The organism is Streptomyces sp. ME19-01-6, assembly GCF_033793745.1.
In the GTDB taxonomy this organism is placed as follows: domain Bacteria; phylum Actinomycetota; class Actinomycetes; order Streptomycetales; family Streptomycetaceae; genus Streptomyces.
This window is the reverse complement of the sequence record NZ_JARAXF010000014.1, coordinates 57,672-168,211: the sequence shown is the minus strand read 5'-3', so window position 1 is coordinate 168,211 and position 110,540 is coordinate 57,672. Positions and strand designations below refer to the sequence as shown.

At 70.9% G+C, this 110,540-nt stretch carries 119 protein-coding genes, 5 tRNA genes and 3 pseudogenes; 70 read left to right on the top strand and 57 right to left on the bottom strand.

Annotated elements, in window-relative coordinates:
• Positions 1–230 precede the first annotated feature (230 nt).
• The 3 genes from cimA (at position 231) to PV419_RS28530 (ending at position 4,158) form a co-directional block, all read left to right on the top strand.
• Positions 231–1,829, top strand: coding sequence for a citramalate synthase (cimA, locus tag PV419_RS28540; protein ID WP_319693811.1), 1,599 nt, complete (start codon positions 231–233; stop codon positions 1,827–1,829).
• A 459-nt stretch (positions 1,830–2,288) separates the two neighbouring features.
• Positions 2,289–3,872: an acyl-CoA carboxylase subunit beta gene (locus PV419_RS28535; protein ID WP_319693809.1), complete on the top strand. Its 1,584-nt coding sequence runs from the start codon at positions 2,289–2,291 to the stop codon at positions 3,870–3,872.
• A 43-nt stretch (positions 3,873–3,915) separates the two neighbouring features.
• Positions 3,916–4,158: an acyl-CoA carboxylase subunit epsilon gene (locus PV419_RS28530; protein WP_319693940.1), complete on the top strand. Its 243-nt coding sequence runs from the start codon at positions 3,916–3,918 to the stop codon at positions 4,156–4,158.
• Between the two features lie 107 nt (positions 4,159–4,265).
• Here the strand turns inward: PV419_RS28530 and PV419_RS28525 are convergent, their stop codons facing one another.
• The 8 genes from PV419_RS28525 to PV419_RS28490 all read right to left on the bottom strand — a co-directional run bounded on the left by PV419_RS28525 (position 4,266) and on the right by PV419_RS28490 (position 14,863).
• Positions 4,266–4,844 carry a GTP-binding protein gene (locus PV419_RS28525; RefSeq protein WP_078610434.1) on the bottom strand — a complete coding sequence of 193 codons (579 nt, stop codon included), beginning with the start codon at positions 4,842–4,844 and terminating at the stop codon, positions 4,266–4,268.
• Positions 4,825–5,499, bottom strand: coding sequence for a DUF742 domain-containing protein (locus tag PV419_RS28520; protein WP_319693807.1), 675 nt, complete (start codon positions 5,497–5,499; stop codon positions 4,825–4,827). The genes PV419_RS28525 and PV419_RS28520 overlap by 20 nt, the downstream gene beginning before the upstream one ends.
• Positions 5,500–5,582: 83 nt before the next feature.
• A complete protein-coding gene (locus PV419_RS28515) occupies positions 5,583–6,005 on the bottom strand; it encodes a roadblock/LC7 domain-containing protein (RefSeq protein WP_319693805.1) in 423 nt (140 codons plus the stop codon).
• A gap of 1 nt (position 6,006) precedes the next feature.
• The gene (locus PV419_RS28510; protein ID WP_319693804.1) at positions 6,007–9,093 is read right to left on the bottom strand and encodes a nitrate- and nitrite sensing domain-containing protein; all 3,087 of its coding nucleotides are present in this window, start codon (positions 9,091–9,093) and stop codon (positions 6,007–6,009) included.
• Positions 9,094–9,442: 349 nt separating this feature from the next.
• Positions 9,443–10,030 carry an ATP/GTP-binding protein gene (locus PV419_RS28505; protein ID WP_319693802.1) on the bottom strand — a complete coding sequence of 196 codons (588 nt, stop codon included), beginning with the start codon at positions 10,028–10,030 and terminating at the stop codon, positions 9,443–9,445.
• Entirely contained in the window at positions 10,011–10,421 is a 411-nt protein-coding gene (locus PV419_RS28500) for a DUF742 domain-containing protein (RefSeq protein ID WP_319693801.1), read from the bottom strand. The genes PV419_RS28505 and PV419_RS28500 overlap by 20 nt, the downstream gene beginning before the upstream one ends.
• Before the next feature lie 104 nt (positions 10,422–10,525).
• The gene (locus tag PV419_RS28495) at positions 10,526–10,948 is read right to left on the bottom strand and encodes a roadblock/LC7 domain-containing protein (protein WP_319693799.1); all 423 of its coding nucleotides are present in this window, start codon (positions 10,946–10,948) and stop codon (positions 10,526–10,528) included.
• Complete coding sequence (locus tag PV419_RS28490; protein ID WP_319693798.1) at positions 10,949–14,863, bottom strand: nitrate- and nitrite sensing domain-containing protein; 3,915 nt, start codon at positions 14,861–14,863, stop codon at positions 10,949–10,951.
• A gap of 570 nt (positions 14,864–15,433) precedes the next feature.
• On the opposite strand from PV419_RS28490, the gene PV419_RS28485 reads away from it, so the two are divergent.
• From PV419_RS28485 to PV419_RS28450, 8 genes are all read left to right on the top strand, one after another.
• Positions 15,434–15,613: a hypothetical protein gene (locus tag PV419_RS28485; RefSeq protein ID WP_319693938.1), complete on the top strand. Its 180-nt coding sequence runs from the start codon at positions 15,434–15,436 to the stop codon at positions 15,611–15,613.
• A 102-nt stretch (positions 15,614–15,715) separates the two neighbouring features.
• Positions 15,716–16,510 carry a fumarylacetoacetate hydrolase family protein gene (locus PV419_RS28480; RefSeq protein WP_319693797.1) on the top strand — a complete coding sequence of 265 codons (795 nt, stop codon included), beginning with the start codon at positions 15,716–15,718 and terminating at the stop codon, positions 16,508–16,510.
• On the top strand, positions 16,503–17,990 hold the full coding sequence (gene gltX / locus PV419_RS28475; RefSeq protein WP_319693796.1) for a glutamate--tRNA ligase: 1,488 nt from the start codon (positions 16,503–16,505) through the stop codon (positions 17,988–17,990). The genes PV419_RS28480 and gltX overlap by 8 nt, the downstream gene beginning before the upstream one ends.
• A 189-nt stretch (positions 17,991–18,179) precedes the next feature.
• Positions 18,180–18,251, top strand: a tRNA-Gln gene (locus PV419_RS28470).
• A 48-nt stretch (positions 18,252–18,299) separates the two neighbouring features.
• Positions 18,300–18,372 (top strand) — tRNA-Glu (locus tag PV419_RS28465).
• Between the two features lie 39 nt (positions 18,373–18,411).
• Positions 18,412–18,484, top strand: a tRNA-Glu gene (locus PV419_RS28460).
• Between the two features lie 13 nt (positions 18,485–18,497).
• Positions 18,498–18,569 (top strand) — tRNA-Gln (locus PV419_RS28455).
• Between the two features lie 12 nt (positions 18,570–18,581).
• Positions 18,582–18,654, top strand: a tRNA-Glu gene (locus PV419_RS28450).
• Positions 18,655–18,706: 52 nt separating this feature from the next.
• On the opposite strand, the gene PV419_RS28445 is transcribed toward PV419_RS28450, so the two are convergent.
• Complete coding sequence (locus PV419_RS28445) at positions 18,707–19,351, bottom strand: MerR family transcriptional regulator (RefSeq protein ID WP_319693937.1); 645 nt, start codon at positions 19,349–19,351, stop codon at positions 18,707–18,709.
• A 94-nt stretch (positions 19,352–19,445) separates the two neighbouring features.
• Between PV419_RS28445 and PV419_RS28440 the strand changes: the two genes are divergently transcribed.
• Complete coding sequence (locus PV419_RS28440; protein ID WP_319693794.1) at positions 19,446–19,937, top strand: DUF4188 domain-containing protein; 492 nt, start codon at positions 19,446–19,448, stop codon at positions 19,935–19,937.
• Positions 19,938–19,961: 24 nt separating this feature from the next.
• Here PV419_RS28440 and ndgR read toward each other — a convergent pair whose 3' ends face one another.
• Positions 19,962–20,678, bottom strand: a complete 717-nt coding sequence (gene ndgR, locus PV419_RS28435; protein WP_319693793.1) for an IclR family transcriptional regulator NdgR — start codon at positions 20,676–20,678, stop codon at positions 19,962–19,964.
• A gap of 141 nt (positions 20,679–20,819) precedes the next feature.
• Here ndgR and leuC point away from each other — a divergent pair, with 141 nt between their 5' ends.
• From leuC to PV419_RS28415, 4 genes are all read left to right on the top strand, one after another.
• Complete coding sequence (gene leuC, locus PV419_RS28430; RefSeq protein ID WP_319693791.1) at positions 20,820–22,250, top strand: 3-isopropylmalate dehydratase large subunit; 1,431 nt, start codon at positions 20,820–20,822, stop codon at positions 22,248–22,250.
• Positions 22,251–22,256: 6 nt separating this feature from the next.
• Positions 22,257–22,850 carry a 3-isopropylmalate dehydratase small subunit gene (gene leuD, locus PV419_RS28425; protein WP_319693789.1) on the top strand — a complete coding sequence of 198 codons (594 nt, stop codon included), beginning with the start codon at positions 22,257–22,259 and terminating at the stop codon, positions 22,848–22,850.
• Between the two features lie 126 nt (positions 22,851–22,976).
• Positions 22,977–23,222, top strand: a complete 246-nt coding sequence (locus tag PV419_RS28420; protein ID WP_014176104.1) for a hypothetical protein — start codon at positions 22,977–22,979, stop codon at positions 23,220–23,222.
• A gap of 125 nt (positions 23,223–23,347) precedes the next feature.
• Positions 23,348–23,923, top strand: a complete 576-nt coding sequence (locus PV419_RS28415; protein WP_319693787.1) for an HU family DNA-binding protein — start codon at positions 23,348–23,350, stop codon at positions 23,921–23,923.
• Positions 23,924–24,000: 77 nt separating this feature from the next.
• On the opposite strand, the gene PV419_RS28410 is transcribed toward PV419_RS28415, so the two are convergent.
• Positions 24,001–24,213: a hypothetical protein gene (locus PV419_RS28410; protein ID WP_319693786.1), complete on the bottom strand. Its 213-nt coding sequence runs from the start codon at positions 24,211–24,213 to the stop codon at positions 24,001–24,003.
• A gap of 88 nt (positions 24,214–24,301) precedes the next feature.
• Complete coding sequence (gene cofC / locus PV419_RS28405; protein ID WP_319693785.1) at positions 24,302–24,976, bottom strand: 2-phospho-L-lactate guanylyltransferase; 675 nt, start codon at positions 24,974–24,976, stop codon at positions 24,302–24,304.
• A 171-nt stretch (positions 24,977–25,147) separates the two neighbouring features.
• Between cofC and PV419_RS28400 the strand changes: the two genes are divergently transcribed.
• Genes PV419_RS28400 through PV419_RS28390 form a run of 3 tightly spaced genes read left to right on the top strand, consistent with a single transcriptional unit; the run spans position 25,148 to position 28,105 of the window.
• Positions 25,148–25,900: a lysophospholipid acyltransferase family protein gene (locus tag PV419_RS28400; RefSeq protein ID WP_319693784.1), complete on the top strand. Its 753-nt coding sequence runs from the start codon at positions 25,148–25,150 to the stop codon at positions 25,898–25,900.
• The gene (locus PV419_RS28395) at positions 25,897–26,898 is read left to right on the top strand and encodes an NAD(P)H-dependent glycerol-3-phosphate dehydrogenase (protein ID WP_319693782.1); all 1,002 of its coding nucleotides are present in this window, start codon (positions 25,897–25,899) and stop codon (positions 26,896–26,898) included. The genes PV419_RS28400 and PV419_RS28395 overlap by 4 nt, the downstream gene beginning before the upstream one ends.
• A gap of 34 nt (positions 26,899–26,932) precedes the next feature.
• Positions 26,933–28,105: a D-alanine--D-alanine ligase family protein gene (locus PV419_RS28390; protein ID WP_319693781.1), complete on the top strand. Its 1,173-nt coding sequence runs from the start codon at positions 26,933–26,935 to the stop codon at positions 28,103–28,105.
• Positions 28,106–28,202: 97 nt separating this feature from the next.
• Here PV419_RS28390 and PV419_RS28385 read toward each other — a convergent pair whose 3' ends face one another.
• Entirely contained in the window at positions 28,203–28,721 is a 519-nt protein-coding gene (locus tag PV419_RS28385) for a DUF3515 domain-containing protein (RefSeq protein WP_319693779.1), read from the bottom strand.
• Positions 28,722–28,740: 19 nt separating this feature from the next.
• Positions 28,741–28,974 (bottom strand): Lrp/AsnC family transcriptional regulator, encoded by a 234-nt coding sequence (locus PV419_RS28380; protein ID WP_014176096.1) that lies wholly within the window; start codon positions 28,972–28,974, stop codon positions 28,741–28,743.
• Between the two features lie 137 nt (positions 28,975–29,111).
• On the opposite strand from PV419_RS28380, the gene PV419_RS28375 reads away from it, so the two are divergent.
• Both PV419_RS28375 and thiD read left to right on the top strand, forming a co-directional pair.
• Positions 29,112–30,080, top strand: a complete 969-nt coding sequence (locus tag PV419_RS28375) for a thiamine-phosphate kinase (protein WP_319693777.1) — start codon at positions 29,112–29,114, stop codon at positions 30,078–30,080.
• 56 nt (positions 30,081–30,136) lie between these two features.
• Positions 30,137–30,970 carry a bifunctional hydroxymethylpyrimidine kinase/phosphomethylpyrimidine kinase gene (gene thiD, locus PV419_RS28370; protein WP_319693775.1) on the top strand — a complete coding sequence of 278 codons (834 nt, stop codon included), beginning with the start codon at positions 30,137–30,139 and terminating at the stop codon, positions 30,968–30,970.
• A gap of 164 nt (positions 30,971–31,134) precedes the next feature.
• On the opposite strand, the gene rpmB is transcribed toward thiD, so the two are convergent.
• Positions 31,135–31,320 (bottom strand): 50S ribosomal protein L28, encoded by a 186-nt coding sequence (gene rpmB / locus PV419_RS28365; protein WP_009714771.1) that lies wholly within the window; start codon positions 31,318–31,320, stop codon positions 31,135–31,137.
• A gap of 250 nt (positions 31,321–31,570) precedes the next feature.
• Between rpmB and PV419_RS28360 the strand changes: the two genes are divergently transcribed.
• The 9 genes from PV419_RS28360 to mutM all read left to right on the top strand — a co-directional run bounded on the left by PV419_RS28360 (position 31,571) and on the right by mutM (position 41,013).
• A complete protein-coding gene (locus PV419_RS28360; RefSeq protein ID WP_319693773.1) occupies positions 31,571–33,391 on the top strand; it encodes a DAK2 domain-containing protein in 1,821 nt (606 codons plus the stop codon).
• A 79-nt stretch (positions 33,392–33,470) separates the two neighbouring features.
• Positions 33,471–35,759: an ATP-dependent DNA helicase RecG gene (recG, locus tag PV419_RS28355; protein WP_319693771.1), complete on the top strand. Its 2,289-nt coding sequence runs from the start codon at positions 33,471–33,473 to the stop codon at positions 35,757–35,759.
• Between the two features lie 102 nt (positions 35,760–35,861).
• A complete protein-coding gene (rsmD, locus tag PV419_RS28350) occupies positions 35,862–36,446 on the top strand; it encodes a 16S rRNA (guanine(966)-N(2))-methyltransferase RsmD (RefSeq protein ID WP_319693770.1) in 585 nt (194 codons plus the stop codon).
• Positions 36,443–36,952, top strand: coding sequence for a pantetheine-phosphate adenylyltransferase (gene coaD, locus PV419_RS28345; RefSeq protein WP_319693768.1), 510 nt, complete (start codon positions 36,443–36,445; stop codon positions 36,950–36,952). Before rsmD ends, coaD begins: the two co-directional genes overlap by 4 nt.
• 136 nt (positions 36,953–37,088) lie before the next feature.
• A complete protein-coding gene (locus PV419_RS28340) occupies positions 37,089–38,177 on the top strand; it encodes a cell division initiation protein (protein ID WP_319693766.1) in 1,089 nt (362 codons plus the stop codon).
• Between the two features lie 193 nt (positions 38,178–38,370).
• Positions 38,371–38,961 (top strand): DUF177 domain-containing protein, encoded by a 591-nt coding sequence (locus tag PV419_RS28335; RefSeq protein WP_319693765.1) that lies wholly within the window; start codon positions 38,371–38,373, stop codon positions 38,959–38,961.
• Between the two features lie 2 nt (positions 38,962–38,963).
• Positions 38,964–39,137, top strand: a complete 174-nt coding sequence (gene rpmF, locus PV419_RS28330; RefSeq protein ID WP_009714764.1) for a 50S ribosomal protein L32 — start codon at positions 38,964–38,966, stop codon at positions 39,135–39,137.
• 19 nt (positions 39,138–39,156) lie between these two features.
• On the top strand, positions 39,157–39,999 hold the full coding sequence (gene rnc, locus PV419_RS28325; protein ID WP_319693763.1) for a ribonuclease III: 843 nt from the start codon (positions 39,157–39,159) through the stop codon (positions 39,997–39,999).
• A gap of 93 nt (positions 40,000–40,092) precedes the next feature.
• Positions 40,093–41,013, top strand: a complete 921-nt coding sequence (mutM, locus tag PV419_RS28320) for a bifunctional DNA-formamidopyrimidine glycosylase/DNA-(apurinic or apyrimidinic site) lyase (RefSeq protein ID WP_319693761.1) — start codon at positions 40,093–40,095, stop codon at positions 41,011–41,013.
• Here mutM and PV419_RS28315 read toward each other — a convergent pair.
• Complete coding sequence (locus tag PV419_RS28315) at positions 40,935–41,399, bottom strand: helix-turn-helix domain-containing protein (protein WP_319693759.1); 465 nt, start codon at positions 41,397–41,399, stop codon at positions 40,935–40,937. The genes mutM and PV419_RS28315 overlap by 79 nt on opposite strands.
• A gap of 75 nt (positions 41,400–41,474) precedes the next feature.
• Entirely contained in the window at positions 41,475–42,404 is a 930-nt protein-coding gene (locus PV419_RS28310; RefSeq protein WP_415925395.1) for a CAP domain-containing protein, read from the bottom strand.
• Positions 42,405–42,539: 135 nt separating this feature from the next.
• On the opposite strand from PV419_RS28310, the gene PV419_RS28305 reads away from it, so the two are divergent.
• The 4 genes from PV419_RS28305 to PV419_RS28290 all read left to right on the top strand — a co-directional run bounded on the left by PV419_RS28305 (position 42,540) and on the right by PV419_RS28290 (position 49,722).
• Positions 42,540–42,821 (top strand): acylphosphatase, encoded by a 282-nt coding sequence (locus PV419_RS28305; RefSeq protein ID WP_319693756.1) that lies wholly within the window; start codon positions 42,540–42,542, stop codon positions 42,819–42,821.
• A gap of 384 nt (positions 42,822–43,205) precedes the next feature.
• Positions 43,206–43,412, top strand: a complete 207-nt coding sequence (locus tag PV419_RS28300; protein WP_319693754.1) for a hypothetical protein — start codon at positions 43,206–43,208, stop codon at positions 43,410–43,412.
• Positions 43,413–43,899: 487 nt separating this feature from the next.
• Entirely contained in the window at positions 43,900–48,084 is a 4,185-nt protein-coding gene (locus PV419_RS28295; RefSeq protein WP_319693752.1) for an AAA family ATPase, read from the top strand.
• 219 nt (positions 48,085–48,303) lie between these two features.
• A complete protein-coding gene (locus tag PV419_RS28290; protein WP_319693751.1) occupies positions 48,304–49,722 on the top strand; it encodes a sugar porter family MFS transporter in 1,419 nt (472 codons plus the stop codon).
• Positions 49,723–49,767: 45 nt separating this feature from the next.
• Here the strand turns inward: PV419_RS28290 and PV419_RS28285 are convergent, their stop codons facing one another.
• Positions 49,768–50,766 (bottom strand): LLM class flavin-dependent oxidoreductase, encoded by a 999-nt coding sequence (locus tag PV419_RS28285; RefSeq protein ID WP_319693749.1) that lies wholly within the window; start codon positions 50,764–50,766, stop codon positions 49,768–49,770.
• A gap of 289 nt (positions 50,767–51,055) precedes the next feature.
• On the opposite strand from PV419_RS28285, the gene PV419_RS28280 reads away from it, so the two are divergent.
• The 5 genes from PV419_RS28280 (at position 51,056) to ftsY (ending at position 56,073) form a co-directional block, all read left to right on the top strand.
• Positions 51,056–51,454, top strand: coding sequence for a hypothetical protein (locus tag PV419_RS28280; RefSeq protein WP_319693748.1), 399 nt, complete (start codon positions 51,056–51,058; stop codon positions 51,452–51,454).
• A 158-nt stretch (positions 51,455–51,612) separates the two neighbouring features.
• Entirely contained in the window at positions 51,613–51,963 is a 351-nt protein-coding gene (locus PV419_RS28275; protein ID WP_319693747.1) for a hypothetical protein, read from the top strand.
• The gene (locus tag PV419_RS28270; protein WP_319693745.1) at positions 51,960–54,155 is read left to right on the top strand and encodes a histidine kinase; all 2,196 of its coding nucleotides are present in this window, start codon (positions 51,960–51,962) and stop codon (positions 54,153–54,155) included. Before PV419_RS28275 ends, PV419_RS28270 begins: the two co-directional genes overlap by 4 nt.
• Positions 54,152–54,820, top strand: a complete 669-nt coding sequence (locus PV419_RS28265; protein ID WP_319693743.1) for a response regulator transcription factor — start codon at positions 54,152–54,154, stop codon at positions 54,818–54,820. Before PV419_RS28270 ends, PV419_RS28265 begins: the two co-directional genes overlap by 4 nt.
• Before the next feature lie 35 nt (positions 54,821–54,855).
• Positions 54,856–56,073 carry a signal recognition particle-docking protein FtsY gene (gene ftsY / locus PV419_RS28260; protein ID WP_319693742.1) on the top strand — a complete coding sequence of 406 codons (1,218 nt, stop codon included), beginning with the start codon at positions 54,856–54,858 and terminating at the stop codon, positions 56,071–56,073.
• 107 nt (positions 56,074–56,180) lie between these two features.
• On the opposite strand, the gene PV419_RS28255 is transcribed toward ftsY, so the two are convergent.
• Positions 56,181–56,852, bottom strand: coding sequence for a bifunctional DNA primase/polymerase (locus PV419_RS28255; protein ID WP_319693741.1), 672 nt, complete (start codon positions 56,850–56,852; stop codon positions 56,181–56,183).
• Between the two features lie 408 nt (positions 56,853–57,260).
• Here PV419_RS28255 and PV419_RS28250 point away from each other — a divergent pair, with 408 nt between their 5' ends.
• The 5 genes from PV419_RS28250 to ffh all read left to right on the top strand — a co-directional run bounded on the left by PV419_RS28250 (position 57,261) and on the right by ffh (position 64,954).
• Entirely contained in the window at positions 57,261–58,760 is a 1,500-nt protein-coding gene (locus tag PV419_RS28250) for a hypothetical protein (protein ID WP_319693739.1), read from the top strand.
• A gap of 206 nt (positions 58,761–58,966) precedes the next feature.
• Entirely contained in the window at positions 58,967–60,259 is a 1,293-nt protein-coding gene (locus PV419_RS28245) for an ammonium transporter (protein ID WP_319693737.1), read from the top strand.
• Positions 60,256–60,594, top strand: coding sequence for a P-II family nitrogen regulator (locus PV419_RS28240; protein WP_319693735.1), 339 nt, complete (start codon positions 60,256–60,258; stop codon positions 60,592–60,594). Before PV419_RS28245 ends, PV419_RS28240 begins: the two co-directional genes overlap by 4 nt.
• A 49-nt stretch (positions 60,595–60,643) precedes the next feature.
• Positions 60,644–63,280: a [protein-PII] uridylyltransferase gene (locus PV419_RS28235; RefSeq protein WP_319693733.1), complete on the top strand. Its 2,637-nt coding sequence runs from the start codon at positions 60,644–60,646 to the stop codon at positions 63,278–63,280.
• A gap of 123 nt (positions 63,281–63,403) precedes the next feature.
• A complete protein-coding gene (gene ffh, locus PV419_RS28230) occupies positions 63,404–64,954 on the top strand; it encodes a signal recognition particle protein (RefSeq protein WP_319693731.1) in 1,551 nt (516 codons plus the stop codon).
• A 42-nt stretch (positions 64,955–64,996) separates the two neighbouring features.
• On the opposite strand, the gene PV419_RS28225 is transcribed toward ffh, so the two are convergent.
• Positions 64,997–65,950 (bottom strand): SAM-dependent methyltransferase, encoded by a 954-nt coding sequence (locus tag PV419_RS28225; RefSeq protein ID WP_319693729.1) that lies wholly within the window; start codon positions 65,948–65,950, stop codon positions 64,997–64,999.
• A 244-nt stretch (positions 65,951–66,194) separates the two neighbouring features.
• Here PV419_RS28225 and proS point away from each other — a divergent pair, with 244 nt between their 5' ends.
• The 16 genes and pseudogenes from proS to PV419_RS28145 all read left to right on the top strand — a co-directional run bounded on the left by proS (position 66,195) and on the right by PV419_RS28145 (position 78,483).
• Positions 66,195–67,610, top strand: a complete 1,416-nt coding sequence (gene proS / locus PV419_RS28220; protein ID WP_319693727.1) for a proline--tRNA ligase — start codon at positions 66,195–66,197, stop codon at positions 67,608–67,610.
• 235 nt (positions 67,611–67,845) lie between these two features.
• Entirely contained in the window at positions 67,846–68,439 is a 594-nt protein-coding gene (locus PV419_RS28215; protein ID WP_319693726.1) for a hypothetical protein, read from the top strand.
• Positions 68,440–68,594: 155 nt separating this feature from the next.
• Positions 68,595–69,044 carry a 30S ribosomal protein S16 gene (gene rpsP / locus PV419_RS28210; protein ID WP_319693724.1) on the top strand — a complete coding sequence of 150 codons (450 nt, stop codon included), beginning with the start codon at positions 68,595–68,597 and terminating at the stop codon, positions 69,042–69,044.
• Between the two features lie 2 nt (positions 69,045–69,046).
• A complete protein-coding gene (locus PV419_RS28205; RefSeq protein WP_007266827.1) occupies positions 69,047–69,286 on the top strand; it encodes an RNA-binding protein in 240 nt (79 codons plus the stop codon).
• A gap of 83 nt (positions 69,287–69,369) precedes the next feature.
• Positions 69,370–69,930, top strand: coding sequence for a ribosome maturation factor RimM (gene rimM, locus PV419_RS28200; protein WP_319693719.1), 561 nt, complete (start codon positions 69,370–69,372; stop codon positions 69,928–69,930).
• Positions 69,930–70,772 (top strand): tRNA (guanosine(37)-N1)-methyltransferase TrmD, encoded by an 843-nt coding sequence (trmD, locus tag PV419_RS28195; protein WP_319693717.1) that lies wholly within the window; start codon positions 69,930–69,932, stop codon positions 70,770–70,772. Before rimM ends, trmD begins: the two co-directional genes overlap by 1 nt.
• 130 nt (positions 70,773–70,902) lie before the next feature.
• Positions 70,903–71,253 carry a 50S ribosomal protein L19 gene (rplS, locus tag PV419_RS28190; RefSeq protein ID WP_319693716.1) on the top strand — a complete coding sequence of 117 codons (351 nt, stop codon included), beginning with the start codon at positions 70,903–70,905 and terminating at the stop codon, positions 71,251–71,253.
• A gap of 63 nt (positions 71,254–71,316) precedes the next feature.
• Positions 71,317–72,108, top strand: coding sequence for a signal peptidase I (lepB, locus tag PV419_RS28185; RefSeq protein WP_319693714.1), 792 nt, complete (start codon positions 71,317–71,319; stop codon positions 72,106–72,108).
• Positions 72,101–72,877, top strand: a pseudogene (gene lepB, locus PV419_RS28180) (signal peptidase I); the annotation flags it as partial. The gene lepB (PV419_RS28185) and the pseudogene lepB (PV419_RS28180), both read left to right, overlap by 8 nt.
• Positions 72,878–73,160: 283 nt before the next feature.
• On the top strand, positions 73,161–74,318 hold the full coding sequence (lepB, locus tag PV419_RS28175) for a signal peptidase I (protein ID WP_415925396.1): 1,158 nt from the start codon (positions 73,161–73,163) through the stop codon (positions 74,316–74,318).
• Between the two features lie 126 nt (positions 74,319–74,444).
• Positions 74,445–75,200, top strand: coding sequence for a signal peptidase I (gene lepB / locus PV419_RS28170; RefSeq protein ID WP_319693711.1), 756 nt, complete (start codon positions 74,445–74,447; stop codon positions 75,198–75,200).
• A complete protein-coding gene (locus PV419_RS28165; RefSeq protein ID WP_319693709.1) occupies positions 75,193–75,708 on the top strand; it encodes an NUDIX hydrolase in 516 nt (171 codons plus the stop codon). Before lepB (PV419_RS28170) ends, PV419_RS28165 begins: the two co-directional genes overlap by 8 nt.
• 39 nt (positions 75,709–75,747) lie before the next feature.
• Positions 75,748–76,056, top strand: a complete 309-nt coding sequence (locus tag PV419_RS28160) for a DUF2469 domain-containing protein (RefSeq protein WP_004944840.1) — start codon at positions 75,748–75,750, stop codon at positions 76,054–76,056.
• Positions 76,057–76,139: 83 nt separating this feature from the next.
• The gene (locus tag PV419_RS28155; RefSeq protein ID WP_319693708.1) at positions 76,140–76,499 is read left to right on the top strand and encodes a YraN family protein; all 360 of its coding nucleotides are present in this window, start codon (positions 76,140–76,142) and stop codon (positions 76,497–76,499) included.
• Positions 76,499–76,753 (top strand): annotated as a pseudogene (locus tag PV419_RS28150) (magnesium chelatase domain-containing protein); the annotation flags it as partial. The gene PV419_RS28155 and the pseudogene PV419_RS28150, both read left to right, overlap by 1 nt.
• Before the next feature lie 38 nt (positions 76,754–76,791).
• Positions 76,792–78,483 (top strand): recombinase family protein, encoded by a 1,692-nt coding sequence (locus PV419_RS28145; protein ID WP_319693706.1) that lies wholly within the window; start codon positions 76,792–76,794, stop codon positions 78,481–78,483.
• A gap of 18 nt (positions 78,484–78,501) precedes the next feature.
• On the opposite strand, the gene PV419_RS28140 is transcribed toward PV419_RS28145, so the two are convergent.
• The 3 genes from PV419_RS28140 to PV419_RS28130 are packed head-to-tail and all read right to left on the bottom strand — an operon-like array spanning position 78,502 to position 82,665.
• A complete protein-coding gene (locus tag PV419_RS28140; RefSeq protein WP_319693704.1) occupies positions 78,502–78,804 on the bottom strand; it encodes a hypothetical protein in 303 nt (100 codons plus the stop codon).
• Positions 78,801–82,439 (bottom strand): hypothetical protein, encoded by a 3,639-nt coding sequence (locus PV419_RS28135; RefSeq protein WP_319693702.1) that lies wholly within the window; start codon positions 82,437–82,439, stop codon positions 78,801–78,803. The genes PV419_RS28140 and PV419_RS28135 overlap by 4 nt, the downstream gene beginning before the upstream one ends.
• A 1-nt stretch (position 82,440) precedes the next feature.
• On the bottom strand, positions 82,441–82,665 hold the full coding sequence (locus tag PV419_RS28130; RefSeq protein ID WP_319693700.1) for a helix-turn-helix transcriptional regulator: 225 nt from the start codon (positions 82,663–82,665) through the stop codon (positions 82,441–82,443).
• 355 nt (positions 82,666–83,020) lie between these two features.
• On the opposite strand from PV419_RS28130, the gene PV419_RS28125 reads away from it, so the two are divergent.
• Entirely contained in the window at positions 83,021–83,308 is a 288-nt protein-coding gene (locus PV419_RS28125; protein WP_319693699.1) for a helix-turn-helix transcriptional regulator, read from the top strand.
• Positions 83,309–83,373: 65 nt separating this feature from the next.
• Here the strand turns inward: PV419_RS28125 and PV419_RS28120 are convergent, their stop codons facing one another.
• Positions 83,374–84,207 carry a recombinase family protein gene (locus PV419_RS28120; protein ID WP_319693698.1) on the bottom strand — a complete coding sequence of 278 codons (834 nt, stop codon included), beginning with the start codon at positions 84,205–84,207 and terminating at the stop codon, positions 83,374–83,376.
• Positions 84,208–84,344: 137 nt separating this feature from the next.
• On the opposite strand from PV419_RS28120, the gene PV419_RS28115 reads away from it, so the two are divergent.
• Positions 84,345–85,577, top strand: coding sequence for an IS4 family transposase (locus PV419_RS28115; protein WP_319693697.1), 1,233 nt, complete (start codon positions 84,345–84,347; stop codon positions 85,575–85,577).
• Positions 85,578–85,790: 213 nt separating this feature from the next.
• Positions 85,791–86,150, top strand: a complete 360-nt coding sequence (locus PV419_RS28110; RefSeq protein WP_319693696.1) for a hypothetical protein — start codon at positions 85,791–85,793, stop codon at positions 86,148–86,150.
• A 185-nt stretch (positions 86,151–86,335) separates the two neighbouring features.
• Here PV419_RS28110 and PV419_RS28105 read toward each other — a convergent pair whose 3' ends face one another.
• The 15 genes from PV419_RS28105 to PV419_RS28035 all read right to left on the bottom strand — a co-directional run bounded on the left by PV419_RS28105 (position 86,336) and on the right by PV419_RS28035 (position 94,048).
• Positions 86,336–86,554 carry a hypothetical protein gene (locus tag PV419_RS28105; RefSeq protein WP_319693694.1) on the bottom strand — a complete coding sequence of 73 codons (219 nt, stop codon included), beginning with the start codon at positions 86,552–86,554 and terminating at the stop codon, positions 86,336–86,338.
• A complete protein-coding gene (locus PV419_RS28100; protein ID WP_319693692.1) occupies positions 86,551–86,847 on the bottom strand; it encodes a hypothetical protein in 297 nt (98 codons plus the stop codon). The genes PV419_RS28105 and PV419_RS28100 overlap by 4 nt, the downstream gene beginning before the upstream one ends.
• On the bottom strand, positions 86,844–87,305 hold the full coding sequence (locus PV419_RS28095; protein ID WP_319693691.1) for a hypothetical protein: 462 nt from the start codon (positions 87,303–87,305) through the stop codon (positions 86,844–86,846). The genes PV419_RS28100 and PV419_RS28095 overlap by 4 nt, the downstream gene beginning before the upstream one ends.
• 55 nt (positions 87,306–87,360) lie before the next feature.
• The gene (locus PV419_RS28090; protein ID WP_319693690.1) at positions 87,361–87,879 is read right to left on the bottom strand and encodes a hypothetical protein; all 519 of its coding nucleotides are present in this window, start codon (positions 87,877–87,879) and stop codon (positions 87,361–87,363) included.
• 14 nt (positions 87,880–87,893) lie between these two features.
• Positions 87,894–88,076: a hypothetical protein gene (locus tag PV419_RS28085; RefSeq protein ID WP_319693689.1), complete on the bottom strand. Its 183-nt coding sequence runs from the start codon at positions 88,074–88,076 to the stop codon at positions 87,894–87,896.
• Positions 88,073–88,495, bottom strand: a complete 423-nt coding sequence (locus tag PV419_RS28080; RefSeq protein ID WP_319693688.1) for a hypothetical protein — start codon at positions 88,493–88,495, stop codon at positions 88,073–88,075. The genes PV419_RS28085 and PV419_RS28080 overlap by 4 nt, the downstream gene beginning before the upstream one ends.
• Before the next feature lie 61 nt (positions 88,496–88,556).
• Positions 88,557–89,318: a competence protein CoiA gene (locus tag PV419_RS28075; protein ID WP_319693687.1), complete on the bottom strand. Its 762-nt coding sequence runs from the start codon at positions 89,316–89,318 to the stop codon at positions 88,557–88,559.
• A 9-nt stretch (positions 89,319–89,327) separates the two neighbouring features.
• Positions 89,328–90,023 (bottom strand): hypothetical protein, encoded by a 696-nt coding sequence (locus tag PV419_RS28070; RefSeq protein WP_319693685.1) that lies wholly within the window; start codon positions 90,021–90,023, stop codon positions 89,328–89,330.
• The gene (locus tag PV419_RS28065; protein ID WP_319693683.1) at positions 90,020–90,397 is read right to left on the bottom strand and encodes a hypothetical protein; all 378 of its coding nucleotides are present in this window, start codon (positions 90,395–90,397) and stop codon (positions 90,020–90,022) included. The genes PV419_RS28070 and PV419_RS28065 overlap by 4 nt, the downstream gene beginning before the upstream one ends.
• Positions 90,398–90,423: 26 nt before the next feature.
• Entirely contained in the window at positions 90,424–90,687 is a 264-nt protein-coding gene (locus PV419_RS28060; protein ID WP_319693681.1) for a hypothetical protein, read from the bottom strand.
• 11 nt (positions 90,688–90,698) lie between these two features.
• Complete coding sequence (locus PV419_RS28055) at positions 90,699–92,048, bottom strand: replicative DNA helicase (protein ID WP_319693679.1); 1,350 nt, start codon at positions 92,046–92,048, stop codon at positions 90,699–90,701.
• A 19-nt stretch (positions 92,049–92,067) separates the two neighbouring features.
• Positions 92,068–93,000, bottom strand: a complete 933-nt coding sequence (locus tag PV419_RS28050) for a hypothetical protein (protein ID WP_319693677.1) — start codon at positions 92,998–93,000, stop codon at positions 92,068–92,070.
• Entirely contained in the window at positions 93,000–93,416 is a 417-nt protein-coding gene (locus tag PV419_RS28045; protein ID WP_319693676.1) for a hypothetical protein, read from the bottom strand. The genes PV419_RS28050 and PV419_RS28045 overlap by 1 nt, the downstream gene beginning before the upstream one ends.
• Before the next feature lie 189 nt (positions 93,417–93,605).
• The gene (locus PV419_RS28040; RefSeq protein WP_319693674.1) at positions 93,606–93,842 is read right to left on the bottom strand and encodes a hypothetical protein; all 237 of its coding nucleotides are present in this window, start codon (positions 93,840–93,842) and stop codon (positions 93,606–93,608) included.
• Positions 93,839–94,048 (bottom strand): helix-turn-helix transcriptional regulator, encoded by a 210-nt coding sequence (locus tag PV419_RS28035; RefSeq protein WP_319693672.1) that lies wholly within the window; start codon positions 94,046–94,048, stop codon positions 93,839–93,841. The genes PV419_RS28040 and PV419_RS28035 overlap by 4 nt, the downstream gene beginning before the upstream one ends.
• 109 nt (positions 94,049–94,157) lie before the next feature.
• On the opposite strand from PV419_RS28035, the gene PV419_RS28030 reads away from it, so the two are divergent.
• Positions 94,158–94,826 carry a helix-turn-helix transcriptional regulator gene (locus PV419_RS28030; protein WP_319693670.1) on the top strand — a complete coding sequence of 223 codons (669 nt, stop codon included), beginning with the start codon at positions 94,158–94,160 and terminating at the stop codon, positions 94,824–94,826.
• Between the two features lie 53 nt (positions 94,827–94,879).
• Here PV419_RS28030 and PV419_RS28025 read toward each other — a convergent pair whose 3' ends face one another.
• The 16 genes from PV419_RS28025 to PV419_RS27950 form a co-directional block, all read right to left on the bottom strand.
• On the bottom strand, positions 94,880–95,065 hold the full coding sequence (locus PV419_RS28025; protein ID WP_319693669.1) for a hypothetical protein: 186 nt from the start codon (positions 95,063–95,065) through the stop codon (positions 94,880–94,882).
• A gap of 105 nt (positions 95,066–95,170) precedes the next feature.
• Positions 95,171–95,374 (bottom strand): hypothetical protein, encoded by a 204-nt coding sequence (locus tag PV419_RS28020; protein ID WP_319693668.1) that lies wholly within the window; start codon positions 95,372–95,374, stop codon positions 95,171–95,173.
• A gap of 235 nt (positions 95,375–95,609) precedes the next feature.
• Positions 95,610–97,754 (bottom strand): FtsK/SpoIIIE domain-containing protein, encoded by a 2,145-nt coding sequence (locus PV419_RS28015; protein WP_319693666.1) that lies wholly within the window; start codon positions 97,752–97,754, stop codon positions 95,610–95,612.
• Positions 97,755–97,842: 88 nt separating this feature from the next.
• Complete coding sequence (locus PV419_RS28010; protein WP_319693665.1) at positions 97,843–98,658, bottom strand: DUF2637 domain-containing protein; 816 nt, start codon at positions 98,656–98,658, stop codon at positions 97,843–97,845.
• Complete coding sequence (locus tag PV419_RS28005; protein ID WP_319693664.1) at positions 98,655–98,831, bottom strand: hypothetical protein; 177 nt, start codon at positions 98,829–98,831, stop codon at positions 98,655–98,657. Before PV419_RS28005 ends, PV419_RS28010 begins: the two co-directional genes overlap by 4 nt.
• Positions 98,828–99,106 carry a hypothetical protein gene (locus PV419_RS28000; protein WP_319693662.1) on the bottom strand — a complete coding sequence of 93 codons (279 nt, stop codon included), beginning with the start codon at positions 99,104–99,106 and terminating at the stop codon, positions 98,828–98,830. Before PV419_RS28000 ends, PV419_RS28005 begins: the two co-directional genes overlap by 4 nt.
• A complete protein-coding gene (locus PV419_RS27995) occupies positions 99,103–99,522 on the bottom strand; it encodes a hypothetical protein (RefSeq protein WP_319693661.1) in 420 nt (139 codons plus the stop codon). Before PV419_RS27995 ends, PV419_RS28000 begins: the two co-directional genes overlap by 4 nt.
• Entirely contained in the window at positions 99,519–99,983 is a 465-nt protein-coding gene (locus tag PV419_RS27990; protein ID WP_319693659.1) for a hypothetical protein, read from the bottom strand. The genes PV419_RS27995 and PV419_RS27990 overlap by 4 nt, the downstream gene beginning before the upstream one ends.
• Positions 99,980–100,309 (bottom strand): hypothetical protein, encoded by a 330-nt coding sequence (locus PV419_RS27985; RefSeq protein ID WP_319693657.1) that lies wholly within the window; start codon positions 100,307–100,309, stop codon positions 99,980–99,982. Before PV419_RS27985 ends, PV419_RS27990 begins: the two co-directional genes overlap by 4 nt.
• A 66-nt stretch (positions 100,310–100,375) precedes the next feature.
• Positions 100,376–100,669 carry an OB-fold nucleic acid binding domain-containing protein gene (locus tag PV419_RS27980; protein WP_319693656.1) on the bottom strand — a complete coding sequence of 98 codons (294 nt, stop codon included), beginning with the start codon at positions 100,667–100,669 and terminating at the stop codon, positions 100,376–100,378.
• A 78-nt stretch (positions 100,670–100,747) separates the two neighbouring features.
• Positions 100,748–101,155, bottom strand: coding sequence for an HNH endonuclease (locus PV419_RS27975; protein ID WP_319693655.1), 408 nt, complete (start codon positions 101,153–101,155; stop codon positions 100,748–100,750).
• A complete protein-coding gene (locus PV419_RS27970) occupies positions 101,155–101,349 on the bottom strand; it encodes a hypothetical protein (RefSeq protein ID WP_319693654.1) in 195 nt (64 codons plus the stop codon). Before PV419_RS27970 ends, PV419_RS27975 begins: the two co-directional genes overlap by 1 nt.
• Entirely contained in the window at positions 101,346–101,549 is a 204-nt protein-coding gene (locus tag PV419_RS27965) for a hypothetical protein (protein ID WP_319693652.1), read from the bottom strand. Before PV419_RS27965 ends, PV419_RS27970 begins: the two co-directional genes overlap by 4 nt.
• The gene (locus PV419_RS27960; protein ID WP_319693651.1) at positions 101,546–101,863 is read right to left on the bottom strand and encodes a hypothetical protein; all 318 of its coding nucleotides are present in this window, start codon (positions 101,861–101,863) and stop codon (positions 101,546–101,548) included. Before PV419_RS27960 ends, PV419_RS27965 begins: the two co-directional genes overlap by 4 nt.
• Positions 101,860–102,378 carry a DUF6907 domain-containing protein gene (locus PV419_RS27955; RefSeq protein WP_319693649.1) on the bottom strand — a complete coding sequence of 173 codons (519 nt, stop codon included), beginning with the start codon at positions 102,376–102,378 and terminating at the stop codon, positions 101,860–101,862. The genes PV419_RS27960 and PV419_RS27955 overlap by 4 nt, the downstream gene beginning before the upstream one ends.
• On the bottom strand, positions 102,375–102,623 hold the full coding sequence (locus PV419_RS27950; RefSeq protein WP_319693648.1) for a helix-turn-helix domain-containing protein: 249 nt from the start codon (positions 102,621–102,623) through the stop codon (positions 102,375–102,377). The genes PV419_RS27955 and PV419_RS27950 overlap by 4 nt, the downstream gene beginning before the upstream one ends.
• A 201-nt stretch (positions 102,624–102,824) precedes the next feature.
• On the opposite strand from PV419_RS27950, the pseudogene PV419_RS27945 reads away from it, so the two are divergent.
• Both PV419_RS27945 and PV419_RS27940 read left to right on the top strand, forming a co-directional pair.
• Positions 102,825–103,025, top strand: a pseudogene (locus PV419_RS27945) (GntR family transcriptional regulator); the annotation flags it as partial.
• A gap of 60 nt (positions 103,026–103,085) precedes the next feature.
• Complete coding sequence (locus PV419_RS27940; RefSeq protein WP_319693935.1) at positions 103,086–103,562, top strand: UTRA domain-containing protein; 477 nt, start codon at positions 103,086–103,088, stop codon at positions 103,560–103,562.
• Positions 103,563–103,964: 402 nt separating this feature from the next.
• Here the strand turns inward: PV419_RS27940 and PV419_RS27935 are convergent, their stop codons facing one another.
• A complete protein-coding gene (locus PV419_RS27935; protein WP_319693646.1) occupies positions 103,965–104,720 on the bottom strand; it encodes a DUF3800 domain-containing protein in 756 nt (251 codons plus the stop codon).
• 356 nt (positions 104,721–105,076) lie between these two features.
• Between PV419_RS27935 and PV419_RS27930 the strand changes: the two genes are divergently transcribed.
• The 4 genes from PV419_RS27930 (at position 105,077) to PV419_RS27915 (ending at position 109,430) form a co-directional block, all read left to right on the top strand.
• Entirely contained in the window at positions 105,077–106,468 is a 1,392-nt protein-coding gene (locus PV419_RS27930) for a YifB family Mg chelatase-like AAA ATPase (protein WP_319693644.1), read from the top strand.
• A 109-nt stretch (positions 106,469–106,577) separates the two neighbouring features.
• Positions 106,578–107,837, top strand: coding sequence for a DNA-processing protein DprA (dprA, locus tag PV419_RS27925; protein WP_415925394.1), 1,260 nt, complete (start codon positions 106,578–106,580; stop codon positions 107,835–107,837).
• A 129-nt stretch (positions 107,838–107,966) separates the two neighbouring features.
• The gene (whiG, locus tag PV419_RS27920; protein ID WP_319693640.1) at positions 107,967–108,800 is read left to right on the top strand and encodes an RNA polymerase sigma factor WhiG; all 834 of its coding nucleotides are present in this window, start codon (positions 107,967–107,969) and stop codon (positions 108,798–108,800) included.
• Between the two features lie 75 nt (positions 108,801–108,875).
• Complete coding sequence (locus tag PV419_RS27915; RefSeq protein ID WP_319693933.1) at positions 108,876–109,430, top strand: helix-turn-helix domain-containing protein; 555 nt, start codon at positions 108,876–108,878, stop codon at positions 109,428–109,430.
• Here the strand turns inward: PV419_RS27915 and PV419_RS27910 are convergent.
• Positions 109,399–110,346 carry a M23 family metallopeptidase gene (locus PV419_RS27910; RefSeq protein ID WP_319693638.1) on the bottom strand — a complete coding sequence of 316 codons (948 nt, stop codon included), beginning with the start codon at positions 110,344–110,346 and terminating at the stop codon, positions 109,399–109,401. The genes PV419_RS27915 and PV419_RS27910 overlap by 32 nt on opposite strands.
• Between the last annotated feature and the right edge of the window lie 194 nt (positions 110,347–110,540).

Here is a 110,540-nt window from a genome sequence, read left to right as displayed (position 1 = left end):
TTCGCCATGATTATTGGCAGCAGGCGCGCCGGTCCGCAGTGACCGCCCCGTACGACCCGGTACGGCGCGGACATCGTGCCCCCAGACCCGCGCGCAGACCTCTCGCACCCGCGAGGGGTCTTTTCGTTTTCCGGACCACCCCGCCGGACGCGGAGCGCGAGGGATCATAGGAGGGCGCGGAACCGGTTATTCCGGTAGACCGAGATCGATCCCACAGGAGCCAGACAACCATGAAGGACCTACCCGACGACAGCTTCCACGTCTTCGACACCACGCTGCGCGACGGCGCGCAGCGCGAGGGCATCAACCTCACCGTCGCGGACAAGCTGACCATCGCCCGTCACCTCGACGACTTCGGCGTGGGCTTCATCGAGGGCGGCTGGCCCGGCGCCAACCCGCGCGACACGGAGTTCTTCGCCCGGGCCCGCGCCGAGATCGACTTCAGGCACGCACAGCTGGTCGCGTTCGGCGCCACCCGCAAGGCGGGCGTACGGGCCGCGGACGACCCCCAGGTCCAGGCGCTCCTCGACTCCGGGGCCCCGGTGATCACGCTGGTGGCCAAGTCCCACGACCGCCATGTGGAACTCGCCCTGCGCACCACGCTGGAGGAGAACCTGGAGATGGTCCGGGACACCGTCTCCCATCTGCGCGCCCAGGGCCGCCGGGTGTTCGTCGACTGCGAGCACTTCTTCGACGGCTACCGCGCCAACCCCGGCTACGCCAAGCAGGTCGTCAGCGCCGCCCACCAGGCGGGCGCGGACGTGGTCGTGCTCTGCGACACCAACGGCGGCATGCTCCCGGCCCAGATCGACGCGGTGGTCCGTACGGTCCTCGCCGACACCGGGGCCCGGCTGGGCATCCACGCCCAGGACGACACCGGCTGTGCCGTCGCCAACACCCTGGCCGCCGTGGACGCGGGCGCCACCCATGTCCAGTGCACCGCCAATGGCTACGGGGAGCGGGTCGGCAACGCCAACCTCTTCCCGGTGGCCGCCGCCCTGGAGCTCAAGTACGGCCGTACGGTCCTGCCCTCCGGCGCGCTCGCCGAGATGACCCGCATCTCGCACGCCATCGCCGAGGTGGTCAACCTCACCCCCTCGACCCACCAGCCCTATGTCGGCCTCTCGGCCTTCGCGCACAAGGCCGGGCTGCACGCCTCCGCGATCAAGGTGGACCCCGACCTCTACCAGCACATCGACCCCGAGCTGGTCGGCAACACCATGCGCATGCTGGTGTCCGACATGGCGGGCCGGGCCTCGATCGAGCTCAAGGGCAAGGAGCTGGGCGTCGACCTCGGAGGCGACCGGGAGCTGGTCGGCCGCGTCGTCGAGCGGGTCAAGGAGCGCGAGCTGGCGGGCTACACCTACGAGGCCGCCGACGCGTCCTTCGAACTGCTGCTGCGCGAGGAGGTCGAGGGGCGGCCCCGCCGCTACTTCCGCGTCGAGTCCTGGCGGGCCATCGTCGAGGACCGCCCCGACGGCACCCACGCCAACGAGGCGACGGTCAAGCTCTGGGCCAAGGGCGAGCGCATCGTCTCCACGGCGGAGGGCAACGGCCCGGTCAACGCCCTGGACCGCGCGCTGCGCGTGGGCCTGGAGCGCATCTACCCGCAGCTGGCCACGATGGAGCTGGTGGACTACAAGGTGCGCATCCTGGAGGGCAAGCACGGCACCGAGTCCACGACGCGGGTGCTGGTCTCGACGGCGGACAGCAAGGGCGAGTGGTCGACGGTGGGTGTCGGGGAGAACGTGATCGCGGCCTCGTGGCAGGCGCTGGACGACGCGTACGCCTACGGGCTGCTGCGGGCCGGCGTGGAGCCGCAGGAGTAGGCCGGGCCGCTCGGTGCTCGGAGGGGGCACCTCCCGGCGGTAGCGGGGGGAGCGGCTGGTGACCATGGCCCCGGCGGAGCCTTGGGGGTGTAGCTCTGCCGGGGCTGGTCCGTTGAAGTTATGTTGAATCTTCAACGTCACCCACTTTAACCCCATTCCCCGCGTACCCAAAATCTCGGGACAATCGCCCCGAGCGTTCACTGGAGAGGGCGGCAACCGACGGTCCCGTCGGCCGGGCCATGGCCCCGGCCGGGCGCGCCCATACGGGTGGTCATGTCCGCCGCTCCGGGGCGCGCCACGTCGGGGTTTGTGGAGTGCCGACAGCGCCGATCGGCCGGTGGCCCTTACGGTGGCGAGAAATCCGCTGTCCAGTTCTGTTCCGCCTACCCACCAAAACGCGCCCGACGTTGTATGGAATTGACATGCGTCTCGGGGGGTCCGGGAACGTACCGTCATTGCATGACCAATCTCGAAGGTGCGCCCGATGAGGCGAGCGACGTCCGCGGGCGTGTCGCCGAGCTGCACGCGATCCGCGAGCAGGCTCGGCGCGGCCCGAGCGAGCGGGCGACCGAGGCTCAGAAGGCCAAGGGGAAGCTGACGGCCCGCGAACGGATCGATCTGCTCCTGGACGAGGGGTCCTTCAACGAGGTCGAGCCGCTGCGGCGGCACCGCGCGAGCGGGTTCGGGCTCGAGGCGAAGAGGCCCTACACCGACGGTGTCGTCACCGGCTGGGGGACCGTACACGGGCGGACCGTGTTCGTGTACGCACACGACTTCCGGATCTTCGGCGGGGCGCTCGGGGAAGCCCACGCCACGAAGATCCACAAGATCATGGACATGGCCATCTCGGCCGGGGCGCCGCTGGTGTCCCTCAACGACGGTGCCGGCGCCCGCATTCAGGAGGGCGTCTCGGCGCTCGCCGGCTACGGCGGCATCTTCCAGCGCAACACCAAGGCGTCCGGCGTCATCCCGCAGATCAGCGTGATGCTCGGCCCGTGCGCGGGCGGCGCCGCCTACTCCCCGGCGCTCACCGACTTCGTCTTCATGGTCCGCGAGACCTCGCAGATGTTCATCACCGGGCCGGACGTGGTCCAGGCGGTGACCGGCGAGAAGGTCACCCAGAACGGACTGGGCGGCGCGGATGTGCATGCCGAGACCTCGGGCGTGTGCCACTTCGCGTACGACGACGAGGAGAGCTGCCTGGAGGAGGTGCGCTACCTCCTGTCGCTGCTGCCGCAGAACAACCGCGAGAACCCGCCGGTCGTCGAGTCCGACGACCCGGCCGAGCGGCGCGGCGAGGCGCTGCTCGACCTCGTCCCGGCCGACGGCAACCGCCCGTACGACATGCGCAAGGTCATCGAGGAGATCGTCGACGACGGCGACTACCTGGAGGTCCACGAGCGCTGGGCGACCAACATCATCTGTGCCCTGACCCGGATGGACGGCCAGGTGGTGGGCATCATCGCCAACCAGCCGCAGTCGCTGGCCGGGGTGCTGGACATCGAGGCGTCGGAGAAGTCCGCCCGCTTCATCCAGATGTGCGACGCCTTCAACATCCCGCTGATCACGCTGCTGGACGTGCCCGGCTTCCTGCCCGGCGTGGACCAGGAGCACGGCGGGATCATCCGGCACGGCGCCAAGATGCTGTACGCGTACTGCAACGCCACCGTGCCGCGGATTTCGGTCATCCTGCGCAAGGCGTACGGCGGCGCCTACATCGTCATGGACTCCCAGTCCATCGGCGCCGACCTGACCTACGCCTGGCCGACGAACGAGATCGCGGTGATGGGCGCCGAGGGCGCCGCCAACGTGATCTTCCGCCGGCAGATCGCCGGGGCCGACGACCCCGAGGCCATGCGCGCCCGCATGGTCAAGGAGTACAAGTCCGAGCTCATGCACCCGTACTACGCCGCCGAGCGCGGCCTGGTCGACGACGTCATCGACCCCGTGGAGACCCGCGAGGTCCTCATCCGGTCCCTGGCGATGCTCCGCAACAAGCACGCCGACCTGCCGTCCCGCAAGCACGGCAACCCGCCGCAGTAACGCGAGCATTGGAGACGAAGCCACCGTGAACACCGCACAGGACATCGCCGACAACCCCGCCGATACCGCGGCTGACGCCGCCGTCGGCGCCGCCACTCTCGTCCGCGTCGAGAAGGGTCACGCCGACGCCGAGGAACTGGCCGCGGTCACCGCGGTCCTCCTGGCCCGCGCGGCCGCGGGCGCCGTCCACCGGCGCTCCTCGGGCCGCGCCGGCCGCAGCGCGGCGGGCTGGCGCCGCCTGGAGCGCCAGCGGGGCTTCCGTGCCCCGCACAGCTGGCAGGGCTGAGGCCGCGGCGAACAGCGACTGCGGTCCGAAGCGCACAAATCCCCCGCTCTCCCGGAGAGCGGGGGATTTGTGCGTTCGGCGGCGGGTGCCGCCGACGCTGTCCGTCTCTATCGCAAACGCGCCATCAGGGCGTGCTCCACCAGCGTGATGAGCGCGCTCTTGGCCTCGCTGCGGTGGCGGGCGTCGGTGATGATGATGGGCGCGTCCGGGCCGATCTGGAGTGCTTCCCGGACTTCTTCGGGGGTGTAGGGCTGGTGTCCGTCGAAGCCGTTGAGGGCGATGACGAAGGGCAGTCCGGAGTTCTCGAAGTAGTCGACGGCGGGGAAGCAGTCGGCGAGGCGGCGGGTGTCGACGAGGACGACGGCACCGATGGCGCCGCGGACCAGGTCGTCCCACATGAACCAGAACCGGTCCTGGCCGGGCGTGCCGAACAGGTACAGGATCAGGTCCTGGTCGAGCGTGATGCGGCCGAAGTCCATGGCCACCGTGGTGGTGGTCTTGTCCGGCGCGTGGGTGAGATCGTCGATCCCCGCGGAGGCGGAGGTCATCACGGCTTCGGTACGCAGCGGGTTGATCTCCGAGACCGCGCCGACAAACGTGGTCTTGCCCACGCCGAAGCCGCCCGCCACCACGATTTTCGCGGAGGTGGTGGAGCGGGCTGCACCGCTAGAGCTTGCGAAGTCCACTGAGCACCCTTTCGAGCAGTGTCACGTCAGGCTGGCCGCCGGCGGTTTCGTCGCCGCCGGGCTGATGGATGGCGACGAGCCCGGCCTCGGCCAGGTCGGCTACGAGGATCCGGGCGACGCCGAGGGGAATGGTCAGGAGTGCGGAGATCTCGGCGACCGACTTGATCTCACGGCACAGGTGGCAGATCCGCTGGTGCTCGGGCAGCTGGCCCTGGAGCTGGGCGGGGTCCGCCGTGGTGGAGACCAGCGCCTCGATGGCGAGCTGGTAGCGGGGCCGGGTCCGGCCTCCGGTCATGGCGTACGGGCGCACCAGCGGGTTGTGGCCGGTGGCCGGGGAGGACGGCTCCGGCGTGTGCCGCACGGGCGGCGGGGCGGGCCGGCTGGGCGGCGTCGGCTCGGACGACAGCCCCGCCTGGCCGTGCGGCGGCGCGTAGGAGGGCGTGTACGGCTGCTGGAGGGGCTGCGGATGCGGGGGCGGGGGCAGAGCCTCATGAGACTGCTGAACGGGCTCCTGAGGCGCCACAGGGGGCTGCTGTGCCGTGCGGGCCTGGCGGCTTGGCGCGGAGGGGAAGTTGAAGCGCTTCAACGGGGCATCTCCGTGCGGCTCGGCCTGCTGCCCATGGCCGTACGGGTATCCACTGGGGGGCGTTGCCACGTTTCCTCCTCCAACTTGCCTGTCTGCCGGTCGCGCCACCGCACCCTAACGGCGCGGTGGCGCGAAACGCATCTTTGTGTTTGCTAGTTGAGAAGACTGCCTTGCAGTTCGGCGCGGAGGTCCGGGGTGAGGACGCTGCCCGCGCGGTCGACCAGCAGGGCCATCTCGTAGCCGACGAGGCCGATGTCGCATTCGGGGTGGGCGAGTACGGCCAGGGAGGAGCCGTCGGAGACGGACATGATGAACAGGAAGCCTCGTTCCATCTCCACGACGGTCTGGTTGACCGCGCCGCCTTCGAAGATGCGGGAGGCTCCGGCGGTGAGCGAGGTCAGGCCGGAGGCGACCGCCGCCAGCTGGTCGGCTCGGTCACGGGGGAAGCCTTCGGACATCGCCAGAAGAAGTCCGTCGGCGGAGACCACCACCGTGTGCGACACCCCGGGGGTGTTGTCCACGAAATTGGTGATCAACCAGTTCAGGTTCTGCGCCGCCTGGCTCATCGGGCTCACACTAACGCTCCTGATCGTAGGTGCTGCCGGGGCCGTAGCCCTGTTGGTCATGCTGGTCACGCTGTTGGCGCCCCTGCTGGACGCCGCGGCGCAGGTTGCTCAACCTGCCGCGGATGTCCTCCGGCGCCCGGGAGACCTGGGGGCCGCCCGCTCCGGTCGACTCCGCGGAGCCCTCGACCAGGTTGGCCTTGGGCACTCGCCGGGGCAGGCCGGAAGAGGTGACCCCGCCGGCCTTCGGCTCACGCAGCTGCTCGGCCCGGTGCCAGCGCTGGTCGTTCTCCGGGTGCCACGCGAAGGTATCCGGGAAAGCGTGCTCCCCCGAGCCCTGACCGGGCCGCTCCGGCGCCGCGGGCGCCGCCGGTTCCACGGTCGGCTGCTGGGCCCCTGAGTCCTCCGACGGCTGCCACAGCTTGTCGCGGCGGGGGAGACCGGCGTCGGTCAGGGAATGGGTGCTGCTCGGGGCGGGCCCCGGACGGTGGAACTCTACGCTTTCCTCGGCAACTTCGGGAGCGCTTGGCATAGATTCCGCTTGCGCTGCGTAGCCTGGCCCGAACGGCGACTCAAACGAACCGGTGTCGCTCCAATTTCCCTGCTGGGAAGGGGAAGTGAAGTCGGCGTACGGCGGTGGTCCGGATTCCGTGGCGCCGGTCACGCTCCGGTATTCCGATTCCGGTTCGGCATACGGTGCGGAAGTCGGGAACGGCATGGCCGGTCCGGTCGGCGTCACGGGGGCGGATGCCCCGGTTTGTTCCGTGGGCCTGATCGGTGGAGTCGGCCCGAACAGCGGATCGGCGCCGTATGCCGAGTCGTCGAAGCCGAAGTCGGCGGCCGTGCGCGGCGCGGCGGCCTCCTGGGCGCCCTGCGGCGCCTGCGGCACCATGGGGGCCTGAGGGGCCTGAGGGGCCTGAGGGGCCTGGGGGGCGGCCTGCGGCGGCTGCTGGGCCTGTGGGACCTGCTGGGCCTGTTCGGGGACGATCCGGGAGACCGTGAAGTCCTGGTCCCCGGGGAGCTCCTCGCCGCCTCCGCCGTGCGTGATCGCGTCCGGGAGCATGACCAGCGAGGTGGTGCCCGCCTGCTCGCCCGACGGGCGCAGCTGGCACCGGATGTGGTGCCGGTCGGCGAGGCGGCCGACCACGTACAGGCCCATGCGCTGGGAGACCGCGACGTCGACGGTGGGCGGATTGGCCAGCCTGTGGTTGATGTCCGCGAAGTCCTCGGCGGTGAGGCCGATGCCCTTGTCATGGATCTCGATCATGACACGGCCGTCGGGCAGCCGGGTGGCGGTCACCCGCACCTTGGTGTGCGGGGAGGAGAAGGTGGTGGCGTTCTCCAGCAGCTCCGCGAGCAGATGCACCAGGTCGGTCACGGCGTTGCCGTGGATCTCGGTCTCCGGGACGCCCGCCAGCTCGATCCGCTCGTACGACTCCACCTCCGAGGAGGCGGCGCGCAACACGTCGATCAGCGGCACCGGCTGGTTCCAGCGGCGGCCCGGCTCCTCGCCCGCGAGGATCAGGAGGTTCTCGCCGTTGCGCCGCATACGGGTCGCCAGGTGGTCCAGCCGGAAGAGGTGCTCGAGCTGGTCCGGGTCGGCCTCGCGGTTCTCCAGCTCGGAGATCAGGGAGAGCTGGCGCTCGATGAGGCCTTGGTTGCGGCTGGAAAGGTTGGTGAAGATCGCGTTGACGTTGCCGCGCAGCATCGCCTGCTCCGCGGCGAGCCGGATCGCCTCGCGGTGCACCTGGTCGAAGGCGCGGGCCACCTCGCCGATCTCGTCCCGCGTGGTGATCGGGATCGGGGTCACCCGGGTGTCGATCCGGCCCGGATCGGCCCGGGACAGCTGGTCGACCAGCATCGGCAGTCGCTGCTCGGCGACGTCGAAGGCGGTGTTGCGCAGCTGCCGCATGCTGCGGCTCATGGAGCGGGCCATCCGGCCCGCCACGACGAAGGCCAAGAGGAGGGCGAGCAGCACGATGGCGGAGTTCACAAACGCGTCGCGCTTTGCGTCCGCAGAGATTTGCGCGGCCTCGTTCACCGCCTTGTCGACGAGGTCCTTCTCGACCTCGCGGTAGGCGTCGAACTTGGCCGTGGAGGCGGCGAACCACGACGCCGGGGTGATGCCGCGCTCCTTGAGGTCCGCCGGTTTTTCGCCGTCGCCGATGGCCGTGATCATCTGCTCCATCGACGGCGGGACCACGAACTGCCGGTCCTCGGCGGCGGCCTTCCGCCGGGCGTCTTTGACCTGTGCCTCGGCCTTCTTCTGCCCCGCGGCCATGGCCTGCTTCAGCCGGGTCACGTCCTCGGGGAGGCCGGCCGACTGGAACTCGGTGAGCGCGATCTTCTCGAGGTAGACGTACGAGCCGAAGGCGGTGAGCTGGGTCTTGCGGTCGGCGGCCGAGGGGCCGGGTTTGACCAGCAGATGGCTGCCGATGGAGCGCTGGAGCGACTCGGCTCCCTTGGCCAGCGAGACCGCGTAGACGGTGCGGCCGTAGGAGGTGATGTTGCCGGTGCCCAGACCCAGTTCGTTTGCGAACTCCAACAGTGAGTGCTCGACCGCGACATAGCCCTCTTCGGTCTTCACCCCGTTCAGCCGGTCGGTGTACGCGTAGCGGCGCAGACTGGCCAGCTGCGGCTCCACGGCCCGGAACGCCTTGAGGCGGCGCTCGAGGCTCGCGGTGTTCGGCATGTTCTCGGCGTACTTGTCGAACTCGGCCTTCGCCGCGTCGGTCGCCGCCCGCGCCTTCTTGACCTCGTCCTCGGCAGAACCGGTGAGCAGTGGAACGGCGGTGCGGTCCCGCTCGTCGACCAGGGCGTGGCTGTAGGCCGCCGCCGCGCGGACCAGCCGGGCGGTGCGCTCGGCGTCCTCGGCCTCCTTCCAGGTGGAAACGGAGGACTCGACGCGGAAGCCGCCGAACACCAGGGCGACCAGGACGGGGATGAGCAGGATCGCGTTCAGGCGGGCCGGCACCCGCCAGTTCCGCGGCGACAGGCGCCCGCCGGCCGCGACGGGGGGTTCCGTCACGTCGGAGGGTGACGCCGCTGTGCGCGGCGGCGGGGTGAAGTTCCCCCGCACCTGTTTCGCGGAGTCCGGCATGCTTCGCCTCACTCGACCAACAACCTCTCGGCGTCGGCACCTGTGTCGTGCCGTTCCCAGCTGAGCCCGTACCGCCCAGTTCAGCGAATTCCAGCATGCTGCGTCGGTGCTTTCCAAACAGTCAGCAAAGCACCCGACCAGTTGTCTGGACCAGAGATAAAACGGGCGTTACGGATGAGGCGTGTCAAACCGCAAACTAATTGAGCGCGCAACGGAGCTGTCCGAACGCGCTGCGTATTGAATCCCGTGTTTTTCTCTGTCGAAACGTTATGAACGTCCGAGCGGGCCGTGTCATAGGACACAGCCCGCTCCGGTCATCGGATTTCGGACAACTTCCGGGATGTTACGCCTACTTCAGTCGAGCCATCAGCGCGTGCTCCACGAGTGTGATAAGCGCGCTCTTGGCCTCGCTGCGGTGGCGGGCGTCGGTGGTGATGATCGGGGTGTCCGGGCCGATCTGGAGTGCTTCCCGCACCTCTTCGGGGGTGTAGGGCTGGTGTCCCTCGAAGCCGTTGAGGGCGATGACGAAGGGCAGCCCGGAGTTCTCGAAGTAGTCGACGGCGGGGAAGCAGTCGGAGAGACGGCGGGTGTCGACGAGGACGACGGCACCGATGGCGCCGCGGACCAGGTCGTCCCACATGAACCAGAACCGGTCCTGACCCGGCGTGCCGAACAGGTACAGGATCAGGTCGTCGTCCAGCGTGATGCGGCCGAAGTCCATCGCCACGGTCGTCGTGGTCTTGTCCTGCACATGGCTCAGATCGTCGATCCCCGCGGAGGCGGAGGTCATCACGGCTTCGGTGCGCAGCGGGTTGATCTCCGAGACCGCGCCGACGAACGTGGTCTTGCCCACACCGAAGCCACCGGCCACCACGATCTTGGCCGAGGTGGTCGCGCGGGCCGGCGGAGCGCCGCCGCTAGAGCTTGCGAAGTCCACTGAGCACCCTTTCGAGCAGTGTCACATCCGGGGTACCGCCCGCGTCCGCGTTGCCGCCCGGCTGATGGATCGCCACCATGCCCGCCTCGGCCAGGTCGGCCACCAGGATCCGGGCCACCCCCAGCGGCATGTTGAGCAGCGCGGACACCTCGGCGACCGACTTGACCTCCCGGCACAGGTGGCAGATCCGCTGATGCTCGGGGAGCAGCCCCTGCAGATGCGCGGGGTCCGCCGTGGTGGAGACCAGCGCCTCGATGGCGAGCTGGTAGCGGGGCCGGGTCCGGCCACCGGTCATCGCATACGGGCGCACCAACGGCTGGTCGCCTTCGGCCCCGTACGGCGAATGATGATGGCCGCCGTACGGGCCGGGCGAGGCAGGGGGCGGGGTCATGGGTCCTCCGGTCGGGACAGGAAGGTGACGGTGTTGCCGTCGGTCGGTGCCGTTTGGGGGGCGTTCGGCCTGTCAGCCGAGCGGGTGGGCGGCGGGTGGGTCGGTCAGTTCAGGAGGCTGCCTTGCAGTTCGGCGCGGAGGTCCGGGGTGAGGACGCTGCCCGCGCGGTCGACCAGCAGGGCCATCTCGTAGCCGACGAGGCCGATGTCGCATTCGGGATGGGCGAGTACGGCCAGGGAGGAGCCGTCGGAGACGGACATGATGAACAGGAAGCCTCGCTCCATCTCCACGACGGTCTGGTTGACCATGCCGCCTTCGAAGATGCGGGAGGCTCCGGCGGTGAGCGAGGTCAGGCCGGAGGCGACCGCCGCCAGCTGGTCGGCTCGGTCACGGGGGAAGCCTTCGGACATCGCCAGAAGAAGTCCGTCGGCGGAGACCACCACCGTGTGGGACACCCCGGGGGTGTTGTCCACGAAGTTCGTGATCAACCAGTTCAGATTCTGCGCCGCCTGGCTCATCGGGCTCAACTAACGCTCCTGCTGGTAAGTCGGGCCTACGCCGCGATCGTGATTGCCGTCCAGGCCGGTTCCGGCCCGGCGGCCCTGCTGGATCCCCCGGCGGAGGTTGGTCAGTCTCCCGCGCACATCATCGGGCGCGCGCGAAACCTGCGGTCCGGACGGACGGGACTGCTGTTGCTGTGCGGCGCCTTCCACGAGATTCGCGCGAGGCACGCGGCGTGGCAACCCGGAAGACGTCACACCGCCCGCCGCGGGTCCCTCGCGAAGCTGCTCCGCGCGGCGCCAGCGCTCGTCGTTCGGCGAGGTACGCCAGTTGGACGCCGGACCGCTGCCGTTCGCCCCGGCGCCAAAGCCATTCGTACCCGGTCCCGAGCCGTTCGTTCCGAGACCGGATCCGTTCGTGCTGGGTCCGTTTGAGCCGGAGACGTTCGTACCGGAGACGTTCGTACCCGGTCCGGTGCCGACTCCGGGGCCCTCGCCGGTGCTCCGGGGCGTCGGCCGCGGCTCGCGGCGCGGGGCGGGGGGCACGGCGGACGCCGGGCGGCCGGATCCCGGCGGCTCGGTCGTGAGCCGCCGGCCGCCGCCCAGGGTCCCGTCGTCCTGCGAGCGGAACCAGTCCGATTCGATCGTGTCGAAGATCGGTGTCCGGCCGTCGCCGGGTCCCGCGGGCGGGAGCATGCCGGGCTCCGCGGCACCGCCGCCACCCGGGCCCGGCGGCAGCGGGAACTCCCCGGTGCCGGAGTTCTGGTCGCGCCCGACGCCCGGGCCGCCCTGGCGGTAGGAGCCGGTGTCGGCCTCCGGCCGCGGTGCGTTGAAGTCGGGCCGGGCGAACTCGGCGGTGTCACCGGGCCCGCGGCCGCCCTGCCCGGCGGGCTCGCCGAACCGGGGTTGGGCGTACTCGCCGGTGTCGCCGGGGCCTTGGCCCAGCTCGGGCCGGGCGAACTGGCCGGTGTCGCCGGGGCCGCGGCCCGCCAGCGGGTCACGGCCGCCGTTGTCCGCACGGCCGGGCAGGGCGTACTCGCCGGTGTCGCCGGGGCCTTGGCCCAGCTCGGGCCGGGCGAACTGGCCGGTGTCGCCGGGGCCGCGGCCCGCCAGCGGGTCACGGCCGCCGCCGTCGCTCTGGCCCGGCAACGCGAACTCGCCCGTGTCACCGGGGCCGCGCCGTGGCTCGAACATGCTCGGCGCCTGGCCCAGCTGGGGCCGGGCGAACGGGCCGGTGGTGTCGTTCTCCTCGTGCCCGCGCGGCGCGTCCATCGACTCGCGCGTGGTCGGCCAGTCGTCCTCGCCCGACCGGCGCGCGCCCCAGCTGGTACCGGGCTGCTGAGGGGCGGGGAGCTCGGGCGCCGCGCCGCGGGTCGGCAGCTGAGGCCGGCCGCCCTGGTCGCCGGGGGAGTCCGCGCGCATCGGAGCACCGGTAGGCGGGGCCACCGTCGGGCCCTCGCCACGGCCGTCGGTGCGCGCGTCGCCGCGCGAGGGGAGCGGGGGACGCCCGGCGAAGTCGCCGGGCGGGCCCGCCGGAGCGTTCCTCTGGTTCGAGGGCCGGTTGCCGCCCTCGAAGAAGCTCGGGCCGGAGGGGGCACTGCCCGAAGCGCCCGCGCCCGCGCCGACGGGGCGGCTGGGCAGCCCACTGCCGGGCAGCGCGGCTCGCGAGCCGGAGCCCGGGACCTGCCGCCGCGACGGCAGGGAGCCCAGCATTCCGGCCGAGCCACCACCGGGGGCACCGGGCCCGCCCGGACCACCCTGGCCCGCGTTGCCCGGCGTCGGAACGCCCGGCTTACGGCCGCCCTGGGCGACGTCCACCGGCAGCATGACCAGCGCCGTGGTGCCGCCCGAGTCGGACGGCCGCAGCTGGATGCGGATGCCGTGGCGCAGCGACAGCCGGCCGACCACGAACAGGCCCATGCGCCGGGAGACCGACACATCGACCGTGGGCGGGCTGGCCAGCCGCTCGTTGATCGCCGCCAGGTCCTCGGGCGAGAGCCCGATGCCGGTGTCGTGGATCTCGACCAGCACCCGGCCGTCGGGCAGGGCGTGGCCGGTGACCTTGACCTTGGTCTGCGGCGAGGAGAACGAGGTGGCGTTCTCCAGCAGCTCGGCGAGCAGGTGCACCAGGTCGTTGACGACCCGGCCGGCCACCTCGTTGGTGGGGACGGAGCTGAGCTCGATGCGCTCGTACTGCTCCACCTCGGAGGCCGCCGCGCGCAACACGTCGACCAGCGGGACCGGCCGGGTCCACCGGCGGCCGGGCTCCTCGCCCGCGAGGACCAGCAGGTTCTCGCCGTTACGGCGCATACGGGTCGCGAGGTGGTCCAGCTTGAAGAGCGAGGACAGCTGGTCCGGGTCGGCCTCGCGGCTCTCCAGCTCGGAGATCAGCGAGAGCTGGCGCTGGATGAGACCCTGGCTGCGGCGGGAGAGGTTGGTGAACATCGCGTTGACGTTGCCCCGCAGCAGCGCCTGTTCGGCGGCCAGCCGGACCGCCTCGCGGTGCACGTCGTCGAAGGCCGTGGCCACCTTGCCGATCTCGTCCCGGCTGTGCACACCGACGGACTCCACGGAGGTGTCCACGTCCTGCGGGTCGGACTCGGACAGCTGCTTGACCAGCTCCGGCAGCCGCTTCTGGGCGACTTCCTGGGCGGTGTCCTGCAGCCGGCGCAGCGAGCGGACCATGGACCGGGCGACGACGAACGCGCCGACCAGCGTGACGCCGAGGACCAGCAGGATCAGGGCGCCGTTGAGGATCGCGTCCTGCTGGGCTTCCGCGCGTAGATCGCGCGCCTTCTGCTTCATCTCGCCCAGGAGCGTCTGCTCGATCCGGGCCATCTCATTGATCTTGATGCTGTCCTGGTCGTACCAGTCGATGGCCGAGCGCTTCTCGGCCTGGAGCCCTCTGGGGTCGCGCACCGCGCGGTCGGCGTACAGCGTCGCCGACTTGATGTCCGCGCGGCTGTCCAGCGGCTCCAGCAGGTCCTCGGAGTTGCCGTCACGGATCTGGTTGAACCGCCGCAGCGCCTCCTCCTCCTTGTCCACCGCGGTCCTGGCGTAGCGGCGGTCGTTGGCGGAGAACTCGGCACCCTTGGGATCGGCGAGCGCGGCGCTGATGAGCGCGCGCTGGATCGAGGCGTACTCCTTGGCGGAGGAGAAAGTGGCCAGCGCACGAGTATTGTTGATCATGTCGCTGTTGCTGGTGGCCTGGGCCATGTCCTGGGACAGCAGCAGCAGTGAGTTGATCAGCTCGTTGTAGTCCTGGGCGGTCAGCGAGTAGTACTGATCGTCCTGGTAGGCGGAGTCGCGGATCTGCCCGATATTGCCGAGCTGTTTGCTGATGTCGACGAGCGTGGACTGCACGCCCGCCAGCGACTTGTCCCCCGGATCGAGGTCCTGGGTGGCCCGGTTGAACGCCGCCACCTCGCGGTCGGTCTTCTCGCGGGTCGCGACGACGCGGTCGTCCTTGGCGTTGCCCTTGCCCGCCAGCGGCGCCGCCGACTTGTCGCGCTCCTCCTGGAGGGCGCTCGCCAGCTGGGTGGCCTGCTGGGTCATCTCGGTCAGCAGCTTCATGCGGTCGAGCTGCTCGATGTTGTCCAGCGAGCTGTTGATACGCAGCGCGCCCAGGGTGGTCGCGGCGACCACGGGGAGTGCCAGCAGGGAGACCAGCCGGGTGCTGATGCGCCAGTTGCGCAGGGCGAGCCTGGTGCCCGGTCCGCTGGGGCTCTTCGACTTGGGCCGGCCGGCCGGTGCGGCACCGCCGGCCTGCGGAGCGGACTCCGGGCTCTGGTGGTCTGCCGGGGCCTGTCCGGTGACTTGGGCACGCGGGGGCGAGGAACCGCGGTCGGTCCCGCCGCGCGGCTCCGGGTCCGCCGAAGCTTCCCCTCGGCCCTGGCTGGCCGGGGGAGACCCCTTACCTTCCCTCTTGAAACGTCCCTGCACTAGTGTCGCAACCTCTGGACCAGGCGCTTCACCGGGTGTGCGGTGAAGCGGTGTCGAGTCGTGGGGGACGGTCAGGCCCCCCTGGCGGTCGTGAGTGACCGGCGCGCTTCCTTTCGTAGTCGAGAAGAGGAGCCACCGCCGCTCGGCGTCTCCCTCTCCTTGCACCCCCTGCGCGCCGGCTGTGTCCGCGGCGGTCCCGGGAATTCCAGCACAGTGCCGGATGCTGCAACAAGGGCAAGCGAAAAGGCTGTGACGGGCGTGACGCTCAGTACGGGATTTATTACCGGACGTAGAAAGTCATCTCGGCGATAACGGACTTTTTCCGGCGAGTTGCCCGCAAACAGCGCGTGTCCGGGTGGCGATGATCAAGATCGGAACGTCAGCTTCGGGGCGGCAATGTCCGTTTCGGGGACTTGGGGTGAGTGCCTTTAATGCGGCATTTGCCCAGGGAGTCGTGAGGAAACTCACAGAACGATCGCGACTTCTTTCCCCGATCGGTGGGCAAAGGGGCCTCTAGCCTGACGCTTTACACAGCCGGTCAAAACGACAACTACACGAGGCATGACTCACGTGAAGACGACGATGATGTTCCGCACCATAGCCAACCCGCAGCGCACCACCCTGGCACACCTGAAGGACGCCGACGAATTGCAGACTGCGGCTGAGGAGCGCCCGGAGCACCCCGTCGACCTCCCGACGCAGACCGCGAACCCGAAGCGCACCATCCTGACCAAGGCGCCCAACAGCTGAGCCGGCAGCCGCTCGCGTATATGGGCAGGGGGGCGCGGGACGCGGAGCGATAGCCTGGAGCGTCAGTCTCCAGCGACTCCAGTGAAGAGGCAGCAGCTTCCCGTGCGCATTGCCAGGTTCTCCATCGACGGCAGCGTCGCCTTCGGCGTGGTCGAGGACGGGCCGTCCGCCCAGGACGGTCCTGTGATCGACATCATCAAGGGTCACCCTTTCGCCGAATTCGAGCGTTCGGGCCGGACGATCCCGCTGAGCGAGGTCCGGCTGCTGCCGCCCGTCCTGCCCAACAAGATCGTCGCGATCGGCCGCAACTACGCCGAGCACGCCGCCGAGCTGGGCAATGAGGTCCCCGACGTCCCGGTCGCCTTCTTCAAGCCGTCCACCTCCGTGATCGGCCCGGGCGACCCGATCGTCTACCCCTCCTTCTCCCAGGAGGTGCACCACGAGGCCGAGCTGGCCGTGGTCATCGGCCGGATGTGCAAGGAGGTGCCGAAGGACCGCGTCAAGGACGTGATCCTCGGCTACACCTGCGCCAACGACGTCACCGCGCGCGATGTCCAAAAGCGCGAGAAGCAGTGGGCCCGGGCCAAGGGCTTCGACACCTCCTGCCCGCTCGGCCCCTGGGTGGAGACCGGCATCGACCCCGCCGACGTCAGCGCGGGCCTGGGCATCGGCTGCACCGTCAACGGCCAGCAGCGCCAGCTCGGCCGCACGAGTGAGATGGTGCGCCCGATCGAGGACCTGATCGTGCACATCACCGAGGCGATGACGCTGCTCCCCGGCGACGTCGTCCTCACCGGCACCCCGGCGGGCGTCGGACCGCTCAGCGTCGGCGACGAGGTCGCCGTCACCATCGAAGGCATCGGCACTCTCACCAACAAGGTGATCAAGCGTGGCTAGCGCAACCCCCTCCGCTCCCGTGCGGGTACGTTTCTGTCCCTCGCCGACCGGCAACCCCCATGTCGGCCTGGTCCGCACCGCCCTGTTCAACTGGGCCTTCGCCCGTCACCACGGCGGCACCCTGGTCTTCCGTATCGAGGACACCGACGCCGCCCGCGACTCCGAGGAGTCCTACCAGCAGCTCCTGGACGCGATGCGCTGGCTGGGCCTCGACTGGGACGAGGGCCCCGAGGTCGGCGGCGGGCACGCCCCGTACCGCCAATCGCAGCGCATGGACCTCTACCGGGACGTCGCGGACCGGCTGCTGGCGAGCGGCCACGCCTACCGCTGCTACTGCACCGCCGAGGAGCTGGAGGAGCGCCGCGAGGAGGCCCGAGCGGCCGGCCGGCCCTCCGGCTACGACGGCAAGTGCCGCACCCTGACCGCCGAGCAGCGCGCCGCCTACGAGGCCGAGGGCCGCTCGTCCATCGTGCGCTTCCGGATGCCCGACGAGCCGATCACCTTCACCGACCTGGTGCGCGGCGAGCTCACCTTCACGCCGGAGAACGTGACGGACTACGGGATCGTGCGGGCCAACGGCGCCCCCCTCTACACGCTCGTCAACCCGGTGGACGACGCGCTGATGGAGATCACCCATGTGCTGCGCGGCGAGGACCTGCTGTCCTCCACCCCGCGCCAGATCGCGCTCTACCGCGCCCTCGCCGAGATCGGCGTCGGCGGCGGCACCGTGCCCTCCTTCGGCCACCTGCCGTATGTGATGGGCGAGGGCAACAAGAAGCTCTCCAAGCGCGACCCGCAGTCCTCGCTGAACCTCTACCGGGAGCGCGGCTTCCTCCCCGAGGGCCTGCTCAACTACCTCTCCCTGCTGGGCTGGTCGCTGGCGCCGGACCGGGACGTCTTCTCGCTCGAGGAGATGGTCGAGGCGTTCGACATCGCCGAGGTCAACGCCAACCCGGCGCGCTTCGACCTCAAGAAGGCCGAGGCGATCAACGCCGACCACGTCCGGCGGCTGGATGTGAAGACCTTCATCGAGGCATGCGAGCCCTGGCTGAAGGCGCCGCACGCGCCCTGGGCCCCGGATGCCTTCGACCCGGCCGCCTTCGAGGCGCTGGCCCCGCTGGCCCAGACCCGGCTGACGGTCCTGTCGGACATCACCGCGAACGTGGACTTCCTCTTCCTCGACGCGCCGGTGGAGGACGAGGCGTCCTGGACGAAGGCGATGAAGCCGGGCGCTGACGCGCTGCTCGCCTCGGTCCGTACCCGGCTCGCCGAGGCCGAGTGGAACGCCGAGACCCTGAAGGCGGCGGTCCTGGCGGCCGGCGAGGAGCACGGCCTCAAGCTGGGCAAGGCCCAGGCGCCGGTGCGCGTCGCCGTCACCGGCCGCACGGTCGGCCTGCCGCTGTTCGAGTCCCTGGAGGTCCTGGGTCGCGAGCGTGTGCTCGCCCGTATCGACGCGGCGCTGGCGAAGCTGACGGCGTAGGCGCTCTTCACGCGCGCATGGGGGCGGTCGCCGGGTCCCGGTGGCCGCCTCTGCCGTCTGTGGCACGGCGATACTCGTTTTGGTGGCCCGTCCACCATCGGGTAATGTTCTTCCTGCGCCGCCCGGGCAGGCCGAGAGGCCGGGCCGGGGCGCAAGCCAGACAAAACCCCCAAAAGGGTGGCGTTTTGGTGGGGTATGGTGTAATTGGCAGCACGAGTGATTCTGGTTCACTTAGTCTAGGTTCGAGTCCTGGTACCCCAGCAAGGGATTCTTTCGGTTTCCCGGAAATCCCTTGACCAGCAGGATCAAGCCCCCGTTGTGTAGCGGCCTAGCACGCTGCCCTCTCAAGGCAGTAGCGCCGGTTCGAATCCGGTCGGGGGTACGGATCTCTTCAATCTTTTCGGAGATGGAGATCGCTAGGGCCCCCGTTGTGTAGCGGCCTAGCACGCCGCCCTCTCAAGGCGGTAGCGCCGGTTCGAATCCGGTCGGGGGTACTGGTCTATACCATGGGCTATGGTGTAATTGGCAGCACGAGTGATTCTGGTTCATTTAGTCTAGGTTCGAGTCCTGGTAGCCCAGCGCAGTACTCAAGCCCCCGTTGTGTAGCGGCCTAGCACGCCGCCCTCTCAAGGCGGTAGCGCCGGTTCGAATCCGGTCGGGGGTACATTTCGGAAAGCCCTCCGTGTTTTTCACGGGGGGCTTTCTGCCGTCCAAGATCAATCATTGAAGCGGCGACCGGACTCCTCGGTCTCCGCGAGCCGCCGCAGGGCCAGCAGCACCGGCTCGTACAGCACCGTCAGCGCGACGACCGCCTCGATCCGCTCCGTGGGGGAGCCGCCGTACTTCTCGACCAGATCCAGGTCCGCGACGGCCAGTTCGGCGGCCAGGCGGGCGTGCAGCTGCAGATGGTCGATGTCGTGCGGATAGCCCAGGCGGGCCAGCGAGGCGATGGCCGCCACCAGCATCCCGTACGCGGGGGAGGTGTCGCCGAGTTCCTGGCCGTACGTCCAGCCGAGCCGCTCCAGCAGGGCGTCGACCTGGCGGCGGGCGTCCGCCGTCTCGGGGTCGTCCTCGGCGGGCTCGGGGCCGTGCGGCAGCGCCCAGACCGCGACCCCCATCCGGGTGTTCTGGGACAGCGACTCGTCCTCGGCGGTCTCCAGCACCTCGCGGGCGGTGGCCACCGGCACCCGGCCCACCTGGATCAGCGCCCGCACCAGCCGCAGTCTGCGCAGATGTGCCTCGCCGTACTCGGCCTGGGTGGCGCTGACCCGCTCGCCCGGCGGCAGCAGCCGCTCGCGCAGGTAGTACTTGATCGTCGCGGTGGACACCCCGCTGCGCTCGCTCAGCTCCTTGAGACGCATCCACTTGCCTTCCTGATTGGATAGTGTCACTATCCAATCATTGGATAGTGTCACTATCCGAGACTATCGCCTTGCGAGGGATGAGGGGATCACCATGGGTGCGAAGCCGATAGCCGGACGCATGACTGCCGACGCCGAGGGCGGGGTGACCGTCTTCATGATCGGCATGCGCATCAACCGCTTCTGGGCACTGCGCAGCTGGGTGCCGGTGTTCCGGTCGATGCCGCGGATGCTGCGCGAGCTGTCGCGGGACAAGGACGGCGGCATGCTCGGCTACCACTTGCTGTTCGGTCCGCCCCGGGTGATCTACCTGGTCCAGTACTGGGAGTCGCACGAGAAGCTGCTGGCGTACGCCGCGGACCAGGACAAGGGGCACCGGCCCGCCTGGGCCGCGTTCAACCGGCGGCTGCGGGAGGGGCGGGGCAAGGTCGGCTTCTGGCACGAGACCTTCGTCGTCCCGGCCGGTGCGCACGAGTCCGTCTACATCAACATGCCGCAGTTCGGCCTGGCCAAGGCCGCCGGGGTGATCCCGGTCGGCCGCCGCGGTGACCGGGCGGCTGACCGCCTGAGCCTGAAGAGCGCGTGACCGGCCTTCAAAAGAGGGGTGGCTTCAGTCGCCGCGGCGGAGGGCGTCCGTCAGGCGCGCGGCCGCGTCGATGACCGCCTGGGCGTGCATCCGGCCCGGGTGCCGGGTCAGCCGCTCGATCGGGCCGGACACCGAGACCGCGGCGACGACGCGGTTGGAGGGGCCTCGTACGGGCGCGGAGACCGAGGCGACGCCGGGCTCCCGCTCGCCGATCGACTGGGCCCACCCGCGCCGCCGTACGCCCGACAGCGCGGTCGCCGTGAAGCGGGCCCCCTGCAGCCCGCGGTGCAGCCGCTCCGGCTCCTCCCAGGCCATCAGGATCTGGGCCGCGGAGCCGGCCTTCATGGGCAGCGTCGAGCCCACGGGCACGGTGTCCCGCAGTCCGGACAGCCGTTCCGCCGCCGCGACGCAGATGCGCATGTCGCCCTGGCGCCGGTAGAGCTGCGCGCTCTCCCCGGTCACGTCCCGCAGGTGGGTGAGGACCGGGCCCGCGGTGGCGAGCAGGCGGTCCTCGCCCGCCGAGGCGGCCAGCTCGGCCAGGCGGGGGCCGAGGATGAAGCGTCCCTGCATGTCACGCGCCACCATCCGGTGGTGCTCGAGTGCTACCGCGAGCCGGTGCGCCGTGGGGCGCGCGAGACCGGTCGCCCCGACCAGCCCGGCGAGGGTGGCCGGACCGGACTCCAGAGCGCTCAGTACCAGAGCCGCCTTGTCGAGAACGCCGACGCCACTAGAGTTGTCCATGAAACGATATTCGCGTCTCACACTGTGAAACGCAAGTTCAATTTACGAGGCGACGCGCCACTCTGTAATGACGGGCCCGCAGACAAGGGCGCGCAGCACACACGAGCAGGGTCGGCGACGTTGCCGGCCGGAGGGAAAGCGATGGGACGGACACTCGCGGAGAAGGTCTGGGACGACCATGTCGTCCGGCGCGCCGAGGGCGAGCCCGACCTCCTCTTCATCGATCTGCACCTGCTGCACGAGGTGACCAGCCCGCAGGCCTTCGACGGCCTCCGCAAGGCCGACCGCCAGGTCCGTCGCACCGACCTCACCATCGCGACCGAGGACCACAACACTCCCACCCTCGACATCGACAAGCCGATCGCCGACCCCGTCTCCCGGGCCCAGTTGGAGACGCTGCGCAAGAACTGCGCGGAGTTCGGCGTACGGCTGCACCCGCTCGGCGACGTCGAGCAGGGCGTCGTCCACGTGGTCGGCCCCCAGCTGGGGCTGACCCAGCCCGGCACCACCGTCGTCTGTGGTGACAGTCACACCTCCACCCACGGTGCCTTCGGCGCGCTCGCGTTCGGCATCGGCACCAGCCAGGTCGAGCATGTGCTGGCCACCCAGACGCTGCCGCTCGCGCCCTTCAAGACCATGGCGATCACGGTCGAGGGCGAGCTGCCCGAGGACGTCACGGCCAAGGACCTGATCCTGGCGATCATCGCGAAGATCGGCACCGGCGGCGGTCAGGGCTATGTGATCGAGTACCGCGGCTCGGCCATCGAGAAGCTGTCGATGGAAGCCCGGATGACCGTCTGCAACATGTCCATCGAGGCCGGCGCCCGGGCGGGCATGATCGCCCCGGACGAGACCACCTTCGCGTACCTCAAGGGCCGCGCCCACGCCCCTCAGGGCGCCGACTGGGACGCCGCCGTGGAGTACTGGCGCACGCTGCGCACCGACGACGACGCGGTCTTCGACCGCGAGGTGGTCATCGACGCCGCCGGGCTCGCACCGTTCGTCACCTGGGGCACCAACCCGGGCCAGGGCGCGCCGCTGTCGGCCAGCGTCCCCGACCCCGCCGCCTTCGAGGACGCCAGCGAGCAGTTCGCCGCCGAGAAGGCCCTGGAGTACATGGGTCTGACGGCCGGTCAGGCGCTGCGGGACATCAAGGTCGACACCGTCTTCGTCGGCTCCTGCACCAACGGCCGCATCGAGGACCTGCGCTCCGCCGCCTCGGTCCTGTCCGGCCGTTCGGTGGCCGACGGGGTGCGGATGCTGGTCGTCCCGGGCTCCGTACGGGTCGCCCTGCAGGCCGTGGAGGAGGGGCTGGACAAGGTGTTCACCGCGGCCGGCGCCGAGTGGCGGCACGCGGGCTGCTCGATGTGTCTGGGCATGAACCCGGATCAGCTGGCGCCCGGCGAGCGGTCGGCCTCCACCTCCAACCGCAACTTCGAGGGCCGGCAGGGCAAGGGCGGCCGCACCCACCTGGTCTCCCCGCAGGTGGCCGCCGCCACCGCGGTCCTCGGCCATCTGGCCTCGCCCGCCGACCTGTCCGACGCCGACGCAACCGTTCCCGTGGGGGCCTGAGCAGTCATGGAAGCATTCACCACGCACACCGGCCGGGCCGTCCCGCTGCGCCGCAGCAACGTCGACACCGACCAGATCATTCCCGCGCACTGGCTCAAGAAGGTCACCCGCGACGGCTTCGAGGACGGGCTGTTCGAGGCATGGCGCAAGGACGCGGACTTCGTGCTCAACCGGCCCGAGCACAAGGGCGCGACCGTGCTGGTCGCCGGCCCCGACTTCGGGACCGGGTCCTCGCGTGAACACGCGGTGTGGGCGCTGCAGAACTACGGCTTCAAGGCCGTCATCTCCTCGCGCTTCGCTGACATCTTCCGCGGCAACTCCCTCAAGAACGGCCTGCTGACGGTGGTGCTGCCGCAGGAGACCGTGGATCGGCTGTGGAAGCTGGTCGAGACCGACCCGTCGGCGGAGATCACCGTGGACCTCGTCGACCGCCAGGTTCGAGCCGAGGGCATCACGGCTGATTTTGAACTTGACGAGAACGCCCGATGGCGGCTTCTGGAGGGGCTGGACGACATCAGTCTCACCCTCCGGCAGGAGGCCGACATCGCCGCGTACGAGGCGCGGCGGCCGACCTTCAAGCCGACCACCGTTGAGGTCTGAGCCCCCCGGGTCTTCCCTGTACAGAGCATGTTTGACACGATGCGTCGCCAGTCCTCGGACCGGCGGCGCATCGGCATGTTGAGGCCCCCTGAAGCGACAACTCGCCTCAGATGGCACAATCAGTGCATGGAACGCGACGGCCAACTCGAGCTCTACGGGCTTGTCGCGGACCGGCTCAAGGAAGCGCACACAAGGGTGCGCTCACTGCAAGTCCCGGAGGGCGTACGGATGGCGCTGTCCCGGAAGCTGCTGGTCATCACGGCCGCGGCGAAACACGATCTCGCGGACGCGGCAAGGCGTCTGGAGCGGTTGATGAACGACCTCGACGAGGGACGTTTCCCCCAAGATCCTGACTCCGACGGCAGTCCATGACATCCGAGTGCGTTGCGGCACAAGGGTGATAAGCCCGTTTCGTGTTTGATTTGCGGTATATATCTGCCTAACGTGCGAAAAAGCTTGAACACATTCGTTCTGGCAATGTCTCCGAAGGGGAAGACGTGAACAAGGCGCAGCTCGTAGAAGCGATTGCCGACAAGCTCGGCGGCCGCCAGCAGGCCGCCGAAGCGGTCGACGCGGTACTGGACGCGATGGTCCGTGCGGTCGTCGCCGGGGAGCGAGTTTCGGTCACCGGATTCGGCTCGTTCGAGAAGGTCGAGCGTCCGGCCCGCTACGCCCGCAACCCGCAGACCGGGGAGCGCGTCCGGGTCAAGAAGACCTCGGTGCCCCGCTTCCGCGCCGGCCAGGGGTTCAAGGACCTGGTGAGCGGCTCGAAGAAGCTCCCGCGGGGCGGCGAGGTGGCCGTGAAGAAGGCCCCCAAGGGCAGCCTCCAGGCCGCGGCGAAGAAGGCGGCGGCCAAGAAGGCCACGGCGAAGAAGGCGGCCCCCGCCGCGAAGAAGGCGGCCCCCGCCAAGAAGGCCCCCGCGAAGGCGGCGGCCGCGAAGAAGGCCCCCGCGAAGAAGACCACGGCCAAGAAGGCGGCCCCCACCAAGAAGGCGGCGGCGAAGAAGGCTCCGGCGAAGAAGGCTTCCGCGCGCAAGACCACCGCCAAGAAGACCGCCGCCCGCAAGCGCTGACCGGCCGGTCGGCGGCTTTTAGCGACGGTGTCACGCGTCGGGCCGGGCTCCCTTGAGGAGCCCGGCCCGCGGTGCGTTCAGAAGGTCTGCAGGGTCACCAGCACGACGCGGCGCCCCTCGGGGGGTCCTTCGAGACCTTCCACCTCGATCCGCACCCGCTGCCCGGGCCGCAGCAGCCGCAGCCCCCCGGCGTCGAAGGCCGCCGCGTCGAAGGGCAACGGGGTCCCGTCGTCGAGCAGCACACTGCCGGCGCGGGTCTCGGAGTCGTATGTGTACGCGGTCGCCTGCATAGGGGCAGCCTAATTCAGGGCTCGGTTCTCCCCCGGCTACCGCTGGCGGGGGCGCCCCCGCCGGGGCGCCAGAGCCCCCTGCGCAGGCTCATTCGCCGGGCCGGCCCCGGGGCGACGGCACGGGTGGCCGGGCCACGCCGGGGAACGGGAACGGGTGGCGCGCCGTATGGGGGCCCACGCCGAGGGCCAGCGCGGCGCGCAGGTCCTCGCCCGTATCCACGTCGCGCCGCACCGAATCGACCCCCCGCAGCCGTATCTCCCGCGCCCCCGACGCCCGGTGCCGGGCCCGGGAGGGCCCGCCGAACGCGGGGGACAGCTCCACCCCGGGCGCCGCCGCGAGCAGCGTCGTGCCCACCCCCGCCGCATCCGCCAGAAAGGCCCGTGGGAAGGCGGAGGCGGCCTGGAGCACCTGCTCGAGCTCCGCCGGCCGCAGGGCCGGGAGATCGGCGTTCAGGGCCGCCACGGCGGCCGTGGGGAGCTGCTGCCGCACGGCCAGGGCGCCCTGCGCCAGCGCCGCGTTCAGACCGCCGCCCGGCGGGTCCGGGAGGATCCGGGCGCCGAGGGCCGACAGCTCCCGCGCCGCGAGCGGGTCGTCCGTGACGACCGTCACGCCGCGCACGGCCCGGCACGCCAGCGCGGCACCCACCGTGTCCTGCGCGAACGCGAGGGCGAGCCCCGGCCGCAGCTTGTCCCCCGCGGCGTCGGCGAGCCTGCTCTTGGCCCGGGACAGGGGCTTCAGCGGCACCACCAGCGTCCACGCCACACGGGCTCCATCGCTTCCCACGAACCTCATTCTCGCCTGCTGCCCAAGCCGCCGGGGACGGGCGGGGTTACGGTGTCCTCGACAGACCGGGTACCTGGGGCGACACTTGTGCGGCTGCCAGGACGGCAGCAAAGCCAGCAGGTCAGCGGGTCCAAGAGGAGGATGTTCCGAGTGTCCGGCCGCAGAATCGGCTTCTGGTACCGCATGGCGGCGGTCCTGGTGAAACCGCCGCTCGTGGTCCTCTTCAAGCGGGACTGGCGCGGAATGGAGCACATTCCCGCCGACGGCGGATTTATCACCGCCATCAACCACAACTCACATCTCGATCCCTTCTCGTACGCCCATTTCCAGTACAACACCGGGCGCATGCCGCGCTTCCTCATCAAGGCGGGCGTCTTCAAGGGCGGCTTCGTGGGGGCCTTCCTGCGCGGGACCGCGCAGATCCCCGTCTACCGGGACTCCACCAACGCGGCCAACGCCTTCCGGGCCGCCGTGGACGCGGTCAACAAGGGCGAGTGCGTGGCCTTCTACCCCGAGGGCACCCTCACCCGCGACCCCGCCCTGTGGCCCATGCGCGGCAAGACCGGCGCGGCGCGCGTCGCGCTGCTCACCAAGGCGCCGGTGATCCCCGTCGCGCAGTGGGGCGCCAACCAGGCGCTGCCGCCCTACACCAAGCGGCCCCGGTTCTTCCCCCGCAAGACGCTCACGGTGCACGCGGGCCCGCCCGTGGACCTGTCCGCGTACTACGGCAAGGAGCCCACCGCCGAGGTGCTGCGGGCGGCCACCGACGACATCATGGCGGCGGTCGCCGAACTCCTCTCCGAGGTGCGCGGGGAGCCCGCGCCCGCCGAGCGCTACGAGTACCGCCCCGGCACGTCCCTCGCCGCCGAGGAACCCCCCGCGGCCGATGAGGAGAGCAAGTGACGCGCTGCGCCGTCTACGGCACCGGCTCCTGGGGCACCGCCTTCGCGATGGTGCTCGCCGACGCGGGCTGCGAGGTGACGCTGTGGGGCCGCCGGCCCGGCCCGGTCGACGCCATCAACACCACCCGCGCCAACCCCGACTACCTGCCGGGGACCGAGCTCCCGCGGTCGGTGCGGGCCACCACCGACCCGGCGGAGGCGGCCCGCGGCGCGGAGTTCACCGTGCTCGCCGTGCCCTCCCAGACGCTGCGCGGAAACCTCGCCGAGTGGGCGCCGCTGCTGCCCGCCGACACCGTGCTCGTCTCGCTGATGAAGGGCGTGGAACTGGGCACCGCCAAGCGGATGAGCGAGGTGATCGAGGAGGTCGCCAAGGCGTCCGCGGAGCGGGTCGCCGTGCTCACCGGGCCCAACCTGGCCAAGGAGATCGCCGCCCGACAGCCCGCCGCCTCGGTCGTCGCCTGCCGCGACGAGGACGTGGCGCGCCGCCTCCAGGCCGCCTGCCACACCCCGTACTTCCGCCCGTACACCAACACCGACGTGGTCGGCTGCGAGCTCGGCGGCGCCGTCAAGAACGTCATCGCGCTGGCCGTGGGCATCGCCGACGGCATGGGGCTCGGCGACAACGCCAAGGCGTCGCTGATCACCCGGGGCCTGGCCGAAACGACCCGGCTGGGGCTGGCCATGGGCGCCGACGCGCACACCTTCGCGGGCCTGGCGGGCATGGGCGACCTGGTCGCCACCTGCTCCTCGCCGCTGTCCCGCAACCACACCTTCGGCACCAACCTCGGCCGCGGCATGACGTTGGAGGAGACCATCGCGGTCACCAAGCAGACCGCGGAGGGCGTCAAGTCGTGTGAGTCCGTGCTCGATCTCGCCCGGCGGCACGACGTCGACATGCCGATCACCGAGACGGTGGTGAGCGTCGTGCACGACGGCAAACCACCGCTGGTGGCGCTGAAAGAGCTGATGTCGCGCAGCGCCAAGCCCGAGCGGCACTGACGGGCCGCGGACCGCAAGGTAACCTCAACGCGTTATGAGCAGCCAGAGCCCCGTTCCCAGCCCTGTCCCGCCCTCCTCCGGAGGGGAGCCGCGGAAGCTGCGGGTCGCCGTTGTCTTCGGCGGCCGCAGCTCCGAACACACCATCTCGGTGGTCACCGCCGGCGCCGTGCTGCGCGCCATCGACCGCGAGAAGTACGACGTGCTGCCGATCGGGATCACGGGGGACGGGCGTTGGGCGCTGACCGCCGACGAGCCCGACCGGATGGCCATCGCGGACCGGGTGCTGCCCAGCGTCGAGGGCCTCGCCGAGTCCGAGGAGGGCTCCGTCCTGCTCCCGGTCGAACAGGGCAACCGCGAGGTCGTCTACGCCGAGCCGGGCGCGGTGCCCAAGGCGCTCGGCGAGGTCGACGTGGTCTTCCCCATGCTGCACGGCCCCTACGGCGAGGACGGCACCCTCCAGGGGCTGCTCGAGCTGTCCGGCGTGCCCTATGTGGGCGCGGGGGTGCTCGCCTCCGCCGTCGGCATGGACAAGGAGTACATGAAGCGGGTGTTCGTCTCCTTCGGGCTGCCGGTCGGCCCGTACGAGGTGATCCGCCCCCGGGAGTGGGAGAAGGACCCGGCCGCCGCGCGGAAGAAGATCGTCGACTTCGCCGGCGAGCACGGCTGGCCCGTCTTCGTGAAGCCCGCGCGCGCGGGCTCGTCCATCGGCATCTCCAAGGTCGACGACATCTCCGGCCTGGAAGAGGCGATCGAGGAGGCGCGGCGCCACGACCCGAAGATCGTCGTCGAGGCGCTGCTGCGCGGCCGCGAGATCGAATGCGGTGTGCTGGAGTTCGAGGACGGCCCGCGGGCCAGCGTGCCCGCCGAGATCCCGCCGGTCTCCACCCACGACTTCTACGACTTCGAGGCGAAGTACATCGACTCGGCCGACGGCGTGGTGCCCGCGCCCCTCACCGAGGAGCAGACCGAGCGGGTGCGGGAGCTGGCGGTGCGGGCGTTCGAGGCGACGTCCTGCGAGGGCCTGGTCCGTGCGGACTTCTTCCTGCTGGACAGCGGCGAATTCGTGATCAACGAAATCAACACCATGCCCGGCTTCACGCCCATCTCGATGTATCCGCGGATGTGGGAAGCGAGCGGGGTGAGCTACCCCGAGCTGGTGGACCGGCTCATCCAGGCCGCCCTGAGCCGCCCGACGGGGCTGCGCTAGACGGCGATGCCAGGGCCCCGGGCGGCGCGCCCGGGGCCCGGCCGGGGGCACCTCCCAGCGGTAGCTGGGGGAGAACCGAGCCGCAAAAAGAGGCCCCTCAGACCACGCCTTCCGGCACGCTCTTCTTGACGGCGCTCGCCAGATCGACGAGCGGGTTGACCTCCGGCGCGTACTTCCCGGGTACCGTCACCTCGACGTACGCCCTGCGCAACACGGTCGTGAAGCGGTAGCCGTCGTCCAGCTGCTCGGGAAACCACTGCACGCCGTTGACATCGGCCGAGGCGGCATAGGGGTCGTAATGCTCGGTGCCGGGCGTGAGACCGGCGGGCTTGGCGACCCCGCAGCGCAGCTTCACGGCGGGGTCGCCCCAGGCGGCGGTGAGGTCCGAAGCGGGCTTGGGGGTGCGCCGCTTCAGCCCCTCCACGGTTTTGGGAAGTTCCTTGTGCAGCGCCCGGCACAGCGTGGCCATCTCCGCCGTCGGCTTGGGAACCGTGAGCGACAGTGAACCGTCGGATCCTCCGGTGAAGGAGCACCCGGCCGCCGACAGCACGATCAGCGCCGCGGCGGCGGACGTGGAGACGACCCTGCGGGTGGGGCTACGGTGTGCGGAATTCACGGGCAGAGCATACGGGGGGTCACAGATGGACGACGGGGCAGGTCAGAGTGCGGGTGATGCCGTCCACTTGCTGGACCTTCGCGACCACCATGCGGCCGAGTTCATCGACCGTCTCGGCCTGAGCGCGCACGATGACGTCGTACGGGCCGGTCACGTCCTCGGCCTGTATCACTCCGGGGATCTTGGCGATGACGTCGGCCACGGTCGACGCCTTGCCGACCTCGGTTTGGATCAGGATGTACGCCTGTACCACGGAACCTCCAGGGCGGCTACGAGGATCATGTGGGGAGAAGGGACGCCACGGTACCGCGTCGCCGAGCGACGCGGGGAGACCCGCGCGGCATGCGCGGCGCGGCGGGCAGAGAGCGACAAGTGCGAAGGGGCAATGGGATGAAGGGCACCGTGGGCGAGTTGGGGGAGTTCGGGCTCATCAGAGAGCTCACCTCCCGGCTCACCACCACCCCGGCGGTGCGGCTCGGGCCCGGCGATGACGCCGCGGTCGTCGCCGCGCCGGACCGGCGGGTCGTGGCCAGTACGGACCTACTGCTGGAGGGTCGGCACTTCCGCCGCGACTGGTCCACCGCCTATGACGTCGGCCGCAAGGCCGCGGCCCAGAACCTCGCGGACATCGCGGCGATGGGCGCGGTGCCGACCGCGCTCCTGCTGGGCCTGGTGGTGCCCGCCGAACTCCCGGTGACCTGGCCCGCCGAGCTGATGGACGGCATCCGCGACGAGTGCCAGGTGGCGGGCGCGGCCGTGGTGGGCGGCGATGTGGTGCGCGGCGAGACCATCACCGTGGCGATCACCGCCCTGGGCGATCTGCGCAACCATGAACCGGTCACCCGATCCGGGGCCCAGCCGGGCGACGTGGTCGCGGTCACGGGCTGGCTCGGCTGGTCGGCGGCCGGCCACGCGGTGCTCTCCCGCGGCTTCCGCTCGCCGCGCGCCTTCGTCGAGGCGCACCGCCGGCCGGAGCCGCCCTACCACGCCGGGCCGGCGGCCGCCGGGCTCGGCGCGACCGCGATGACCGACGTCAGCGACGGGCTGGTCGCCGACCTCGGGCATATCGCGGAGGCCAGCAAGGTCCGCATCGACCTGCGCTCGGCGGACATCGACGTCCCCTCCCAGATGTCCGACATCGGGCAGGCGGTGGGCGTCGATCCGCTGCAGTGGGTGCTCAACGGGGGCGAGGACCACGCGATCGTGGCCACCTTCCCGCCCGACGCGAAGCTGCCCGCCCGCTGGAAGGTGATCGGCGAGGTGCTCAACCCCTCGGCGCTGCCGCAGGTGACCGTGGACGGCGCGCCCTGGCCGCACGCGGGCTGGGACCACTTCGGCAAGGACAAGAGCGCCGACTAGCCGACCGGAAGCGCCGGCTGGAAGCGCCGGGTGGACCACCGAGTAGATTCGGCGACATGGCGACTTCCCCCGCATCTCCGCCCAGCGCATCGCCCCGCGCGCCCGTGGCCCCGCCGCGCGTGCTCACCGTCGCCGGATCCGACTCCGGCGGCGGTGCCGGAGTCCAGGCCGACCTGAAGGCGATGCTGGCCCTCGGTGTGCACGGCATGAGCGTGATCACGGCCGTGACGGCACAGAACTCGCTGGGCGTGAGCGGTGCGTGGGAGCTGCCCGCCGAAGCCGTACGGGCCCAGTTCCGCAGCGTCGTCGACGACATCGGGGTGCAGGCGGTCAAAACCGGGATGCTGGCGTCCGCCGAGCTCGTCGAGACCGTCGCCGGGCTGCTCGCGGACGTCTCCGCCCCGGTCGTGGTCGACCCGGTCGGGGTCTCCAAGCACGGCGACGCCCTGCTGGCCGAGGAGGCCCTCGGCTCGGTCCGTACCCGGCTGCTGCCGGTCGCGACGGTGGCCACGCCCAACCTGGACGAGGTCGCCCAGCTGACGGGCGTGGAGGTGGCGGCGGAGCGGGACCTGCGGCGGGCCGCCGACGCGATCCTGGAATTCGGCCCGCGGTGGGCGCTGATCAAGGGCGGCCATCTGGACGGCGACGCGGTCGATCTGCTCACCGACGGCACCGAGGAGCACTGGCTGCGGGCCGCCCGGCACGACAACCGCCATACGCACGGCACGGGCTGCACCCTCGCCGGCGCCATCGCCTCGTATCTGGCGCTCGGGGCGGAGGTGCCGCGGGCCGTCGCGGCGGCCAAGGAGTACGTCACGGGCGCGATCGCGGCCGGGTTTCCGCTGGGACGGGGGATCGGCCCTGTGGATCACGGCTGGCGGTGGCGCTGAAGAAGCGGCGATCAAGAAGCGGCGCTGAGAACGCCTGCGGCGGAGGGGTGGGTCTCAGCGCTGAGGGGATGCGAAAAGCCGGCCCACCTCTAGGTGGACCGGCTCGGCAACCGGAAGGGTCGCACTCGACGCGCGAGCGGGGTCGCCCCCGATCGCGCGGGAAGTCAGCGCGAGACCTTGCCGGCCTTGATGCACGAGGTGCAGACATTGAGCCGCTTCGGGGTCCGACCGACCACAGCGCGCACCGTCTGGATGTTGGGGTTCCAACGACGGCGGGTGCGGCGGTGCGAGTGCGAGATGTTGTTGCCGAAGCCCGGCCCCTTGCCGCAGACGTCGCAGTTGGCAGCCACGGGTTACTCCAAAGACGGGTCAACCCCGCTTGCGCGAGGAGACAGACACTTACGGTGAACCCCGACGCGCCGGGATCGTGAACGATCGGCGGTGCCGGGGGGAATGGCCCGATTCGCATCGGGCAACCGGAGCAGCATACAACGGCCACTCCGCTACCTCGAAATTACCACGGCCCCCCGGGCCCGTGCCGCGGGTGGCGACTACCCTGCGATGACGGTCCCGCCCCCTGCCCTCCCGAGGAGGACGTACGTGCCGCACCCGCTCGACGCCGATGCGGTACGCACCTGGTGCGGCCTGGCGCTGGACGCGCTCGGCCGGGCCCGCGAGGAGATCGACGCGATCAACGTCTACCCGGTCGCGGACGCGGACACCGGAACCAACCTCTACCTGACCGTCGAGTCCGCCGCCCAGGCCGTGACCGCCGCCTTCGACGGCCACGCCGCCGCCCCGGGGCCCGCCGCCCACCCGAGCCTGCGCGAGGCGGTGCGCGCCATGGCCCATGGCGCCCTGATCGGCGCGCGCGGCAACTCCGGCACGATCCTGGCACAGCTGCTGCGCGGCATGGCGGACGTCCTCGCGGACGGTGACGGCGACGGCGACGACAGGGACGTCAGCAGGGGCAGGGACGTCAGCGGGAACGGGAACGGCGGCGGTGCCGACCCCGCGGGCCCCCATGGCGAGGCGGACGGCCTGCGCCGGGCCCTGCGGCGCGCGGCCGAGCTGGCGTACCGGGGCGTGGCCCACCCGGTCGAGGGCACCGTACTGACCGTCGCGCGGGCCGCGGCCGACGCCGCCGACCGCGCCCAGGGCGACCCGGCCGCGGTGGCCCGCGCCGCGTACGAGGGCGCGCGCACCGCCCTGGAGGCCACCCCCGCCCAGCTCGGGGTGCTCGCCCGCGCGGGCGTCGTCGACGCGGGCGGCTACGGCCTGGTAGTGGTCCTCGGCGCGCTCGCCGAGGCCGTGTCGGGCCGGGCCCCGGCCGACGGGCCCGTCGTGGCCCCCGGGGGCTGTGCGGCCGGGCACGCGGCCACCGCCGACGGCTCCCTCGGCGACGGGCCCGACGGCGGACCCGCCTTCGAGGTGATCTATCTGCTGGAGGCGGACGAGACGGCCGTCGCCCGGCTCCGGGACCGGCTGGACGCGCTCGGTGACTCCCTGGTGGTCGTCGGCGGCGACGGGCTGTGGAATGTGCACGTCCATGTGGACGACGCGGGCGCGGCCGTGGAGGCGGGCATCGAGGCGGGCCGCCCACACCGCATCCGCATCACCCACTTCGGCACGGCCGCCGCCCGCCGCGCCCACGCCGACCAGCCCCATCTCCAGCCGCGTCCCCGGACGGACGACGACACCGGGAAGCGGCCGGACCGACCGGGCGCCCCAGAGCCCCAGGGCGCCCGCGCGGACCGTGCGCCGCGCGCCGTGGTCGTGGTGGTCCCCGGCGAGGGCCTGGCCGCGCTGTGCGCCGAGGCCGGTGCGACCACGATCGCCGCGCGGCTTGGGGAGCGCCTGGCCGCGGGCGAGCTGGCCGAGGCCGTACGCCGGGCCCGCGCCCGGGAAGTCGTCCTGCTGCCGAACGACGCCGAGCTGCGCCATACGGCCGCGGCCGCCGCCGCCCAGGCCCGCGCCGAGGGCGTACGGGTGGCGGTCATCCCCACCCGCTCGCCGGTCCAGGGCCTCGCCGCGCTCGCCGTGCACGAGCCGGGCCGCAGCTTCGACGAGGACGTCGTGGCCATGACCTCCGCGGCGGGCGCCACCCGCTACGCCGAGCTGGCCGTCGCCGAGCGCCAGTCCTGGACCATGGCCGGGGTGTGCCAGGCGGGGGACATGCTGGGGCTCATCGACGGCGATGTGGCGGTGATCGGCGACTCTCTCGCGGACACCGCCGAGACCGTGCTGGACCGGATGCTGGCCGCGGGCGGCGAACTGGTCACGCTGGTACTCGGCGCGGACGTGCCCGACGGCGTCGCCGAGCACCTGGAGCGCCACGTACGGGAGGGGCACTTCGCGGTCGACACGGTGATCTACCACGGCGGCCAGCCGGGCGTGCCGCTGATCATAGGCATCGAATAGATCGAATTGATCGAATAGGTTGCGCGGCCCCGCACATCCCGGAGCGGGGTGGCCCCGCTTGTCAGTGCGGTGGTGTGCAATGGACAGCGTGCCCGCGCTGGATGAACCTCTGAAGAAAGTGCTCGGCGGCAACACCGCGAAGGTGATGGCCGACCACCTCGACCTGCACACGATCGGCGATCTGCTGCACCACTACCCGAGGCGGTACGCCGAGCGCGGCGAGCTGACCCGGCTCTCCGACCTGCCCCTGGACGAGCATGTGACGGTCGTCGCGCAGGTCGCCGACGCGCGCGTGCACAAATTCGACCGCGGCACCAAACAGCGCCTGGAGGTCATCCTCACCGACGGCAGCGGCCGCCTGCAGCTGGTCTTCTTCGGCCGGGGGGTCTACGGGGCGCAGAAGGAGCTGCTCCCCGGCCGCCGGGGCATGTTCGCGGGCAAGGTCGGCGTCTTCCGCAATGTGCGCCAGCTGGCCCACCCCGCGTACGAGATGCTGGGCAAGGAGGACAGCGCGGCGGCCGTGGAGGCGTGGGCCAACCAGCTGCGGCCGCTGTACCCCGCCTGTGCCCAGCTGGAGTCCTGGAAGATCGAGAAGGCCGTCGGGACGCTGCTCGATTCCCTGGAGGCCACCGGCTGGGACGGCCTGGTCGACCCGCTGCCCGAGAGCCTGCGGCTCGACCGCGGGCTGGCCGAGCTCCCCGAGGCGCTGCTGAAGATCCACCGGCCGCGCACCAAGACGGACATCGCGGCGGCCCGGGACCGCCTGAAGTGGGACGAGGCCTTCGTCCTCCAGGTGGCCCTCGCCCGGCGGCGCCACGCCGACGCCCAGCTGCCCGCCGTGCCGCGCGCCCCGGCCGAGGGCGGCCTGCTGGACGCCTTCGACGCGCGGCTGCCGTTCACCCTCACCGATGGCCAGCGGAGCGTCAGCCGCGAGATCTTCGCCGACCTCGCCACCGATCACCCCATGCATCGGCTGCTCCAGGGCGAGGTCGGCTCCGGGAAGACCATGGTGGCGCTGCGGGCGATGCTGGGCGTCGTGGACAGCGGGGGACAGGCCGCGATGCTCGCGCCCACCGAGGTGCTCGCCCAGCAGCACCACCGCTCGATCACCGAGATGATGGGCGACCTGGCCGAGGGCGGCATGCTGGGCGGCTCGGAACAGGGCACCAAGGTCGTGCTGTTGACCGGCTCCATGGGCGCCGCGGCCCGCCGCCAGGCGCTGCTGGACCTGGTCACCGGCGAGGCCGGGATCGTGGTCGGGACCCATGCGCTGATCGAGGACAAGGTCCAGTTCCACGATTTGGGCCTGGTCGTGGTCGACGAGCAGCACCGCTTCGGTGTGGAGCAGCGTGACGCCCTGCGCTCCAAGGGCAAGCAGCCGCCGCACCTGCTGGTGATGACGGCCACCCCCATCCCGCGGACCGTGGCCATGACCGTCTTCGGCGACCTGGAGACCTCCGTCCTGGACCAGCTGCCGGCCGGACGCTCCCCGATCGCCTCCCATGTGGTGCCCGCGAAGGACAAGCCGCACTTCCTGGCGCGGGCGTGGGAGCGGGTGCGCGAGGAGGTGGCGGCCGGCCACCAGGGGTATGTGGTGTGCCCGCGGATCGGCGACGAAATGGGCGAGGAGATCGGCGATGGGGGAGCCGAACCCAAGGGCGCGGCGCGCAAGTCGGCCGCGTCTCCCGCCAAGTCACCGGCCAAGTCTTCCGCCAAGTCTTCTGCCAAGTCCCCCGAGGACGAGGCCGAGAAGCGGCCGCCGCTCGCCGTCCTCGATGTCGCCGAGCAGCTCGCCAAGGGCCCGCTGCGGGAGCTGCGGGTGGAGGTGTTGCACGGCCGGATGCAGCCCGAGGCCAAGGACGAGGTGATGCGCCGCTTCGCCGCGGGCGAGGTGGACGTCCTGGTCGCCACGACGGTCATCGAGGTCGGCGTCAACGTCCCCAACGCCACCGCCATGGTGATCATGGATGCCGACCGCTTCGGCGTCTCGCAGCTGCACCAGCTGCGTGGCCGCGTCGGCCGCGGCTCGGCCGCCGGGCTGTGCCTGCTGGTGAGCGAGATGCCGGAGGGCAGCCCCGCCCGCGCCCGGCTCGGCGCGGTCGCGGCCACGCTGGACGGCTTCGAGCTGTCCCGGATCGACTTGGAGCAGCGGCGCGAGGGCGATGTACTGGGGCAGGCCCAGTCCGGGGCGCGCTCCTCGCTGCGGGTGCTCGCGGTCATCGACGACGAGGAGGTCATCGCGGCGGCCCGGGAGGAGGCGGCGTCGATCGTCGCGGCCGACCCCGAGCTGGCCGGGTACCCGGAGCTGCGTACGGCGCTGGACGCGTTCCTGGACGAGGAGCGCGAGGAGTACCTTGACAAGGGCTGACGGGCTGACAAGGGCACGCGGGCCGGGACGCCATATCGTGGAGGGGCGGCGGCCTCGTACGGCCCGCCGCTGCCCCTCCCACCGCGAAGGACTGCGTCACCGATGACCCGAGTGATCGCCGGAGCCGCCGGCGGCCGCCGCCTGGCAGTGCCGCCGGGAAACGGCACCCGACCGACCTCGGACCGGGCGCGCGAAGGCCTCTTCTCCACCTGGGAGTCGCTGCTGGGCTCGCTGCGCGGGGCCAGGGTGCTCGACCTGTACGGCGGCTCGGGCGCGGTCGGCCTGGAGGCGCTCTCGCGCGGCGCGCACCATGTGCTGCTGGTGGAGTCCGACGCGCGCGCCGCCCGCACCATCCGGGCGAACATCCGGGCGCTCGGCCTGCCCGGCGCCGAACTGCGCACGGGCCGGGCCGAACAGGCCATCGCCGGACCGGCCCCCGCGAGCGGCCCGTACGACGTGGTGTTCCTGGACCCGCCGTACGCGGTGGCCGACGAGGAGCTGCGGGAGATCCTCCTCACACTCGCCGGTAACCGGTGGCTCGCGCCCGACGCGCTGGCCACGGTGGAGCGGAGCACGCGAGGCGGAGATTTCGGATGGCCTGCCGGTTTCGAGGGCTTGCGGGCCCGTCGCTACGGCGAGGGCACGCTTTGGTACGGTCGCGCCGCCTCGACGTGCGACAACCCATGACCGGACCCGAGAGCGAGGAACCACCAGTGCGCCGCGCAGTCTGTCCGGGGTCCTTCGACCCCGTCACCAATGGGCACCTCGACATCATCGCCCGAGCGTCCAAGCTGTACGACGTCGTCCACGTCGCCGTGATGATCAACAAATCCAAACAGGGCCTGTTCACCGTGGACGAGCGGATGGACCTGCTCCGCCAGGTCACCGCCGAGTACGGAAACGTATCGGTGGAGTGCTTCCACGGCCTCCTCGTGGACTTCTGCAAGGAGCGCGAGATCCCCGCCATCGTCAAGGGGCTGCGAGCGGTCAGCGACTTCGACTACGAGCTGCAGATGGCCCAGATGAACAACGGCCTCTCGGGGGTGGAGACGCTGTTCGTGCCCACCAACCCCACCTACAGCTTCCTCTCCTCCAGCCTGGTCAAGGAGGTCGCGGCCTGGGGCGGAGACGTCTCCCATCTGGTACCCCCGCTGGTGCTCCAGGCCCTGACCGAGCGGCTGGGCCGGCGCTGACCCGCTGACGGCCGGGCCGACGGGTGTCGGGTGGGGCCCGCTGGCCGTACAGTCGTCCCCGGTCGTTCCCGCCCGTTGCAGTTCCTTTCGTCAAGTTCCGTCAAGTTCCGTCAAGAGAGAGTGGCGAGCACCCAAGGTGGACGTGCAGAAGAAGCTCGACGAGATCGTCGACACCGTCGGCAGCGCCCGGTCCATGCCCATGTCGGCCTCGTGCGTGATCAACCGCGCCGAGCTGCTCGCCATGCTCGAAGAGGTGCGCGCCGCTCTCCCTGACTCCCTCGCCCAGGCACAGGACGTGATCGGCGGCCGCGACCGGGTGGTCCAGGAGGCCCGCCAGGAGGCCGAGCGGATCATCGAGTCCGCGCACGCCCACCGGGGCTCGCTGGTCTCGGACACCGAGGTGGCCAGGAAGTCCCAGGAGGAGGCCGACCGGATCCTGGAGGAGGCCCGCCGGGAGGCCGAGGAGATCCGCGCCGAGGCCGACGACTACGTCGACAGCAAACTCGCCAACTTCGAGGTCGTGCTGACCAAGACCATCGGGTCCGTCGACCGCGGCCGCGAGAAGCTGCTGGGCCGCGCCGCGGGCGGGGAGCAGGACGGGATGGCGGGGCAGCCGGAGGACGGGCCGGAGCGCAGCGCCGACCCCCAGACGCTGCGGCTGCGCGCCGACGAGTACGTGGACACCAAGCTCGGCGCGGTCTCGGCGGTGCTCACCAAGACGCTGGAGGCGGTCGGCCGGGGCCGGCAGAAGCTCCTCGGGGCCCGGGCGATCGACGAGCTGGGCGCGCACGTGGCCGCCCAGGAAGCCGCCGCCCCGCTCGGCCACGGAACCAGCGACGACGACTACCTGGCGGACCTGGCCCAGTCCCAGGCCCAGATCCCCGCGGCGCGGCCCGAGGCGGCGCCCGACGCCTCGTACTACGCGGCCACGGCCGGCTACCAGCAGCAGGACGCGTACGGCTACCAGCAGCAGGGCTACGTCCAGCAGCAGGACCCGTACGCGGCGGCACAGGGCGGCTATCAGCAGCAGGACGCGTACGGCTGGCAGCAGCAGCCTCAGGGCTACGATCCGAGCGGCTACGCCCCCGAGCAGCCCCAGCAGCAGCCCGAGCACCAGCCGCACCACCAGCACCAGCAGCCGGCCGCGGCCCTCGACGAGACCAGCCTGTTCGACACCAGCATGATCGACCTGGACCAGCTGCGTCAGTACGAGCAGGGCCGCTGAGCCCGGCCGGGCCGAAGCCCCCGCACCGGAGGCGGATTGGGTCTACGGCGACCCGTCCAGTATCCTGGCTCTTCGGTCGCGTGTACGTCCGCGATCTCGGCTGCCCGCTTCGTCGTATTGACGTCGGGTGGCCCGCCGCAGCCGTAGAAAGCAGGAAGCCCTGAACGCCCGCCTCGACCACCGCGCCCCTCTCGTGTTCGACACACGCGAGCTGGGCCGCCGTCCCGGTGCGCTCAAAAGGGTCTCCCGTTCGGTTCCGGCCCCCAAGGACCTCGGTATCGAGGTCATCGGGGTGCGGGAGGGCGTGACCGTCGAGCTCGACCTCCGCCTGGAGTCGGTCATGGAAGGGGTGCTTGTCACAGGCACCGCCCGTGCACCGCTGACAGGGGAGTGCGTAAGGTGTCTGGAGCCGCTGGAGCGGGAGCTCAAAGCGGACTTCCAGGAGATGTACTCCTACCCCGACGCCGATGACCGGAGCCGCTTCGCGGACACCGGCGACGACGCCGAGGAGGAGGACACGCTCTTTCTCGAGGGCGACCTGTTCGACCTCGAACCCGTGCTGCGGGACGCGGTGGTGCTGACACTGCCGCTGCAGCCGGTGTGCCGGGAGGACTGCCCCGGGCTGTGTGCCGAGTGCGGCGCGCGGCTCGAGGAGGACCCCGACCACCATCACGACGCCGTCGACATCCGTTGGGCGGCACTGCAGGGACTCGCCGAGCCCGTTTCGGACGGCGAGAAGGACAACGCACCCCGCGAGCGCGGGGATGACTCACAGGAGAAGTAGCCGTGGCTGTTCCGAAGCGGAAGATGTCGCGCAGCAACACGCGCCACCGCCGGTCGCAGTGGAAGGCTGCGGTCCCCACCCTGGTGGCGTGCGAGCGCTGCCACGAGCCGAAGCAGCAGCACATCGCGTGCCCGAGCTGCGGCACCTACAACCGCCGCCAGGTCCTCGAGGTCTGATCGGCGGGTGACAGGCTCTATGTCGGACGCCAACACGACTCCCCGCAAGCGAGCGGGAGAAGCGGCCCAGGCGGACACGGCCTCGTCCCACACGATCCTGGAAGGGCGGCTCGGGTACCAGCTCGAGTCCGCCCTTCTGGTGCGTGCGCTCACCCACCGCTCCTTCGCGTACGAGAACGGCGGGCTGCCCACCAACGAGCGCCTGGAGTTCCTCGGGGACTCCGTGCTCGGCCTGGTGGTCACCGACACGCTGTACCGCATCCACCCCGACCTGCCCGAGGGCCAGCTGGCCAAGTTGCGGGCCGCCGTGGTCAACTCGCGCGCGCTGGCCGAGGTGGGGCGCGGACTCGATCTCGGCGCCTTCATCCGGCTCGGCCGGGGTGAAGAGGGCACCGGGGGACGGGACAAGGCCTCCATCCTCGCCGACACCCTCGAAGCGGTGATCGGCGCCGTCTACCTCGACAAGGGGCTGGACGCCGCCGCGGAGCTGGTGCACCGGCTCTTCGACCCGCTGATCGAGAAGTCCTCGAACCTGGGCGCCGGCCTGGACTGGAAGACCAGCCTCCAGGAACTGACCGCCACGGAGGGCCTCGGGGTCCCCGAGTATCTGGTCTCCGAGACCGGACCCGACCACGAGAAGACCTTCACGGCTGCCGCCCGCGTCGGTGGTGTCGCGTACGGCACCGGCACCGGCCGCAGCAAGAAGGAGGCCGAGCAGCAGGCGGCGGAGGCCGCCTGGCGCGCGATCCGCGCCGCGGCGGACGAGGCCAAGGCCAAGGCCAAGGCCGAAGCGGCCACGGCCGAGGGCACCGTCGTGGCCTCGGACGGCGAGGCCGCCGACACGGCCTCGACGGCACACTGATCCAACCCTCCTCGCCCTCCTTGTGACCGAGTGCGGCCCCGCCCGCACCGGCCGCCGGGAGGGCGAGGGCTTCGTCGTACAGGGAGGCCCCCGTTGCCCGAGCTGCCCGAGGTCGAGGTGGTCCGGCGCGGCCTGGAGCGCTGGATCAGCGGCCGTACGGTCGCTGAGGTGCAGGTGCTGCACGCGCGCGCGGTGCGCCGCCACCTCGGGGGCGGGGAGGACTTCGCCGCCCGACTGAAGGGCCGCCGCACCGGCGTGGCCCGCCGCCGCGGCAAGTACCTGTGGCTGCCGCTGGAGGAGGCCGACGAGTCGGTGCTGGCGCACCTCGGCATGAGCGGCCAGCTGCTCGTCCAGCCGCACGGCGCCCCGGACGAGAAGCATCTGCGCATCCGGGTGCGCTTCGCCGACTCCACAGGCACCGAGCTGCGCTTCGTCGATCAGCGCACCTTCGGCGGACTCTCGCTGCACGAGGTGGTGCCCGGCGCGGCGGACGGGCTGCCGGCCGCGATCGCGCACATCGCCCGCGACCCGCTGGACCCGGCGTTCGACGAGGCCGCCTTCCACACCGCGCTGCGCCGCCGCCGCACCACCCTCAAACGGGCGCTGCTCGACCAGTCGCTGATCAGCGGGGTCGGGAACATCTACGCCGACGAGGCGCTGTGGCGCGCCCGGCTGCACTACGACCGGCCGACGGCCACCCTCACCCGCCCGCGCAGCGCCGAACTCCTCGGCCACGTGCGCGAGGTCATGAGCGCCGCGCTGGCGGTCGGCGGCACCAGCTTCGACTCCCTGTACGTCAATGTGAACGGCGAGTCGGGCTACTTCGAGCGCTCCCTGGACGCGTACGGCCGGGAGAACGAGCCCTGCCGCCGCTGTGCCACGCCGATGCGCCGCCGCCCGTGGATGAACCGCTCCAGTTACTTCTGCCCGCGCTGTCAGCGTCCGCCGCGCCCGGCGGCCCCGGCCCGCGTGGCCGCTGTGCCCCGTAGCGCGGTGCCGCGCTCCTCGTCGTAGCGCGCCCGGGCGGTCAGCACCTCCGGCATACGCTCTTCGACGAGGCCGATCAGCGCCAGCAGCCGTTCGGCGACGGCGTGGCCCAGCGGGGTCAGTTCGTAGTCCACGCGCGGTGGGTTGGTCGGCTGCGCCTCACGGTGCACCAGGCCGTCGCGCTCCAGCGCGTGCAGTGTCTGGGACAGCATCTTCTCGCTGACGCCGTCGACCCGGCGGCGCAGCTCATTGAAGCGCAGGGTGCCCTCCTCGAGAGCCCCCAGGGTCAGGCCGCCCCACTTGCCGGTGATGTGTTCCAGCGTGCCGCGGGAGGGGCAGGCGCGGGCGAACACGTCGAAGGCCAGGTCGTCTGCCGTTTCGGTGCTCGCCGGTGTGGCACAGTCGCTCTCCATGGCATGACCATACTGCAGCGCAGCGCTGACCAAGGGGTTGCGCTTTCGTTGGGTTAGTGCCGGTGCCAGGGTCGGCTAGTAGCCGAAGTCCTGGGTCCACCAGGGGCCGTCCCCGTCTCCGAAGTTCGCCCCGACGCCCAGGGTCTTGTAGCTGCAGTTGAGGATGTTGGCGCGGTGGCCGGGGCTGTCCATCCAGGAGTCCATCACGGCCTGCGCGTCCTGCTGGCCGCGGGCGATGTTCTCCCCTCCCAGGTTCAGGATGCCGACCTGCTCCGCCCGCTCCCAGGGGGTGTCGCCGTCCGGGTCGAGGTGGTCGAAGAAGCCCCGCAGGGCCATGTCGTCGGTGAAGTCCTGGGCCAGCTGGGTCAGTTTCGGGTCGGCGGTCACGGGCTCGCAGCCGACCTTCGACCGCTCCTGGTTGACCAGGGCCAGGACCTGCCGCGCGGCGGCCTTCTCGGAACTCTCCGGCGTGCTGGGGTCCGCGCTCTGGGCCGGGGGCGTGGTGGGCTTGTGGGACGAGGAGGAGCCCTTGCCGTCCGACCCGCCGTTCTCCTTCCCGCTCCCGTTCCCGCTCCCGGTCGCTTGGCCGGAGCTCGAGGAGCCCGGCTGCTTCGAGGGGGTCGTGGAGGGTGCGGGGGAGGACTTGCCCGGGGTCTTCGAGGGGGTGGTGGACGGCGCGTGTGGCCGGTCGTCGCCGCGGTCCGCGGGGGTCGTACCGCGCTCGACCGGCGATGCCGACGGGGAGCCCTGGGTCTCCAAGGCCGAGCCCGACGGGGCGTCGGCGCGCACGCCTCCGGCCGGGTCGTTGCTTCCGCTAAGGGTTGGACCTCCCGGCAGCAGTCCGGTGGCCATGGCCACCGCGCCCACCGCGACAGCGGCGGAAACGCTCAGCAGTCCGGTCCGCACCGGCGCCAGAGGGCTTCGGCGGGCTCCTCGGTGGCGCCCTGCCCCGGGAGCGGGGGGTGTCGGCGCGGTTCCGGGGGCAGATCGTCGATGGCGGCCCATCTCCTGCCTTCCTTGCAAGATCGGGGTCACAGGCGTCACTCGTACGGGTGAGTATTGCGTTGAGCCGGGACTGTACGCCATCACGGGGGCGGCTGAGGTGTCCGGGGAGCAAATTGCTCGGCTAGCGTGCCACCCATGAACGAGAGAGTGCGCCTTACCGCGTGGGTGCGCGGCCGGGTCCAGGGCGTCGGTTTTCGCTGGTTCACCAGGGCAAACGCGCTGCGCATCGGCGGGCTGTCCGGGTTCGCCTCCAATCTGTCCGACGGCCGGGTCCAGATCGTCGCCGAAGGGGAACGTATGAACTGCGAACAGCTGCTCGACTGGCTGCGAGGCGGCGACACGCCCGGCCGCGTCGACGGTGTGACCGAGATCTGGGACACACCCAAGGGCGGCTACGAGACCTTCGAGATCCGCTGAGCCACCCCGCCGCACCCGTCGCACCCGCCCGCCGCGGCCCCTCGCCGGGCGGGCCTTTCGCACCGCGCGTGAGCGGAAACAAGCTGATGGTTGCCAATGCGGCCGGTCCGTGGAAGGCTGCGGCGTAAGGGATGATCCCCTCGCTTCGGCGGCCTGATCAATGCGGGCTCGGCGCTTCTCGCCACTCGATATGCCCCCGGCCGCGGGGTCCCCGCTGGCCTGTGATCGTGTTGACCCTCAAACCATTTGGTGAGACGCTGGAAGCCCCGCGCACCTTAACTGTTTGCCACTCAGCACGGTAGTTACGGCAGGCATCGCGGGTGCGAAATCCCTCACGACCCACCACCGTTTCGGTCGGTCACTCAGTGTGGAGGACCATCCATCATGGCAAAGGCGCTTCTCGGTTACGTCGGCGGCTCCGACCCCCGAGTCCTCGCCGAGATGCGACGGCTTCAGCAGCGCGTCCAGGACCTCGAATCCGAGCTCATTCGGATCCAGGCCGAGAACGACGCTCTGTCCGCCGCCGCTCACCACGGCGACTCGCTGCTCGACAGCATCGACGTATCCCAGGCGGAGCCTGCGCTCGCCTGACCGGGCTTCCGGGCCGGTCGGGCTGCACCGTCAGCCGCTTGAGAATCTGCAAGGGACGCCGATCGGCGTCCCTTCGTCGTTTCCGCGGCGGCCGGCCGCGCTTCCCTTACCGTCTGATGTGCCCCTCCCCCTGAGCGGTGAAACCGAGAAGAAATCGAGAAAAACCGAGAAGGGGCCGAGGAGAGCGGAGGGCCGCCGCGCGACGCCCCCGCCGAAGGGCGGGGGTGCCGGTGCCGCGGTGGTCGGGTGAGACACGGGAGTTGAAGTTCTCTCCCGGATGTACCCGGGAGATTCTCCCCTGGATCGCTCCGGGGAGTTTGACAGGTCATGCCTGTCCGGCGACGACCCTTCCGGCCGCCGGAGCAAGTACGGGACTCGCTCGGGTTGTCGGAGACTTGAATGTCGCCTCCGATGATGCACTGAGAGTACCAGGTTCATTACGGAGTGATGCGACGGTGCTGCGCATAGGGAGGTAGAGTCCAAAGGCGTGCATCTCAAGAGCCTGACCCTCCGAGGCTTCAAATCCTTCGCCTCCGCCACGACGCTGCGCTTCGAGCCGGGTATCACCTGTGTCGTCGGCCCCAACGGTTCGGGCAAGTCCAATGTCGTGGACGCGCTTTCCTGGGTCATGGGGGAGCAGGGCGCCAAGTCGCTGCGCGGCGGGAAGATGGAGGACGTCATCTTCGCCGGGACGACCGGACGCCCCCCGCTCGGCCGCGCCGAGGTCTCCCTCACCATCGACAACTCGGACGGCGCGCTGCCCATCGAATACGCCGAAGTCACCATTACGCGGATCATGTTCCGCAACGGCGGCAGCGAGTACCAGATCAACGGGGACACCTGCCGCCTCCTGGACATCCAGGAGCTGCTCTCCGACTCCGGCATCGGCCGCGAGATGCATGTCATCGTCGGCCAGGGCCAGCTCGACTCCGTCCTGCACGCCGACCCGACCGGGCGCCGCGCCTTCATCGAGGAGGCCGCGGGCGTGCTCAAGCACCGCAAGCGCAAGGAGAAGGCGCTCCGGAAGCTCGACGCCATGCAGGCCAACCTCGCCCGCGTCCAGGACCTCACCGACGAGCTGCGGCGCCAGCTCAAGCCGCTCGGGCGGCAGGCCGCGGTCGCCCGGCGGGCCGCCGTCATCCAGGCCGACCTGCGGGACGCCCGGCTGCGGCTGCTCGCCGACGACCTGGTGACCATGCGCGAGGCGCTGCGCACCGAGATCGCCGACGAGGCCGCGCTCAAGCAGCGCAAAGAGGCCGCCGAGGCCGAGTTGCGCACCGCGCAGCAGCGGGAGGCGGCCCTGGAGGAGCAGGTACGGCAGCTGGCGCCGCGGCTGCGGGACGCCCAGCAGACCTGGTACGAGCTCTCGCAGCTCGCCGAGCGGGTGCGCGGCACGATCAGCCTGGCCGACGCCCGGGTCAAGAGCGCCACCTCCGCCCCCGGCGAGGAGCGGCGCGGCCGCGACCCGGAGGACATGGAGCGCGAGGCGGCCCGGATCCGCGAGCAGGAGGCGGAGCTGGAGGCCGCGCTGGAGGCGGCGAGCCGGGCGCTGGACGACACCGTCGCGCACCGGGCCGAACTGGAGCGCGAGCTGGCGCTCGAAGAGCGTCGGCTGAAGGACGCGGCCCGCGCCATCGCCGACCGCCGCGAGGGGCTGGCCCGGCTGCAGGGCCAGGTGAACGCCGCCCGGGGCCGGGCGGGTTCGGCCCGGGCCGAGATCGACCGGCTGGCCGTCGCCCGCGACGAGGCCCGGCAGCGGGCGGCCGCCGCGCAGGAGGAGTACGAACAGCTCCAGGCCGAAGTGGACGGACTGGACGCGGGCGACGCGCAATTGGCGGAGCGCCATGAGGCTGCCAAGCGGGAGCTGTCCGAGGCGGAGACCGGGCACCGGGCGGCCCGCGAGGCCCTGACCGCCGCCGAGCGCGAGCGCGCCGCGACCGCCGCCCGCCATGACGCGCTGGCCCTGGGCCTGCGCAGAAAGGACGGCACGGGCGCCCTCCTCGGCTCCGCCGACCGGCTGACCGGCCTCCTCGGCCCGGCCGCCGAACTCCTTGACGTCGCCCCCGGCTTCGAGGTCCCCGTGGCCGCGGCCCTGGGCGCCGCGGCCGACGCGATCGCCGTCGCGGACCCCCGGACCGCGGCGGAGGCGATCCGCCTCCTCCGCAAACAGGACGCGGGCCGCGCGGCGCTCCTGCTCGGCGCCCCGGCGGACGCGCGCGCCGACTCCCTCAGGGCGGCGGACGCGCCTGCCGGACCCGGTATCCCCGGGTCGCCCCTGGTGGGCCCGGCCGCGGTGCCGGCCGCCGGCCGCCCCGTCGAGGCGAACGGCTCGGGAGCGGGCCACGGCAGCCCCGGCGAGCGGCCGCCGGACGACAGCGCGGCCGGGGCCCGCGGCTCGGACATCCCGGGTGTTTCGCCCGCGCCCGGGACGGCGGCGGGTGCTCCCGGTGGCCCGACGGTCGGTCAGCTCGGCTCCGTACGTGTTCCGCACTCTGCCGGAGGCGGCGCGGACGGCCAGGGGGAGCACGCGGACGCCGACACGGCGGCCGGCGGTGCCCCACTCGTCGCCCCGTTTCCCTCGGGGCCACCGTCCGCGCCCGAGCCCGGCGTGGCGGCGGCCGTCCGGGCGGCCGGTTCCCCCGCCGATTCCCCGGCGGGCGGAGCAGCTTCCGCCGACGTGGGCATCACCGTTCCGGGCGCCAGGCCCGGGGAGTCCGGGGCGGAGACGGCGCACGGACCCGCCGCGGAAGCGGCCGGGAGCGCGGTCCCCGGCGACGGCGGCCGGGCGGCGGTGCGGCGGGATGCCGGGGGCCGGGCCGCGTCGGTGGCCGAGGCCGGGCCTGACGGCGAGGCCGGGGCGCGGCGCGCGGCGGAGCTCGTGGGCGGGCCCGCGGGGCTGTTGTCGGCGGTGCGATGGCTGTTGCGGGACGTGGTGGTGGTCGCGACGCTGGAGGACGCCGAGGAACTGGTCGAGCGGCGGCCGGAGTTGACGGCCGTGACCGCCGAGGGCGATCTGCTCGGGGCGCATTTCGCCCAGGGCGGGTCCGCCGGGGCGCCCAGTCTGCTGGAGGTGCAGGCCTCGGTCGACGAGGCGGCGGCGGAGCTGGAGGAGCTCGCCGTGCGGTGCGAGGAGCTCACCGACGCGCAGCGGGCGGCGGCGGAGCGGCGGGCCGAGAGCGCGGCCCGAGTCGAGGAGCTGGCGGCCCGGCGCAGCGCGGCGGACCGCGAGAAGTCGCAGGTCGCCCAGTCGCTGGGGCGGCTGGCCGGGCAGGCGCGGGCCGCGGCGGGCGAGGCCGAGCGGATGACCGCGGCCGCGGCCAAGGCGGAGGAGGCGCTGGCCAGGGCCACCGAGGAGGCCGAGGAGCTGGCCGAGCGGCTGATCGTGGCAGAGGAGGAAGCCACCTTCGGTGAAGGAGGGGCCGAGGAGCCGGACACTTCCGTACGGGACAGACTGGCGGCCGACGGGGCGAACGCCCGGCAGACCGAGATGGAGGCGCGGCTCCAGGTCCGTACGCACGAGGAGCGGGTCAAGGGGCTCGCGGGGCGGGCGGACGCGCTCGACCGGGGGGCGCGCGCCGAGCGCGAGGCGCGGGCGCGTGCGGAGCAGCGCCGGGCGCGGCTGCGGCACGAGGCGAGCGTGGCCTCGGCGGTGGCCTCGGGCGCCCGGCAGCTGCTGGCGCATGTCGAGGTCTCGCTGGTGCGGGCCGAGCAGGAGCGGGACGCGGCCGAGCGGGCGAAGGCCGAGCGGGAGCGTGAGCTGGTCGCCGAGCGCAACCGTGGCCGCGAGCTCAAGAGCGAGCTGGACAAGCTGACCGACTCGGTGCACCGGGGCGAGGTGCTGGGCGCCGAGAAGCGGCTGCGGATCGAGCAGCTGGAGACGAAGGCGCTGGAGGAGCTGGGCGTCGAGCCGGCCGGGCTGGTCGCCGAGTACGGACCGGACCAGCTGGTGCCGCCGTCCCCGCCCGCCGAGGGCGAGGTCTTGCCGGAGGACCCGGAGCATCCGCGCAATCAGCCGGTGCCCTATGCCAGGGCGCAGCAGGAGAAGCGGCTGAGGGCCGCCGAGCGGGCGTATCAGCAGCTGGGCAAGGTCAACCCGCTGGCGCTCGAGGAGTTCGCGGCGCTGGAGGAGCGGCACCAGTTCCTGAGCGAGCAGCTGGAGGACCTGAAGAAGACGCGGGCCGATCTGCTGCAGGTGGTCAAGGAGGTGGACGAGCGCGTCGAGCAGGTGTTCACGGAGGCCTACCGGGACACGGCGCGCGAGTTCGAGGGCGTCTTCTCGCGGCTGTTCCCGGGCGGCGAGGGCCGGCTGGTGCTCACCGATCCGGAGAACATGCTGACCACGGGCGTGGACGTGGAGGCCAGGCCGCCGGGCAAGAAGGTCAAGCGGCTGTCGCTGCTGTCCGGCGGGGAGCGGTCGCTGACCGCCGTGGCGCTGCTAGTGTCGATCTTCAAGGCGCGGCCGAGTCCGTTCTATGTGATGGACGAGGTGGAGGCGGCGCTGGACGACACCAATCTGCAGCGGCTGATCCGGATCATGGAAGAACTCCAGGAGAGCTCCCAGCTGATCGTGATCACACACCAGAAGCGGACGATGGAGGTCGCCGACGCGCTGTACGGGGTCTCCATGCAGGGCGACGGGGTCTCGAAGGTCATCAGCCAGAGGCTACGGTAAGCGCTTCAATACTTGAAGTCATTCGATCGGGCGCGCCCAAGGTCTCCCCATCATCCACCTGTAGTGACTGCTCCGTCACATCCTATTGACTTCGAAACTTGAAGGCATAGTCTCGGTAACGTCGCTTTTACCTTCAAGTGGTGGCCGACCCCTCGGCTGGGCCCCGCTGGAAGGCCCCCCACGTCCGGCAGCGTTGCCGGATGGCCACAGGAGTTCACGTTGACCACCACCGTGCAGGCATCGGGGTCCGCGGGCCGCCAGGCCCAGCCGGCCCCGCTCGGCCGTGTCATCTTCATCACCGCCGCCGCCGCGATGGGCGGCTTCCTCTTCGGCTACGACAGCTCGGTGATCAACGGAGCGGTCGAGGCCATCCGCGGCCGCTATGACATCGGCTCCGCCGCGCTCGCGCAGGTCGTGGCCATCGCCCTGATCGGCTCGGCCATCGGCGCCGCCATCGCCGGCCGGGTGGCCGACCGCATCGGCCGGATCCGCGTCATGCAGATCGCCGCCGTGCTGTTCACCATCAGCGCGGTCGGCTCGGCCCTTCCCTTCGCCCTGTGGGACCTGGCCGTATGGCGGGTGCTCGGCGGCATCGGCATCGGCATGGCCTCCGTGATCGGCCCGGCCTACATAGCCGAGGTGGCCCCGCCCGCGTACCGCGGCCGTCTGGCCTCCTTCCAGCAGGCCGCGATCGTCATCGGCATCGCCCTGTCCCAGCTCGTCAACTGGGGCATCCTCAACCTCGCCGACGGCGACCAGCGCGGCAAGATCGGCGGCATCGAGGCCTGGCAGTGGATGCTCGGCGTGATGGTCGTCCCGGCCGTGGTGTACGGCCTGCTGTCCTTCGCCATCCCCGAGTCGCCCCGCTTCCTGATCTCCGTCGGCAAGGCCGACCGCGCCAAGCAGGTCCTGGCCCAGGTCGAGGGCGAGGGTACTCACCTCGACGCGCGCGTCGCCGAGATCGAACAGGCCATGCGCAGCGAGCACAAGTCCACCTTCAAGGACTTGCTCGGCGGCCGGTTCGGGCTGCTGCCGGTGGTCTGGATCGGCATCGGTCTTTCGGTCTTCCAGCAGCTCGTCGGCATCAACGTGGCGTTCTACTACTCCTCGACGCTGTGGCAGTCCGTCGGCGTCGACCCGAGCGGCTCGTTCTTCTACTCCTTCACCACCTCGATCATCAACATCATCGGCACCGTCATCGCGATGGTCTTCGTCGACAAGATCGGCCGCAAGCCGCTCGCGCTGATCGGCTCGGCCGGTATGGCGGTCTCGCTCGCCCTGGTGGCCTGGGCCTTCTCGGCGCACCTGGTCGACGGCAAGCTTCCGCACGGCCAGGGCGTCCTGGCCCTGATCGCGGCCCACGCCTTCGTCCTCTTCTTCGCCCTCTCCTGGGGCGTGGTGGTCTGGGTACTGCTCGGCGAGATGTTCCCCAACAAGATCCGTGCCGCCGCGCTGGGCGTCGCCGCCTCCGCGCAGTGGATCGCCAACTGGGCCATCACCGCCAGCTTCCCGAGCCTGTCCGACTGGAACCTGTCGGCGACGTACATCATGTACACCGTCTTCGCCGCGCTCTCGATCCCCTTCATCCTCAAGTGGGTGCCGGAGACCAAGGGCAAGGCGTTGGAGGAGATGGGCTAATCCCCCCGCCGGCCCCCTCCTCACCCTTCAAGGTTCTGCCCCGCCTCACTCCTTGAGGCGGGGCAGAACGCGTTCCGCGAACAGCCGCAGCGAGCGCCAGCCCTCCTCCACGGGCATCCCGCCGCACAGCGGATGCAGCACCAGGCTCGCCGCCTCGCCGCCCTCCTCGGCCAGCGCCACGCACTCCTCGGGCGTGACGACGCGGTACACGCCCTCGCCGCGCAGCGCCGCGACGTCCTCGGCGCGGGAGCGGACGGCGGACCGCACGCCCCCGTCCGACTGCCAGGAGTCGTACATCCGCGCCTCGTGCAGCAGATGCGAGCCGAACTCCGCCCAGGCCCGCTCTGCTTGCTCCGGGTTCTCGACCACATGCAGCAGGGACGTCCGCGCGGCGGGCATCACGCACCAGCCCGGTGTCCCGTACTCCGCCCGCCGGGCGTGGTAGTACGCCTCCAGCTCCGGCAGATGGGCGCTGGGGAAGAACGGCAGCCCCAGCCGGGCGGCGCGGCGCGCGGCGGCCTTGGAGCTGCCGCCGACCAGCAGCGTCGGGTGCGGCCGGGTGTACGGGCGCGGGGTGACCAGCACCGTGCGGCCCCGGTACTCGAAGGGCTCGCCGGTCCAGGCCGCGAGCAGCGTCTCCAGCGCCTCGTCCTGGAGCGCGCCGCGCCGCTTCCACTCCCTGCCGAGCCCCGCGTACTCCTCGGGCCGGTAGCCGATGCCCGCCACCGTGACCAGGCGGCCGCCGCTCACCAGGTCGAGCACGGCGATGTCCTCGGCCAGCCGCAGCGGATCGTAGAGCGGGGTGATCAGTGCGGAGACGGTGACCGCGATCCGCCGGGTGGCGCCCAGCACCGCGCCCGCGAAGGTCAGCGGGGAGGGCAGCCAGCCGTTCGCGGCGCCGTGATGCTCCTCGGTCTGAACGGTGTCGATGCCCTGCTCGTCGGCGTAGGCGGCCATCTCGACAGCCGCCCGGTAGCGCCGGGACAGGGACTCGGGAGTGGCGTCGGGATCGACCAGATTGAGCCGTACGACCGTGACGGGCATGGCGGATGTCCCCCTTCTGTCCCCCGGGGCGGTTCTGTCGCCCTGGGCGGTGGGCGGGCGAGAGGGGCACGTTAACTGACGGTCCGTCAAATAAACAGGGAGTGGAGGCCGCCAACGGGCTCCGCCCCGCGCGGCGGAGCCGCACAGGGATACCGCGGGCAGGGCGGGGCGGATGACTCATGTGCCTGGGACACAGGGCGGCTGACGGTAGGGGAAGGCCCGGTGCCCCGGGCGTCGACTTCCCGCCGCCGCGCGGGGACGAAGTCGTGACACAAAGCGGAGGGGCGCGATGACGATCACTACGGGGGAACCGGTCATCACCGGATCCGACATCGACGACCTGGTCATCCGGGTGCGGCGCGCCGCCGGCGACACCGCGGAACTCGCAGCGGCCAAGACGGCCCTTTTCGGCACGGCCGGCGCCGCCCCGGCCGAGGCGCAGCTCATCCGGCAGCGGCTGCTGACCATCGCCCTGCACCACGGCGGCGATCTGCTGGCCAAACTGCTCATCCGGCTCGGGCCGCGCGAGACCGCCATGGTCCGCCGCTACGCCCACCGGCTCGGCTACTTCCTGGAGACCCTCGAGATCTGGTCGGCCAAGCCGATCATGCTGACCCTGATGCGGTTCGGCGTGCCCTACATCGAGGCCGAGGCCATCGCCGTCGCCATCCTGCTGCTGGTGTGGTGAGCGGTGAGACAGCTGACACAAGGGCCGGCGCGAAGGCCGGCGCAAGGGCCGGAACGCGGGTGCGGGTCAGTCACCGGTTCGGGTGGGCTCGGGCCCGCGCACACTTCACCCGCCCCACCGCGGGTAGTGCTCGGACCGGAGAACAAGGAGGTTGTCAGATGACCCCATCCCGGACCCGCCGGACCCACGTGATGACCGCGCTCGCCCTGCTCACCGGCGCCCTCGCGGGGACCGCCCCGGCAGCGCCCGCCGCCGCGGCCCAGGGAGCGGATTGGCGGGAGGCCGGGCACTTCGACACCACCAGCGCCTGCCGCGAGGCGGGCCGGAACGGAGTGGAAGCCCACAAGTGGAGTGAGTACAAATGCCGGCCGGGCCACAGCGACAACTACATCACGCTGTGGGTCAAAGGCCGGGGCAGGAGCCATACCGCCGGCCCGGCCCCGGCTCCGGCCGCGAGCCCGGCCTCGGCCCCTGCCCCTGCCCCGGCCCAGGGCTCCGGGATGGGATGAGGCGCGCGGTCCAGCCCAAGGACCGCGCCGTGCAGGCCGCCGGCGGAGTCTCCGCCCTCTTCGTGGTGGTCCTCGCGGGCTGGCTGGCCGGACTGCTACGGGTGAACGACCAATGGCTGGCCCTGTCCTACCCGCAACCGCGCGGCACCGCCGTGCTGACCCGCGTCGCCGTGGGCATCCCGGTCCTGGGCGTCGGGGTGCTCCTGCTGGCCGAGCGCTCCGCCCGCCGCTACGGCAGCGTCCTGCTGGTCGCCGGGGCGCTGTGGCTGCTGCCCTCGGCCGCCGCCGACCTGCTGGGACTGGCCGACCTGGGGTCGGCGGGCGCGGTCGTTCAGCTGCTGATCTCGGCCGCCGGGATCGCCTGCCGCCCGCTGACCGTCCTGCTGCTGCCGCTGTGGCTGTTCCCGCGCGGCTCGCAGCGGCGGTGGCAGTGGTGGGCGATGAGCGTCGGCGCCTCCGCGTACTGGCTGGGCTACGCCGCCCTCTGGCTGGTCAGCGAGCCGATGGTCGGCTCGGCGCCCAACCCGTTCTTCGCCACCGGCGGCGGCCAATGGGCCTTCGGCCACCTCGAGCACTACGCCGCGGCGGAGGACTGGGTGCTGCACGCCGTGGCCGCCGTGGTGACGGGCGCGCTGTGCTGCCGCGCCGCCGTCGCCCACGGCGCCGAGCGGCGCAACTGGGCGCTGCTCGCCGCCGCCTACCCGGCCTGTGTCTTCCTGCTGCTGTCCGAGTGGGCCGAGGGCATGCCCACCATCGTGGCGCGCACCATCGGCAGCGCCGTGTGGGCGGCCGCGATCTGCCTGGGCGTCGCCCGCACCGGCATATGGCGTCTGGATCGCGTCACCAGCCACCGCCTCGCCCGCGCCTTCGTCCTCACCTCCCTCGCGGCCGTCGTCGTCTGCGCGGTCGTCGCCGTCCAGGCCGGACTGCCCTCCCTGCGCGGCGGGGCGATCAGCACCGCCGTCGGCTGCGCCCTGCTGCTCGGCTGGTCCCTGCGGCCGACCGCGCGCTGGCTGACCCTGCGCGTCGAGCGCGCCTTCTACGGGCCGCGCGCCCGCCCCCACGAGGCCGCCAGTGCCCTGGCCGTACGGCTCCAGCAGGCGCCCCACCCCGGCGAGGTGCCCCAGCAGATCTGCCGCAGCGCCGTCGAGGACCTCGGCGTCTCCGGCGCCGCCGTCAGCGTCGACACCCGCTCCGGGCCCCGGCGGCTGGCCGCGGCCGGGGCGCCGCTCACCGGCCCGGTCCAGGCCTTCGTGCTGCGCCACCACGGCCGTACGGTCGGCCGACTCGAAGTCGCCCGGGACGGCTTCGGCACCCCCGCCGAACGCGACAGCGGCCTGCTCTCCCTGCTCGCCGACCAGGCGGCCCCGGCGCTCGCCGCCCTCCGCCTCGCCGAGGAGGCCCAGGCCGCCCGCGAGCGGCTGGTACTCGCCCGGGAGCAGGAACGCCGCCGGCTGCGGCGGGAGATCCACGACGGCCTCGGCCCCCAGCTCGCCGCCGTACGGCTGCGCCTGGACATCGCGCAGACCACCTGCCCGCCCGGGCACCCGGCCCGCCACCAGCTGCGCGAGGCCGCCGAGACCCTCGCCGAGGCCCTGGTCGAGGTGCGGCGGATCACCTCGGGGCTGGCCCCCGCCGCCCTGGCCGAGCGCGGCCTGGCCAAGGCGGTACGGGACCTGGGGCGGCGGCTGGGCGGCGCCGGGCCCCGGGTGACCGTGGCCACCCGCCCCACCGCGCTGCCGCCGCTGTCGCCCGGCGTGGAGACGGCCGCGTACCGGATCTCCGCCGAGTCGCTGACCAACGCGGTGCGCCACGCGCGGGCCCGGCAGGTCCGGATCGAGCTCACCGCGGGCCCCGACACGCTCGAGGTCAAGGTCATCGACGACGGGAGCGGGCTGCGGCGCGGCGCCGTGCCCGGCGTCGGGCTGGCCTCCGTGGCGGAGCGCGCCGAGGAGATCGGCGGCTCCTGCTCGGTGACGGGATCCGCGACGGGCACGGTGGTGCACGCGATCCTTCCGCTCACCGGGCCGGGGGAGGCCGAGCACTCCGAGGGCGACGCTGTGAACGCCGTCCATGAGGCGGCCGTACCCGTCACACCCGAAGAGCACCGCCGCGAAGGAGGCCGGGACCACGGCGGAGACCACGGCGGAGATCACGGCCGAGACCACGCGGAAGAGGGGCCGGGCCGGTGACAGCAGCCGCGGGAGGACCGCAGTGGCGCGTACTGCTCGTGGACGACCATCCGCTCTTCCGCGAGGGCCTGGCGGCCGCGGTCAACCTGGACGACGCGTTCACCGTGGTCGGCCAGGCCGCGTCCGCGGAGGAGGCGGTCGCCGAGGCCGAGCGCGTCGGGCCCGACCTGGTGGTGATGGACCTCGGGCTGCCCGGCCGGTCCGGAACGGAGGCCACCCGGCGGATCCTGTGCGCCCACCCCGAGGCACGTGTGGTCGTCATGACCATGTCCGAGGACGACGACAGCCTGCTGGCGGCCATGCGCGCCGGGGCCCGCGGCTACCTCCTCAAGGGCGCGGGCCGGGACGAGATCCTGCGCGCCCTGCACACCGTGGCGCGCGGCGGCGCGGTGTTCAGCCCCCGCATGGCGGAGCGGCTCGGCACCCTGCTCGGCTCCTTCGGCACCGCCTCGGCCAAAGAGGCGTTCCCCACCCTCACCGCCCGCGAACGCGAGGTCCTGGAACTGCTCGCGGTCGGGCTCGGCTATCGCCAGATCGCCCAGCGGCTGGTGGTCACGGACAAGACCGTGCGCAACCACGTCGGCTCCATTTTCGCCAAGCTGCAGGTTCGGGACCGTGCCCAGGCGATCGTCCGGGCTCGTGAGGCCGGGCTGGGAGGTGAATGACTCCCCGCACCGCGTTGGCTGATACTGGGTGCGTTATGGAACAAGTCATCCTTGCTGTAGTCATCGCTGTGATCGCGCTCGCCGCGGTCAGCGGGCTCGTGATCGGCAGCCGCAAGAAGAAGCGGCTGCCCCCGGCCCCGCCGAGCAGTCCGTCCGTCACCGCGCCGCCCGCCGAGCCGCACGTCGGCGAGGAGGCGGAAGCCCCGACCGAGGAACCGCGCAGAACCATCCAAGAGGTGGATCTGCCGGTCACCGAGGCGCCGCCCGCACCCACCGTGCCCGCGCAGCCGGAAGCGCCCGCGATCGAGGTGCCCGAGCCGACCGCCGGCCGGCTGGTGCGGCTGCGGGCCCGGCTCTCCCGCTCCCAGACCACGCTGGGCAAGGGGCTGCTCACCCTCCTGTCCCGGGAGCACCTCGACGACGAGACCTGGGAGGAGATCGAGGACACCCTGCTGACCGCCGACGTCGGCGTCATGCCGACGCAGGAACTGGTGGAGCGGCTGCGCGAACGGGTCAGGGTGCTGGGCACCCGTACCCCCGAGGAGCTGCGCGGCCTGCTGCGCGCGGAGCTGCTCCAGCTGATCGGCACCGAGGCCGACCGCATCGTGCACACCGAGAGCGGTGTGGGCACGAACGGCGAGGAGAAGCCGGGCGTCGTCATGGTCGTCGGGGTCAACGGCACCGGCAAGACCACCACCACCGGCAAGCTCGCGCGGGTGCTGGTCGCCGACGGCAAGTCGGTGGTCCTCGGCGCGGCCGACACCTTCCGCGCGGCGGCCGCCGAGCAGCTGCAGACCTGGGGCGAGCGGGTCGGCGCCCGTACCGTCCGGGGCCCCGAGGGCGGCGACCCGGCGTCGGTCGCCTTCGACGCGGTCAAGGAGGGCATCGCCGAGGGCGCGGACGTCGTGCTCGTCGACACCGCGGGACGGCTGCACACCAAGACCGGCCTGATGGACGAGCTGGGCAAGGTGAAGCGGGTCGTGGAGAAGCACGGCGCGGTGGACGAGGTGCTGCTGGTGCTGGACGCCACCACCGGGCAGAACGGCCTGGTGCAGGCACGGGTCTTCGCGGAGGTCGTGGACATCACCGGCATCGTGCTCACCAAGCTGGACGGCACCGCCAAGGGCGGCATCGTGATCGCGGTCCAGCGTGAGCTGGGCGTACCGGTCAAACTGGTGGGCCTGGGCGAGGGCGCGGACGACCTCGCGCCGTTCGAGCCGGAGGCCTTCGTCGACGCGCTGATCGGCGACTGACTGGCCGACCCCTTGATCCACTCCACCCCCTCCGCTCCGGGCGCCCGAGACATCTCGGGCGCCCGGAGCGTTTCTGGCCGGTGTGGCTCTGGACGGTCTCCGGTGCCTCAGCCGCCCGCGCGGTGGGCCGCGTACGCCAGCGTGCCCAGCAGCAGCCGCGCGTGGGGCGGGTGGCCCGCCGTGTCGAGCGTGGGCGGGCGCAGCCAGCGGACGGCGCCGAGCCCGCCGAGGTCGCTGGGCGGGGCGGTGATGTGGTCGCCGGGCCCCAGACAGCGCAGGTCCAGGTCGGCGTCGTCCCAGCCCATGCGGTAGAGCAGCTGCGGCAGCTGCTCGGCGGCGCCCGGGGCGACGAGGAACTGGGCCCGCCCGTGGGGCGTGGCGGTCGCCGGGCCGAGCGGTAACCCCATGCGCTCCAGCCGGACCAGGGCGAGCCGGCCCGCCTGCTCGGCGACCTCCAGGACGTCGAACGACTTGCCCACGGGCAGCAGCACCGCGGCCCCCGGGACCTCCTCCCAGGCCGCCGTCGCGTCGTCGAGGGTGGCGCCCGCGGGGACGGCGGGAGCCAAGGCGAGGGGGTGGGCGCCGGGGGCGGCGCAGTCGGCCGCGCCACATGAACATTCGTTTCTGCTGCCGCCCGCGCCGCGGGCGGCCCGGGCGCCCGGCACCACGTCCCACCCCCATAGGCCGGTGTACTCCGCCACCGTCGTGCACTCGGTTGTACGGCCGCGCCGCCGCGAGCCTGACCGCATGTCCCGGATGCCGCCGATCGTGAAGCCCATGCACCCTCCAACGGGTCGCCCTGCCGATGGTTACGAGCCGAATGACGCAGTGGCGCGAAGCCCTCGCGCTCCGTAGCCGGATGTGGTGCGGCGGCCGCGGTGCGGCGTGGTGCAGAGGGTGGTGAGACGCTGAGCGCGCGCCCCGGTGCGCACCCCTCCACCTGTTTCGGCTGCTTCTGGTCGTCCCGTGTCAAGTGAATCGTGTGGATCGCCGGTGGCGTTCATTCGAAGGGGTGGCGAATGGTGGCGTTTTCCCGAACTTCCTCGCCGGAGGCGTGATCGTAAGATTACTTTCAGTGCATGGGCCCCTGTCTCCCGCGATTGATGCGGCGGATCGCGGGGACAACTGACCGTGACAGACGGCATTCTGGTCGCGGTGCGAGCGGAATCGTGGGATGGGGCGTTCCAGTGGGCGACAACGGCGGCAGTGCTGACAAGCGTCCCAACGCGCAGTTGGGCTCGTGGTTCGTGCGCAGCGGCTGGTCCAAGGGCGAGCTCGCGCGCCAAGTGAACCGCAGAGCACGCCAGTTGGGTGCCCACCACATCAGCACCGACACCTCACGGGTGCGCCGCTGGCTCGACGGCGAGCAGCCGCGCGAGCCGATTCCGCAGATTCTGTCCGAGCTGTTCTCCGACCGCTTCGGCTGTGTGGTCGGAATCGAGGACCTCGGGCTGCGCACGGCCCATCGGTCACCGTCCGTGTCCGGGGTGGACCTGCCCTGGGCCGGTCCGGAGACGGTCGCGCTGATCGGCGAATTCTCGCGCAGCGACCTGATGCTCGCCCGGCGGGGCTTCCTCGGCACCTCGCTCGCCCTGTCGGCGGGCCCGGCCCTCATCGAGCCGATGCAGCGCTGGCTGGTGCCCTCGCCCTCCGGCCGGCCCGACGGCCGGACCCAGCCGGACGCGGGCCGCTCCCGGCGGATCTCCCGGCTCTCAGAGCCGGAGCTGGACCTGCTCGAGTCCACCATCGTGATGTTCCGGAAGTGGGACGCCCAGTGCGGCGGCGGACTGCGCCGCAAGGCGGTGGTCGGCCAGCTCCACGAGGTGACGGACCTGCTGCAGGAGCCGCACCCCGAGCGGGTCTCCAAGCGGCTGTTCAAAGTCGCGGGCGAGCTGGCCGAGCTCGCCGGGTGGATGAGCTATGACATCGGGCTGCAGCCGACCGCGCAGAAGTACTTCGTGCTCGCCCTGCACGCGGCCAAGGAGTCCGGGGACCGGCCGCTGGGCTCGTACATCCTCTCCAGCATGAGCCGCCAGATGATCCATGTGGGGCGCCCCGAGGACGCGCTGGAGCTGATCCACCTCGCCCAGTACGGCAGCCGGGAGAGCGCGACGGCGCGGACCCAGGCCATGCTGTATGCGATGGAGGCCCGGGCGTACGCCAATATGGGCCAGCCCAGCAAGTGCCACCGCGCCGTGAAGATGGCCGAGGACACCTTCGCCGACTGCGCCGCGGGCGACGGAGACCCGGACTGGATCGGCTTTTTCTCCGAGGCCGAGCTCAACGCGGAGAACGCGCACTCGTACCGCGACCTCGCCTATGTCGCGGGCCGCAGCCCCACCTACGCCGAGCTGGCCGACCCCGTGATGCGCCGCGCGGTCGAGCTCTTCGGCCAGGAGGCGGCCGAGGAGGGCGGGCCCAACCGTTCGTATGCGCTGAACCTGATCGGGCTGGCCACCGTCCACCTCCTGCAGAAGGAGCCCGAGCAGTGCGCGGCGGTCGCCGAGAAGGCCCTGCCGCTCGCCCGGCGGGTGCGCTCCGAGCGGGTCAGCAACCGGCTGCGCAAGACCGTGGACACCGCGATCCGCGACTTCGGGAGCGTCCCGGCGGTGGTCCAGCTCGGCGAGCGGCTCGCCGACCATCTGCCCGATTCCTCGGACAGGGCGGAGTCCGTCCGGGCCGTCTGAGCCCCCCGTCCATGGTCGCGACACGATAACAACGCCTTCCGGCCGTCAAGCATCAGTTCATCAGCGCGTAACACTCCCGCGCCCTTCGTCACTGCCGTGAAACATCGGGCGGCATCGACTGAAACGGCGCTGCGTCAACCTCGTGGCGAAAACCGGCCCACCTGAGTACTGCCCGCACGGGCCGTCATTTCGAGGAGACGTCCACATTGAATGGCGCAAATACCGCATTCGTATTGATCAGCGCCGCGCTCGTGATGCTGATGACCCCCGGCCTGGCCTTCTTCTACGGCGGCATGGTCCGGGTGAAGAGCGCCCTGAACATGCTCATGATGTCCTTCATCACCCTGGGCGTCGTCAGCCTCCTGTGGGTGCTGTTCGGCTACTCCCTAACCTTCGGTGACGACATCGGCAGCGGACTGCTGGGCAACCTGGACCACATCGGCTTCAAGGGCATCAATCCCGAGTCGCTGTGGGGCACCAAGCCCGACGCGGTCCCGGTACTCGCCTTCGCCTTCTTCCAGCTGATGTTCGCGGTCATCACCCCCGCGCTGATCAGCGGCGCGGTCGCCGACCGGGTCAAGTTCGGCGCCTGGACGCTGTTCATCACCGTGTGGGTCACCATTGTCTACTTCCCGGTCGCCCACTGGGTCTGGCAGGCCGACGGCTGGCTGTTCAAGCAGGAAGTGATCGACTTCGCGGGCGGTACGGCGGTCCACATCAACGCGGGTGCGGCCGGTCTCGCCTGTGCCCTCGTCCTCGGCAAGCGCATCGGCTTCAAAAAGGACACGATGCGGCCGCACAACCTCCCCCTGGTGATGCTGGGCTCCGGTCTGCTGTGGTTCGGCTGGTTCGGCTTCAACGCCGGTTCCGCGCTCGCCGCCAACGGCACCGCCGCCAACATGGCGTTCAACACCCAGATCGCCACCGGCGTCGCGATGCTCGGCTGGCTCGCCTACGAGCGCATCCGCCACGGCGCCTTCACCACCCTGGGCGCGGCCTCCGGCGCCGTCGCGGGCCTCGTCGCCATCACTCCCTCCGGCGCGGCCGTCAACGCCTGGGGCGCGATCATCATCGGCCTCGTCGCCGGCGTCGTCTGCTCCTGGGCGGTCAGCCTGAAGTACAAGCTGGGCTACGACGACTCGCTCGACGTGGTCGGCGTGCACCTGGTCGGCGGCATCCTGGGCACCCTCCTGGTGGGCCTCCTCGCCACCGACGGCGTCGGCGGCCTGGACCAGCTGGGCAAGCAGGCGCTCGGCGCCTTCACCGTCCTGGCCTACTCGTTCGTCGTCTCCTGGCTGCTCGCCAAGGCGATCGACGTCACCATCGGCTTCCGGGCCGACGAGGACGAAGAGGTCGGCGGCCTCGACCAGGCCTACCACGCCGAGACGGCCTACGACTTCAGCGCCGTCGGCAGCTCGCATGTGGCGCGTCATACGGTGGCCTCCATCCAGGACCAGGCCGGCGCCGATGCGCCGCAGAACAAGAAGGTGGACGCGTGAAGCTCATCACCGCGGTCGTCAAGCCGCACCGGCTGGACGAGATCAAGGAAGCCCTGCAGGCCTTCGGGGTCCACGGCCTGACCGTCACCGAGGCCAGCGGCTACGGCCGCCAGCGCGGCCACACCGAGGTCTACCGGGGCGCCGAGTACACCGTCGACCTGGTGCCGAAGGTCCGCATCGAGGTGCTGGTCGAGGACGACGACGCCGACGACCTCATCGAGGTCGTGGTCAAGGCGGCCCGCACCGGCAAGATCGGGGACGGCAAGGTGTGGAGCGTCCCCGTGGAGACCGCGGTGCGGGTCCGGACCGGCGAGCGCGGACCGGACGCGCTCTGAGGTACCCCACCACACGGACGACGCCCTTCCCTGTGATCAAGGAGCCGAGTTGACGGAAAGCGTCGAGGCGAAGACGGAGACGGCCGACTCGGTGCCCGGTGGCTACGCGGCGGCCCGGCTGCGACTCCTCCAGGAGGAGTCGCGGTCCGGGCCGCCGCGCCGCGCCGCCCTCGCCGAGCTCACCGACCAGTGGCTGGCCGCGCTGCTGGCCGGCGGGGCGGAGACAGCCGGTCTCACCCAGGGCGTCGCCCTCGTGGCGGTCGGCGGATACGGGCGCGGCGAGCTGTCCCCACGCAGCGACCTGGATGTGCTGCTGCTCCACGACGGCTCCGCCGACGCCTCGGCCATCGCCGCCCTCGCCGACCACGTCTGGTACCCGGTGTGGGACATGGGGCTGGCCCTCGACCACTCCGTACGCACCCCCGACCAGGCCCGCAAGACCGCGGGCGAGGACCTGAAAGCACAGCTCGGCCTGTTGGACGCGCGGCACATCGCGGGCGACGCCGCGCTCAGCGCTGGGCTGCGTACGGCGGTGCTCGCCGACTGGCGGGCCCAGGCCCCGAAGCGCCTGCCCGAGCTGCGCGAGCTGGGACAGGACCGCGCCCGGCGCCACGGCGAGCTGCAGTTCCTGCTGGAACCGGACCTCAAGGAGGCGCGCGGCGGGCTGCGCGACGCGACGGCGCTGCGGGCCATCGCGGCTTCCTGGCTCGCCGACGCGCCGCGCGAGGGCCTCGCCGAGGCGCGCCGGCGGCTGCTGGACGTGCGGGACGCGCTGCACCTGACCACCGGGCGGGCCACCGACCGGCTCGCGCTGCAGGAGCAGGACCAGGTCGCGGCCGAGCTCGGCCTGCTGGACGCCGACACCCTGCTTCGCCAGGTGTACGAGTCGGCCCGGACCATGTCGTACGCGAGCGATGTGACCTGGCGCGAGGTCGAACGGGTGCTGCGCGCCCGGTCGGCCCGGCCGCGGCTGCGCGGCCTCCTCGGCGGCCGCGGGCGCGGCGGCTCGGGCGGCGCGGACGCGGCGGGGGAGCGCAGCCCGCTCGCCGAGGGCGTCGTCGAGCAGGACGGCGAGGTGGTGCTGGCGCGCGCCGCGCGCCCCGAGCGCGACCCGGTCCTGCCGCTGCGGGCCGCGGCTGCCGCCGCCCAGGCCGGGCTGCCGCTGTCGCTGCACGCCGTACGGCGCCTGGCCGCCGCCGCACAGCCCCTGCCCGTACCGTGGCCGCCCGAGGCCAGGGAGCAGCTGGTCACGCTGCTCGGCGCGGGCGAGTCCACCGTCGGGGTCTGGGAGGCCCTGGAGGCCGAGGGACTGATCACCCGGCTGCTGCCGGACTGGGAGCGGGTGCGCTGTCGCCCCCAGCGCAACGCCGTGCACCGCTGGACCGTCGACCGCCACCTCGTCGAGACCGCCGTGCGGGCCAGCGCGCTCAGCCGCCGCGTCGGCCGCCCCGACCTGCTGCTGGTCGCCGCGCTGCTGCACGACATCGGCAAGGGCTGGCCCGGCGACCACTCGGTGGCGGGCGAGACCATCGCCCGGGACGTGGCGTCCCGGATCGGCTTCGACCGCGCCGACGTCGCCGTCCTGGCCACACTGGTCCGTCACCACCTGCTGCTCGTCGAGACCGCCACCCGCCGCGACCTGGACGACCCCGCCACCGTGCGCTCGGTCGCCGAGGCCGTCGGCTCCACGGCCACCCTGGAGCTGCTGCACGCCCTCACCGAGGCCGACGCCCTCGCCACCGGCCCCGCGGCCTGGAGCGCCTGGCGCGGCTCGCTCGTCGCCGACCTGGTCAAGCGGGTCACGGCGGTCCTGGCCGGCGAGTCGGCGGCGGACTCCTCCGCGCCCCAGCAGACCACCGCCGAACAGGAGCGGCTGGCCATCGAAGCCTGGCGCACCGGCGGCCCCGTGCTGGCCCTGCACGCGCGCTCGGAGGCGCTGCCGCCGGGCGAGGCGGCGGGGATCCGTACGGGCGGCGCGGCCTCCGGCGCTCCGGACGCCGCCGTGGCCGAGGGGCATGGCGCCGAGTCCGGCGCGGAGTCCATCGGCGTCGAGCTGCTGATCGCCGTCGCCGACCAGCCCGGCGTGCTGCCCGCGGCGGCCGGTGTGCTGGCGCTGCACCGGCTGACCGTACGGGCGGCGGACCTGCGCGCGATCGAGCTGCCCGGGGAACTGGCCGGGGAGCTTGCCGGTGAACTGTCCGGGGCGGGTGCGCCCGACTCCCGCCGGCCGGCTCTTGAGCCGGGGCCCGGCGTGCTGCTGCTGAGCTGGCGGGTGGCCGCCGAGTACGGCTCGCTGCCGCAGGCCGCGCGGCTGCGCAAGGACCTGCTGCGGGCCCTGGACGGGTCGCTCGACATAGCGGCCCGGCTCGCGGAGCGCGAGGCCGCGTACCGCAAATACCCCCGCCGCCGCGGCGTGCACGCCCCGCCCCCGAGGGTCACCGTCGCGTCCGGCAGCTCCCAGCTCGCGACGGTGATCGAGGTGCGTGCCCAGGACGCCCCCGGGCTGCTGCACCGCATCGGCCGCGCGCTGGAGGACGCGGGGGTGACGGTGCGCAGCGCCCACGTCAGCACGCTGGGCGCCAACGCGGTGGACGCCTTCTACGTCACGGACGCCTCAGGCGCCCCGCTGCAGCCCATGCGCGCGGCGCAGGTGGCCAAGGAGGTCGAGCGGGCGCTGAGCGCGTAGCGCCCGCGGCGGCGCCAAGGCTCCGCGGGACGCGGCACCGGGGGCAGACCGTTCGGGCGGCGGGCGGATACCCTTGGAGGCCGACCGCCGACCCGACATCCGACCGAAGGATTCGCGACCACCGTGTTCGATACCCTCTCCGACCGCCTCGCAGCGACTTTCAAGAACCTCCGGGGCAAGGGCCGCCTCTCCGAGGCGGACATCGACGCCACGGCGCGTGAAATCCGTATCGCCCTGCTCGAGGCGGACGTCGCGCTGCCCGTCGTCCGGGCCTTCATCAAGCAGATCAAGGAGAGGGCGCTGGGGGCGGAGGTCTCCCAGGCGCTGAACCCCGCCCAGCAGGTCATCAAGATCGTCAACGAGGAGCTGATCGGCATCCTCGGCGGCGAGACCCGCCGCCTCCGCTTCGCCAAGCAGCCGCCGACCGTGATCATGCTCGCGGGTCTGCAGGGTGCCGGTAAGACGACGCTCGCCGGAAAGCTCGGCCGGTGGCTGAAGGGCCAGGGCCACGCGCCGCTGCTGGTCGCGTGTGACCTGCAGCGCCCCAACGCGGTCAACCAGCTCTCGGTGGTCGCCGAGCGGGCCGGCGTAGCGGTCTACGCCCCGGAGCCGGGCAACGGTGTGGGCGACCCGGTGAAGGTGGCCCAGGACTCGATCGAGTTCGCCAGGACCAAGCAGCACGACGTGGTGATCGTGGACACCGCCGGCCGCCTCGGCATCGACCAGGAGCTGATGCAGCAGGCGGCGGACATCCGCGACGCGGTCAGCCCGGACGAGGTCCTCTTCGTCGTCGACGCGATGATCGGCCAGGACGCGGTGAACACCGCCGAGGCGTTCCGCGACGGCGTCGGCTTCGACGGCGTGGTGCTCTCCAAGCTCGACGGCGACGCGCGCGGCGGTGCCGCGCTGTCCATCGCGCACGTCACCGGCCGTCAGATCATGTTCGCCTCCAACGGTGAGAAGCTGGACGACTTCGACGCGTTCCACCCGGACCGTATGGCGTCCCGCATCCTGGGCATGGGCGACATGCTCAGCCTGATCGAGAAGGCCGAGCAGACCTTCAGCCAGCAAGAGGCCGAGAAGATGGCGGCCAAGCTGGCGAAGGGCCCCAAGGAGTTCACCCTCGACGACTTCCTGTCGCAGATGGAGCAGGTCCGCAAGATGGGCTCCATCTCCAAGCTGCTGGGCATGCTGCCGGGCATGGGCCAGATCAAGGACCAGATCAACAACCTCGACGAGCGGGACGTGGACCGCACCGCCGCGATCATCAAGTCGATGACGCCCGGCGAGCGCCAGGACCCGACCATCATCAACGGCTCGCGCCGCGCCCGTATCGCGCGCGGCTCGGGTGTCGAGGTCAGCGCGGTCAAGAACCTGGTGGAGCGGTTCTTCGAGGCGCGCAAGATGATGTCGAAGATGGCCCAGGGCGGGATGCCCGGCATGCCCGGGATGCCGGGCATGGGCGGTGGCGCCGCCAAGCGCAAGGGCAAGCCGCAGAAGAAGGCCAAGGGGAAGCAGCGCTCCGGCAACCCGATGAAGCGCAAGGCCGATGAGCAGGCCGCCGCGGCCCGTCGCGAGCAGGCGGGGCAGCCGGGTGGCGCGTTCGGCCTGCCCGCCGGGCAGGGTGGTCAGGACTTCGAACTGCCCGACGAGTTCAAGAAGTTCATGGGCTGAGCGGGGTGCGGGGGCCGGGCGGGCCGAGGGGCTCGCGGGCCCTCACACCCGCGCGATCAGATAGCGCATCACGTTCTCCATCCACACCGTGCCGTCCTGACGCCGGTACGGATGAAGGGCCTCCGTGATCTCCTTGCGCACCTGCGTGGGGTCGGTGGCCCGCTCCGCCGCGTCGAACAGCCCGGTCGACAGCAGCCCGCGCACCGCGCTGTCCATGTCGGCGTACCCGAAGGGGCAGGCCACCCGGCCCGAGCCGTCGAGCCGCAGCCCGGCCTGCTGGGCGAGGTGCTCCAGGTCGTCTCTGCCGCACGGCTGCCAGCGCGCGGGCGGGGGCGCCTCCCAGCGGTGACCGGGGGAGCACATCGGGTCGGCCAGCCGTGCGCCCACGCGCAGCACCGTGGAGGTGGCGCACCGCTCCGGCGGGCCCCAGTCGGCCAGGACGACCGGGCTGCCGGGCTCGGCCAGGGCGGCAGCCGCGGCGAGCCGCTCGGACAGGGCGCCACCGGGGCCGGACGGGCCACCGAACCCGAGAGCCGGCAGCGGCTCGAAGGCGGTGACCACGGTGAATCCGGCCCCCGCCGCCATCCCGGCCCCCGCCGTCGTCAGGGCACTCCCCAAGCCGCCGTCCGCGAGGCGGGCGAGGCGTGCGGCGCCCTGCGCCGCGGCCGGGCGTGCGCCGCCCGGCCGCGCTCCGGGGCCCGCGAGCAGCCGCTCGCAGGCGAGCTCCAGGCGCTCCTCGTCCAAGTCCACCCCGCAGACAGCGGCGCCGCGCGCCACCGCCATGAGCAGGGCCAGGCCCGAGCCGCAGCCCAGGCCCAGCAGCCGGGTCCCGGCGCCGACCTCCAGCCGCTCGTACACGGCCTCGTACAGCGGCACCATCATCCGTTCCTGTATCTCCGCCCAGTCGCGGGCGCGGGCGCGGGGTATCGCCGCGCCCGACGTCGCGGGGGAGGAGGGGTACGGGGGAAGGTGCCGCCGTATGAGCGTAGATGTCATCGAAAGCGCCCCAATCCGACGAGAGCAGTGCCGTGAGCAGAAGAGCCTGTTGCCACCGTTGTGCGCCGCGCGATCCACCCCCGTAGGCCAGGGAACTGCGCATTCGTCCGCGCGTCCAGAGCTTTCGCGGCCATGCTTGCGTGCCCCCGTTGTGCGCCCCCCTTTTTTTGAGGGCTCGGTTCGCCTTGATGCCCTTTCCAAACGGATTCACGGTTCGGCGCGCCGTCGCCGTACGATCGGCGCCATGGCGAAGGCTCCCGTTCTCACCCCCCAGGCGGAGGATTTTCCGCGCTGGTACCAGGATCTGATCAACAAGGCCGAGCTGGCCGACAACGGCCCGGTGCGCGGCACCATGGTCATCCGCCCGTACGGCTACGGGCTCTGGGAGCGGATGCAGCAGGACATGGACGCCCGCATCAAGGCCGAGGGTGTCCAGAACGCGTACTTCCCGCTCTTCATCCCGCAGTCGTATCTGACGAAGGAGGCGGAGCACGTCGAGGGGTTCGCCCCCGAGCTCGCCATCGTCACTCACGGCGGCGGTAAGAAGCTCGAGGAGCCCGTGGTCGTCCGGCCCACCTCCGAGACGATCATCAACGAGTACTTCTCGAAGTGGGTGCAGAGCTACCGCGATCTGCCGCTGCTGATCAACCAGTGGGCCAATGTGGTGCGTTGGGAGCTGCGGCCGCGGCTGTTCCTGCGCACCTCCGAGTTCCTGTGGCAGGAGGGCCACACCGCCCACGCCACGTACGAGGACGCGCGCGGCTTCGCCTCCCGCATCCACCGGCACGTCTACGCCGACTTCATGGAGAACGTGCTGGCCATGGACGTCGTCCTGGGCCGCAAGACCGCCAAGGAGCGCTTCGCGGGCGCCATCAACACCCTCACGCTGGAGGGGATGATGGGCGACGGCAAGGCGCTGCAGCTGGGCACCAGCCATGAGCTGGGCCAGAACTTCGCCCGGGCCTTCAACACCCAGTTCCTGTCCAAGGAGGGCAAGCAGGAGCTGGTCTGGCAGACCTCCTGGGGCAGCACCACCCGCATGGTGGGCGCGCTCGTGATGATGCACGGTGACGACAGCGGGCTGCGCGTTCCGCCGCGACTTGCTCCCGTGCAGGCCGTCGTTCTGGCCATCAAGGGTGACGAGGCGGTGCTGGCCAAGGTCCGCGAGATCGGCGACCGGCTGGCGGCGGCCGGGGTGCGGGTCCAGGTCGACGACCGGACCGACACCCCCTTCGGCCGCCGCGCCGTGGACTGGGAGCTCAAGGGCGTTCCGGTGCGTATCGAGGTCGGCCCGCGCGACCTGGAGAGCGGCACCGCGATGGTGGCCCGGCGGATCCCGGGCGGCAAGGAGTCGGTGCGACTGGACCTGCTTCCCGACCTGCTGCCGAAGGTCCTGGAGGAGGACCAGGCGCTGCTGCTGCGTCAGGCGCGGGAGCGGCGCGAGGCCCGTACCTCGGAGGTGCGGACCGTCGAGGAGGCCGCCGAGGCCGCGGTGGCGGGCGGCTGGGCGCGGATCCGGTGGGCGGACCTCGGCCCGGAGGGGGAGGCGGCGCTCGCCGAGCAGGCCGTGTCCGTGCGCTGTCTGGTGGCCGAGGACGGGTCGGTGCCGGACGCCGATGACGCGCCCGGTAACGTCGCCTTTGTCGCGCGCGCTTACTGAGGCGGCTGCTGAGGCCTCGACGGATGTGGCGGTCGGGGCGCGCCGGACCGGGCGGATCCGGGGGGCTGAGGGGGCGGGCGTTACGTACCGCCTTGGTGCGCGGTGGGTGGCTCATCCGCACATCTGCGCACCCGCCCTCCTCGGGGCGCATCAGCGCTGAACTGACTGGTACGTGCAAATTATTTGTGATGCCCCGGAATCGGAACACCGGGCGCTTCCCGCTCGTTATCACGACGTGAGCACGACACCACCTGTACTCGCCGCAGAGCTGGCGCAGGCGTGGGCCGACATTCAACGGCACCACTCCGAGCTGCCGGATCTCGCCGCGCCAGAATCGCTGATCGGAGAGTCGTCGTCCGCATGTGGCGCCGAGCTCTCCTTCGAACGGCTGCTGCACGAGGCAGTCCACGGCATCGCCGCGGCGCGAGGTGTCCGTGACACCTCGCGTGCCGGCCGCTACCACAACCGCCGCTTCCTGGCCATCGCCGAGGAGCTGGGCCTGGACCACTCCGATGAGCCGCACCCGAGCAGCGGCTTCTCTCTGGTCACGCTCAGCCCCGAGGCGAGAAGGCGCTATCGGACCACCATCGACCGGCTGCAGCGCGCCCTCAAGGCGCACACCGTCGCGACCGCCGCCGACACCGCCCGCACCTTCCGCGGGCCGGCCGCCCGGCACGGTTCGTCGGGCGGTGGGGTCCGGGTGAAGGCGGTGTGCGACTGCGGGCGCAATGTCCGCGTCGTCCCGTCGGTGCTGGCCCAGGCGCCGATCATGTGCGGGGGATGCGGGAAGCCGTTCCGTATCCCGGAGGCGGTGGCCGCGGTCGGCTGACCTGTCACGGTGTGGCAGAATGGTCAGCTGTACTCGACAGCCGACCAGGACCCCTCTCTCCTCCGGCTGACGCGTCCATCGGGCACTCGGGTACCGCAACCCCACGCGGCACTTCGCGGTGCTCAATCACGTCAAGACCAGGAGACACCACTCCCGTGGCAGTCAAGATCAAGCTGAAGCGTCTGGGCAAGATCCGTTCGCCTCACTACCGCATCGTCGTCGCCGACTCCCGCACCCGCCGTGACGGCCGGGCCATCGAGGAGATCGGTCTGTACCATCCGGTGCAGAACCCCTCGCGCATCGAGGTCGACTCGGAGCGTGCGCAGTACTGGCTGGGCGTCGGCGCGCAGCCGACCGAGCCGGTGCTCGCCATTCTGAAGGTCACCGGCGACTGGCAGAAGTTCAAGGGCCTGCCCGCCCCGGCCCCGATGCTCGTCGCCGAGCCGAAGGCCGACAAGCGTGCCCTGTTCGAGGCGGCCGCCAAGGACAGCGGTGACGAGCCGAAGGGTGAGGCCATCACCCCGAAGGCGAAGAAGTCCGAGAAGAAGTCGGACGAGGCGGCCGCTGACGCGGCGGCCGAGTCCACCGCGTCGACCGAGGCCTGAGGATGCTCGAGGAGGCCCTCGAGCACCTGGTGAAGGGCATCGTCGACAACCCCGACGACGTGCAGGTCGCCTCGCGCAACCTGCGGCGTGGGCAGGTGCTCGAGGTCCGGGTGCACCCCGACGACCTCGGCAAGGTGATCGGCCGTAACGGCCGCACCGCCCGCGCCCTGCGCACCGTCGTGGGCGCCATCGGCGGCCGTGGGATCCGCGTCGACCTCGTCGACGTGGACCAGGTTCGCTGAGCAGCGTCAAGAAAAGCACCGGCACGGGCCGGGGAGGGCTTCGGGCCGTCCCCGGCCCGTGTGTGTGAAGGGAACAGGGAACAGTGCAGTTGGTTGTGGCGCGCATCGGCCGCGCCCACGGCATCAAGGGCGAGGTCACCGTCGAGGTGCGCACCGACGAGCCGGAGCTGCGGCTCGCCCCGGGTGCCGTCCTGGCCACCGAGCCCGCCTCGGCCGGGCCGCTGACCATCGAGACCGGCCGGGTGCACAGCGGCCGGCTGCTGCTGCGCTTCGCGGGGTTCGCGGACCGTACGGCCGCCGAGGCGCTGCGCGGCACCTTGCTCATCGCGGAGGTCGACTCCGAGGAGACCCCCGAGGACCCCGATGAGTACTACGACCATCAGCTGATCGACCTGGACGTGGTCACGGTCGACGGCACGGAGGTCGGCCGGATCGCGGAGATCTCCCATCTGCCGTACCAGGACCTGCTGATCGTCCGGCGGCCCGACGGCAGCGAGGCGATGGTCCCCTTTGTCTCCGAGGTGGTGCCGGAGATCGACCTCGAGGCGCAGCGCGCCGTCATCGACCCGCCGCCCGGCCTGCTCGACGAGACCCAGGCCGAGGTCGCCCGCGACGAGGGCGGCGCCGAGCCCGGGGGCGCGTGATGCGGCTCGACGTCGTCACGATCTTCCCGGAGTATCTGGAGCCGCTCAACGTCTCGCTGGTCGGCAAGGCGCGCGCCCGCGGACAGCTGGACGTACGCGTCCACGATCTGCGGGCCTGGACGCACGACCGGCACAACACCGTTGACGACACCCCGTACGGGGGCGGGCCCGGCATGGTCATGAAGCCCGAGCCTTGGGGCGAGGCGCTGGACGAGATCATCGAGTCGGGGGTCGGCGAGCCGGGAGACGGTGGGGACGGGGCGGTGAAGCTGCCCGCGCTGGTCGTGCCGACCCCGAGCGGCCGCCCGTTCACCCAGGCCCTCGCCGTCGAACTCGCCGAGCGTCCCTGGCTGGTCTTCGCCCCCGCCCGCTACGAGGGCATCGACCGCCGGGTGATCGACGAGTACGCCGAGCGCCTGGATGTGTACGAGATCTCCATCGGCGACTATGTGCTGGCCGGCGGGGAGGCCGCGGTCCTGGTGATCACGGAGGCCGTGGCCCGGCTGCTGCCCGGCGTGCTGGGCAACGCCGAATCGCACCGCGACGACTCCTTCGCCCCCGGCGCGATGGCCGATCTGCTGGAGGGGCCCGTCTACACCAAGCCGCCGCAGTGGCGCGATCGGGGCATCCCGGAGGTCCTGCTCAGCGGCCACCACGGCAAGATCGCGCGCTGGCGCAGGGACGAGGCGTTCCGCCGCACCAGCCACAACCGGCCGGACCTCATAGAGCGCTGCGACCCGGCGGTGCTGGACAAGTACGACCGCGAGCTCCTGGCCGAACTGGGCTGGGAGGAGCTTCCCGGGGGCCGATTTGGGCGGCCGGGTCCGGCCGTGGAAGAATAGGCCGCTGCTGTACGTCCGGCGTGCGCCCCTGCCACAGGGGGATCGACGCCCGCCCGACCAGACGGCACTCCCAATCATCATCCGATATGCCGCTGATGACCTGTGGCATCAGCGAGGAAAGCAGACGATCATGTCTCACCTGCTCGACACCGTCGACTCCGCGTCGCTGCGCAGCGACATCCCGACCTTCCGCCCCGGTGACACGGTCAACGTCCACGTCCGCGTCATCGAGGGCAACCGCTCCCGTGTCCAGCAGTTCAAGGGCGTCGTCATCCGCCGCCAGGGCTCCGGCGTGCGCGAGAGCTTCACCGTCCGCAAGGTGAGCTTCAGCGTCGGCGTCGAGCGCACCTTCCCGGTGCACACCCCGATCGTCGAGAAGATCGAGGTCGTCACCCGCGGTGACGTCCGCCGCGCCAAGCTGTACTACCTGCGTGACCTCCGCGGCAAGGCCGCGAAGATCAAGGAAAAGCGCGACAACTGAGTTTTTGCGCGACAACTGAGCTACTGCCGGACGGCACAGGCGGGCCGGATAGGCTCTGGCCCGATGGAGACCGACGCACAGCTCTCGGAGCGCGATCGCTCCTCCCGCTCCCAGGAGGGACAGGAGGAGCGATCGCGCTCTTCGCGTACGCGGCGGGGGCTCGGCCTGCTGACCGGGGGCGGCCCCTGGCGCCGGGCCGGTGTGCTCGCGGCGGCCTGTGCCGTCTTCGTCCTTCTGCTGAGCGCCTTCGTCGTGCAGCCTTTCCTGATCCCCAGCGGATCGATGGAGAACACGTTTCGGCCCGGAGACCGGGTCCTGGTGAACAAGCTGGCGTACCGTTTCGGTGATACGCCGCGCCGCGGTGACGTCATCGTGTTCGACGGCACCGGGTCCTTCGTCCAGAAGGAGCCGTCCCAGAATCCGGTGGCGGCGCTGCTGCGCGGCGCGGCCGCGGCGGTCGGGCTGGCCGAACCGGCCGAGACCGATTACATCAAGCGTGTCGTGGGTGTGGGCGGTGACCGGGTCAGGTGCTGCGACAAGCGGGGGAGGATCGAGGTGAACGGGAAGCCGGTGGACGAGGACTACCTGTTTCCGGGGGATGCTCCCTCGCAGGTCCCGTTCGACATCGTGGTGCCCGAGGGAAAGCTGTGGGTCATGGGGGACCACCGCAGTGATTCCAGGGACTCACGGGACCACCTCGGCGAACCGGGCGGGGGTACGGTCCCGGTCGACAAGGTGATCGGACGCGCCGACTGGATCGGCTGGCCGGTCGGCCGCTGGAGCGGAGTGCACCGCCCGGCGGCCTTCGGGCGCGTACCGGACCCGGCCGCGAGCGCGGGCGGCGCACATGGGTAACCGCGGACGGTCCCGGCACGGGACCCGCCGCCCCGGCCGCCCCGGCCTCGGCTCCAGCCCCGGCCTCGAGTCCGGTCCCGGCTCCGGCTCCAGCCCCGGCCTCGGCTCCGGTCCCGGCTCCGGTCCCGCGCACAGCGTGGACGCGCCGCGCACGGGGCCGCGACTGGGCGGGCGCGCGGAGCGGCGCAAGGTCCAGCGCCGTATCAAGCGCAGGCGGCGCCGTTCGGCCATGAAGGAGATCCCGATCCTGATCGGCGTGGCGCTGCTGATCGCCCTGGTGCTCAAGACCTTTCTGGTCCAGGCGTTTGTGATCCCGTCGGGCTCGATGGAGCAAACGATCAAGATCGGCGACCGGGTGTTGGTGGACAAACTCACACCGTGGTTCGGGTCGAAGCCGTCGCGCGGCGATGTGGTGGTGTTCAAGGACCCCGGAGGCTGGCTCGAGGGTGAGCGGAAGCCTCCGAAGGAAGATCCGGTCGTCATCAAGCAGGCCAAACAGTTCCTGACCTGGATCGGACTGCTGCCGTCCTCGAACGAGCAGGATCTGATCAAGCGGGTGGTCGGCGTCGGCGGCGACACGGTGGTCTGCTGTGACCAGAACGGCCGGGTGACGGTCAACGGCACGCCGCTGGACGAGCGGTATCTGCACCCGGGTAATGTGCCCTCGGAGCGCCGGTTCAAGGTGACCGTCCCCCAGGGGCGGCTCTTTGTGATGGGTGACCACCGGGCCAATTCGGCGGACTCCCGGGTCCATCTGGACGAGCCCGGCCAGGGAACCATCTCGGACGACCTCGTCGTCGGCCGGGCCGTGGTGATCGCGTGGCCGTTCGGCCATTGGCGGAGCCTGGAAGAACCTGGGACATATGCCTCAGTGAAGGACGCGCCGAGCGGGGGGACGCAGGCGCGCGGCTCGCCGCATAGGCTGTCCTCGGATCAGCAAGGGTTGGTCCAGCTCCCGACCCCTGCGGAACTCCCGCTCGTTATGGGAGTGGTGGGCCTGCGCCGTTCGTGGCGTGGGCGGCGGTGCGGCGTGAGGAGTGAATGTGGGGGATTTGGCGGTCGGCGCTCGATCCGGTCACGAAGAGCCCGAAAGGCAACCGGGGGGGAGCGAAGAGCCATCCGTGAACGGGGCGCGCGCGGCCGGTGCGCCTACGGGCGGGGCCCCCGAGAGGTTCGAGGCGCCGGGGGGCTCCGGCACCACGGACGCCGCGACCGCCCCGGAGGGCGGTCCACAGGCCGCTCCCGGCTCCCCTGACTCTCCCGTCTCGCTCGGCAAGCCGGGCTCCTCGGCCTCCGCCGGCTCCTCGGACCCTCCCGGCGCCGAAGATTCCTCGGACGCCGAGGGCCGGGCGGGTGACAAGCCCGGCGGGGACAAGGGCGGCGGGGACGAGGACGGCGAGGACGAGGATGGCGGAGACAAGGCCAATGCCAAGAAGCCGCGATCGTTCTGGAGAGAGCTGCCGATCCTCGTCGGCATCGCGCTGCTGCTCGCCCTGCTGATCAAGACCTTCCTGGTCCAGGCGTTCTCCATCCCCTCCGACTCGATGCAGAACACGCTGCAGCGCGGCGACCGGGTGCTGGTGGACAAGCTGACCCCGTGGTTCGGCGCGGAGCCGAAGCGCGGTGAGGTCGTCGTCTTCCACGACCCGGGCGGCTGGCTCGGCGGCGAGACCCAGCAGTCCGACGCGGGCCCGCTCGCCAAGGGCGTCCAGCGGGTGCTCAGCTTTATCGGCCTGATGCCGTCCGCGGAGGAGAAGGACCTGATCAAGCGGGTCATCGCGGTCGGCGGGGACACGGTCGAGTGCCAGAAGGGCGGGCCGGTCAAGGTCAACGGCAAGGCGCTGAAGGAAAAGGACTACATCTTCCCCGGCAACACGCCCTGCGATGACAAGCCGTTCGGCCCGATCAAGGTGCCCAAGGGCCGGATCTGGGTGATGGGCGATCACCGCCAGGACTCGCTGGACTCGCGGTTCCACCAGAATCTGGACAATGGCACGGTCTCGGTGGACAAGGTCGTCGGGCGGGCCATCGTGATCGCCTGGCCGCTCGACCGCTGGTCCACCCTCTCCGTCCCCGGCACCTTCGACCAGCCGGGGCTGAGCGCGGCGGCCTCGACGGCCCCCTCGGCGCTCGGGTTCGCGGGCGCGGTGCCGATCGTGCTGTGGCGCCGCCGGAGGCTCGTCCGCAAGGCGCGCGGGACGGCTGCCTGAGGTCCGTACCACCGGCAGGGGACCCGAGCGCCCGGAGGCAGTCAAGCCTGCAATGCCTCGCCAATCCGCTGCCGTTGGGCCCGCGGGACCTGATCTACGTCTGCTATGTGAGGCAGGAGCACTGGAATGAGCGGAGCCCGGCAGGTCAGAGGGGGCGACAAGGGGCTCGGGAGCGTCCTGTCCGGGGTGGCGGTGGCCGTGGGCTGTGTGCTCTTCCTGGGGTCGTTCGTCTGGGGCGCGCTGCTCTACAAGCCGTACACCGTCCCGACCGACTCGATGGCCCCCACCATCGGCCAGGGGGACCGCGTGATGGCGCAGCGAATAGACGGCGACGAGGTGCGCCGTGGCGACGTGGTCGTCTTCAAGGACTCGCTCTGGGGCGATCTGCCGATGGTGAAGCGGGTCGTCGGCGTCGGCGGCGACACGGTCGCGTGCTGTGACAAAAAGGGCCGGCTGACGCTGAACGGCAAGCCCCTCGACGAACCGTATCTGCACACCAAGGGACCGGCCTCGCCCACCCTCTTCTCGGCGACGGTGCCCAAGGGGAAGCTGTTCCTGTTGGGCGACCACCGCAGCGACTCCCTGGACTCCCGGGAGCATCTGTCCGACGGTGGGGACGGGGCCGTTCCGCGCGGCGCGGTGAGCGGCCGGGTGGACGCCAGGGCCTGGCCGCCGGACCTGGGGATGCTGGAGCGGCCCGAAGCCTTCAAGGCGCTGCCGGGCGGCGTCTCGCAGCCGGGGCCGCTGCGGCTCATCCTGATCTCCGCCGTGGTCGGCGCGGTGCTCATCCTGGGCGGCGCGGCGTACGGGCCGGTGGCGCGCCGGATGGGGCGCCGCGGCAAGCGGGGCGGGAAGCAGGCGGAGGTGGCGGCCGGTGTCTGACGGGACCGGTGCTGAGGGCCGCGGCGAGGGCCTGCGGAAGGTCGCGCGGGTGGTCCTGCTCGACCCGCGGGACCGGATCCTGCTGATGCACGGCTTCGAGCCCGAGGACCCGTCGATGACCTGGTGGTTCACCCCCGGCGGTGGCCTGGAGGGCGACGAGAGCCGGGAGCAGGCGGCGCGCCGGGAGCTGGCGGAGGAGACCGGGATCACGGAGGTGGAGCTCGGGCCCGTGCTGTGGCGGCGGGTGTGCTCCTTCCCGTTCGACGGGCGCCGCTGGGACCAGGACGAGTGGTACTACCTGGGCCGTACGCAGCAGACCACGACACGGACCGGCGGTCAGACGGAGCTGGAGCGGCGCAGCGTCACGGGGCTGCGGTGGTGGACGGTCGAGGAGCTGGCGGAGGTGCGGGAGCCGGTGTACCCGTCACGGCTCGTGGAGCTGTTGCGTAGGCTGCTGGACGAGGGACCCCCGACTGTGCCGGTGATCCTGGAGACTGAACGCGTCTGACGCACAATGGGGGGACGCACGGCTGAAGGGGAACATGCCATGAGCGCCGAGGACCTCGAGAAGTACGAGACCGAGATGGAGCTGAAGCTCTACCGGGAGTACCGCGATGTCGTCGGTCTGTTCAAATATGTGATCGAGACTGAGCGGCGTTTCTATCTCACCAATGACTACGAGATGCAGGTGCACTCGGTGCAGGGCGAGGTGTTCTTCGAGGTCTCCATGGCCGACGCCTGGGTCTGGGACATGTATCGACCGGCCCGCTTCGTGAAGCAGGTGCGCGTCCTGACGTTCAAGGACGTGAATATCGAGGAGCTGAACAAGAGCGATCTCGACCTTCCGAGTGGCTGAGTTGTCCACAACCGGGCGGTTGTCCACAAAGATCCAATAATCCGGCGCCGAGGCGTCACAGTCGGTGCCGGAGGTGGTGCCGAATGAACGCCCGAGGAGCGCTCGGACGCTACGGCGAGGATCTGGCGGTGCGTCGGCTGTCCGAGGCCGGGATGACCGTCCTGGAGCGGAACTGGCGGTGCCGGGACGGCGAGATCGACATCGTCGCCCTGGACGCCGGGGCGCTGGTGGTGTGCGAGGTCAAGACGCGCCGCGTCGGTGGTTACGAACACCCGATGGCGGCCGTCACCCCCGGCAAGGCCGACCGGCTGCGGCGGCTGGCCGAGCGCTGGCTGGAGCGGCACGGCGGCCCGCCGCCGGGCGGGGTGCGGATCGATCTGATCGGCGTGGTGCTGCCCGAGCGCGGCGCGCCGGTGGTCGAGCATGTGCGGGGGGCGGCCTGATGGGATTCGCCCGCACCTGCTCGGTCGCGCTGGTCGGAGTCGAGGGCGTGGTGGTGGAGGTCCAGGCCGACCTGGAGCCGGGCGTCGCCACCTTCACGCTGGTCGGGCTGCCCGACAAGAGCCTGGTCGAGAGCCGGGACCGGGTCCGCGCGGCCATCGTGAACTCCGGCGCCGAATGGCCACAGAAGAAGCTCACGGTGGGGCTCAGCCCGGCGTCCGTCCCCAAGGGCGGCAGCGGCTTCGACCTGTCAATGCATAGGCTTGCACACTTCTAAGCCGTATCCTCAACGCCATGACCCACTCGCTACCCAAAGGCTCCCCCCGCCGCGTGGTGATCTACTGCCGTATCTCCGACGACCGCGAAGGCCGACGCTGGGGCGTCGAGCGACAGGAAAAGGTCTGCCGCGAGCGCGCCGAACGCAACGGCTGGGAGATCGTCGAAGTCCTCATCGAGAACGACATCTCCGCCTACAGCGGCAAGCCGCGCCCGAAGTATCAGCAGCTGCTCGACATGCTCCGATCGGGTGAAGCCGACGCCGTACTCGCTCTATCGGTCAAGCGCCTGCAGCGGAACTGGCGCGACGCGTTCGAGTTCCTCGACCTCGCCGAGAAGCGCGACATCGCCATCGACACCATCAAGGCCGGCCGGTACAACCTGAACACTGCCGAGGGCAGGGCCCAGGCCCGCCGGGCCGCCATCGACGCCCAGGAAGAGTCAGAGGAGATCGGGGAGCGCGTCAGGGACGCCAAGGCCGACAACCTCCGCGAGGGCACCTACCGGGGCGGCCCCCGGCCGTTCGGGTACGAAGCCGACGGGACGACCGTGCGCACCCTGGCTTGCCCTCGGTGCCCTGCCCCTGACGGCTTCACGGCCGACCGGGAGTGCAGGGCGTGCGGGGCGGAAGCGTTCAACGAGCCTGGCTCGGAGGCGTGGCACGCCGAGCAGGCGACGGACGCGGTCATCGCCGGCGACTCGCTGCGCTCGATCTGCCGCAGCTTGAAGGCGCAAGGCGTGCGTACCGTGCCTCGCCGGTACAAGCAGCCGGACGGCACCCGCGGCGAGCCGGAGGACCGCGACTGGGAGCCGACCGAGCTACGGAAGATGCTGCTGCGCCCCCGGAACGCCGGGCTCATCGAGCACAAGGGCGAGATTGTTGGTCGTGCCCAGTGGCCGGCGCTGGTGCCCGAGGAGAAGTGGCGGGCCTGTAAGGCGGTGCTGGAGAGGCCCGAGCGGCGGACCACGACCAGTAATGCCCGGGTGTGGATCGGCACCGGGCTGTACAGGTGCTACTGCGGCGAGTTCGCCCGGGGCTCCACGTCGGGCACAGGCGGCCGGGAGAAGGCCGAGCGGGCCGCCGCGAAGGTCAGGGCCGCAGCGGCCCCTGACGGGGCCAAGGACGGCCAGGGGAGGGTCAAGACGTGGGCAGCCAAGTACCGGTGCTACACCGGCAAGCACGTCGTGCGGGACGCCACTGCGCTCGACGAGTACGTGATCAGCCGGGCCATAGCGCGACTCTCCCGCCCAGACGCCGCTGAACTCGTCCTGCCGCCCGCGAAGACGGAGGAGGACCGGGAAGACCTCGAGGCCACCGCGAACGCGCTACGCGCCAAGCTGGACAGCTTCGCCGCAGACTACGCCGCAGACCTCATCACCCGACAGCAGATGCTCGACGGCACCCTGCTGACCCGCAAACGGCTCGAGAAGATCGAGCAGAAGATGGCCGCCCGCGCCGCCCGGTCTGTCCTGGCCTCCCTGCCGCTCGGCACGCCCAAGGTCGCCAAGGTGTGGCCCACCTTTCACCTCGACAAGCAGCGGGCCATCCTCGACGCCATCATGACCGTCACCATTCAGAAGGCCAGGCGGGGCCGCCCCCCGGGCTTCAAGCCCGGCAACGGCGACAACTACTTCGACGAGAGCACCATCACGATCGAATGGAAGAAGCCTGACGGTGGGGAGCAGGAGGAGAAGAGCCCGGCTGGCTGACCGTCGCCAAGGGCGAGGTCACGGCGTGGGGTCGTCCCCCTCGGCCTGCAGCGCGTGGAGTGTGGCGATGTCCTCGAGCAGGTTGGGGTTGACTTCGAGGGCAAGGCGGAAGATGTCTGCGCCCATCCAGCGGGGGAACCGTTCCTCGGCCCACAGATGCCCAGCTGGGCAGGTCATGTAGGTGGGCTCGGCGCTCCAGTCCTCCAGGTCCAGGGCGGCCGTGAGGCGCTGCGCAGCCCCGCACTCGGGGCAGGAGTACGGTTCGCCTCCGGTGCCCGCGCCTGCGGGGAGGGGCCAGCGGAGAACGGTCGGCTCAGTCATCGCCGCTCCCTGTCGTATCGGCGGAGGGCCTGGCTCATCTCCCGGGCCAGAGACTCCGCGGCCCGCCGCTGCTCCACGGGGGAGTCGAGGTTGAACTTTCCGTCCACGTGTACGTGAAGGTTGTGCACAACCGTCGTGCTGGCCGGCTGCCGCAAGGCCGCGGGGGTGCTCGGCGCGCTGATCCGCATCGTCCCGGGTGTGGTGATCAGGCTTTTGCGGGAGGCGAGGCCCTGGTTGAAGCCGTCGGCCGTGTGCTGGCCGAGCTGCATCATCACGCGGCTGGGGCTGCGGATGCCGAGAGCCTTCTTGATCGCCGCCTCCATCGATTTGGCGATCTTCATCATTGAGTCTTCGATCGCCTTCTGCTTCTCCGTGAGCCCCTTCACGAGGCCGTCGGCCGCCTTGATGCCCGCTCCGTACATGCTGTCGGCGACCGTGGTTCCGGCCTTGTCCGCCGAGGCGGTCAGCTGCTTCTGCAGGTCGTTGATCTGCTTGATCTGCTCGGGGGTGGCGTTGAGGAGGGACTGGGCGGTGGCCATGCCGCCGCCCGCCACACCGGCTGCGGCGATGTCGGAGATGGCGGTGGCGTTCAGGCCGCGCTTCTTCAGCTCCTCCAGCTGCTTTGAGAACTCGGTCGTGCGGGTGGTGTCGGACTTCAGTTGGTTGATGAGCGTGGATGCCGACGTACCGTACTTGCCGATCTTGGTGATGTTCGCGAAGCCGATCAGGCTGCTCTTGACCGACGACTTGAGGTTGTCGAACTGGCCCTTCAGGTCGTTCAGCTTGTCTTTCGCACTGTCGAGCGCCTTGCTGTTGGCCTCGGCTGAGTCGCGCAGCTTGAACAGGGACGACGCCGAGCGGGTGAGCTGGGACAGCAGGCGCTTCTCCGTGGCGCCCGTGAACGAGCCCTTGATCTTCGTTTGGAGGCTGTACAGCGACGAGATCAGCGCCGACTCATCAGCCGGCTTGGCCAACATGCCCCGAATCTCGGGGTTCACCCGGCCCGCGATCAGCGACATGTTCCCCAGCGTCACGTCGCCACGCAGCGACGACCGGGCCTCATTCTGCTTGCGGATGGCCTCCTTCTGCTTCTCGGTCAGGCCGCCCTTCTTGAAGCCCGGTAGGCGCAGACGACCCGCATTCAGGGCGTCCATGAACCTGACGCCGTACTTGGCGACCGCCGCCGCCCGCATCACATACTCGGTGTTGGAGATGCGCGCCGTGGCACCGCTAGGGAACGCAGCCAGGATCGAGTCGGACGTGCTGGTGCCGGGTCCGGTGACGTACCCGCCGTCGGGGTACATCTGTACCTCGCCGCCGGAGGCATACCCGCGCACGGGGCCACCCCGCGCGCGCAGGTTCTTGGCTTGCCGACGGATTGCGTCAGCTGCAGACGAGGCAGTCTTGCGGACCTCGAAAACATCGACATGCCGAGTCGTGATCGTGATGCTCTTGCCCGACAGCCGGTCACGGGCAGCCTGGACAGCCGCGATATTCGTCCGCGCCGAGGCGGTCTGCGCGATGACCGTAAAGGACCCATCGGGCATGCGCTTGACCTTGAAGCCAAGGTTCTCCAGTGCCTGGATTGCGCTGGAAGTGAGGGCCTTGACCGTGACGCTCTTGCTCCCTGGAGTCGCCTTGATCTTAGCGATCACAGCATCCAGGCCCGCGACGGCGTCCTCGCGGCGCATTTCGATCTGCGTGCTCTTCTTGTCCGGGATCTTCAGGATCTGAGAGGCCAGCTTGTTGGCCTCACTGCTGGTCAGACCCATTTGCATGGCGGAGTTGACGAGCTGCTGACGGCCACGGGAGTAGATGCCGTTGACCTGCTCCCAGCTCGAGCCAGACTCGCGGGCAGCGCTCGCCGCGTCGTCAGTCTTCTGAGCCAGATCCTGCAAGGCGGTCGCGGCGCTGCGCGCCTTCTCGCTGTTCAGGTTGAGCTCGCCGCCGGTCATCGACAGGGCGCCCGCGTTGTCCCTGGCGGCCTTGGCGGCGGCGTCGATCGCGGCCTCGAACCCGATCATCCCGCCGAGCCCGGCGCGGTTGACGTCGTTCAGCGCCTGGATGCTCTGCCTCAGACCATCCGCGCTGGCCTTCTGCTCATCCAGCTTCGCCTTCGTCGACAATGCCTGCTGCCCGAACAGCCCCATGCCGTCGGCCGCCAGCTTCTGCTGGAACGCGTTCTCCTCCAAGGCCGACTTGTAGTTGTCAAGATGCTCGGTGACATTGGAGACCGGCTTACCAGCTTCGCGGGCCTTCTCCTTCAGCCGGTTCAGAGCCGCTGCCGCCAAGTCGGCCTTGCCGCCCTTGACCAGGTTCGACAGCGCCTTGTCGAAGTCGTCGATGGCCTTCTCGGCCTTCTTGTTGGGGCCGTCTTCAAAAAGCCCGAACGCACTGCTGACATCGTCCAGGAATACGAGGAAGCCGTTATCGGAGTACGTGCTGAAAGCGTCCGTCAGCTTCTTCATGTCGCTGCCGAATACTCGCGCGGCCTCACCAGTCACCTTGCCGGTGCGCCCCAGCTCGCCGAGTGATGTGGTGAGCCGGTCCACGTCTGCAGGTGCGGGCTTCGTGTACTGCGTCAGCTTGTTAATCGCTACACCCGCTGCCGTTAGTACAGCGAGTCCGGCCATCGCTTTTTGCAGGCGGGTCATGTTCTGGGCCACACCTGCAATCGCAGATGACACGCCACCGAACCGCGCTGCCCGCACGAACGCGGCCAAGTTGGCGGCGGCGGCCGACGTGGTGACCGCAGTCAACGCTGCTGCGCCCATCCGGGCCAATTTGAACGCCGCATACAACTGGAGGAACGTGGAGATCACGCCCGATGGCACGGCGTTGACCAGCTTCGCTAGCCCGTTCGCCACCGTCAGCAGGGTGACGCCAAGCTCCCCACCAGAGTCGACCAGATGCAGCGCAGCCCGCGCGATGTTCCCCAGCGTCTCGGCGATCAGCGGCCCCATGGTGCGGGCCTGCTCCATGAACCGGTCGAAGCCACCGCCCGCCGCGAAACCAGCGAGCTTCTCCCCCAGGTGCACGAGGCCATCTGACATCGCGCGCAGCGTGCGGGCAGCGAACTCGTTCACCCTCACCATGAACGCATCAAAGCCGGGGCTCGCCACTCCGCCCGCGATCCGCGTGACGAGCCGGTCCAGCTCCGCCGACGCCGTCCGCACCAGCGGCGTCATCTTCGGCAGCAGCGCCTGGAACAGCTGGAAGGAATGCGTGAACGCGGGCATCGTGTCGTCAGCGAGACTGTCCGACCACTGCTGGTACGAGTCCTTCAGCGCGGCGAACGCAGCCGTAGCCTCGCGAGTGGCGCGCGGCATCTTCGACAGCGCCTGCTGGTACGCGTTCTCCGCCTTCGCCGCCTGCTCAGACGCCTTCCCAGACGTCTGGACGGCCTCCTTGTACTTCTCCTGCGCCTTGACCGCATCCGACATCTTGGAGATCTGCGGCGCCACCGCCGCACCGAACGCCGCCATCGCCCCGCCCGCCGCAGCGATCCCCGCGCCGGCCACGGCCGCAGCCGGCCCGAGAGCATTGAGGGCACCGATGACCGCAGTGATGCGGGTCATCGCCGTGTCGGTCTTCGCATCGACCTGCACATGGCCTGAGGCGATGAGGAACGACATATCAGGCCACCGCCGGCAGATCCTCGGCGACGAGGAGCTCGTCGAGCGGCACATCGAGGACAGCGGCCAGCGCGTCGGCGATGTCGAGCGGCGGCTGCTGGCGGCCCGTCTCGTAGCCGTACAGCGTCCAGCAGGTGCGGCCGATACGCGCGGCCAGGTCGTGTACGGAGATGCCGCAGCGGCGGCGCTCGAGGCGGAGACGGTACCCGTTGAAGGTGCGCGGCATGCGGAGGTCCCATGGTGGAGGCGTGCGCCACGGAACCTGAACGTGCGTAATGCACGTGCGGCCCCGCGATCGGGCAGACGGTTCGGTCCGCTCCGTTCACCTGGCGCCGCATCACGCGGATGACCCTGTGGCCGCGTCCTGCGACCTTGCTTGGCCCGCCTGCGCCGTTGGCCTCGTGTTCCCGGGGAGCATCTCGCTCGCACGGACATCCCGTCCGCTGGGTCCTGGCCGCCGACTAGTGCCGGTATCCGTCTATGGGTGGAATCTTACTCCAACGTCAACCTATGTGACCATAGGTTCGAAGGTGACTCGCGCGTTCGGCCTTCGAATCATTGGAGCATGAGGGGTGGTCACGGTGACAGTGCCGACGATCAGGCAACGCAGGACCCCGCCGGACGGGCTCGGCCAAGCACTGCGGGCCGCACGGGAACAGGTAGGGCTGGGGCTGCGGGAGGCGGCGCGCCAGTGCGGACTTTCGGCCGGCTACCTGGCGCACCTCGAAGCGGGGGAGCGCTGCCCGTCCGTCGCGGTCGCCGAGCGCCTGGCCGACGTGCTGCAGCTCGGCGAGACCACGCGGGTCCTGCTCGGCGCGGCGGCCGTAGGCGACGCCGGACGCAGCCACCCCGCACACGCGCGGGCCTGACGGATCCTGTCTAGTCAGTACCCCCGGCGGTGACAGCCACCCCGCACACGCGCGGGCCTGACCGGTTAACGCTGCGAGAGGAGCCGTGCGGCGCGCTCTCGCCGCTGCTGCTCCTTGCGGGCGGCCCGGGCCCGGGCGGACTGCTGGCGGGCCTTCTCGCGGGCTTCTGGGGACAGTAGACGGGCGACGGTGGTGGGGTGCCACTTCCCGCCGCGCTTGCTGGGGAGGCCCTCAGTGTTGGCGCGGGCGACAATCGCCCGGAGGCTGAGCCCTTCCTCGTCGCGCCAGCGCTCCATCTCCTCGGCGACGGCGTTCTCGCGCTCGTCGGCGGTCAGCTCGCCATCCTCGACGCGCTGCCCGAAGCGGGGGGCGCCGTAAGCGTATCCGCCCTTGGCGCCCTTGGCGGCCCGGCCCTCGGTGAGCCGCTTGATGATGAGCCCGCGGTCGAGCTGGTGGAAGACGCCGCGCATCTGCCGCATGGCGGTGCGCATGGGGTCGGACGCGTCGTCCTCCAGGTGCTCGCCGTGGTCGGCGGTGAACGCGCGTGCTCCGAGAGCCCACACGTAAGACAGCACGGCCTCCTGCACGGTGAGCTCACGAGCGAGCCTGTCCAGGTTCGGCGCCAGGATCCCGTCCGCCTTGCCCTCAGCGATCCACTCCACGGCCTCCATGAGGCCCGGGCGTTCGTCGAGCAGGCTTGTGCCGGACTTCCCGCCCTTACCGTCCCCGTCCGTGACCATGTGGACGATCCGGACGCGCGGACTCGTCTGAGCCTTCGCCCACCTCCGGCAGTCCGCCTCCTGGGCGTCGAGCCCGTACCCGTCGGCAGCCTGTCCGGCGGTGGACACGCGGCGCACGAGCACCAGGCGGAGAGCAGCGGTTCGAGGAGTCGTCGCCATGGCTCCACTGTACACATCTATGGACATAGATGTAACACTGCTGGTGGGCCCCCTTTGGTGCTTCCCTAGGGCAACAGCAACGGGCCACCTAGGCTCAATACCGGTAACTTAGGGGCAATCCGGTCGTTGTTGTTGGCGTGGCAAGAGCGGGTCAGTCGAAGTCATCTGGTGAGCGGTTGTCCGACCGGGTCGCGGTCGGGGTGCTGACACAGGCGTTTCCTCAGTCGCTTGTGGACGAGGTGTTGGCGGAGACGGGTCGGGTGCAGCAGCGCAACCGGCTGTTGCCGGCCCGGCTGGTGGTCTACTTCGTGTTGGCGATGTGCCTGTTCTCCGGGCAGAGCTATGAGGAGGTCGCCCGGCTGCTGACCGCGGGTTTGCAGGGTGCGCGGCGTTGGCGTACATCGTGGGTGGTGCCGAGTACGGCGGCGATCTGGAAGGCCAGGTCTCGGCTGGGGGTGGCGCCGTTGCGGCAGTTGTTCGCGCGGGTGTGCCGTCCGGTTGCCACACCGGACACTCGGGGCGCCTTCTACCGCGACTGGCGGCTGACCGCGATCGACGGCACCACATTCGACCTGCCCGACACGAAGGCGAACGTGGAGGCGTTCGGCCGTCCGCCCCGCTCCGGGCGTGGTGAACAGGACGTCGGCTACCCGCAGTTGCGCATGGTGGGCCTGGTGGAGTGCGGTACCCACGCCGTCTTCGATGCTGCGATCGGAGGCTTGCGCACCGGAGAGCAGGCTCTGGCCCGGGCGGTCCTGGTGTCCCTGCGACCGGGGATGCTGCTGCTGGCCGACCGTGGCTTCTGCGGCGTGGACCTGTGGCGCACAGCCGCGGCCACGGGGGCGGACTTGCTGTGGCGAGTCCGCAAAGACCTCGTGCTGCCGGTGGTCGAGCAGTTGTCGGACGGCTCGTATCTCACCGAGATCTTCGATCGCAGCGACATCCACCACACCCGTCGTGGGGTGCCAGTACGCGCGGTGGAATACACCATCGCCGGCCATGAGGGCGTCTACCGGCTCATCACCACGATCCTCGACCCGGACAAGGCCCCGGCCGCGGAACTGGCCGCCCTCTACGCCCAGCGATGGGAGTTCGAGTCCACCCTCGACGAAATCAAGACCCACCTCGGCGGGTCGCACCTGGTACTGCGTTCGCAGCACCCTGACGGGGCCGAGCAGGAACTTTACGGCTTTCTGCTCGTCCACCATGCGATCCGGCACCTGATGCACCAGGCCGCACGACAAGCCGACCAAGACCCCGACCGGATCTCCTTCACCCGCTCACTGCGCGTCGTGCGCCGCCAGGTCACTGACCAGGCGGCATTTTCCCCCCGGCCGACTCGCCCGCGCGGTCAAAGCCACCCACGCTGAACTCCTCGAACGCCTCCTGCCACGGCGACGCCGCCGGGCCAACCCCCGCGTCATCAAACGCAAAGTCGCCAGCTGGCCCCTCAAACGCGCTGCCCACCGCGTTGCAGACCGCCCCTGTGCTGCGGCCGTCACCATCGTTGGCGCCACCAAACCCAAACGGGTCAAGCGGGCACCAAAGCCCTAAGTTACCGGTATTGCACCTAGGCTCGGCCCATGAACCAGAGCGAAGTCATGCAGCGCGTCGTCGGCATCCTCACCCAAGCGGCCGAGGTGTCACGCCTCCTCAACGAGGACCCCGATCGTGAAGACATGAAGTCGGATGCGGCGATAGGCGAGCTGTTGCAGGAGATGTTCCCCGCGATCGAGCTGCCTGGCGACTCCTCGCCGCAGGAGATAGCCGCAGCCGTCGGCCGAGAGGTCGGCCAGAACGTCCGTCAGCTCACTGCCGCGTTCGTGTTCGCCTTCACCCAGCTCGCCGAGTACCACGACGCCGGCCGGACGGACATCTCATCGGCGGACGTGCTGCGGGAGATCGCGCTGCGCGCCGAAACGATCTGGTCGGACGACGAGTGACCGCCAAGGGTCGGGACTAGCTCCGACCCCTTCTCGTCGTCGGACCTGGTACGCGCAATCTGCTGGCCAGACTCACCGCCATGGGGTGCGGATAGTCTCCGCACCCCGGTGCCGCTGTACGCCCCCAGAGACGCGGAAAGCCCCGCTTCTCCACGCGGGAGGGCGGGGCTTCGCCTTGCGGCTCGTCAGGCGGCGTTGTCGTCGTCCTCGCCGGGCCGGTAGCGGCTGGCGAACCAGTCCGCGGTCGACATGCCCGCCGGCCGGGCCGGAGGCTCCGGCGGGCGCACCCGCGCCGCCTGCTGCTCCGCGGCCGAGGGCCGCTCCTCCTCGAGGGCGGGCAGCTCCGTGCCGTGGAACCGGGCAGCCAGCTTCTCCGCCGAGCTGTGCGTCTTTCTGACGGTCATGAGTCCTCCAACGGATCGATAAACAGCGACTCGTCGTCCCGAGCCGCTACGGCCGTACTGACGGCCTCTACGACCGCCCGGCGCCTCTCGGCCGCCGACGCGCCCACGGGGACCTGTACGGCCACACGGAGCGGCTCGGCGGTACCGAGCAGCCCGCGGCGCACAGATTCGATACGGGCCAGCAGCCGCGCTCGGCTGCGCCCCGTAGCGGCCTCCAGTTGCAGGGCCGACGACTCGAGTTCGTCCAGGCGGGCCAGTTCGATAGCCCGCCACTCGTCGCGGTCCACGGTCACGACGCATCACCTTCGAGGAGACCCGCTTCCTCCTCGGTGACCCGGGCCTTGGCCTCCCGGATGAGTGCCTGCAGTTCGAGGTCCTGCTGTGTGACTTCGTGGTGCTCGACGGTCGCCTCGACGCGGGTCGGCATGTCGAGGCCGAGGAGCTTCCGGCGGGATTCGGAGATGCGGACCGCGGTGTTGATGGCCCGGTCGTCGCCCTTGGCGACCTTCGGCTGGAGACGGGCGAGGTAGTTGTCGAGCCGGGCGCACTCGAGCGCCCGCAGTTCGTGAGCCTTGGGCGTGACCTCGGCGGTGATGGCGTCCTTGATGCGGTCGTGCACCGTGGACAGTGGTATGCCGGTGAGCTCGGCGATGGCCCGGTACGTGTGCCCGTCGAGACGCAGCTGCATACACGTCGACTGTTCCCGGGCGATCTTGGCTTTGTTGGTGTTGAGCTGGGTGGAGCGCCCCATGTCCGGCCTCCTTGTGTTCGAGGCCGGGCAGTGCGGTGCCCGGCCGGGGCGATGGTCAGGCTGCGAGGCTGGGCAGGCTGGCCTGGCGGAGCTGGGCGGCGAGGTTGTGTGCCGCGCTCCGGGTCGGGTCTTGGCGGGCGGCCGGCGCCCTGACGTCGAGAAGGGCGCCGTTGGCCTTGGTGCAGGCGTAGAGGGCGGCGGCCTCGGAGGCTTCCTCCAGGGCGTCGAGGGCGTCGCGCTGGGCCTTGGCGAAGCGGAGGGCGGCGGCGTTGTAGGCGGCGCGGGCCCCGTCGGCGACAGCGGTGCTGTTGCGGGCCGCGGTGAGGAAGAGTTCCTCGAGGACGTCTTCCTGCTTGCGGAGCGCCTCGCGGGCCTTCCTCTCGAACGTGGCCCGTTCGGGGCCGGTGCCGTGGCCGCACTTGGCGAGGGCCTGGTCGGCGTCGTGCCGGGCGGTGGTGGCGGCCTCCAGCTTGTCGAGGGCCTTGGCGACGGGGGTGGGGAGGTGGTCGCGGTTGACGTTGATGCGGACGGCGCCGCGGTTGTTGACGTGGACGGTCATGTCGGTGGTTGCCATGTGGTGCTCCCTGGTTAGGCGCCGGATACGGCGAGGGTGGAGTTGTTGGTCTGCGCGAGGTTGCGGAGCTTCTGGGCGTGCCGGCGGGCGAGGCCGCGGGCGCGGGCTGCGGCGAAACGGGCGCGGCGCTCCTTCTCGGCGGCGGCCCGGCGGCGCGCGGCCTCGATGCGCTCCCGTATGACGTCGTCCACGTTCACGACTGCTCCCCGGGCGCGGCGACGAGCCGGGTGGAGCCGCCTACGACGTTGCGGAGGAGCTGGGCCCAGTCGGTCTGAGCTAGCCACGACTTCTCCATGAGGTGGGCGGTCCAATCGAGGAGGGCCCCCCAGGTGCGGAGCTTCTCGGCCGGGATGGGGTACCCGTTGGCGTCTGGGTTGGGGTCGCACGCTGCGTGGTGGGCCTGCCAGGGGACGTCGTCGGGGAGGTCGAACAGGGCGCCGGCGCCGTACATGACGCCGCCCTCGAGGGGGCCTTCCTTGACGGTGTGCTGCCGCTCCCAGTCGGCGTAGGCGCGGCTGGCTTTGTTGACGGCGTCGTTGTCGATCCACAGGTATCCGTCGTCGTCGGCGATGGAGGTCTTGCATGCGTCGCAGATGAGTGCGAGGTCGGCGGCCATGGGTTCTCCGATCTGTGGTGTGCTGGGGGGAGGCTGGCCCCGGTATGAGCGGGGCCAGCCGTCATGCGTCGGTGAAGACGATCGAGTAGCGGTCGCCGAACTTTCCCGGCGCCAGTGCTAGAACGAATCCGCCGCGGCAAAGCGCGACATGCTTCGTCTTTCGCAACCTGCGACCTGGGTAGTCCACGCCGGTCAGGTCACCGTCGGGCGTGTACCACTCACGCGATTCCCCGGGGCGCCGGATTGCGCCCAGAGTCGCGACCCACATTTCCCGTGCCTGCGGGTCGATGATCTGCACGCCTTGGCCGTACCGGTTGGCCACCCACACCATTTCGTCTGGCACGCGCACTTCATGCTCAGGCTGCGCTGCAAGGAGTGCTGCTGCCCGGTGGCTGGTGAAGAGCCACACAGTGGCGTGGTATCCGATCCTGCGGTCTCGGGCGATGCGATCTTTCATGGTGTCCACCTGAATGGCGGAGTCCTGGATCTCAATGGCGATGTACCGCATCACCCCCTGTTCATCGGGTGCTTTCAGCCCGACGTCGACTCGTCGGCCGTGGGCAAGGTGCACGATCTCGGGGCGCGCTTTCCAGCCGATGGCGGTCAGCTCTTCCACGAGTACCTGCTTGGCCATGAGGTGCCGCCAGCTCTCCGCCTCGGACGCTGGACAGCTTGAATCGGGGGCGTGTGCGAAGTGCGCGGCAACTTTCTGGCCTCGTTTTAGGACGACCGGGGACTGGCACATGGGGCACTGGTAGGCGCCGGGCTCGAGGTCGCGGGTCGCAGCGATGCGGTTCCCGTCGGATGTCTCGGCAATCCACATGGCTGGCTCCTAGGCGTCTACGGGGAGCATGAGCACGAAGCCGTCGGGGTCGAGCTGCGCCCACAGAGCCAGGCCGTTCAGTGCGGGCTGGTCGTCGGTGAGCCAGAGTTTGCCGTCTTGCGCGCTGGAGTCGTGGACTTGGGCAAGGAGGAAGCGCAGGATCGCCGCGATGGCGATGTCGTTGGGCGCGTACCGACCAACGGCGTCGAGAAGGTTGGTAGTGGCGCGCACGACGCGTTCACCGTGCAGGCGCAGCTGGTAGCCAGTGATGTCGCGGAGGACGTCGTCGACGACGGGCCGTTCGGGTGCCTGGACGGCCCCGGTGGTGAGGGCGCGCAGACATGTCCGATTGTCGGAACCGTCGTTGTGGACGTACAGGTCAAGTTCGCGGGCGTAGGTGGCGGGCTGCTTGCACACCGGGCAGGCGTACCTGGACTGGTCGGGGGACACCCAGCGGATAGCGCCGGGACCCTCGGGCGCCTGCTGGGACGCTTCGGCGATGGATGCCCATCGGTGGCCGTGGTGTTCGACGACCTGCTTGGCGATGACTTCGGCAAGTTCGCCCTCGTTGCGGCTGAGCCAGGTACCGAAAGCCTCCCTGGTGGCCACTTCGAGGATGTCTTTGGTGGCGATGCTGTTGTGGTACAGCCAGAGGTCGAAGGCTTCGCGGACGCCGGCAGTAGTGGCGTCGTCGTTCTTGCTCATCGGTTCTCCCGTGCGGTCTTGGCGCCTTCGAGGCGGTGCGGGTGGTATTCGCCGTCGGGGTCGTCGGCGAAGGCGTTGGTGAGGTTGTGGGTGAGCTGCCGGACGAAGTCGGCGAGGTCGTCCCACAGGTCGATCCAGCCGTCGGCGGGCGGGTAGTGCTTCTCGAACCAGATTTCGAGGGCCCGCCCGCAGCGGCCCTTGTGGGCGACGTACAGGGGTGTCTGCCGGTGGGGGCCGGAGTCTCCCTCGCGGCCGATGGTGGTGCCCCAGGTAACGATGCCCTTGCCGACAACCTGCTTGCGGCAGACGTCGCAGATGAAAGCCGGGCAGTTCATAGCCTCCGGCGGGCCGCTACGAGCGACGTACTCGATCACATGTGCTCCGTTCGTTGTGATGTGGGTTAGTGGCGTTGGGCGAGGATGCGGAGGTGCTCGCGGAGGTGCTCGATTGCTGCTTCCTGCCCGCCGTGGACCTTGCGTAGTGCTATGGCGAGGTCTGAGGCGAGTGCGGAGATGACGGCGATGTGCTCGTCCGTGCTCCTCGGGAGGATCAGGTCGAGGCTGGCCTGTACGTCGCCGGTGAGCATGTTCAAGGTGACGGCGCCGGCGTCTCGCTGAGCTGCCCAGTGGGACGCCATCCAGTCGTCCCGTCCTTCGTTCGACATCGCCGCTCCTCTCAGGCCCTGGCCATGTCGACGATCCGGGCCTGCTTGCCCTTCCAGGCGGCCGTGAAGGTGAACGTCTCACCCATGCGGTTCTTGGCGACGATGAAGTCGAACTCGCCGGAGCGGGCGCACTCCTTGAGGTAGTAGTCCTCGCGGTGCAGCAGGATCACGATGTTCGCGTTGTTCTCGATGCCGCCCGACTCGCGCAGGTCGGCCAGTGTGGGCGTCTTGTCGTTGCGGCTCTCCAGGGCGCGGTTGAGCTGGGCGGCAGCAATGACCACGATCTTGAATTCCTGCGCGAGAGCCTTGAGGCCGACCGCGATGGAGTCGACTTCGCCGACCCGGTTCTGCCACGTGACGCCCTCAGCCTTGGCGATCTGCAGATAGTCGACGACGAGCACGGCGGGGAGCTGGTTCTCCGCCTGAAGCTGCCGGAGGCGGGCACGCATCTGGGACACCGGCCGCGCCGGGGTGTCATCGACACGGAGCGGCGAAGCGAAGATATGCCCGATGGCCTGGTCGACTTTCGCCCGCTGGTCGAGGTCAAGGCTTCGGTTTCGGAGATGGTGCAGCGGGACCTCGGCTTCGGCGGCGATGATGCGCTGCCCGATCTGGTCGTTGCTCATCTCCATGGACGCGACGAGGACGCCGCGGCCGTGGCGGATGGCAGCGTGCCGGGCGATCTCCATGAGGGCGACGGTCTTACCCATGCCGGGCCGTCCGGCGATGACGACCAGGTCCCCGGGCTCCATGGGTGCCCCGGTCTGCATGTCCTTCCAGGGAAGCGGCAGGGACTCGCCGGCGGGGTTGTCGTACTGGTCCATGACGTGGTCGAGGATCTTGTCGAGCTTCCATTCGCGTGATTCGTTCTTGCTGCCGACGCTGGCGGTGAGGGCCTGCAGTTTGGCCGCCGCGCCGTCGAGCACCTCGGCGGCCTGCTCGGGGGTGCTGCGGGCGGCATAGCCCATCTGCACCAGCTCTGTGCCCACACTGATGACCTGGCGCAGCAAGGCGAGGTTCCGCACGATCTCGGCGTAGTACCCGGCGTTGGCCGCTGTCGGTACGGCCTGCACGAGGCGGTGAAGGTAGGCGCGCCCGCCGACCTTGTTCAGGGTGCCAGACTTGGCGAGCTGGTCGGCCACGGTGATCGGGTCTACCGGTTCGCCCTTGACCGTGAGGTAGAGGATGGTGTCGCAGATCGTCTCGTGGGCGGGCCGGTAGAAGGGTTCCTTGAGGCCGCTGATGACGTCGACGACCTCGAGGACAGCTTCGCGTGAAAGCAGCATGCTGCCGAGGACGCACATCTCGGCGTCGAGGTCCTGCGGCGGTACTCGCTCCATGTTGTCCTGCTGATCGTTCATGTGTTCTCCGTCGTGAGGGTTATGCGGCGCGGGCGTGGGGGTTGCAGTCGGGGCACTTGATCTCCCCGGTTGCTGTGGATCGCCAGCGGTCGCTCAGGTCTGGTCCGTCGCACTGGCCGCACCAGGGCGGCAGCGTTGGGCCGACAGACGCTCGGGGCTGGTGAAGGCGGGGCAGGTCTTCGATGCGCTTGCGCAGCACCGCCGCGTAGTTGGTGATGCCGCCCGCGTTCTCGGTCAGCTTCGTGGCGAGCTGCTCGTCGAGCTGCCAGCCGGTGTCGGCAGCGGCAGCAAGCAGCAGCGGGGCGAGGTTGGCGGCAGTGCGCCTGCCTGCGCTCCAGGGGGCGGGGAGGCTGCGGAGGTACTCGACGGCGGCGTGCTGCTGCTGCTCGTCGTGGTCGGATCCTCCCCCTCCTCCCTCGGGCTGGGGGGTGCTGCCGGTGGATGGGTGCGGCGGGTTGCTGGAGGAGGAGGTAGTTGAGGAAGTAGGAGGGGTAGGGGGGTTCTTTTTGGACCCCCTACGGTGCCAAAAAGAACCTCCTACTCCCCCTGTAGGGGGTTCTTTTTGGCACATCGCCTCTTCGTAGCCGGTTCGATTCGGACCCCCTTCAGGGGGCGTAGCCGGTTCGATTTGGACCCCCTTCAGTTCGCCGGGCTTGCTCGAGCCGACAGCCGGCGCAAGGTGCAGGAACCGGTACTTCGCGCGACTGCCGTTGTGGCCTCCCGCCGCCTTCTCGATCACCTTCTCGTCCTGGAGGCGCGCGAGGATCTTCCGCATGTCGCGGTCGTTCTTGACCATCGCCTGCCGAAGGATCTCGGGGTCGACCACGGAGCTGTACGTGAGACGAGTGCGATCGTTGGCGTCGTCGGCCAGCACCATGGCGGTCAACTTCTCGCGATGCGTCAGCGACAGGGGGGCGTGGACCTTGACCTCGCGGTACAGCTCGTAGCCCATCAGCGACTCACCGCCGCCCGGTCTCGGGCCGCGTTGAGCACCTTCATGGCTTCGGTGTCGCCCCCCCGGTCAGGGTGGAGGACACCCAGCAGGGCCTTGTACGCCTTGCCAGCGAGCGTCGCGCCCAGCTGGGCGTACATGAGGTCGGCCCAGGTGTCCGCGTGCTGCCTGCGCGGCCGTGGGGCGCCGGACTGGTCTTCGCCCCGGGGGAGGGTCAGCACCGTGAAGCCCTCGTATTGGAGGGCGGCCCTGAGGTCGCGGACGGCGTAAATCGAGATCACCCAGCACTTCTCCTCCGGGTCCCAGTTGCGCTGCTGTTTGGGCAGCGTGCGTATGCACTCCTTCGCCTCGAACGGGCTGAACACCTTGGCCGTGGTCGTCCCCATGACGATGCGAACCGTGGGCTTGCCGGGCATCGGGGATCACCGTCCCAAGGCCGGACGCCCGATAGAATTGGGCGTAGCCGTCGTGAGGCTTGGTGTGCAGCCGCCGGATTGGGCCCGGCGGCTGCCGTCGTTTTCGCTCATCGCTGTGTCCTTCGCGGAGGCGAGGCGGTGCGGGTGCCTGTGTGGTCGTCCTCGCGACGGAATGGGGCTGTGCGGCCGTCAGGCGGCTTCGTGCTCGTCCTTGTGCTCGGCCATCCAGCGGGCCACCTCGGGCGCGAACAGGACGCGGAGCTTGGCGATCTGGCCCGGGGTCAGCGGGGGCGCCTTGTCGACGTCGGCTTTGACGCGCATCCAGCGGGCGGCTGCGGCGGTGTCGCCGCGTGCGAGGGCCTCGGCGGCCATCTCCTCTTCCCACAACAGCGGGCGCGGCTCGGGCTGCTCGGCGGGCGCGCTCATGCGTTGGCCGCTTCCTGCTCGCCGGCGAGCCAGGCTTCGACGTCGCGGCGCCGGTAGCGGATGCGTCCGCCGCGGCCGGGCGACAGCTTGATGTATTCGGGCCCGGTTCCTCGCCAGCGCTTGTCCTTCAGCGTGGAGACGCTGAGTTTCGTGATGCGGCTTGTCTCGGCGGGGGTCAGGAGTTCTTCGGGGTCGTGCGCATTCACTGCGCATCCAGGCATGGCTACCTCCAAGAATCGCAGTGTTCACTGCGATATACGTAACTGTACGGGAGTGGCGTTGGCGGTGCAAACAACCGCATGGGATGCTGCGAAAATGACAGCGAAGACGACTGGTGATGCTTCTAAGCCGTCCGGATGGGGCCCGGTAAGCCAGCAGGTGGCGGCCAATCTGGCGCGGTTGCGTAAGGCCCGTGGGCTTTCGACCACGCGCCTATCTGCGGCGCTCAAAGAGCTCGGCCAGCACATTCCGCCGACCGGCATCACCCGCATCGAAAAGGGCGAGCGACGAGTAGACGCGGATGACCTCACGGCCCTCGCGCTGGTGCTGAACGTGTCGCCGCTGGCCCTGCTCCTGCCGCCGGAATGGAGCGATGAGCAAATCCAGCTCACCTCGACCATGAGCCTTCGCGCGCGAACGGCGTGGTTGTGGGCCGAGGGGCGGACGCCGGCGAACGACTGGGCGACTGGCGCCGTACAGGTGACGGCTGATGACGACGAAGTCGAGGCGGCCCAGGAGCGGGAGTTCTTCAAGCAGCGCGAGGAGTATGAGGCGCTGACTCATCCTCCGGAGCGGCGCCGTGCGGCGCAGCATCCTGCGAACACTGCGGCCGATACGGCGTCCGCCATGGTTGGCCGGCTGGTGCGTGCGGTCGAGCGTGGGGACCGTGACGCGGTCGCTCGGCAGCTGCGCATCACCAAGAACCGGCTTGCTCAGTTGCAGAATGCGGTCGAGCAGATCGAGCTCGAGCACGACGACGCGTAGCGCTTCCCCTCCTCGGGCCGGGACCGTCCACGGACAGTCCCGGCCCTGGCGTGTCAGCGGCGGCGGGTCTTCTTGCCGACGGTGGATCCCTTGATGTGCGGGGGCACCAGGCCCTGCCGTGCCAGCTCGGCGCCGAGCCGGTACTGCTCGGCCGTCTCCGGGTCGTCGGTGTTGTCCGCGGCCCTCTGGCAGGCGTCGGCTACGTCCTCGGTCGTGGTGCGCTTGAACGGGTTCTTCATGGTGATTCTCCATCCCGGGCCGGACTCTCCGGCCCCACCGCGCCCGCCAGCGGCGGACCTGTATTACGCAGGCCCGTCGCCGGTTGGCACGGGAGGGTCGGACAGTTACTCGGCGGAAAGGTCGCTGTCGTTGAACATCCACCGGACGGCGCCGATGGAGACCTTGCCGAAGTGGATGAGGGCGACCTCGTTCATGCCGTCTTCGTGGCCGGTGATGACTGCCGTGCGGCCGAGGAGACGCTTCGGCCGCTGGAGCCGACCGAGGTGGTCCACGGACTTGATCGTGACCTTCGAGCCGATCGGATACATAGGAGTCCTTTCGATGGGTGGTGTGGGTGCGTGGTGCGTGCCTCGGGCCGCGGCCGATGCGGCGCCCTCACGGCCTGGTCGCCGAGGCTGGGGGTGTTCGAAGCGAAGTGCGTCAGAGGCGCTCTGAGGGGCTTCTGCGGCCTGCCCGGTGCCGCTTCCCCTGCCTCCCTCGACGGGCCTTTCCGCAGGTCACGCTGAGGGAGGCGGTTTGGGGATGAGGGTAGGGAGAACTCCCTCAGATGTGGTCGTCTCCCTCTTCGTCGGCGTCCTCGGCGAGTCGCTCAAGGATGGCGTCGTGTACGCGGTCGCGGGCGACCACGGACTTGCCCCCGGACTTGTACTGTTCGGCCCCGTAGGGCTCCAGGGCCCGCTTCAGGTCAGCAAAGCCCCACTCCCGGTACGCCTCCGGGTTGTGCTCGGCGAGACGGTGCAGCACCTCCTGGGTGAGCACTCGCGGTTCGTCGCCGAGCACGGCGGCGACATCGGCGAGCGGGTCGGCCGGCTGGAACGTGGGCAACTCCGCCAGCGGCTCGACGCCGTCGCGCAGGCCAATCGCCCGCTCGACCACGGGTGTCACCTCGTCGATGCCCTTCTCCGGGTCACGGGCCACGTAGTGGGAGCGGACTACCTCGAACGGCTTGCTGGTGAAGCCCACGGTCACGGCCGTGCCGACGTCCTCGCCCGGGATGAGCGTGGTCGCGGTGATTCCGGCCTTGTGCTTGCCGGAACCGAGCAGGCCATCGTTGGCGATGTGGTCGCCGACCGCGAACGCCACACGGTGGGAGGTGTTGCGGGTGACGTCGCGCGGGATGCTGTCGGCGGTCGGGGAGACCGTGACCCAGATGAGGGTGATGCCGACCTTGCGGGCCTTCTTCATCACCTTCACGGCCAGCTCGGCGGCCTCCTTGCCGTAGGTCTTGTGCATGAACAGTTCGTGGCACTCGTCGAACACGACCACCTTGGGCCGCATCCGCGGGTCCCTCAGGGCCAGCTCACGGGTCAGCTTCACAGTCTCGCCGCCCAGTTCTTCCAGCAGCTTGCCGCGTTCGGTGACCTCGTCCCGCAGTCGGCGCAGCGCGTTCACTGCGACCTCGATCTGCTCGTCCTCGTCGCCCTTGACCAGGGCCCGCATACGCGGCTTCAGCGGGTCGTAGTCGACGTTGTACGCCATCACATACGCCTCGACCTCGACGAGCGGGTCGAGGATGGCACCCAGCAGAAGGGCGATGACCAGCGACGACTTACCGGAGCCCATGATGCCGCCGACCATGTAGTTGGCGGCCATCAGCTTGCCAATGATCGGCTCGCCACGTTGGGAGACTGCGACGGGCACGCCCTTGAAGTAGTCGGTGGTGCCCTCCGTCAGCAGCGGCCAGGGGGCCACCTTCTCCGACAGAGAGCCCTGGTCAGCGACCCACAGGTCGAGCACGCCAGGCTGCTTCGGAGGCTCGGTCGGCCACACCTCGACGGGCTTGCGCAGCAGGTTGTGAGCCAGAACCTTCTTCTTGCCGTTGACCATCTCGACGGTGACGCCCTGGGGCAGCAGCAGTTGCGTGTGGTAGCCCTTGCCGAGACGGGTCGTCGGCGACACCCAACGGGGCTGCCAGCCGTCTTTGAACGCCCGGTTCAGTGGGCCGATGCCCAGGTGTCGCAGCGCCGCAGTGATGGCGCCTTCGTCCGGGACGACATCCCGGTCGTCCTGCTGGTTCGCGGGCAGGGCCCACTGGGGTGCGGCCTGGCGGCGCCGGCCGACGTCCCACAGGCCAAGTAGGGCGATCCAGGGTGCGGCGGCGAGCATCGGGCCCCACACGACGCCGACGATGATGCTCAGCCAGTGGATGAAGTCGACGGTGGCCATGATCGGCGTGATGACCTGGGTGGGGTCGTCGTCGGATACGGCCAGGGTGGCCCCTACGGCGAGGAGGGTTCCGGCGCCCCAGCCCGCGCCGACGGCGGTGGCCTTGGCCAGCCGCTGCGGGGCGGCCAGCAGTTCCATGCGGCGCTGGTGGCGTTCGGCACGGAACTGGCGCCCGCGCTCCTCCCACTCCTTGGCTTCCTCGATCTGCCCTGCCACCTCGGCGACGCGGATCATGCGCTCGTAGCGGGCGGCGGTGCGCCCGTCCCAGGCGCGGCGGGCCACGATGCGGGCTCCCCCGGCGACGTACATGCTGTGGCGGGCCGCTACACGGCCGGCGGTGCGGGTCCGCTCGTGGGTAGCGGCTGCCTTGATAGCCCGGCCGGAGCGCACCCACAGAGGGATGGTGGCAGGCGCGGTCTTGCTCGGTTCGGGGAGGTCGGGTACGGCGTGAGGCAGGACGTACTCGGATGTGCTCGCTTCGGTCGGGGGGGCCTTGAAGAGGCGGACCACGTTCTCGGTCATGCTGGTGTCTCCGTTGCTGGATGAGGGTCCGGTACGGCGGCCGTGACCGTCCCCGGTAGGAGTCGGGGACGGGCACGGCGTGCGGCAGTCAGGAAGGGACGGGTACAGCGAGGGCGGCGCGGCGCACGCGGCGCCCGTATCCGTCGCTGGTTCCGAGGCGTTCGCCGATGGCGGTTCCGGTCAGTTCCGGCTCGGTAGCGAGCCAGTTCCGCACCATCTCCACGTGCTCGTCGAACCGGCGCGGCGGGGATCCTTCCGGAACCTCTCCGGGGCTGTTCTCGGTGTCGTCGAGGGCGTCGTGGACCTGCTCACCTGCTCGGGTGAGTTCCGGCGGAACGTCTTCCACGCTCTCGTGGACGGCCATCCGGGGCGGCGCCTCGGCCGCGTACACGCCCGGCCGGGGCGGAACAGTCAACGGGGCGGTGAACGGCTCTGGCTCGGGGAGGGGTTCCGGTACCGGGGTGTCGCTGGTTCCGGGCGCCGCTGCTGGTTCCGGATCCGGGGCGGAGAGCCGCTGGTGGACCTGCCGCATCAGAGCGCCGAACGCCAGCAGGGCAGCCACGGGCGGAACCGCCGCGACGATGTACTCCAGCGGCTTCGCCCCGGTTCCGACACCGGCCACGTTGAGCGCGATCGACCCGAGCGAGCCGACCGAGGTCAACCCGATCGCCCACGGGTCCGTGTGCCGCGCCAACGACGCGCGCAGCATCAGCAGCTCACCAACGACGATGAACATGTCGATGGTGGCCGGCCATGCCCACGCCCGTACTCCACCAAGACCGTTGGCCGCCGCAGTGTCGTGCAGGTGCTCATACGACAGCCAGAACGCGGCAGCAGTGAGAGCAACGGTCGCCAGGGCGGCACCGACGGCCAGGCCGTGCCGGGCATCGAACCGGGCGGTCATGGCCACCACCTACGCATGCGGTCAGCGAGCAGCCCGAGGGCGAACGCGAACAGCACGGGCTGCGAGGCCATCCAGATGGCGACCACGCCAACCAAGGTGAGGGCAGCGAGGACGAGTTGCGGCGACCACGCCAGCACGAGAACCAGCAGGCCCAGGAGGATGAAGTACTTCATGCCTCCACCGCCTCGATCTGCCAGTCCACGCCGAGCGCGTCCTGGATCGCGGCCCGCAGCACATCCACGCCGCCCGTCGTGGTGAAGCTGTCGAGCGCCCCTTCCCACGTGAAGGCGAGACGGACGGTCGTGCCGTCGAAGCCGATCAGGATGGCGTTGTGGAGCAGCAGGGTCCAGGTGAACCGGCGGCGGTACTTGACCGCCTCCATAACGGCCGGCCACAGGTCCCAGACCTCATCGAACGTCAGCGTCAGGTCGTTCCTGGTCTCGTTCATGACGGGACCCCCACGCTCCCGGCCAGCTTCGCCAGCTGCTCCATGCGAACCCGCAACAGGGCCATCTCCCGCTGCACGGCGGCGAGCTGGTCGAGCTGCGCCTGCAACTGCTCCATACGGGTCTGCAGGACCGCGACCTCGACGACCACGCTGGGCATGGCAGCCGGCTGCGGCCTCTCGGACGGCGGGAAGTTCAGCTCGAACCGGGCACGCGCCTTCTCCGGGGCGCGCTCGTAGGCGGTCTCCAAGACCTCCTGCATGTCCTTCCGCGGGACTCCCTCGGGCAGGGAGTGCCAGCGGGAGACCGTGCGAACCGCGACGCCCAGGTGCTCGGCGAACCGGTCGTTGGTCATGCGCAGCGCTTCCTGCAGCAGCGCGGCGGTGCGGCCCGTCCACTGGTCGATGACGACGCTCATGCCGCGACCTCCTCGGCTGCCTGGGCGTCGCGCACGGCCCGCTCGACGGCCTTCGTGAGCTTCCGTCCGGCGCGGGCCGCCTCCGTCTTCGCGGCCTGGTGCTCGGCCGCCGGGCCGTCCCCGTAGGCCGCCACCGCAGCAGCAAAGTCGGCCATGTCCTGCACGTAGGCCCGGATAGCCGCGAGGGCCAGGCGCTCGAAGTCGGGCGCCGCCGGGTCCTCGCCGAGCCGGCGGGCCTTCAGCCCCGCCGCCACCCGGCGGGCCGCGTACTCCAGGGCCCCGGGCCGCGGGGTGCCGTAAGGCTCCTCGTCGACGTCGATGAGCGGGTACAGCATCGGCGGCCCGCACTCCTGCACCTCGAACACGACCGGCATCCGGTCCCGGTACAGGGCCAGCACGGCGGCGTGCTCGTCGGGGATCTCGACCAGCTTCCCGTCTTCCTGCGGATACAACATCGTCATGACGTCACCGCCGGGGCGAGCTCGGGCCAGGCGTGGTCGATGGCCCGGTACGCCGACTCGACGTAGGCCCGCAGGGACGGATCACGGTCGGTGTCCCGCCATACCCGATGCGAGTCCCGGTCCAGCGTCAGCATCCCGCGGCCCGCGAGGGTCACTCCGACGTACTCACGGGTGAACTCCGCGGACCAGTCGTCCAGGGGGCCCCAGCTGCCGTCGTCGGTGTCGGTGAGGGCGTAGGCGAGCATGTCGCGGTTGACCGGCATCGGCACAGTGATTTCGACCATGCCAGGCTCGCTCGTGATGAGCTTTTCGAGGATGATGCTCATGGTTCCTCTCCTCTGCAGAGGTGGTTCCGAATGCCGCCCCGAGGTCGCACCCTCGGGGCGGTCCCTTCAGACGGCGGGACCGTTGATGTCGATGCGCGCGGCCGTGACCAGGGCGTGGTCCAGGTCGTTCCGGCCAACAACGGTCATGTCCGCACCGAGGGCCAGGCGGCTGATCTCGGTGTCGCAACGGCCGGTGTAGACCTCGAACGGCACGTGGACCTGCGTGGACCCGGTCGAGTCGGTGAGGGTGACCGAGAGAGCCTGTCCCTCGGTCTCGGCGACGTCTGTGATGACCCCGGAGAGGGTGACGAGGCCGCCGTTCGGGGCGAACTCAAGCACGCTCGAGGTGGTGATGCTCATGGGGATCTCCCTTCCGTCCGGGCTTGTCCCGGCTCTCCTTGCCGCCCCGACGCTGGGCCGGGGCGACGCGGGCAGCCGTCAGGCCGCAGGGGTGCAGAGAGGACGCGGGGGCCAGCACTTCGGGCGCGTCTGCCACAGGACCCTGTGACCGTGACGGCGCTCGAACTTGTGCTGGTAGACGACCGCCGAGCGGGGCATGCACGCCCGCCACCACAGCTCGTTCTCGCGCACCAGCCGCAGCATCGCGATCGCCACCGCGAAGGGGATCTGGTTGCCCTTGGTGTGGTTACACGCCTCGCACGCCAGCCGCAGGTTCGCCAGCTTGCTGCAGCGCCACAGCGACTTCGGGATCCAGTGGTCGAGCGTGAGGCTCTCGGGATCCGCCGGCTTGCTGCAGTAGAAGCAGCGGGCCCCATCACGCTCGGCGAGCTTCAGCCGCTTCATCCGCCGCTTCTCAGACTTGGACGTGGGCTTTTCGGCGTCCATCAGCCGCTCACCCGACCTACGGACCGCTGAATGGCTGCCTGGAAGAGGCGGACGCCGTACCGGTCCTGGATGGCCCACGCGGTTGTCAGGCCCTCGAACAGAAGGGTCAGCGGCGGCAGGGGACGGGCGTACTTTCCGCTCCCCAGAGCGGCGTGCTCGGTCGGCCGGCGCACGTTCACCGCGACGCCGCTCACTGCTCGACCTCCGTCCGGCCGAGGTGGGTGATGACCGTCAGGGCCGTGGTGATGCCGCGCTCCAGCTCCCCGATACGGCGGTAGGTGTGCCGCACGTAGGTGCCGTTCTCGTTGGAGCCGAGCACGTCGGAGAGGATCTGAACCACCAGCTCGACAGCGGACGCGTCCAGGACGACCGGGGTCTTCTCGGGGGTGCTCACGACTCGCCCCCGTCCTCGGTCGGCTCGGCCATCGCGAGGAGAGCGTCGGCGAACCGCGCGGCCCGGGTGACACCGCCCTGCAGCGCGTGGGTCTCCATGCGCAGCGCGGACATCAGATTTAGGAACTCCTGGTCGTGCTGCAGCCGCATGCGGGCCGACTTCGGCTGAGCCTCGGCGACGCCGAGCAGCCCGCGGACCGCACCCCGCAGCGAGCCGACCGCATGCGCGACAGCCTCCACATCCCGGAAGTCCACCGTCTCGGTGTTGTCGAGGATCCGCTTGGCCGTCTCCACGGCCGTCCGGTGCGGGTTCACGACCGGCCGCCGTTCAGCTTCGCGACCTCGGCGCGGATCCGCTCGGCGTGCGCGACCAGCTGGTCGGCGAACGCGAGACCGGCGGGGCCGTGGTACTCGTTGCACTCGCCGCTGCCGTCCGCGTCCACCGACATGTACGGCTCGCTCTTGTCAGCGAACGGCCACTGAACGAGCTGCGCGGTCAGAACCTGCTCGACACTCCCGTCGAACTGGCGCACCGGAAGCGAGATCGCCTCGCCCGTGTGCGTCAGGTCCTCGATGAAGTTCAGCTTCTCCGTGTGCGGCGAGACGCACCACGACGGGCACTGGACGTCGACCAGGACGCCCCGGACCGACACAGTCGCTCGGCGGGGCAGCTGCTCGGCGGCCGAGGTGAGGCTGAACGGGATCGGCCGGTCCGTCGCGTCCCACCGGTCGACCTGCTCGGTCGTCGGCTGCTGAGGGACGCCGGCCAACACGGCACGCACCTTCGCGGAGGTGACAGCGGCAGGGGAGAGGTTCTCGTTCGTGTTCACAGCTCGACCCCCAGGTCGCTCGCCGGGATGCCCCGCTCGACGAGGTAGGTCGTGAATGCGTCGCGGGAGACCCGGATCGTGCCCCGGCCCGTACCGACCCGGTACGAGGGGAGCCGGCCGCTGCGCACCTCGGCGTACACCGTGGAGGTGTCGACCCGAAGGGCGGCTGCGATGTCCTTCACGCGGAGCGGCTCGGTGCGCTCCGTCGCCTGCACCGGGGCAGGCCGGATAAGCTGGTCATGCATCTGGGACCTCAATCTCTGGATGCGTGGCCTCAGCGGGCACGGTGTTCGCAGCACCGTGAAGACCCCGCTGGGGCCTTTGTCGTGTCTGGCTTGCCCCAGCCTGTCGGCGGTGGGGCTTGCTCATCTAAGGTGTATTAGAACGGGCCAGAAGTAGGGAAGTCAAGGGGTTCTGTAGAACGCCTTAGAACGGGAGAGTTTTCAATGCCTGAGACTGCGGCACCACAGCCGCCATACATGCGCATCGCGGCCAAGATCAGGGCGCGGATCGAGAGCGGTGACTTGCAGCCGGGAGACCCCCTCCCGTCCGCCCGCGAGATCATGCGCGCAGAGGGGGTCAGCTCGGCCACGGCCGCACGCGTAGCCCCGGTATTGCGAGCCGAGGGATACGCACTTACCACCCCGGGTGTTGGATCGGTTGCTGCAGTGCCCCGCAAGGTCACGGCCGGCTCGGACAGGCTCCAGATGCTCCGCGCTGGAGGCACGGGGCTGCGCGAGAACGAGCAAGTGGAGACCGTCAGCGCGGAACTGGTCGCCGCACCTGACCACGTCGCGGACGCTCTCGGTGTTGAAGAGGGCGACCAGGTTGTACGACGCCAGCGCCGCTACCTCGACGACAAAGGCGTTGTGGCCGTCTCGACCTCCTGGCTCGCTGGCTCGCTGGCCGAAGCCGCACCCGAGCTCATCCGAACCGAGCGGCTACCGAAGATGACGTTCGGCCTGATCGAGGAGCGGACCGGCCGGCGAGCGGTACGGCGCCGCGACACCGTCACCATCCAGCCTGTGCCGGACGACGTCGCTGAGCTGCTCGACGCAGAGCCCGGCACGCCCACCCTGGTCATGACCAACCACTACTGGGACCAGAACGGCGACGTCACCGAGTACGCCGTCGACTACCTGGGAGTCGGACGTGACCTCTCCGCGGAGTACGAGCTCGACTGATGCAGGACATGCAAGAAGGCCCCACCCGTGAGGGTGGGGCCTCTTCATGGGGCATCCGTCAGGATGCCCGCTGCTCTGCTTGGTCTACGTGGGGCAGCAGCATCGATCAGACCTACTGGCTAGTAGTTGAATCCGGCCTTCATTTGATCGATCGAGTGTTTGTATTGCATCCGATTTGCCCTGGGCAAATGCGTGCGATTCCGGCAGCCGGAAGGGTGACGATGCCGTAAACACGGCCATCCTCGCGTGAGAATCGCAACCGGAGCGGGTATGTTTTAGGTGTCAACGCGTACCAAGGAGCCCCTTGGAGGGCTGCCGGGAGAAGGTCGGAACCAGGAAACTGGATCCTCCACCATCAGGTGGTAGTGGCCCCCGGAGCCCCCCAAGGGGCTTCTTGCTGTCTTAGGGCACGTTCAGCTTGTTCCACCAGCAGCGACCGGTGACGAAACTGAGGTCTCCGATCACTTTCATGCCGCATCCGAGCAGGGTCCCAGCTTGCGACCGGTAAAGCTGATGCTTGCAGAGCAGCAGGTTGTCCGCGCAGTCGCTGTCTGCGGGGTCACCCGTGAGGGCAACGTTGAGAAGGCCGGCGTGAAGGTCGGCTAACTGGATGCCGTCCCACTCGGTTCCGGTCCATACAGGCGGCCACTTGATGCGCTGCCAGGGGACCTGCCAGTTGTTGGTGCGCCCCTGCCTGACAAAGTCGAGATAGTCCGCGGTGTCGCGGTGGTCCATGCCTCGAACCGCACCGAGGCGCACCGTGGCTGTCCGAGGGCCGCCCTCCCACTGGTCAGCCGCGTAGGCCACTCGCTCGAGGAGAAGGCGCGTCGTGAAGTTGTAGAAGCGCACGCCATCCGCCATGCCGGGATATGAGCGTGCGCTGGCTTTTGGGGCGATGACGTGGGTCACCTTGACGGCGGGCATGAGGGCCAGCTGGCGGGCGGCGTAGTTCCGGCGGTCTGCGTGCTTCCGCTTGAAGTGGTCGACCCAATGCAGCGGGGTGGTAACACCCGAACGGCCGTGGATCAGCGCGCGCAGGCCGCCAGCGGTAAAGCGGACGTTCCAGTCCTCCTCCGCGGGCACCATGAGGGCCGTCATCGCGAAGAACGGCGACGACTTGGGCAGAAGGCCCCGGTCGCCGGTTTCGTCGACGTACACGCTCAGGCGCGACAGCGGGCCCGAGTCGCCTGACGCCAGGCTACTCAAGGGGACCGCCGGACTGTGTGTACGTAGCAGGCACGCTACGGTTGTTGTGCACCACGGGAGGCTGTACTCCTTTGGTCTTGCCCCCCGGCGGGATCGGCCCCGCCGGGGGCGTACTTCTGTTTGCTACCGGCCGGCCAGCCCCCGCTATGCGTCCGGTTGGATGACGTTACACCCAAAGGTCGACTTGTCTGGTAATTCATATAGCTGGCAGGGGTTGACTCTGTGTCTGGCCTGCGATTGCGTGCCTGGGGGCATCTCTGAGCAGCCAAGATGAAGGCGGCGTTTCTCAACCCGCTTAGGCGTGTCTCTTGTCAATCATCGACCTGGCCGTGGCCTGCGCGGTGCTCGGGGCCGCCGAGCGCGTGGACCCACGGGCCATCGCCGACCTGATGATGATCGGCGAGCTCGGCCTGGACGGGCGGGTTCGCCCGGTGCGCGGGGTGCTGCCCGCGGTTCTCGCGGCGGCCGAGGCCGGATACCGGCAGGTGGTCGTCCCGGAGCAGACGGCGGCCGAGGCGTCCCTGGTGCCGGATGTCTCGGTGCTCGGTGTGCGGACCCTGCGCCAGCTGATCGCCGTGTTGACGGACGCACCGGTGCCCGAAGAGGAGGAGCTGCCCGAGGAGGGCCGCCCCGACCCGATGCTCGCCGGGCTGAGCGTGGCGGGCGCGGGCATGGGCGTCGGCGCGGCGGTCGGCACGGGGGCCGCCGACCGCCGCCCCGACCTGGCCGAGGTCGCCGGGCAGCGGGCCGCCCGCAAGGCCCTGGAGGTCGCCGCGGCCGGGAGCCACCATCTGTTCCTGGCCGGCCCGCCGGGCGCGGGCAAGACCATGCTCGCCGAGCGGCTCCCCGGCCTGCTGCCCCCGCTCACCCGGCGGGAGTCCCTGGAGGTGACCGCCGTCCACTCGGTGGCCGGGATCCTCCCGCCCGGCCAGCCGCTGGTGGCCGCGCCGCCGTACTGCGCACCGCACCACTCGGCCACCATGGCCGCCCTGGTCGGCGGGGGAAACGGGCTGCCGAGGCCGGGCGCGGTCTCGCTCGCCCACCGGGGCGTGCTCTTCCTGGACGAGGCGCCCGAATTCAGCGCCCAGGTGCTCGACGCGCTGCGGCAGCCCCTGGAGTCCGGCCATGTGGTGGTGGCCCGCTCGGCCGGCATGGTGCGCATGCCCGCGCGCTTTCTGCTCCTGCTGGCGGCCAACCCGTGCCCCTGCGGGCGCCACTCGTACATCGGCGACGGCTGCGACTGCTCGCCCGCGATGGTCCGCCGCTACCAGGCGCGGCTCTCCGGGCCACTGCTGGACCGGGTGGACCTGCGGGTCCGGGTCGAGGCGGTCAGCCGGGCCGAGCTCACTGGGTCGCCGGGCGTCGGGGAGAGCACCGCGGCTGTCGCGGCCCGGGTGTGCGAGGCGCGGGAGCGCGCCGCCGAGCGTTACGCCGACACCCCCTGGCGCACCAACAGCGAGGTGCCGGGGCATGAGCTGCGCACCCGCTGGTACGCGCGCCCAGGGGCGCTGCGCGAGGCCGAGCGCGACATGGAGCGCGGGCTGCTCACCGCCCGTGGCCTCGACCGCGTGCTGCGGGTCGCCTGGACTGTCGCGGACCTGGCGGGCCACGACCGGCCGGAGGCCGAGGACGTGGCCCAGGCGCTGCAGCTGCGCACCGGCGTCAACCGTGGCGTCCCGGCCGGGGCGGTGGGGTTCTGATGGCCGGCTCGCTGGAGGTCGGCGGGTCCGTGTGTGAGGCCCTGATCGCGGCGAGGCAGAGGCTGGGGGCGCGGTGACCGGGGCCGAGGGCGAGACCGAGGGTGGGGGCGTGGCCGGCACCGGGACCGCGACAGGGCAAGGGCCAGGGACACGGACGCGGCCCGGGCCCAGCTCCGGGGCCGGGGGCGTGGTGGAGGAGGAGCGCCTGGCGCGGGCCGCGCTCACCCGGCTGGTGGAGCCCGGGGACGAGACGGTGGGGCGCTGGCTGCGCGAGCTGGGGCCGGTGGCGCTGCGGCGGGCGCTGTGCGGGACCGGAAAGCCGCCGCCCGGGGCGAGCACGGAGCGCATCGCAGGGTGCCGGTTGCGGGCCGAGCGCCTGGACCCGGCCGGGGACCTGGCCACCGTGGCCGCCCGCGGCGGCCGGTTCGTATGCCCCGGTGACCTGGAGTGGCCCGGTCAGCTCGACGACCTGGGCGATGCCCGCCCGGTCGGGCTGTGGGTCCGCGGCCGGCCGTCGCTGCGGATGTGGGCGCTGCGCTCCGTCGCCGTGGTTGGCGCCCGGGCCTGCAGCGACTACGGCGCGCATGTCGCGGCGACGCTGGGTGCCGGGCTCGCCGAGCGCGGCTGGGTGGTGGTCTCCGGTGCGGCCCATGGCGTGGACGGCGCCGCGCACCGCGGGGCGCTGGCGGCCGACGGGGCGACCGTCGCCGTGCTCGCCTCCGGCGTGGACGTCCCTTACCCCCGGGGCCACGCCGAGTTGATCGAGCGCATCGCGGAACAGGGCCTGGTGCTCGCGGAGTTACCGCCCGGCGTGCATCCGACCCGCAGCCGCTTTGTACTGCGCAACCGGGTCATCGCCGCGCTCACCCGTGGCACGGTCGTCGTCGAGGCCCAGTACCGCAGCGGTTCCCTGGTCACCGCGCGCCGGGCGCTGAAGCTCGGCCGGCACACCATGGGCGTGCCGGGTCCGGTCACCAGCGGGCTCTCCGCGGGGGTTCATGAACTGCTGCGCGGGGAGGCCGTTCTGGTCACCGACGCCGACGAAGTGGCCGAGCTGGTCGGCGGCGTCGGGGAGCTCGCGCCCCCGCGGCAGGGGCCGCTGGTGGAGCGGGACCTCCTCGATCCCGTGACGGCACGCGTCCTGGAAGCGTTGTCGGCACGGGGTGGCAGAGGCGCACGCGAGGTCGCCCGGGACTCCGGAACGAGCTGCGAGGAAGCGTTGAGCCGGCTGTATGAGCTGCTCGCCCTGGGCTTTGTCGAACGTCACGGCGACCGCTGGGAGTTGGCCCCGACGGCCGGCCGGAACGACGGCACACGGCGAGGCGATCCCCAGATTTCGGGCAATCGGGTGAAAGGGTTGAGGCGATGACCGTATCCGCACACCGCCGAGCCGACTCTCTTCGCATACCGCGATGGCTCAGTCACGCTACGCTCACTAGGTTTCCGGCGGAAGCGTACGTCCTCACCCACGTCATGGCAGAACGGCACAAGGCGACGAATGCCCCAGCACATCTCCGGGTCTGACCGAGCGGCGCCGACCCCTGCCCGCGGCGCGGTGCGTCCCGCCGCTCCGTCATCGCTCGACGAACTGTGGCGGTCCTACAAGTCCACGGGCGACGGTCGGCTCCGGGAGCAGCTGATCCTCCACTACTCGCCGCTGGTGAAGTATGTGGCGGGGCGGGTCAGCGTCGGGCTGCCGCCCAATGTCGAGCAGGCCGACTTCGTCTCCTCGGGCGTCTTCGGACTCATCGACGCCATCGAGAAGTTCGACCCCGAGCGGGCCATCAAGTTCGAGACCTACGCGATCACCCGGATCCGTGGCGCGATGATCGACGAGCTGCGGGCGCTGGACTGGATCCCGCGCTCGGTCCGCCAGAAGGCCAGGGCGGTCGAGCGGGCCTACGCCACGCTGGAGGCGGCCCTGCGCCGCACCCCCTCGGAGGCAGAGGTGGCCGCCGAGATGAACATCGGCCTCGATGAATTGCACGGGGTTTTCAGCCAATTGTCGCTGGCCAATGTGGTCGCTCTCGAGGACCTGCTGCATGTCGGCGGGGAGGGCGGTGAGCGGCTCAGCCTCATGGACACCCTGGAGGACACCGCCGCCGACAACCCCGTCGAGGTGGCCGAGGACCGCGAGCTGCGCAGGCTGCTGGCCCGCGCCATCAACACGCTTCCCGAGCGGGAGAAGACCGTGGTCACCCTCTACTACTACGAGGGACTCACATTGGCCGAGATCGGTCAGGTCCTCGGGGTCACCGAGAGCCGGGTCAGTCAGATCCACACCAAATCCGTACTGCAGCTGCGGGCCAAGCTCGCCGATGTCGGACGCTGAATCGTCCCGCCAGTATCGCTCCCACCACGGGGCCTTTCGTAAAGTGGTGGCGTGCCCAGGATTCGAGCGGCCTCAGTGGCCGAGCACCGGACGATGCAGCGCGACGCCCTGCTGGACGCCGCCCGCTCCCTGCTGTCCGAGGGTGGTACGGATGCCTTGACCTTCCCCGCCCTCGCCGAGCGCACGGGCCTCGCGCGGTCCTCCGTCTATGAGTACTTCCGCTCCCGCGCGGCCGTGGTCGAGGAGCTGTGCGCGGTGGACTTCCCGGTCTGGGCCGCCGAGGTCGAGGCGGCCATGGAACGGGCCGACTCGCCCGAGGCGAAGATCGAGGCCTATGTACGGCAGCAGCTGGCGCTGGTCGGCGACCGCCGCCACCGGGCGGTCGTGGCGATCTCGGCCGGGGAGCTGAACGCGGGCGCCCGCGAGAAGATCCGGGCCGCGCACGGCGGGCTGATCGCCATGGTCGTCCAGGCCCTCGGCGAGCTCGGCCATGAGCAGCCGCGGCTGACCGCGGTGCTGCTGCAGGGCGTCGTGGACGCCGCGGTCCGCCGGATCGAGCTCGGCGCCGAGGACCCCGCAGGCGTCACGGAAGCGGCCGTCACCATGGCCCTGCGCGGCGTGCGCCCCTGAGGACCACCCGCCCGGCGCCCATCGCCCGCGCGCGGCGCAGGCGCACACCCGCCCAGGCCGCCGCGGCAGCCAGCACGGCGGGCGGGGCCAGACCCACCGGGCCGGAGGGGCCCGCGGTGCGCGGCCCCAGGGCATAAGGCACGCGGCCGTCGGCCCCATGCGGCACACCCGGGGCGCCCGCGGCGGGCGGGGCGCCGGCACCCGTCAGCACGCCCGCTCGCTCCGGGGCGCCCGGCCCCTCCGGGACTCCGAAGACCGGCAGCAGCCGGGAGGGGCCGTGGCCCAGCATCGATGGGGCGAGCAGCGACAGTGGGTCCTGATAGCGGTCCCCGCGGCGCAGGCCCCAGTGCAGACAGCCGGACGGGCAGTGGAAGGGGCCCGCGCCCAAGACGCCCACCACCTGTCCGGCCCGTACCCGATCGCCCTTGGCCACCAGCGGCCGCACCGGCTCGTACGTCGTGCGCAGCGGCGGTCGGCCGGTGCCCGACAGCTCGATGGTGAGCACCCCGCGGCCCGCGACCGGGCCCGCGAAGGACACCCGGCCCGCGGCCGCCGCCCGCACCGGCCGGCCGGTGCGGGCCGCCAGATCCACGCCGCGGTGGCCCGCCGCCCAGGGGGTGGCCGGCGGTTCCCAGCCCCGCAGCACCGTCGGTCTGCCCGCGCCTGCCTCGGGCCTCACCGGCCAGGTCCGTTCGTCGCGGTCCGCGGCCCCCGCGGCCGGCGCCGGCACCCCGGCCCGCCCCGACATCGCGGCCGGCACCCCGGCCGACGCCGCGGCCGGCCAGGCCGACAGCAGCGGGATCAGGCCGAGTAAGACCACGAACGGCAAGGTCAGCAACGTCGGCAAGGCTCGAAAGATCAGCGGAGGCGGGCCGGGGGCCGGCCCGGGGGCCGGGGCGGTGGTGTGCGGTCGCATGGGAACACGGTGACGCGACTCGCCCGATTCGCGTGGATCATGGCCACGATCTGGGGACTACTCACGGGTTGTGGATATCGCCGTCACCCGGCACGGCACGGGTCCCGTACACTTCTTGTGGCGATCCGGGTCACCGGATCGACTTCGCACGCCCCGCCACCGGCACTCCGATCGGCATCGATTCGCTTCGTCGA

Coding starts and splice junctions, on each gene's coding strand:
- PV419_RS28155 (WP_319693708.1), top strand. CDS start 76,140: ATGAACGCCCGAGGAGCGCTCGGACGCTACGGCGAGGATCTGGCGGTG.
- lepB (WP_319693714.1), top strand. CDS start 71,317: ATGGAGACCGACGCACAGCTCTCGGAGCGCGATCGCTCCTCCCGCTCC.
- PV419_RS27985 (WP_319693657.1), bottom strand. CDS start 100,309: ATGAGCATCATCCTCGAAAAGCTCATCACGAGCGAGCCTGGCATGGTC.
- PV419_RS28315 (WP_319693759.1), bottom strand. CDS start 41,399: ATGGAGAGCGACTGTGCCACACCGGCGAGCACCGAAACGGCAGACGAC.
- PV419_RS28025 (WP_319693669.1), bottom strand. CDS start 95,065: ATGAAGAACCCGTTCAAGCGCACCACGACCGAGGACGTAGCCGACGCC.
- PV419_RS28375 (WP_319693777.1), top strand. CDS start 29,112: ATGAAGGGCACCGTGGGCGAGTTGGGGGAGTTCGGGCTCATCAGAGAG.
- PV419_RS28070 (WP_319693685.1), bottom strand. CDS start 90,023: ATGAGCAAGAACGACGACGCCACTACTGCCGGCGTCCGCGAAGCCTTC.
- PV419_RS28410 (WP_319693786.1), bottom strand. CDS start 24,213: ATGCAGGCGACCGCGTACACATACGACTCCGAGACCCGCGCCGGCAGT.
- cimA (WP_319693811.1), top strand. CDS start 231: ATGAAGGACCTACCCGACGACAGCTTCCACGTCTTCGACACCACGCTG.
- PV419_RS28030 (WP_319693670.1), top strand. CDS start 94,158: ATGACAGCGAAGACGACTGGTGATGCTTCTAAGCCGTCCGGATGGGGC.
- PV419_RS28280 (WP_319693748.1), top strand. CDS start 51,056: ATGACGATCACTACGGGGGAACCGGTCATCACCGGATCCGACATCGAC.
- PV419_RS28075 (WP_319693687.1), bottom strand. CDS start 89,318: ATGTGGATTGCCGAGACATCCGACGGGAACCGCATCGCTGCGACCCGC.
- PV419_RS28110 (WP_319693696.1), top strand. CDS start 85,791: ATGAACCAGAGCGAAGTCATGCAGCGCGTCGTCGGCATCCTCACCCAA.
- PV419_RS28060 (WP_319693681.1), bottom strand. CDS start 90,687: ATGTCGAACGAAGGACGGGACGACTGGATGGCGTCCCACTGGGCAGCT.
- PV419_RS28010 (WP_319693665.1), bottom strand. CDS start 98,658: ATGACCGCCCGGTTCGATGCCCGGCACGGCCTGGCCGTCGGTGCCGCC.
- PV419_RS28015 (WP_319693666.1), bottom strand. CDS start 97,754: ATGACCGAGAACGTGGTCCGCCTCTTCAAGGCCCCCCCGACCGAAGCG.
- PV419_RS28020 (WP_319693668.1), bottom strand. CDS start 95,374: ATGTATCCGATCGGCTCGAAGGTCACGATCAAGTCCGTGGACCACCTC.
- thiD (WP_319693775.1), top strand. CDS start 30,137: ATGGCGACTTCCCCCGCATCTCCGCCCAGCGCATCGCCCCGCGCGCCC.
- PV419_RS28285 (WP_319693749.1), bottom strand. CDS start 50,766: ATGCCCGTCACGGTCGTACGGCTCAATCTGGTCGATCCCGACGCCACT.
- PV419_RS28135 (WP_319693702.1), bottom strand. CDS start 82,439: ATGTCGTTCCTCATCGCCTCAGGCCATGTGCAGGTCGATGCGAAGACC.
- rnc (WP_319693763.1), top strand. CDS start 39,157: ATGTCGGACGCCAACACGACTCCCCGCAAGCGAGCGGGAGAAGCGGCC.
- PV419_RS28420 (WP_014176104.1), top strand. CDS start 22,977: ATGGAACGCGACGGCCAACTCGAGCTCTACGGGCTTGTCGCGGACCGG.
- PV419_RS28055 (WP_319693679.1), bottom strand. CDS start 92,048: ATGAACGATCAGCAGGACAACATGGAGCGAGTACCGCCGCAGGACCTC.
- PV419_RS28045 (WP_319693676.1), bottom strand. CDS start 93,416: ATGCCCGGCAAGCCCACGGTTCGCATCGTCATGGGGACGACCACGGCC.
- whiG (WP_319693640.1), top strand. CDS start 107,967: ATGCCCCAGCACATCTCCGGGTCTGACCGAGCGGCGCCGACCCCTGCC.
- PV419_RS28270 (WP_319693745.1), top strand. CDS start 51,960: ATGAGGCGCGCGGTCCAGCCCAAGGACCGCGCCGTGCAGGCCGCCGGC.
- PV419_RS27910 (WP_319693638.1), bottom strand. CDS start 110,346: ATGCGACCGCACACCACCGCCCCGGCCCCCGGGCCGGCCCCCGGCCCG.
- PV419_RS28080 (WP_319693688.1), bottom strand. CDS start 88,495: ATGGCCGCCGACCTCGCACTCATCTGCGACGCATGCAAGACCTCCATC.
- PV419_RS27950 (WP_319693648.1), bottom strand. CDS start 102,623: ATGCATGACCAGCTTATCCGGCCTGCCCCGGTGCAGGCGACGGAGCGC.
- PV419_RS28440 (WP_319693794.1), top strand. CDS start 19,446: ATGGGTGCGAAGCCGATAGCCGGACGCATGACTGCCGACGCCGAGGGC.
- PV419_RS28390 (WP_319693781.1), top strand. CDS start 26,933: ATGAGCAGCCAGAGCCCCGTTCCCAGCCCTGTCCCGCCCTCCTCCGGA.
- lepB (WP_319693711.1), top strand. CDS start 74,445: ATGAGCGGAGCCCGGCAGGTCAGAGGGGGCGACAAGGGGCTCGGGAGC.
- rplS (WP_319693716.1), top strand. CDS start 70,903: ATGTCTCACCTGCTCGACACCGTCGACTCCGCGTCGCTGCGCAGCGAC.
- PV419_RS28050 (WP_319693677.1), bottom strand. CDS start 93,000: ATGGGCTACGAGCTGTACCGCGAGGTCAAGGTCCACGCCCCCCTGTCG.
- ftsY (WP_319693742.1), top strand. CDS start 54,856: ATGGAACAAGTCATCCTTGCTGTAGTCATCGCTGTGATCGCGCTCGCC.
- PV419_RS28040 (WP_319693674.1), bottom strand. CDS start 93,842: ATGAGCGCGCCCGCCGAGCAGCCCGAGCCGCGCCCGCTGTTGTGGGAA.
- PV419_RS28310 (WP_415925395.1), bottom strand. CDS start 42,404: ATGGGCCGCCATCGACGATCTGCCCCCGGAACCGCGCCGACACCCCCC.
- PV419_RS28445 (WP_319693937.1), bottom strand. CDS start 19,351: ATGCGTCTCAAGGAGCTGAGCGAGCGCAGCGGGGTGTCCACCGCGACG.
- PV419_RS28005 (WP_319693664.1), bottom strand. CDS start 98,831: ATGAAGTACTTCATCCTCCTGGGCCTGCTGGTTCTCGTGCTGGCGTGG.
- trmD (WP_319693717.1), top strand. CDS start 69,930: ATGCGGCTCGACGTCGTCACGATCTTCCCGGAGTATCTGGAGCCGCTC.
- PV419_RS28275 (WP_319693747.1), top strand. CDS start 51,613: ATGACCCCATCCCGGACCCGCCGGACCCACGTGATGACCGCGCTCGCC.
- PV419_RS28090 (WP_319693690.1), bottom strand. CDS start 87,879: ATGGCAACCACCGACATGACCGTCCACGTCAACAACCGCGGCGCCGTC.
- coaD (WP_319693768.1), top strand. CDS start 36,443: ATGACCGGACCCGAGAGCGAGGAACCACCAGTGCGCCGCGCAGTCTGT.
- PV419_RS27980 (WP_319693656.1), bottom strand. CDS start 100,669: ATGAGCATCACCACCTCGAGCGTGCTTGAGTTCGCCCCGAACGGCGGC.
- PV419_RS28095 (WP_319693691.1), bottom strand. CDS start 87,305: ATGGGGCGCTCCACCCAGCTCAACACCAACAAAGCCAAGATCGCCCGG.
- PV419_RS28225 (WP_319693729.1), bottom strand. CDS start 65,950: ATGACATCTACGCTCATACGGCGGCACCTTCCCCCGTACCCCTCCTCC.
- PV419_RS28500 (WP_319693801.1), bottom strand. CDS start 10,421: ATGACCCCGCCCCCTGCCTCGCCCGGCCCGTACGGCGGCCATCATCAT.
- PV419_RS28205 (WP_007266827.1), top strand. CDS start 69,047: ATGCTCGAGGAGGCCCTCGAGCACCTGGTGAAGGGCATCGTCGACAAC.
- leuD (WP_319693789.1), top strand. CDS start 22,257: ATGGAAGCATTCACCACGCACACCGGCCGGGCCGTCCCGCTGCGCCGC.
- PV419_RS28105 (WP_319693694.1), bottom strand. CDS start 86,554: ATGACCGTCAGAAAGACGCACAGCTCGGCGGAGAAGCTGGCTGCCCGG.
- PV419_RS28140 (WP_319693704.1), bottom strand. CDS start 78,804: ATGACTGAGCCGACCGTTCTCCGCTGGCCCCTCCCCGCAGGCGCGGGC.
- PV419_RS28000 (WP_319693662.1), bottom strand. CDS start 99,106: ATGAACGAGACCAGGAACGACCTGACGCTGACGTTCGATGAGGTCTGG.
- PV419_RS28300 (WP_319693754.1), top strand. CDS start 43,206: ATGGCAAAGGCGCTTCTCGGTTACGTCGGCGGCTCCGACCCCCGAGTC.
- PV419_RS28145 (WP_319693706.1), top strand. CDS start 76,792: ATGACCCACTCGCTACCCAAAGGCTCCCCCCGCCGCGTGGTGATCTAC.
- leuC (WP_319693791.1), top strand. CDS start 20,820: ATGGGACGGACACTCGCGGAGAAGGTCTGGGACGACCATGTCGTCCGG.
- recG (WP_319693771.1), top strand. CDS start 33,471: ATGGACAGCGTGCCCGCGCTGGATGAACCTCTGAAGAAAGTGCTCGGC.
- PV419_RS27995 (WP_319693661.1), bottom strand. CDS start 99,522: ATGAGCGTCGTCATCGACCAGTGGACGGGCCGCACCGCCGCGCTGCTG.
- PV419_RS28160 (WP_004944840.1), top strand. CDS start 75,748: ATGAGCGCCGAGGACCTCGAGAAGTACGAGACCGAGATGGAGCTGAAG.
- PV419_RS27975 (WP_319693655.1), bottom strand. CDS start 101,155: ATGGACGCCGAAAAGCCCACGTCCAAGTCTGAGAAGCGGCGGATGAAG.
- PV419_RS27940 (WP_319693935.1), top strand. CDS start 103,086: ATGCTCCGCGCTGGAGGCACGGGGCTGCGCGAGAACGAGCAAGTGGAG.
- PV419_RS27990 (WP_319693659.1), bottom strand. CDS start 99,983: ATGACGATGTTGTATCCGCAGGAAGACGGGAAGCTGGTCGAGATCCCC.
- rsmD (WP_319693770.1), top strand. CDS start 35,862: ATGACCCGAGTGATCGCCGGAGCCGCCGGCGGCCGCCGCCTGGCAGTG.
- ndgR (WP_319693793.1), bottom strand. CDS start 20,678: ATGGACAACTCTAGTGGCGTCGGCGTTCTCGACAAGGCGGCTCTGGTA.
- PV419_RS28130 (WP_319693700.1), bottom strand. CDS start 82,665: ATGCCGCGCACCTTCAACGGGTACCGTCTCCGCCTCGAGCGCCGCCGC.
- PV419_RS28535 (WP_319693809.1), top strand. CDS start 2,289: ATGACCAATCTCGAAGGTGCGCCCGATGAGGCGAGCGACGTCCGCGGG.
- PV419_RS28255 (WP_319693741.1), bottom strand. CDS start 56,852: ATGGGCTTCACGATCGGCGGCATCCGGGACATGCGGTCAGGCTCGCGG.
- PV419_RS28305 (WP_319693756.1), top strand. CDS start 42,540: ATGAACGAGAGAGTGCGCCTTACCGCGTGGGTGCGCGGCCGGGTCCAG.
- PV419_RS28120 (WP_319693698.1), bottom strand. CDS start 84,207: ATGGCGACGACTCCTCGAACCGCTGCTCTCCGCCTGGTGCTCGTGCGC.
- PV419_RS28510 (WP_319693804.1), bottom strand. CDS start 9,093: ATGCCGGACTCCGCGAAACAGGTGCGGGGGAACTTCACCCCGCCGCCG.
- proS (WP_319693727.1), top strand. CDS start 66,195: ATGGCGAAGGCTCCCGTTCTCACCCCCCAGGCGGAGGATTTTCCGCGC.